The following is an 81,064-nucleotide window of genomic DNA, read 5'->3' on the forward strand; positions in this document are numbered from 1 at the left end:
GCGGGCGCCCGCGGCGGCCGACCGCTCGGCGTCGTCCGGGCGGACGACCGTCCCGGCGCCGACGACCGCGTCCGGCACCTCGGCCGCGATCCGCGTGATCGCCTCGATCGCGACCGGCGTCCGCAGCGTCACCTCGATCGCCGGGAGGCCGCCCTCGACGAGCGCGCGCGCCAGCGGCACGGCGGCGTCGGCGTCGTCCAGGACGACGACGGGGATGACGGGCGCGAGGTCGAACAGGTCTTCGGCGTTCAAGCGGACTCCAAGGGTCGTGCGGGTTCGGGGGCGGTCCGCGCGAGCCGCATGGCGGCGCCGACCAGCCCCGGGCCGGGGTGGACGATCAGTGCCGTCGGGATCGCGCGCAGGTAGCCCTCGACGGGAGGCTTCCCCTCGAACCGGGCGCGGAACGCGCTCTCCTTCAGGACGTCGGTGATGCGCGGCAGGATCCCGCCGCCGAGGTAGACGCCGCCCGTCGCGCCGATCGTCAGCGCGACGTTGCCGGCGAGGGAGCCGAGCAGCTCGCAGAACATCGCGAGGGTCTGCGCGCAGCGGGCGTCCGCCTTGCGCTCGACGATCTGCGCGGGCGTGACCGGCTCGGGCCGGACGCCGTCGATGATCGCGAGGTAGCGGTGGATGCGGGCCAGGCCGTCCCCCGACAGCAGGTACTCGGCGGTCGCGGCGCCGCGCTCGGCGCGCAGCAGCCGGACGACCTCGATCTCCCGGTCCGTCCCGGCGGGCGCGTCGACCTGGCCGCCCTCCCCCGGCAGCGGCACCCAGCCGCCGCCCGGCGCCGGGACGAGCCCGCCGACGCCGAGGCCGGTGCCGGGGCCGACGACCGCGAGGGGGCCGTCCGCCGCCGGGTACCGGTCGCCGACCGGGACCAGGTCGTCGGCGGCCAGCCGCGGCAGCGACATCGCCAGGCCCGCGAAGTCGTTGACGATCTCCAGGTGCGGCAGGCCGAGGCGTTCGCGCACGTCCTCGGGGGTGCCGACGGGCCAGCCCGCGTTCGTCAGGTGGAACGTCCCGCCGGTGACGGGTCCCGCGACCGCCAGGCACGCGGCGGACGGCCGGACGCCCGGGGCGTACCGGGCCAGGTACGCCGCCGCGGCGTCGGCGAGGTCGGCGTGCTCGCGGGTGGGAAGCGCCCGGACGTCGCGGGGCGCGCCGTCCGGGCCGTCCACGAGCGCGAACCGCGCGTTCGTCCCGCCGATGTCGCCGACGAGCCAGGGGGCGCTCATCCGAACACCCCGGCGCCGCGCTCCGCCGGGCCGACCGCCGCGCGGAAGGCCGCGAACAGCTCGCGTCCGGTGCCCGACCAGCGGTCCGGGTCGGGCACGCCCCCCTCCGGCTCCCGCGCGGCGAACTCCTCGTCGGGGACGAGCACCTCGAGCAGGCCCTTGTCGGCGTCGAGCCGGACGACGTCGCCGTCGCGGACGCGCGCGAGCGGGCCGCCCGCGGCCGCCTCGGGCGTCGCGTGGATCGCCGCGGGCACGGCCCCCGACGCGCCCGACAGCCGCCCGTCCGTCACGAGCGCGACCTTGTGGCCGCGGTCCTGCAGGACGCCGAGCGGCGTGATCAGCCGGTGCAGTTCGGGCATCCCGTCGGCGCGCGGGCCCTGCAGCCGGACGACCGCGACGACGTCCCGGTCGAGCTCCCCGGCGGCGAACGCGTCCTGCAGCTGCTCCTGCGACTCGAAGACCCGCGCGGGGGCCTCGACGGCCCGGTGCTCGGGCCGGACCGCGGACACCTTGACCACCGCGCGGCCCAGGTTGCCGCGGACGGTCCGCAGGCCGCCGTGCGTGTCGAACGGCTCCGCGACGGGACGCAGGACGGCCGGGTCGCCCGTGGCGGTCGGGCCGTCCTCCCAGACGACGCGGCCGCCGTCGAGCCGCGGCGCCTTCCGGTACTCGGCGAGGGTCGCGCCGCCGACCGTGCGGGCGTCCTCGTGCAGCAGCCCGGCGTCGATCAGCTCGCCGATGAGGAACGCGGTGCCGCCCGCCGCGTGGAAATGGTTGATGTCGGCCGTGCCGGACGGGTACAGCTGCGTGAGCATCGGGGTGACCTGCGACAGCTCGTCGAAGTCGTCCCAGGTCAGCTCGATGCCCGCGGCGGCGGCCATCGCGGGCAGGTGCAGCGTGTGGTTCGTGGAGCCGCCGGTCGCGAGCAGCGCGACGATCGCGTTGGCGAACGCGCGCTCGTCCAGCATCTCGCCGACCGGGGTGTACTCGTCGGCGAGGTCGGTGATCTGCAGGACGCGGCGTCCGGCGGCGGCGGTGAGCCCCTCGCGCAGGTCGGTGCCCGGCGGGACGAAGCTCGCGCCCGGCAGGTGCAGGCCCATGACCTCCATGAGGAGCTGGTTGGAGTTCGCGGTGCCGTAGAAGGTGCAGGTGCCCGGCGAGTGGTAGGACGCGGCCTCCGCGGCGAGCAGCTCGTCCCGGCCGATCTCCCCGGCGGCGTACCGCTTGCGGACCTTCGCCTTCTCCGCGTTCGGCAGCCCCGACGCCATCGGCCCGGCGGGGATCAGGATCGCCGGCAGGTGCCCGAACGACAGCGCCCCGATCACCAGCCCGGGGACGATCTTGTCGCAGACCCCGAGCAGCAGCATGCCGTCGAACATGTCGTGCGAGAGGGCCACCGCCGTCGCCATCGCCACCACGTCCCGGCTGAACAGCGACAGCTCCATGCCCGCGCGGCCCTGGGTGATGCCGTCGCACATCGCCGGGACGCCGCCCGCGAACTGCGCGGTGCCGCCCGCGCGGCGGATCGCGGCCTTCAGGACGTCCGGGTAGTCCTTGAGCGGCTGGTGCGCCGACAGCATGTCGTTGTAGGACGACACGATCGCGATGTTCGGCGTGACGTTGCCGCGCAGCCACAGCTTGTCCTGGACGCCGCAGGCCGCGAAGCCGTGCGCCAGGTTCGCGCACCCCATGCCGCCGCGCACCGGCCCCTCCGTCCGGGCGTCGCGGATCCGGCCCAGGTACTCCTCGCGGCGGTCGGCGCTCCGCTCCGCGATGCGCCGCGTCACCTCTGCCAGCACGGGATGCACAGCCATTCGATGCTCCAGACAAGGGGGATGGACGAGAGGGGATGTCCGTTCCGCAAACTACCGAGACATAAGCTGCCAGCACAACCCACTTAGAAAATCCGACTTACAAAAGTCTCTGAGGTTTCACCAACTGGACGTACCGAAGACCCGCGTGCTTGACTGGCCGGATGCCCGTCACCCCGGCTACGACCGGCGACGTGCTCCGCCTCATCCGCGAGCACGGCGTCGACACCCGCGCGGACCTCGCGCGCCTCACCGGACTGTCGCGTCCCACCGTGGCGTCCCGCGTCGCCGACCTCATCGGCCGCGGCCTCGTGGTCGAGCGGGCCGACGGGCCGTCCACCGGCGGCCGTCCCCCCGCCCGCCTGCGGTTCCACGCGTCCGGCGGGGCCGTGCTGGTCGCCAACCTCGGCCAGTCCCGCGGGCAGCTCGCCGTCTGCGACCTCGCCGGGACGATCCTCGCCCGCGCCGACGGGCCCCCGGCCGACGTGTCCCCCGACACCACCATCCCGCACCTGCTCGACCTGTGGTGCGCGCTCCTCAAGGACGCGGGCGTCCCCGCCGAGGCGGTTCGGGGCATCGGCCTCGGCGTCCCGGACGCCGTCGAGCACGTCGCGGGCCGCTGGGACGCCGTCGAGATCGGCCCGCGCGTCCGCGCGCGGTTCGACGTCCCCGCCTACCTCGACAACGAGGTCAACGCGGCCGCGCTCGGCGAGCACCAGGCGCACCCGGGCGTGGACGACCTGCTGTTCGTGAAGGTCTCCACCGGCATCGGCGCCGCGATCATCGCGGGCGGCGCCATCCAGCGCGGCGCCCTCGGCGCCGCCGGGGAGATCGGGCACGTGCCCGTCCCGGCCGAGACCGAGCGCCCGTGCCGCTGCGGCAACGTCAACTGCGTCGAGGCGATCGCGGGCGGCGCCGCGCTGCTCGCCCGGTCATCCGCGGCCGACCTGCCCGCCCTCGCCGCGCTCGCCCGCTCCGGCGACCCCGCGACCGTCGCGCTGCTGCGCGACGCGGGCCGCCGCATCGGCGAGGTCGTCGCCACCGCCGTCAACCTGCTGAACCCCGCGGTCGTCGTGCTCGGCGGCGACCTCGTCGGCGCGGACGAACCGCTCATCGCGGGCCTGCGCGAGATCGTCTACCGCCGCGCCACCGCCCTGGCCACCCGCAGCCTGCGCATCGAGCCGGCCCGCCTCGGCGAGACCGCCGGCCTGACCGGCTGCGCCGCGATGGTCCTCGGCAAGATCCTCTCCCCCGCCGCCGTCGACGCCGCGACATGAGCGGCGACCGCCGCCGACCGCCGTTCAGGAACGGACGCGCGCCCTCACGGCGCCCCCTCGTCCGGCCGGTCGGCGTCCCAGCGGAAGCCGGAACCCGCGTCCTGCGGCGGCCGGGGGTCTCGGACGACGAACCATTCGGGCCGGCCGAGGCGGTCGCGCCGTACTCCGACGGCCGTGGTGTGGTTGCGGCCCTCCGGGTCGACCGAGTCCAGCTCTTCCTGGATGTGCGTCTCGATCAGCTCCAGCGGTGACAGCCCCGCCTCGGCGGCGTCGCGCCGCAGCGCGGCGACGTACTCGGCCAGGACGTCCTCGGGGAGGACCAGGCGCGGCCGCCGGTGGACCGGGCGCCCGGCGTGGGCGGTCACCTCGTAGACGCCTGGCGCCGTCCCGGAGATCGCGTACCCGAGGCGGCGGAGCCGGGCGACGAGACCGGCGGCCGCGTCCATCAGCAGTGCGTCCCGGCCGGGTAGCTCGTGATGATGTTGTTGTTGCTGCCGACGACCATCTTGAAGATCTGCTTGCGCACGACCTGATTGGTCCGGATGTTGCGGAGGTACAGAAGCCGCGAATAGCAAGACTTCCCGCCGCTGTGGCGCGACCTGTCGGGATCGGAGGTGTTGCTGCTCATCGCGAGGTCGGCGATGTCGCGCCAATTCTGGTACGTCCCGGCCGCCATGCGTTCGAAGTCGCCCCTGTGCCGCCAGAGGATGTGCCGGTACCCCCAGGTCGGGGAGGAACTGTACTTGGGGCCGCCGCAGCGCAGCGCGAAGTCGACGACGCGGTTCTTGGTGAACAACCGCACCAGCTTCTGCGGGTCGGTGTTGCGCCCGCAGGCACCCCACGGCGGCGCGGCCGGCACCTGCACCCGGCTCACCGCCGAGGCCGGGCTCGCCGACCACGCCGGCCGATCACCCGAAGATGGCGCGGCCTGCGCCGGCGCCGCGCCGGCCGTGCCGACAATTGCGGCAACGAAGGACGCGCAGAGAAGTTCAGCTCGCATGCGCGACATCGTATAGTGCGCGCCCCGCCATTCGGCAAGCACTTTCCACCACGCTCACGAAACGCGTAGATATGCGAGCATTCAAGCAAGTCGAATGGGAATATGATTATTCTTATAGTCAATGTCATTACAAATATCTCGATCACCCGCGACCGCCCGCTGGTCGAGTAAGAACGCGACTCGCTCCCGCACCGGAGACAAAAGCCACCGAACCCCGCCGACGTCGGCCGCCCGACTCGTCGCCGGCCTCGTCTCCGCGAGGAGGCCCCGTGGACCGGCTTCGCCCCCGCGGCGATCGGCACGGCCCGCGCGCCCCCGGCCGATCCCGGCCGGGGCCGCTCCGGGACGTTCCATCGACGCTCCGGCACCGTTCGCACTAACCTGATCAAGCAGTGTCAAAACGGGGTCAGGGGCTGGTGCATGAACTCGTTCTTCCCGGCGGTGCCGTCCGGTTCCGGCACTCCCGCCGCGCGACGCGGCGGCGGTCTCACCAGGCACGATGCGCCCGGCGTCCACCAGCCGGGCGAGATGTCGCTCGACGGCGACGGCACCCGCGCGCAGCACTGGGAAACGATCGGCGTCCGCACCCGGCAGCGCCTCGCCGAACTGTCCGGCACCGCCATCGACTGGTACGCCAACATCGACGGTTCGAGCGGTGACGGCCGCGCCTACGCCGTCACCTTCGGAGAGTCGGGCCTGTCGATCGCCGAGCCGCGCGTGAACACCGACCACCGCCCGGTCTACGCGATCTCGTCCTTCCAGTTCGCGCCGGGCTCCCTGCGGCACGTTCCGGTGGACCACCGACCCGGGCCCCGGGCGACCGGGCCGTCCGCCCCCGGGGCGGCGCCCCCGGACCTCGGCCTGACCCGCCAGGCGCGCGGCGTGCTCGGCAACCTGCCGGCGCAGGCGCAGGACCTCCTCCAGGCACCCTTCCTCGCAGGTCAGCGGGTCCAACGCAGCGACTGGTACTACGAGGGGTTCGAGCACCGCTTGGACACCTTCGTCTTCTACCTGGCCGGCGCGAAGGACGTGACGGTCGCCACCGGATCCATGATCGTCCCGGCGGGGCACACCACCGCCACCGCGCACTGGACGCTCACCTGCTACCGGGCCTCGGTGGCGCGAAGGATCGGCCGCTGACCTTGTCCACCCTGTTCGGCGAACTGGCGGGCAACGACGCCTACGAACTGCTGGGCGTCCCCCCGGACGCCTCGGCGGACGAGATCCAGCGGGCGTGGCGGAAGCAGGCGAGCGCGCACCACCCCGACCGGGTCACCGACCCGGCGGCCAAATCCGCGGCCGAGGACCGCATCCGCCTGATCAACGCGGCCCGCGACGTCCTCACCGCGCGGCGCGCGGCCTACGACGCCGCACGCCGCGGCCCCGCGGAGGACGAACCCGATGTCCAGGACCTCTGGGAGGACGCCGAGGAGGTCATCGCCGACCCCTGGGACGCCGCCGAACCCGGGACGACGGCCTCCGCGGTCCCGGACGACCCGTGAGAGGGCGCGTACGCCGGACGCGTACCCCCGCCGCCTCCGCCCCCGCCGCGGCATCCGCCGCCTCCCAGGTATCCGCCGCCTCCGCCGAACGTCCCGTATCGCCCGACCCCGCCCCACGTTCGGCGCGTCGAGCACAGTGCGGGCGCCCAGCTCACGATCGGCTGCGCGGTCATCGCCGCCACGTTATGGGTCGCGATACTGGTGGCAGCCGTCTCTTACGGTGTCCTGACGGACGACGACCCGGAGCCTTCGCCATCGATTCCCGCCGCTTTCGCCGGGACCTGGACGGGGAAGATCACCGAGAAGGGCGAGCAGGAAGGCACCTGGAAGGCGAAGTTCGTCCTTCCGGAAGGCGAGCACGACGGCGAGGTGATCTACCTGGACGGCGAGTGCACCGGCTCGGTCGTCCCGGTCTCCTACCAGGACGGGGTCCTGACATTGGACACCCGTTTCCCCGCTCTCCGGTCCGGCTGCGATGTCGGCGACGTCCGCCTGAAACTCCGTGACGACGGCAGGCTCGACGCCGTCTACCCTCCGGCCGGAGAGCGGAAGGTCAAGGCGGTCGGCAAGCTCCGCCGGAAATGACCCCTCTCCCCGCGGTCGCAGGCGGAGGGCTCCCCGCCCGGCGGCGGACGTGGCGGCGCCGTGGCCGTCGGCCAGGTCTGCGTCCCGCCCCGGCTCGCCGGGCGGTCACCTCGTGAGGGCGAGGACGGCCGTCAGCCGGCGGCGTCGAGGACCTCGTGGAGCTTGCGGGCGAACTCCTCCGGCTTGCCCGTCTGGCCGAACTCGCCGCCCAGGAAGCCGCCGTGGTGGCTCGGGAACACCGTGGCCCGCTGACCGAGCAGTTCGGCCATCGCCACCGCGGCGCGCCCGGTGAAGGTGCCCTCGGACTCCTCGCCGACCGCGATCACGATCCGCGTCGGCGCCGCCGTCAGCGCCGCGACGTCGGGACGGTAGCCGCTGACCGCCCAGGACCGGCCGGACAGGAGCGGGTCGTCGCGGGAGCCGTCGTCCTCGCCCGGCATCCCGAAGACCGCGGGGTCCGGCACGGGCTGTGCGAAGTAGTCCTCGGTGAACTCGCCCCGCCACGACGTCATGGCGATGAACGCCGCCATCCCGGTGCCCCAGCCCTTGGCCTGGTAGGCGTCCCGGATGCCCGTCTGGGCGCGCTCGGCGGCCTCGGCGTCGGGCACCACCGACAGGAGCGGCGGTTCGTGCGCCACCAGGGTCGTCACGTCGCCGGGGTGGGCCGTCACGAGGGCGAGCGCGGTCACCGCGCCGCCGCTGCTCGCGAACATCTCGACCGGGCCCGCGCCGAGCGCCTCGATGATGGCGTGCACGTCCGCGGCCTGAAGCTCCGGCACGTGGTCGTCCCGGCCGTCCTTGCGGGTGCTGCGGCCCATGCCGCGCGGGTCGTAGGTGACCACGGTGCGCTCGGGGAAGTGCGACGCCAGCGTGGCGAAGCCGGCGGCATCCATGGGCTGCCCGATCAGCACGAGCGGCGGGCGTCCCCCCGCGGGCGGGAGCGGTCCGCGGACGTCGTAGACGATGTCGGCCTCGGGCGTCTGGAGTGTCTGCGTGTCCATGCCCGTACCGACTCCCCCCGCACCGGAAACTCATCGCTCCGGCGACCGCACCTCATCCGGGCGAGAGCCGGTTCGCCGCCCGTCCGTCACCCGCCGTGGCCGGGCACCACCAGCCGGCGTCCTCCCGCAGGCGGACGTGCGGTGCGTGCCGGCCGAGAGCCCGCGCGAGGTCGTCGCGCGCCGAGAGCGGCAGAGCGGACGGCCACGTCACGGCGCGCCAGCCCGCCCCCGGCTCACGCAAATTACCTGCCACCGGCGCACCGAGCCAGCACGAGTTCCGCCCGGGGCCACCCGAAATGCGATGCGCACCACGTCCGAAACGCCGGTCGAGCATTCTTCGCCGAGCATTTCGGCGTGATGGGAAAAAAGATCTACCGTGCGCACCTTGGGGCGATGTCTGCATTGTTGCCCGGCATGGGTATTCCCTTTATCAAGTGCGGCAAAGGCGGTGCGATGGCGGAAAAGCGGGACGCGATCTTGTGGGGTGCGGCGGGCGACGACCTTTCGGGGTCGGACTATCCGCGCATGGACGAACGGTACGGGCCGCTGACGATCCGCCGCGTCTACCAGCGGCCGCGCGACGGCGTTCCGCGGACGTGGGCGGCGTCGAACGCCGCCGCCGACGTGGGGAGGCGCGCGAGTTGCTGGTCGGGGAAACCGGACATGAGGGCCGTGGCGTCCGGCACGCTGGACGGGCGCATCCTCGGATTCCTGCGCAGCATTCCCACGAACCACGTCGCATTCGTGACCATCTGGCATGAACCAGACGTGAAGCTGAAGAACGGCACATTCTCGCTGTCCACCTACCGGGCGGGATTCCGGCGGTTCTGCCGGCTGGTCAAGCAGGTGCAGGACGACGGATGGGCGCGGCTGTACACGGTGCAGATCGTCACGACGTGGGCCGGGACGAACCCGGCGAAAAGGCGCACCTACGCGGACATGTGGCCGGGGGACGGCCTGGTCGACTGCTACGGCGCGGACGGCTATTCCCACGTGGGGTCGAAGGAGTCGCTGTGGGGTCCGGCGGTCGCGTTCGCCCGGGCGCGCGGCGTCCCGTGGTGCGTCCCCGAGATCGGCTACGGCGACCGGGGGTCGCGGGACGTGGCGTGGATGAACGACCAGATCGCGTACCTGACCTCGACCCCGGCAGGCGGACGGCACACCCGGTGCGCCTTCGCGTGCTGGTTCGACACCGCCGGGCCGATCTCGCGCCCCACCCCGGGCGACGACCGGGCGTGGATCGCCGCGGCCCGGCGGGCGTCACGGAACTTCCACTACGACCCCGCCGGCTTCGTGCTGTAGGGGCCGCTAGGGATGCAGGGCCTCGTCCGGGGCGGTGAAGGCGGCGCCCGTGAAGCGGACGGTCAGGCCGGCGCGTTCGGGGGCGCAGCAGTAGAGGCCCGCGCGGGCCGGGACGCCCGCGGGGAAGGGCGCGAGGCGGATCATTCGCCAGGGCTCGTCGCTCGCGCGGGCCCGCACGGTGACGGCGTCCCCGCTGCGGCTCGCGCGGATCGTCACCTCGCGGCCCGTCCAGTCGACGGGCGCCGACGACCAGTCCGAGCGCCCGCCGGTGACGACCGCGCCGAGCTGCATGGCGCCGTCGCAGTACTCGAGCCCGGCCTTGATCCACGTCGTCTCGTCGATCCGGACGAGCAGCCCCGCCTGGTCGAACTGCCGGTCGTAGTCCGCGACGAACGACACCTCGAACGCGGCCTCGGGCCCGAAGGGCGCGAGGAGGGCGTGCCCGCCGTCCCGGTCGTAGCCATAGGAGGTCGTCCGCCAGAAGTCGCTGCCCCGCGCGGCCGTCACGTGGAGCCCGCGCCCGTCCTCGACGACCTCGACCGGGGGGTTCAGCCATTCACCATCGATCATGACCGGAACGCTAGCCCACGCGTCAGGCCATCGCCTCGACCTCTTCGCGGCTGAGGACGGGGTCGGGCGCGGTGGGGGCGGTGGACGCGACGGGCGCGGAGGCGCCCTTCGCGACCCTGGCCTCGGCCTCGCGGTACTCGCGGATGGGGCCGGTGGCCTCGTGGAGGCCGTTGATCGCGGTCCAGAGGGCGGCGCGGCGGGCGCGCAGGACGAGCGGGTTCGGCGCGCGGTACAGGACGAGCTTCTGCGCCCATTCGGGGAGCATGTCGCGGGCGGCCCAGTCCATGAACGGGCTGCCCGGCTCCCAGGGCTTCGCCTCGCCGCCGCGGAGGTTCGGGCCGGTGCCGAACGCCTTGATCGGGGTGACGGCGAGGCGCGGGAGGTAGGACTCGAGGCATTCGGCGGTCTCGGCCTTGGTGGCGGGCAGGTCGGTGCCGCCGAGGGCCTCGCCGACCCGGACGAACTCGCGGTAGTAGCGGTCGATGTCCCGCAGGGGGCGCCGGTGGTAGCGCTCGTGGGCGGTCGCGAGGCCCCAGACGACGGTGGCGTAGTTCCACCGGAGCCATTCGGGGTCGTCGGCGTCGTAGGGCAGCCCGTCGGGGCGGGTGCCCTTGACGGTGTGGTGCATGGCGCGGACGGTGCGGGCGAGGCGTTCGGCGGTCTCGGTGGACCCGTACGCGGTCCCGATGAAGAACGACACGGAGTGCCCGAGCCGGACGGTCGCGCCGTGGACGTCGATGTTCCCCGTCGGAATGCCGTTCTTGTCCCGTTCGGGGATGCGCGAGTGGTCGTAGGCCATCCACGAGATGCTCGGGTCGAGCCCCTCGATGTAGGCGGCCCCGACCAGCCCCAGGATGAGGGTGGGCAGGTGGGAGTGCACGTACCAGACGGCACTGCCGGGGCCGAACCAGCCGGGGTCCCCTTCGGGGCCGGCGAAGTCGAGGCCCTTGAAGAACTTCGAGCGGATGTCCGCGTCGAACGCCTGCTCGAACTTGGCGGCGATGAGGTTGCTCGGCATGCCGGGCTCCATTCTGGATACGACTGTAGCCAGAATAAGTGTCCGGTTACGCCCGTGTCCAGACTTGATAGCGTGCTCCCATGACGACCCGGTGGGCGGGCGTTCCCGCGTCACGGCGCCGGGACGAGCGGCGCGACATGCTCGTGCGGGCCGCGTTCGTCCTGTTCGGGGCGGAGGGCGAGGCGGGGCTGAGCGTCCGCGCCGTGTGCCGGGAGGCCGCGCTCCACACGCGGTACTTCTACGAGAACTTCGCCGACACCGGCGAGCTGCTCGCGGCGGTCTACGACCGGCAGGCCGAAGCGCTCGGCGACGTGCTGGCGCGCGCGCTGGAGGAGGCCGGTGCGGACGCGGAGGCCCGCACCCGCGCGGGCGTCCGGGACGTGCTCCGGTTCATCAGCGACGACCCGCGGCGGGGGCGCGTCCTGTTCGCCGAGGTGCCGGGCAACGACGCGCTGGCCGCGCGGCGGCGTGCGGCGGAGACCGCGCTGCTGGACGGGCTCGTGGCGATGGGCCCGCGCGACGACCCGACGGTGGTGATCGCCGCGACCATGTTCACCGGCGCCATGATCGAGCTGGCCCGGCAGTGGGCGGACGGGCGGCTCGGCGACGACCTCGACGCGGTCGTCGACGCGGCGGCCGAGCTGGCGACGGCCCTGCACGCGAAGGCCGTCGAACGCCTCGCCCGGTGACGTCAGGCCGCGCGCGCCGCTTCGGGGGACGTGACGCGGCGGGCGAACCGGCCGACCTCGGCGATGGCGACGAGGCCCTCGCGGGAGAGGTCGGCGAAGACCTGGAAGACGTGCATCTGCCCCTCCCAGATCTGCAGCGTGCACGGGACGCCGGCGGCGCCGAGGCGCTCGGCCATCAGCTCGGCGTCGCAGCACAGCACCTCGATGGAGCCGACCTGGATCAGGACGGGCGGCAGGTCGCGGAGGTCGGCGTGCAGCGGGCACAGCAGCGGGTCGGTCGGCGCGACGTCCGGGAAGACGGTCCGCACCATGTCGCCGAGGCGGCGCGCGGGGATGAACGGGTCGAGGGGCTCGTTGGCGTGCGCGATCCGCGCTTCGAGGTCGAGGTCGAGGAACGGCGACAGCCCGGCGATCCCGGCCGGGCGGGGCAGCCCGTCGCGGCGGGCGTGCAGGGCGGCGGCGAACGCGAGGTAGCCGCCGGCCGAGTCGCCGGCGATCACGATGTTCCCGGGCTGGACGCCGCGGCCGAGCAGCCACCGGTAGGCGTCGAGGCAGTCGCGGATGGACGTCGCGACGGGGACCTTCGGCGGCATCCGGTAGGCGACCGAGAGCACCGGCATGCCGGCGGCCTGGGAGATCCGGGCGATCATCCGCCGGTGGGTGCGCAGGCCGCAGGCGACGAACCCGCCGCCGTGGAAGTACAGGATCACGCGCCGGGGGTCGGCGGGCACGCCGCGGCCCCGGACCTGCTCGGCCGCGCAGCCGAGGCCCCGCACCGGAACGACCTCCGTGCCGCGCGGCGCGGGCAGGAGGGCGCCCGCGAGCTCGATCAGCCCGGCGAGCCGGAGGGTGAGCGGCGTCCAGGGCAGCCGCGCGACGAGCGGCCGCAGGAAGCGGCGCATCAGCACGCCGAGAGTCCGCGCGCCCCGCCCGCAGCCGGGACGCTCCTCCACCACCGGTGCGACCGCCATCCGTACCTCCCGCCGGTTTCCGGCGGAAGGCTATCCAAGTAAGCGCTCGGTTACAAGCGGGTCACCGGGCGGGGAGGGCCAGGAGGTCGAGGTGGCGGATCTCGACGGTGAGGTCGCCGGCGGCGCAGTCGGCGAGGCGGCGGCGCAGGTAGGCGGTGGCGTCGGCGGCGAGGGCCGGGCGGTGCTCGACGGCGTCGGCGACCCAGTCGCGGAGCCATCGGGCGATCAGCACGGAGCGGGCGGGCCCGAGGCGCCACGGGCTGGGCCGGGTGTGGACGGTCGCGCCGCGGCGGGCGAACGCGTCGGCGGCGGCGAACGCGGCGTCCGTCCCGAGCAGGCCGCCGCGGCGGCGGTGGGCGTCGGCCGCGGCGGCGAACTCGGTGTCGAGGGGGTCGGCCGGGTCGAGCCGGACGCGGCCGATCGGGGTGAGGGTGAGCAGCGCGGGACGGCAGGCGGCGGCGGCGAGCGCGTCGACCTCGGCGGCGGTGAGCCGGTGCAGCAGGTGGCAGGCGGCGAGGACGGACGTGCCCACGACATCGGCCGCCCGCAGGTCGGCGAGGTCGCCCGCGCGGGTCTCGACGGTGGCGGGGGTCCCGTCGGCGGACGCGTAGGTCCGTCCGGCGGCCCGGGCGAGGGCCGCGGGGTCGGAGTCCTGCAGGATCCAGTGCTGCGGCCCGCGCAGCCGGGGCGCGAGCCACCGGGCGAGGGCGCCGTCCCCGCAGGACGCGTTCCACACGGTGACGGGGCGGTCCGGCGGCAGCTCCGCGCGCAGGACGTCGAGCAGCGAGCCGGCGCGGGCGGCGGCGTCGGCGGGCTCGCGCAGGTCGGCCCAGGACGGGCTGGCCACGGTCATGACGGCTCCCTTCGCGGACGGCTCCCCGTGCCGTCCGCGAAGGAAGATCCCCTGGTCGGCGGTGTCGCAACCCCACCGGAAGGTTCAACTGTGGTATAGCCCACGCACCCGGCTCCGCACAGCACTCCCCCCATGAGGAGGATCATTGAGCGAATGGAACCCCTGGGCGGTCAAGCCCGACGCCGAGCGTGACCGATGGCGGTTCACACCGCTGCAGAGCGTCGGGCCCCTCCGCTTCGGCATGAGCAAGGAGGAGGCGGCGGCCGCACTCGGCGTCCGCCTGGACGACCTCCACGGATGGGACGCCATCGGCTACCGCGTCGAGGAAGTCGGTGTGACGCTCCACTTCGACGCGGACGCGCGGCTCGCGAGCGTCGCCGCCGACATGCGGGTCGGACCCCAGGTAACGCTGGACGGTGTCGAGCTGGTGGCACGGGTACCGTCGGCCATGGAGCGGTGGGTCGAGGACTACGTCACCGCCAAGGGGCTGCCTTTCTACTACGGCGCCAACTACGCCCCCGGATCGGTGGACCTCGGGTTCTATCTGCTGGTCCAGCGGGCCGGGGACCACCTTCTCACCCGGCCGCTCATGTTCAACGAGGCATGTGCCGACAACAGCGAGCTGATCCCTCGCGCGGAGTGGTCGCTCATATGAGACGGGCACGTCGCGGTGTGGGCGGGAGTGGGCAGGTTCCGAATGTCCAAGATCTTGGGGCTCGCCGGGGCTCACGCTGGGGGTATGTCATCAGATGTTGGATTTTTCCCGCGGCTCATCGTGGATGATCCTGTTCGTGCTTCGGGGTTCTATCGTGAGGTTCTCGGTGCCGTGGAGGTGTTTCGGGCGCCGTTGGGGGAGGATGGGCGGCCTTCCGTGATCGACCATCGGCTCGGTGGGGCGTCGTTCCGGCTCTCGCCGGCCGTCTCCGCTTGGGGGTGGTTCTCGCCTGGTGATCTCGGCGGGTCCGCCGTTCTTCTCGAGGTCGAGGTCGGCGATCCGGACGGCGTCGCCGGGCGCATGGTCGCGCGCGGCGGCGAGGTGGTCGTCCCGATCGAAAACCGTCCCTATGGGAAGCGCTCGGGGCGCGTCCGTGACCCGTTCGGGCACCTTTGGGTCATCACCGGCGAACTTCGCTGACCAAGGCCGGCCACGGACGGACGGTGGTGCCTTCGGCCCACGAGCGAGGCGGAAGACACCACCGCGAGGTTCAGCCGTCCAGGCGGGTCCGGACGACCAGGTCGTGCAGCGCCCGGCCCGCGCTCGGCCGCTCGGGGAGGGCGCTGCGGTCGCGCTCGTGCTCGAGCAGCGCGGTGAGGGCGTCGACGTCGGCCCGCAGGACGGACCGGTCGGGCGCGCCGGACGGGACGCCCGCGTGCTCGGCGTCGCGCTTGGCGGCGATGAGATCGGGGACGTACGGCGGCGCGTCGTCGAGCAGCTTCGTCAGGTCGGTCTCGAGTTCGCCCGCGCGCATGAGGTGCACGCCCGTGAGGAGCGTCCGGAACACGTAGAGCAGCGGCTTGAGCTCGTCGCGGTTCTCGAACATGCGCCACTGGCCGCGCGCGAACCCCAGGTAGTGGCCGGCGTGCCGGGAGGTGAGCAGGCCGGGGAGGTGCGCGCGCAGCTCGGCGTGCAGGGGCGTCGTCTCGACGACGATGGGCGAGGCGAGCTGCTCGAGGGCGTGGCCGTTCGGTCTCAGCAGCATGCCGCAGAACTTCGCGAGGTCGTAGGTGACGATGTCGGCCTCGACGCCGCCGTGCTCCCACTGCTCCGTGCACTGCTGCCGTCCGGTGTACAGGCCGATGACCTCGTCGAGGGGCAGCAGGTGGACGCCGCGCAGGTCGACGTCGGAGTCGCGGGACTCGAAGCCGTAGATGTGCGACCCGCTGACGGTGAGGAACGCGCGGGGGTAGGGGTGCTCGGCGGTGAAGCGGTCGAGCAGGCCGTCGGGGAGGTTCACCATTCGAGGCTCCTTCGGCGGACGGACACGAGGAGGTCTTCGACGCGGTCGCGGTCGGGGAGGTCGGGCAGCGGGCTCGCGTCGAGGGCGGTCGCCATGTGGGAGGCGAGGTCGGCGCGCCACGCGTCGATCTCGTCCCACGGCAGTTCGCCGCGTTTGACGGCGAGGAACCGGTCGCGCAGGTCGCCGACGTCGACGAGCGGCGCGCCGGTGCGGACGAGGTGCAGGCCGCTGTGCAGGAGGCGCAGCATGTGCATCACGTGCTTCCAGTTCGGTTCGCCGTCCTTGCGCAAGTCGCCTTGCAACTTGCGGAACTGGCTGTCGGCGTAGCGGAGGAACGTGCGGTGGGCGCGGCGCGACAGGAAGGCCGTGCGGACGGCCAGGAGTTCCTCGCCGATCGGGGTGACGCGTTCGACGAGCGGCGACCAGAGGCACTCGAGGACGGTCGGGTTCGCGGCCAGGGCCAGCTCGCAGAACCGTTCGAGCTCCCAGGAGAACTGCTCGGGCAGGGGGCCGTCCAGGTGGGTGGGCGGCTTGTCGAAACGCCAGTACAGCGGCGCGGGCGCGACGAACACGCCGCGCCGGTCGACGTCGCTGGCGCCGGTGGCGAGGCCGTAGGCGCGCGAGCCGGTCACGACGGACAGGATCGTGTGGTCGCGGACGAGCCGCAGGTCGGTGCTCACCCGACGAAGCCTGACGTAACGGGTGCGCCGCGTCGACCGGTTTCCGGCGGCCCCCTGCAAGCCGGTTACAGATCGGCTACGAGCTTGCTGAAACTTTCTGCAAGCTATTTACGCCCCTGAAACCCGTTGCTAATGTCCCCGATCAACCACCCCCCATCCACGGAACGGCGGGACGGCGGCCGGCACGGCCCGTCTCGCGAATGGAGGACCCCATGCGGCGCATCCCCCGGATCGGCGGCGCGGTCGTCGGCGCCGTCCTCGCGCTCTCGCTGGCCGGCTGCGGCGGCGACGACGGCGACGGAGCGTCCGGCACGTCGGCGGCCGACCTGCAGGGCCGCGGCCCGATCACGTTCGTGACCGGCAAGGACCGCTCCGGCAACCTGCAGAAGCAGGTGGACGGCTGGAACGCCGAGCACCCGGACGAGAAGGTGCGGATCATCGAGCTGCCGGACGAGCCGAACGAGCAGCGGCAGCAGATGATCCAGAACGCGACGACGAAGTCGGACGCGTACACGGTGCTCAACCTCGACGTCGTCTGGACGGCGGAGTTCGCGGCCAACCGGTGGCTGACCGAACTGCCCAAGGACAAGATCGACCTGTCGAAGATGCTGCCCGCGACGATCAAGACGGGGCAGTACCGCGACCGGCTGTACGCCGTGCCGTCGACGTCCGATGCGGGGATGCTGTACTACCGCGAGGACCTGCTGGAGAAGGCCGGTATCTCCGAGCCGCCGAAGACTTACCAGCAGATGTGGGACGCCTGCGAGAAGGTCAAGGACCTCGACGAGGCGAAGGACATCGACTGCTTCTTCACCGAGGTCAACAAGAGCGAGAGCATGACGATCTCGATGGTGGAGGCCATCGGGAGCGCGGGCGGCGCGATCATCGGCCCGGACGGCAAGCCCGCGGTGAACACCCCGCAGGCGAAGCAGGGCCTCGAGTTCCTCGTGAAGGCGTACGCGGACGGCCGGATGCCGAAGTCGGCGATCACGCTCGACACCGAGGGCGGGCGCCGCTACTTCCAGGACGGCAAGCTGGTGTTCCAGCGGCAGTGGCCGTACCAGTACTCGCTGGCGAACGAGGACGACGGCTCGTCGAAGGTCGCCGGGAAGTTCGCCGTCGCGCCGCTGCCCGGGCCGGACGGCCCGGGCGTCTCCAACCTCGGCGGGCACAACCTCGCGATCTCCGCGTTCGCGAAGAACAAGGCGACCGGCCTGGACTTCATCCGCTACCTCACCGGGGCGCAGGCGCAGCGCGACAACCTGCTGGCCACCTCGCAGGCCCCGACGATCGCCGCGCTCTACGACGACCCGGAGCTGGTGAAGAAGTTCCCGTACCTGCCGGTGCTGAAGTCCGCGATCGAGAGCGCCACGCCGCGTCCCGTCGCGGTCAAGTACGGCGACGTGACCGCCGCGATCCAGGAGGCCGGCTACTCGGCCGTCACCGGTGACGCGCCGGTCGACAAGGCCCTCGCGGACCTGCAGGGCAAGCTCGGAACCCTCACCGCCCAGCAGTGACCCGCATGACGACGACGCACGACGAGCGGTCCGCCGCGGCGCACGCCGCGGCGGGCGCGCCGCGCACGCGCAAGGCCCGCGGCGGCGGCGGGGCCGCACGCGGCGAGCGGCGGCTCGCCGCCCTGCTGCTGTCCCCCACCCTGCTCGTGCTGGCCCTGGTCATCGGCTACCCGGTGCTGGCCGGGTTCCGCGAGTCGCTGTACGCGCGCGGCGAGGGCCTGGACGAGAACGGCTTCGTGGTCGAGGGGACGCGGTTCGTCGGCCTCGACAACTACACCGCGATCTTCAGCGGCGACGCGGCCGACGCGTTCTGGAACGCGTTCGGCAACACGACGTTCTTCACGTTCACGACCGTGATCCTGGAGACCGTGATCGGCGTCGGGATGGCGCTGATCATGCACCAGGCGTTCCGCGGGCGCGCGTTCGTCCGGGCCAGCATCCTGGTGCCGTGGGCGATCCCGACCGCGATCTCCGGCCTGCTGTGGCGGTGGATCTTCCAGGCGGACGGCGCCGCGAACGCGGTCCTGCGGCAGCAGATCCTGTGGACCGCCGACGGTTTCCCCGCCAAGCTCGCGGTGATCATCGCCGAGGTGTGGAAGACGTCGCCGTTCATCGGGCTGCTGGTGCTCGCGGGCCTGCAGATGATCCCCAAGGACGTCTACGAGGCGGCCCGCGTGGACGGCGCGAGCGCGTGGCAGCAGTTCCGGAGCATCACGCTCCCGCTGGTGAAGCCGGCGCTGCTCGTCGCGGTGCTGTTCCGGATGCTGGACGTGCTGCGCATGTTCGACCTCCCGGCCGTCCTCATCGGCGTCAATCAGGACTCGGTGGAGACGCTGACGATGATCGCCTGGTTCGAGGCGTCCAACCTGAGGTACGGGTCGGCGGCCGCGTACGCGACGATCCTGTTCGGCTACATCGCCCTGATCGCGTACCTGTTCGTGAAGCTGCTCGGCGCCGACATCATCGGCGAGGCCCGCGAGCAGACGAAACGGGCCAAGCGCCGGAAGCCGGGCCCGAAGCGGAAGGCGGTGGCCTCATGACCGGCTCCCGGACCCGGCGGATCCTGTCGTACGTCGGCATCGCGGCCGTGGCCGTCTACTGCCTCGCGCCGTTCTACTGGATGACGATCTCCGCGTTCCGCCGCCCGCAGGACCAGTTCGACAACTCGATCGTCCCGGTACGGTGGTCGCTGGAAAATTTCACCGCGGTGTTCCGCGGCGACAACGGGTTCGGCCGGGCGCTGCTCAACAGCGTCATCGTGGCCGGCTGCACCACCGTGCTCACCCTGATCATCGGCGTGTTCACCGCCTACGCGCTGGCCCGGCTGCGGTTCCGGTTCAAGAACGCGCTGCTCGGGCTCATCATCGCGACGACGATGTTCCCTGGAATCTCCCAGCTCGTTCCGTTGCTGAAACTCTTCACCGACATCGGTTGGATCAACACCTACCAGGCGATGATCGTGCCGAGCCTCGGCTTCGCGCTGCCGCTGTCGATCTGGCTGCTGAACGCCTTCTTCCGGCAGCTCCCGTTCGAACTGGAGCAGGCGGCCATGGTGGACGGCTGCACGCGCGGCCAGGCCTTCCGCAAGATCATCGTCCCGCTGGCGGCGCCCGGGGTGTTCACCACGGCGATCCTGACGTTCATCGCCGCGTGGAACGAATTCCTCATCGCGCTGTCGATGGTGAACGAGAAGGACATGCAGACCGCCACGGTGGCGATCTCGAAGTTCACCGGCGTGTCCGGCTTCGACCAGCCGTTCGGCACCCAGATGGCGGCGGGCGTCATCGTGACCGTCCCGCTGATCGTCGTCGTGCTGATCTTCCAGCGCCGGATCGTCGCCGGGCTCACCGCCGGCGGCGTCAAGTGAAGACCGGTCACGGCGGAACCGTGACGCCCCCGACCTCGCTCCCGACACGAAGGACGTTCATGACGCAGGACACCCTCGCCGTCCCCGCACCCCGGGACGGCGCCGAGAACGCCGCACGCTGGTGGCGGGACGCCGTCATCTACCAGGTGTACGTGCGCAGCTTCGCCGACGCGGACGGCGACGGCGTCGGCGACCTCCCGGGCGTCCGGAACCGGCTGCCCTACCTGGCCGCGCTCGGCGTCGACGCGCTGTGGCTGACCCCGTTCTACGTCTCCCCCATGGCCGACTTCGGCTACGACGTCGCCGACTACCGCGACGTCGACCCGCTGTTCGGCACCCTCGACGACGCCCGCGCGCTGATCGCCGACGCGCACGCGCACGGCCTGCGGATCATCGTCGACGTCGTGCCGAACCACACCTCCGACCGGCACGCCTGGTTCCGGGCGGCCCTCGACGCCGGGCCCGGCTCGCCCGAGCGCGCCCGGTACGTCTTCCGGGACGGCCGCGGCCCGGACGGCGCCGAACCGCCCAACGACTGGGAGTCGGTGTTCGGCGGCCCCGCGTGGACGCGGGTGCCCGACGGGCAGTGGTACCTGCACCTGTTCGCGTCCGAGCAGCCCGACCTGAACTGGGAGAACCCCGAGGTCCACGCGGAGTTCGCGGAGATCCTGAAGTTCTGGCTCGACCTCGGCGTGGACGGCTTCCGCATCGACGTCGCGCACGGCATGGCGAAGGCCCCCGGGCTGCCCGACGTCGGCCACCCGAACCAGGTCGAGATGCTCGGCACGGCCGTCCTGCCGTACTTCGACCAGGACCCGGTGCACGACATCCACCGCGCGTGGCGGCGGCTGCTCGACTCCTACGACGGCGAGCGCATCGCGGTCGCCGAGGCGTGGGCGCCGACCCCCGAGCGCCTCGCCGCCTACACACGTCCGGACGAACTCCACCAGGCGTTCAACTTCCACTACCTGACGGCGCCGTGGGACGCGGCCGCGATGCGGGACGTCGTGGACGAGTCGCTGCGCACCGCCGCGGCGGTCGGCGCGCCCGCGACCTGGGTGCTGTCGAACCACGACGTGAAGCGGCACGTCACCCGGTACGGCGGCGGCGAGACGGGCCTGCGCCGGGCCCGCGCCGCGGCGCTGCTCACGCTCGCGCTGCCCGGTTCGGCGTACGTCTACCAGGGCGAGGAGCTGGGCCTTCCCGAGGTCCTCGACCTGCCGGAGGAGTTCCTCCAGGACCCGCAGCGGCTGCGCGGCGAGGGCCAGGGCCGGGACGGCTGCCGGGTGCCGATGCCGTGGGACGGGGACGAGCCGCCGTTCGGCTTCGGCGCCGGCGGGTCCTCATGGCTGCCGATCCCGCCGGCCTGGCGCTCCCTCACCGTCGCCGCGCAGGAAGCCGACGCGGACTCGATGCTCGCGCTCTACCGGGACGCGCTGCGCGTCCGCCGCGAGCACCCGGCGCTCGGCGACGGCGGCCTGCGCTGGCTCGACGGCCCCGCCGGCACGCTGTCGTTCGTCCGGGACGCCCCCGCGGGCGGGCCCGCGTTCGGCTGCACGGTCAACACGTCCGGCCGGACGGTCCGCGTCCCCGTCCTGGGCGCGCCGCTGCTGGCCAGCGGGCCCGTCCGGTTCGAGGACACCGAGGCCGAGCTCCCGCCGGACACCGCGCTGTGGTGGGACCTGGAGGAGCGCTAATTTGAGACCCATGACGACACGCCTGGCTGACATCGCGGCCCACGCCGGAGTGAGCGAGGCGACGGTGAGCCGGGTGCTGAACGGCAAGCCGGGCGTGTCCCCGACCACGCGCCAGGCGGTGCTGACCGCCCTGGACGTGCTCGGCTACGAGCGCCCGGCCCGGCTGCGCCAGCACCGGGCCGGGCTGATCGGGCTGATCATCCCGGAGCTGACCAACCCGATCTTCCCAGCGTTCGCCGAGGTCATCGAGAGCGCGCTGGCCCGGCACGGGTACATGGCGGTGCTGTGCTCGCAGGCGCCGGGCGGCGTCGCCGAGGACGACTACATCGAGATGCTGCTGGAGCGCGGCGTCGCCGGGATCATCTTCGTCAACGGCCTGCACGCCAACGCCAACTCCGACCGGGCGCGGTACGCGCGGCTGCTGGAGAAGGCGCTGCCGATCGTGCTGGTGAACGGGTACCGCGACGACATCGACGCGCCGTTCATCTCCAACGACGACGTCGCCTCGATGGAGGCGGCGGTCGGGCACCTGGCCGCCATGGGCCACCGCCGGATCGGGCTGGCGATCGGGCAGGACGTGTACGTCCCGACCCGGCGCAAGACCGAGGGGTTCCGGCGCGGGATGGCCGCGCACACCGGCCTGCCCGCGGGCGAGGTCGACGCGCTGGTCGTCAACACCATGTACACGGTGGAGGGCGGGCAGGCCGCGGCGGCCCGGCTGCTGGACGAGGGCTGCACGGCGATCTGCGGCGGCAACGACATCATGGCGCTGGGCGCGATCCGCGCCGCGCGGGCGCGCGGCCTGCGGGTGCCCGAGGACGTGTCGGTCACCGGCATGGACGACTCGCTGCTGACGGCCTACCTGGACCCGCCGCTGACCACGGTCCGGCAGTCGGTGCGGGAGATGTCGATGGCGGCGGTGAGCACGGTGCTGGGCGAGATCGGCGGCGAGCGCGCGCCGCGCACCGAACTGCTGTACCGGCCGGAACTGGTCGTCCGCCGCTCGACCGCGCCCGCTCCCGCGGCCCGGCGCGCGGCCCTCCCCGAACCGGCGGCCGAGCCCGCGGCGGAGTCCGTCCGGGAGATCGTTCACCGGCCCGTCCCCGAATGTTGACGCAGGTGTCGGGCCGTTGCGCGGGTGCGCACGGTCCGATGACCGCGGACACACGCCCGTAACGGTTCGGTCTCGGAGATTGACAGTGACCCGGGTCACGGTCTTTGCTTCGTGGGAGCGCTCCCACACCCGAGGTACATCACAACTGGAAGGGGTCCGCGATGAGGGCCAGCATGCGGCGCGGACTGAACACGGCGGTGGCCGCGTTGCTCGTCGGCGGCCTCGCCGTCGCCTGCGGCGGGGACGACTCCGGCGGCGACGGCAAGATCGAGCTGACCGTCGACGTCTTCGGCGAGCCGGGCTACGAAGAGCTGTACAAGCAGTACGAGGCGTCCCACCCGAACGTCACGATCAAGCAGCGCAAGGTGTCCAGCCTGGACGACTTCAAGCCGCGCATCCAGCAGTGGATGGCGACCGGAAGCGGCGCGGGCGACGTCGTCATGCTGGAGGAGGGCATCCTGCCCCTCTACATGCAGCAGGCGAACAAGTTCGTCAACCTCTTCGACCACGGCGGCAAGGAGCTCGAGCAGAACTTCGTGTCGTGGAAGTGGCAGGCGGGCGTCTCCCCGGACGGGAAGCAGCTCGTCGGCCTCGGCACCGACGTCGGCGCGCTCGCCATGTGCTACCGCACGGACCTCTTCGAGAAGGCCGGGCTGCCGACGGAGCGCGACGAGGTGTCCGAGCTGTGGCCCACCTGGGACGAGTACCTGAAGGTCGGCCAGGACTTCCAGTCGAAGGTGGACGGCACCAAGTGGCTGGACGGCCCGACGGCGATCTGGCGCGTCACCGTCCTGCAGGAGGCCGGCGCGGGCCCCGGCCACAGCTACTTCGACAAGCAGAACAACCTGGTGTTCGGCACCAACCCGGCCGTGAAGTCCTCGTTCGACACGGCGCTGAAGTTCGAGCAGAACAAGCTCACCTCCGACATGTCGATCTTCACGCCGCCGTGGCAGACCGCGCTGAAGCGCGACACGTTCGCCACCGTTCCGTGCCCGTCCTGGATGCTCGGGGGCATCAAGGAGTTCTCCGGTGACTACGGCGAGGGCAAGTGGGACGTCGCCAAGGTGCCGGGCGGCAGCGGCTACTGGGGCGGCTCGTGGCTGGCCGTGCCGAAGCAGACCGACCACGCCAAGGAGGCCGCCGAACTGGCCAAGTTCCTGACCTCGCCCGAGGGCCAGATCGGCGCGTTCAAGGCCGCGAACGTCTTCCCGTCCTCGCCGCAGGCCGCGAAGGACCCGGCGGTGGCGGACGCCAAGGACCCGTACTTCAACGACGCCCCGGTCGGCCAGATCTTCGGCGAGATGGTGGCGCAGGCCAAGCCCGTCTACCTCGGCCCGAAGAACGAGGACGTGCGGCAGGCCGTGGAGAACGTCCTGATCAGCGTCGGGCAGGGCAAGGTCCCGGCCGGCGAGGCGTGGAACAGGGCCGTCGAGGAGGCGGAGAAGTCCGCCCGGTGACCCCGGTCCGGCACTGACCTCCACGTCCCACCCCGGACGACCGAACCTCCGATCACCCGACCGACCACCCGACCCACTGGCCAGGCGGTGGCGCCGTGCCTCACCTCCCCGTGCGGCGCCACCGCCTCACTCATGTCCCGGATCTCCGTCCCGGCCCTCCCCCGGACGGAGCCGCCCCCGAAAGGAGGCGCATGACCACCGATCTGCGCGCCGGCCGGAAACCGTCCCGGCCCGCGCCAGGCGACGCCGACCGCCGTCCACGCTCCACCTGGCGGGGCCGGCTGGCCAGGCTCGACGTGAAGGCCGCGCCCTACGCCTTCATCTCGCCCTTCTACATCGTCTTCCTGATCTTCGGCCTGTTCCCGCTCGGCTTCACGCTGTGGGTGTCGCTGCACGACTGGGGCCTCGCCTCGGGCACCCGCGAATGGGTCGGCCTCGACAACTACGACTACCTGCTGACCGACTCCGACTTCTGGCACGCGACGGTCAACACCCTCGGGATCTTCGTGCTCGCGACGGTCCCGCAGCTCCTCATCGCCCTGTTCATCGCGAACGCGCTGAACCGGCGGATCCGGATGCCCACGCTGTTCCGGATCGGGATGGTGGCGCCGCTGGTCACCTCGACCGCCGCCGTGTCGATCGTGTTCACCCAGATGTTCGACACCGACTGGGGCATGATCAACTGGGCGCTCGGCCTGGTCGGCGTCGACCCGATCGACTGGAGCTCCAGCCGCGGCTGGTCCTGGGTCGCGATCGCCGCCATGGTCAACTGGCGCTGGATCGGCTACAACGCGCTGATCTACCTGGCCGCGATGCAGTCCATCCCGCGCGACCTCTACGAGGCGGCCGCGATCGACGGCGCCTCCCGGATGCGGCAGTTCTGGCAGATCACGGTGCCGATGCTGCGCCCGACGATCATCTTCACGGTGATCATCTCGACGATCGGCGGCCTGCAGCTCTTCACCGAGCCCGTGCTGTTCAGCGTCCGGACCCCGAACAACATGGACGGCGGCGCGCTGCACCAGTTCCAGACGATCACGATGTACATGTACGACAACGCCTTCGGCTCGGACCGGTACGGCTACGGCGCGGCGGTCGCCTGGGCGCTGTTCATGATGATCATCGTGTTCTCCCTGATCAACTTCCTGATCGTGCGACGCACGGGAGGCACCAAGTGACGACGCTCCTCGCGGGCCCCGGGCAGCCCGCCAAGCACGCCCGTCCCAGCGGGCGGTTGCGCGGCCTGTGGGAGGCCAGCCCGCTCACGTACGTGGCGCTGATCGTCGCGGTCGCCCTGTCGCTGTTCCCGATCTACTGGATGATCGTCGTCGCGACGCGCACCAACGACGTCGTCTCCGCCGTGCCGCCGCCGCTGCTGCCCGGCGGCGAGGCCGGCGACAACGTCGGGCGGCTGTTCGACAACCCCGACGCCTACTTCGCGCAGGGCCTGCTGAACTCCGCGATCGCCTCCACCGTGGTGACGGTCTCGACGGTGTTTTTCGCGTCGCTCGCCGGGTTCGCGTTCGCCAAGCTGCGCTTCAAGGGCAAGAACGCGCTGCTGCTGATCATCATCGCGACGATGATGATCCCGGTGCAGATGGGCATCATCCCGCTCTACATGATCATGGTGGAGCTGGGCTGGCAGAACCAACTGCAGGCGGTGATCGTCCCGTTCCTGGTCACCGGGTTCGGCGTGTTCATGATGCGGCAGTACGCGTCCCAGGCCATCCCGGACGAGCTGATCGAGGCGGCGCGCGTCGACGGCTGCAGCACGTTCGGCATCTACTGGCGGGTCGTGCTGCCCGCGCTGCGCCCGGCGGCCGGGGTGCTCGGCCTGCTCACGTTCATGCAGACGTGGAACGAGTTCATGTGGCCGCTCGCGGTGCTCGCCCCCGACAACCCCACCGTGCAGCTGTCGATCAACAACCTGGCGAACGCCTACTTCGACGACTACACGCTCATGTTCGCCGGGACCACCGTGGCGGTGCTGCCGCTGCTCGTCGTGTTCATCGTGTTCGGCCGCCAGATCATCGGCGGAATCATGGAAGGTGCAGTGAAGGCTTGACTTCTCCCCCATCCGCAGCAGGGGGACACCCGTGCGGCCTATGGCCGTACGCCGCTCGTGCGGCCCGGATCGCTCCGGGGGGCTTCCTGCTTCACGGCCGACCGCGCCCGGGGCTGCCCGGTTCGTCTTACATCAGCTCCACAGGCCGTCGCCGAAAGTCCTTCGGCCAAAATGTTCTTGGCGGCGTTGACGTCCCGGTCGTGCCGGGTGCCGCAATCGGGACAAACCCAGTGCCGGACGGCAAGGCTCAACCCGGACAGCAGATGCCCGCAATACGAGCACTTCTTGGAAGAAGGGAACCATCGGTCGATAACGACCAGACGTCGTCCCCACTTGGCCGTCTTGTACTCCAGCATCGCGCGGAAGGCACCCCAGCCGCAATCGGCGATCTTCCTGGCGAGGCGACGGTTACGGGCCATGCCGGCGACATGAAGGTCTTCGATGACGATCGCGTCGTAGCGGCGGCACAGCTCGGTCGTGCTCTTGTGAAGAAAGTCCTCCCGCGCGCGGCGGACCTTGCCGTGCCTCGCCGCGACCTTGCGAGAGGCTTTCTCCCGGTTCGAACTCCCTTGGCGTTTGCGCGCTTTGCGGCGTTCGTACCTGGCCAGGTTGCGCAGCCTGCGTTCCAGGTGGCGAGGATTGGCGATCTTCACACCATCGCTGGTGACGGCGAAGTCGGTAATGCCCAAATCCACGCCGACAGCCGCCCCGGTCTCGGCAAGCCTGCGGGGAACATCGGCGTCGACGGCGAACGACACATGCCACATGCCGTCCCGGTCGTACGACACGGTCACCGTGGACGGGTCGAGCGTGGCCGGATCGACATCAGGCCAAGACCACACGAATTTCAACGGATCAGGCATCTTCGCCAGGAACAGCTTCCCCTCCCGAAAGCGGAACGCCGAACGCGTGTAAGTCGCGGATCGGCGTCCGTTGCGGGACTTGTAGCGGGGGTGGCGGGCACGTCCGGCGAAGAAGTTCGCGAACGCGGCGGACTGGTACCGCAGAGCCTGTTGCAGCGGAACCGAGGACACCTCGTTCAAGAAGGCCAAGTCGGCGGTCTTCTTGAGTTGGGTGAGATATCGGTCGGTTTCGGCATAAGAGGTCTTGATCTCATCGGCCCGGTACCGGTGGGTTCGCCACGCCAAGACCTCGTTCCACACCTTGCGCACACACCCGAACGTGCGGTTCAGCATCGCCGCTTGACTCGGGTCCGGATAGGCCCGGCACTTATATGCCGTACGCATGTTCGAAGGGTGTCACACCAACCATGATCGACAGGCACTTTCAAAGGGAAAGGGTCATGTTCGCTCCGTGCCCAAGGGCCCTGACCCGTCCCCGTTCCGAACGATGCATTCTCCGGAGGCTCCGATGACCTCGCTACAGGACGACACCGGTGCGGCCGAGGCCGCTCTGTTCCCGACCGGGTTCCGGTGGGGCGCGGCGACCGCCGCCTTCCAGATCGAGGGCGCCGCGGCCGAGGGCGGGCGCGGCCCGTCCATCTGGGACACGTTCTGCCGGACGCCCGGCAAGGTCCTGAACGGCGACACCGGCGACGTCGCCGTGGACCACTACCACCGCTTCCGTGAGGACGTCGCGCTGATGGCCGATCTCGGCCTGACCGCGTACCGGTTCTCGATCTCCTGGCCCCGCGTCCAGCCGGCCGGCGCGGGCCCCGCCAACCAGGAGGGGCTCGACTTCTACCGGCGGCTCGTGGACGCGCTGCTGGAGGCGGGCGTCGAGCCGTGGCCGACGCTGTACCACTGGGACCTCCCGCAGCCGCTCGAGGACGCGGGCGGCTGGCCGGAGCGGGACACCGCGCACCGGTTCGCCGAGTACGCGGCGCACGTCCACGGCGCGCTCGGCGACCGGGTGCGGAACTGGATGACGGTGAACGAGCCGTGGTGCGGGGCGTTCCTCGGGTACGCGTCCGGGGAGCACGCGCCCGGCCGCCGCGAGCCGTCCGCGTCGCTGCTCGCCGCGCACCACATGCTGCTCGGGCACGGGCTCGCGGTGGAGGCGATGCGGGCGAAGCAGCCGGACAACCGGTTCGGCGCGGCCGTCAACCTGTACGCGGTCTCCCCCGCGTCCGACCACGAGGCGGACGTGGACGCGGCCCGCCGGATCGACGGCCTGCAGAACCGGCTGTTCCTGGACCCGCTGCTGCTCGGCCGCTACCCCGAGGACGTCCTCGCGGACACGGCCGAGCACGGGTTCGACCCGTCCGACGAGGACCTGCGCACGATCCACCAGCCGCTCGACCAGCTCGGCATCAACTACTACACGCGGCACACCGTCGCGGGGACGCCGGGCGAGGCGGCGCAGACCGCGTCGTCGCCGTTCTCCACGCACTCCCCGTGGGTCGGCAGCGAGCACGTCCGGTTCGTCCCGGGGGGACGTCCGGTGACCGGGATGGGCTGGGAGATCGACGAGCGCGGCCTGTTCGAGGTGCTCACGCGGCTGCACCGGGAGTACCCGGCCGTCCCGCTGTACATCACCGAGAACGGGGCGGGCTACGACGAGGCGCCGGACGGCGATGGCACGGTCCAGGACGCGGAGCGGATCGCCTACATCGACGCGCACCTGCGCGCCTGCCACGACGCGATCGCCGAGGGCGTCCCGCTGCGGGGCTACTTCACGTGGTCGCTGCTGGATAATTTCGAGTGGGCCTGGGGCTACTCGAAGCGCTTCGGGCTGGTGCACGTGGACTACGCCACGCAGCGGCGCGTCCCGAAGGCGAGCGCCCGCTGGTACGCGGACGTGATCCGGCGGGGCGGGCCGGCCGGACGGGCGTCCGGCTGACCTCCCCGGACTCGGGGCGCGAACGACGGGTCCGGCGCGCCGGACCCGCACGGACGGCCGGTTCCGGCCGTCCGATCGGAATCGACGGAGGGGGAGCCGGGATGACGGGCAGGAGCACGCGGCCCACGCTGGAGGAGGTCGCGGCGCGGGCCGGGGTGGGCCGCGGCACGGTCTCCCGGGTGATCAACGGATCGCCGCGGGTCAGCGCGCAGGCCCGCGCGGCCGTGCTGGCGGCCATCGACGAGCTGGGCTACGTGCCGAACCGCGCGGCGCGCACGCTCGTCACCCGCCGCACCGACACGGTGGCGCTGGTGGTCGCCGAGTCCGACCAGCGGCTGTTCGGCGAGCCGTACTTCGCGGGCATCATCCGCGGCATCGGCAACGGCCTCGCCGACACCGGCCTGCAGCTCCTGCTCGCCATGGCCCGCTCCCCCGCCGAGTACGCGCGGCTGGAGAACTACCTCACCCCGCAGCACGTGGACGGGGTGCTGCTCACGTCGCTGCACGCGGAGGACCCGCTGCCCGCGAAGCTCGAGGCGGCGGGCGTCCCGACGGTGCTCGGCGGCTGCCCGCCGGGGGTGTCGCCGGTCAGCTACGTGGACGTCGACAACCGCAGCGGCGCGCGGGAGGCCGTCGGGCACCTGATCAGCGGCGGCCGGCGGCGGATCGCGACGATCGCGGGCCCGCAGGACATGGGCGCCGGCATCGACCGGCTCACCGGCTACCGGGACGCGCTCGCCGCCGCCGGGCTCCCCGAGTGCGTCGCCTTCGGCGACTTCGGGGAGGCGAGCGGCATCACCGCCGCGGAGGAGCTGCTCGCCCGCGACCCGGAACTGGACGCAGTGTTCGCCGCGGACGACCCGATGGCGCTCGGCGCGCTGCGCGTGCTGCACCGGATGGGCCGCCGGGTCCCCGACGACGTCGCGGTGATCGGGTTCGACGACTCGGCGGCCGCGCCGCTGGCCGATCCCCCGCTGTCGAGCGTCCACCAGTCGCTGGAGGAGATGGGCGTCGAGATGGCGCGGCTGCTGGTGTCGCGGATCCGCGGCGAGACCGTCGCGGAGCCGGTGGTCATCCTGAAGCCGCATCTGGTGCTGCGCGAGAGCGCCTGACCTGGGCGGACCCCTGCGGGCGTAAGATCATCGGCATGCCTTACGAACCGACCCCGGAAGAGATGTCCCACCTGCGCCGCTGCGTGGAGCTGGCCGCCGAGGCCCTCGCGGACGGCGACGAGCCGTTCGGCTCGGTGCTGGTCTCGGGGTCGGGCGAGGTCCTGGCCGAGGACCGCAACCGCGTCGCCGGCGGGGACCGCACCCGCCACCCCGAGTTCGAGCTGGCCCGCTGGTCGGCCGCGCACATGACGCCGGACGAGCGCGCCGCCGCGACCGTGTTCACGTCCGGCGAGCACTGCCCGATGTGCGCGGCGGCGCACGGCTGGGTCGGCCTCGGCCGGATCGTGTACGCGGCGTCGTCCGCGCAGCTCACCGGGTGGCTCGCCGAGCGCGGGCTGCCCCCGGCGCCGGTGCGTCCGATCCCCGCCGGGGACGTGGCGCCGGACGTCCGCGTCGAGGGCCCGGTCGCCGCGCTGGAGGCCGAGATCCGCGCCCTCCACGCCCGCGCCCACGGCTGACGGCCGCCGGGCCGGAACCGTGCCCGGGCGCATCTCGGACTAGGTCCAGCACTTCACCGTTTCGGGGACGGGCTTCACCGTGTTCTCGAAATCGGTCATGGCTCCGGTCATGGCGTGCAGGTGGGACCTCACCAGGTCGCGCCACTGCTCGCTCCTGACGAAATCGGCCAGCACGTTCGCCACCCGGGCGCAGTCGGCCTTATGCCCCAACGGGAGTCCGATCATGTACCGGCTGAGCTCTCCGAGATTCGCGCCGCGGACCACTTTCACATCATTCGGGTACCGTTGCACGAAGCCGTAGAGGATGCTTTCGTCGGTGCTGACCGCCTCTACTTTGCCTTTGCGAAGCAATTGTACGCAGGAGCTGTATTCTGGCTGCTCTATGTCCGCGATGCCATAGGCTTCCTTCTGGATCTCTTTCAGCGATGTCGACCCTGCGGCCGCGCAGACCGTCTTACCCCTCAGATCTTTGACGGTATGGATTTCATGGTCGTCGGACCGCACCAGGACGCCCTGACTGACGATCATGTACGGTCCGGCCATCTCGATCTTCGTGGCGAGCGTGTCGGTGTACGAGAACGTGGCGATGACCAGATCGGCCTTGCCTTCTTCTAGAACGCCGAGACGGCGATCCGAGGAAACACCGAGGGGCACGGTCTTCACCTTGAGTCGCGCCGCCAGGTACTGTCCCAGGTCGTATTCGAAGCCGGCCCACTTGCCTCCGGGCGCGCTGTACGACAACCCCGGCTGATCGTCTTTGAACGCGATCGCGATGCGCGGCTTCGAGAAGATCGATCCGGGATCGGGCGACGAGGTGGAAGCGGGTGGCCCGCTCGACACCGATGTGTCTTGGTCGAGGAACCAGACCAACGCGATTCCCATGAGCACCGCGACCAGCCCGGCGCCCGCGGTCAGCGCCGTCCGGTGCCGACGGTAGAACGACCCTCTGAGCCTAGCAATCATGTGTGCGCCTTGGCGTGTTTGACATAGAGCGTCCCGAGACATCGTGAGTCTGCCGAATCCAACCGCACCTGCACCTCGGCGCTCCTTCGGGCGGAACCGAGGTCGATCTTGACGGGGTCCTTGATGCCATGGATCTGGACGGGAGACCGCGGGTAGCCGAAGTTCCCGTAGATCGTCAGCACCGCGTCCACCGCACATCCACCGATTTCCGGATTCGCGTCCTTCCAGCCGAACGTGAGCGTCAGATGGCGACGCGGAGAGGGGATCCTCGCGTGCAGGGCGATCGAATCACCGGGCCCAATCTGCTGCTCGGGCAACCTGACCTCGGAGGTGACCGTGATCGTACGATACTTGTACGCCACCGCCTTGTAACCGAGAAATATCAACCCGAACACCGTAAGGGCGATCAACAGATTATTGGCGACTTGCAGCAACGTCTTCCTGGCCGCCGGCGTCAGCACCGCCGCGCCCCCGAAGGCCGTAACGATGACTCCGACGGTCGTCAGGATGGTGCCTTGAATCTGCGCGCCGACGACGAACAGGACGCCGGCGAGGACGGCGAGGACCACCAGCAGGCCACAGGTGATCGCGCCACTTCCCATTCGAGACACGGCCGTGCCGTCGTCCCCCGCCGGAGATGCGCCCTGCGGGCCATCGCGATCGGCCGCTGACATCACATGCCCCTCTCGACGAGCCCCCTCGGTCGCGATTCCAGGAAGTGCGCAGACGATGCCGGTGATGGGCCGCACCCGGTCGGCCCTCTTGTCGACTCCTTACACGCCGCTTCGCTTCACCCGATCAAGATCCCAAAGACATGCATTCGTGCCTCGCCCGCCCGTTCCGGCCTTGGCCCCATGATGCACCATCTCCTGCATCAAGACGCTGCTTTCGACCAAATATCGCGGACTCGGCGCCGATCACGAAGGCTTGTATCGCTCCAACTGGTATTTTTACTCATACAGTCATGTCGAGTTCGCGCCCGCCGAGACGCTTCTCCGGCAGCGAATCGACGATCGTAGACAACGAGTCGAGTCGTCGGCGGCGAACATCCCGGGACGCCGTTTGCCGAAACGGCAAACGAAGTGGCTCTCTCGCGTGCCCGTCGCCGAGGATGCGGGGACCGCGACCGACAGGAGGCACCAAGATGAGCGACGAGACCGAGGAGTTCTGGGAGGAGCACTACCGCGCCCGCGACCGGGTGTGGAGCGGCAACCCGAACCCCGTGATGGTGGGCGTCGTCGAGCCGCTGGAGCCGGGCACCGCGCTCGACCTCGGCTGCGGCGAGGGCGCCGACGCGGTCTGGCTCGCCCGCCGCGGGTGGACGGTCACCGCCGTCGACGTGTCCGCCGTCGCGCTCGACCGCGCGGCGGCCCACGCGGCCGACGCGGACGTCGGGTCCCGTGTCGAATTCCAGCGGCACGACCTCGGGCACAGCTTCCCCGAGGGGTCCTACGACCTGGTGTCGGCGCAGTTCCTGCAGTCGCCGCTGGACTGGCCGCGCGCCGAGATCCTGCGGTCGGCGGCCGCCGCCGTCGCGCCCGGCGGGCTGCTGCTGATCGTCGAGCACGCCGCCGCGCCGCCGTGGGCGAAGCACCACCACGACCACCGGTTCCCCAAGGCCGACGAGACGTTCGCCGACCTCGCGCTCGACGCGTCCGCGTGGACGACCGAGCGGTGCGGCGTCCACGAGCGCGAGGCCACCGGACCCGACGGGCAGACCGGCGTCCTGCTCGACAACGTCATCGCCGTCCGCCGCACGGGATGACGCGCGAGCCCGCCCCGGCACGGCCGGGGCGGGCTCGGACGGTTCCGTGGACGGCTACTCGACGGTGAACTCGCTCAGGCGGGTCTCGCCGCCGAACACCAGGTAGACGTCCTGCCGGCCGCGGGCGTGCCGCAGGTCGGCGGTGACCTCCTCGTAGGCGTAGACGTCGCCGGTGGCCGGGACGTCGAGGGTGCCGACGCGGCGGCCGTCCGGGGAACCGAGCCGCACCTCGATGGTGGTCGCGGCGGTCCCGGCGACGCGGGCGGTGATCCGTTCGGCGCCGCGGCGCAGGTCGGCGTCCTCGAACGCGATCCAGGCGTCCGCGGCGCCGGCGACGACGTCGCCGTCCGCCTTGGTCTCGTCGGCCAGGACGACGCCGTCGTGGTCGTCGAAGTCGGCGGCGCGGGTCGGCGCGGACAGGTCGCGGGCCGGGATCCGCTCGCCCCGCACGTCGATCCTCGCGCGCTGCCGGACGTCACCGGACGACGCGCCGATCAGCACGTCGTGCCGGGCGCGCTCGACCGCCCACCGGTTCCGCGTGACGTCCCAGAACGCCAGGTCGGACGCCTTGATCTCCAGCGTCACCCGCTTCGTCTCCCCCGGGGCGAGCTCGACCTTCGCGAAGTCGCGCAGCTCCTTCACCGGCTGCTTCACCCGCGACTTCTGCTGGCGCGTGTAGAGCTGCACGACCTCTTCGCCCGCGCGCTTCCCGGTGTTGGTGACCGGGACGGTGACCTCGATCGTGCCGTCGGCGCCCATCGAGCGGCGGTTCAGCGTCGGCTCGCCGTAGCGGAACGTGGTGTAGGAGAGCCCGTACCCGAACTCGTACAGGGGGTCGCCCTTGAAGTACTGGTACGTGCGGTCGTGCTCGATGATGTCGTAGTCAAGGATGCTCGGGAGCTGCTCCTCCGAGCGGTACCAGGTCTGCGGCAGCTTGCCGGACGGGTTCTCGTCGCCGAACAGGACGTCGGCGAGCGCGGCGCCCGTCTCGGCGCCGGCGTGGCTCGTCCACAGGATCGCCGGGACGTTCTCCTCCGCCCAGGTCAGCGTGGTCGGGTAGCTGTTCTCCACGACGACGACCGTGCTCGGGTTCGCCTTCCGGACGGCCTTGACCAGTTCGAGCTGCCCCTCGGCGAGGCCCATCGCGGTGCGGTCGTGGTCCTCGCGGCCGTTGATGAACGGCATGCTGCCGACCACGACGACGGCGGTGTCCGCCCGCTTCGCGGCGGCCACGGCGGACTCGGTGCCGCTGCTGAGGACGTCCTTGGCGAACGGGGTGGCGTCGGCCTTGGCCGCGAGGGCGAGCGTGCCGTCGTCCAGCACCTGCACGTACGGGTCGGCCGGGTTCTCGTAGCCGGCGTAGCGCAGCAGCACGGTGCCGCCGGACTGCTCCTCCAGCTCGAACATCTGCTGGACGAACCAGCCGTTCGGCTGCGCCTGGCTGTTGGAGAAGTTCGACCCCCAGTTGTGGCGGCCGACGGTCTTGCCGTTCGCGACGCTGCGCAGCGTGACGATGCCCTGGCCCCAGTCGAAGACGTCGAACTGGGCGGTGGCGTCCGGGGTGGTCGGGCCCGTCCTGAGGACGGCCCCGTCGGCGCCGGTGCCGCCCGCGACGTACTCGCCGGTCCGGACGTCCTTGAGCGCGATGCGGTCGACGCCCTCGCTGGTGGTGACGTTCTCCGCGCCGGCCCGGGCGCGGACGCCGTCCAGCGGGGTGACCTCGTACGGGAGGGCGCCGGAGTACCAGTCGGTGTAGAGGGTGTCGGAGAGCGGCCCGACGACGGCGACCTTCGCGCCGGCGGCGACGGGCAGCGCCTTCTTCTCGTTCTTGAGCAGGACCATCTGCTCCACGGCGGCCTTGCGGGCCAGCGCGCGGTGCTCGGGGCTGTTCACGACCTCCATGCCGATGCCGGCGTGCGGGCCGCCGTCGGGGTCGAACTCGCCGAGCCGCACCCGGATGTTCAGGATGTGGCCGACCGCCTCGTCGACGTCGGCCTCGGTGAGCAGGCCCCGGTCGAGGGCCGTCCTGACCGAGTCGATCGTCTTGGCCGAGTTCGTGTCGTCGACCGTGAAGCTGTCCACGCCCGCCTTGAGGGTGGCGGCGTTCGCGGTGGGCAGGTCGGGGAAGTAGTTCTGCGAGCCGATGAGGTTGTTCGGGCCGCCCGCGTCGGTGACGTTGAACAGCGTCTCGTCCGTCCACGACCGGACGAGCCCGGCGGCGTCCGGCGTGACCGTCGCGGGACGGCCGTTCACCTTGTTGTAGGCCGTCATGATGCCGGTGACCGCCTCGTTGGAGATCGGCACCCGGAACGGCACCTCGTAGTACTCCTTCTTCGTGCGCGGCCGCAGGGAGGAGGACGTCTCGGTGCGCTTGTACTCGTTGTTGTTCGCCATGTAGTGCTTGAGGACGGGCGCCGTCTTGAGGCGGTCCGGGTCGTCGCCGCGCATGCCCCGGCCGTACTCGGTGGCGAGCTGGGCGGTGAGCAGCGGGTCCTCGGAGTAGCCCTCCTCGTTGCGGCCCCAGCGCGGGTCGCGCAGCAGGTTGACGACCGGCGCCCACAGCTGCAGGCCCCAGACGTCCGGGTTCTCGCTGTGGTAGCCGCGCGCCTCGTCGCCGACGACGGAGCCGATGCGCTTCATCAGCGCCGGGTCCCAGGTGGCGCCGAGGCCGACGGACTGCGGGAACACGGTCGCCTTCGCGGTGCGGACGGCGCCGCCCGCGTGGACGTCGGTGGTCCAGGCGAGCCCGTGCAGGGCCTCGGTCCCGGTCTTGAACCGGCCGATGCCGAGGCGCGGGACCGGCGCCTGGTACTGGTGCAGCAGCCCGAGCTTCTCGTCGAGCGTGAGCCGGCCGAGCAGGTCGTCGACGCGGGCGGCCACGGGAAGGCCGGGGTCGCGGAACGGGAGGTCGTCGCGGGCGGCGGCGGGGGCCGCGTGGACGAGCGGCGCCGCGAGCGCGGCGGCCAGGACGAGGGTCAGCGACCGGCTGCGCCGGCCGGGGGAACGGGGTCTGCTACGGCTGAGCTTCAACCTTGCTCCTTGGGTGGACTCGCCCCCGATGATCGAATTGTCGAAGCGCTTCGACGATGAGCGCCCGGAAAGGCCCCCTTTCTCATGGACGGTGCTGAACGGTGCCGGACGGGCGGGTCAGCGGGCCGCGGTGCCGCTGCTGGCGCGCGGGGTCAGCGTCGGCGGCAGCAGCGTCGCCGCCGGGACCGGCTCGCCCTCCAGCTTCGCCATCAGCAGCTCGACGGCCCGGCCGCCGACCTCCTCGGCCGGGATCGCGACCGACGACAGCGGCGTCTCGGCGTGCTCGGCGACCTCGTCCGGGCAGATCGCGACGATCGAGACGTCCTCGGGCACCCGGCGGCCCTCGGCGCGCAGCGCCCGGACGACCGTGTCGACGATCGGCTCGTTGTGGACGAGGATGCCGGTGAGGTCCGGGCGCTCCCGCAGCAGCCGTCCGACCAGGTCCTTCGCCGCGTCCGCGCTCGCCTCGCACGGGTGGACGTCCCCGGTCATGCCGTGCTCGCGGACCGCCTCGGCGAACCCGTCGGTGACCCGCCGCGCGAAGCCGGTCTCCCGCTCGTACACCTCGGGCGGGGAGCCGATCATCGCGACCTCGCGGTGCCCGAGCGCCGCCAGGTGCCGGGCGCAGGCCGCGCCCGCCGCGTGGAAGTCGAGGTCGATGCAGGTCAGGTCGTCGGCGTCGGCGGGGAACCCGATGAGCACGCTCGGCCGGTCGAGGGACCGCAGCAGCGGCACCCGCGGGTCGCGCATCTGGACGTCCATGACGATGAGCGCGTCGACGAGCGCGCTGTCGGCGACGCGGCGCAGCCCGTCCTCGCCCTCCTCCTGGGTGAGCAGCAGGACGTCGTGGTCGTGCCGGCGCGCGGCGGTGACGACCGACGTCGCGAACCGCATCACGACGGGCACCGCGACGCCGCTGCGCAGCGGCAGCATCAGCGCGACGACGTTGGAGCGGCTGCTGGCGAGGGCGCGGGCGCCGGCGTGCGGGCGGTAGCCGAGCTCCCGGATGCTGGCGCGGACGCGCCGCCGGGTCTCCTCCGAGATCGAGCGCTTGCCGCTCAGCACGTAGGAGACGGTGCTCGGCGACACGCCCGCGTGCCGCGCCACATCGGTGATCTTGACCACGGACCGTCCCGTCACTCCGCCGACCGGGAAGCGTCGATCGTAGCCCCGTGCGCGGCGATCGCGTCGCGGTACCAGAACGCGCTGTCCTTCCACGTGCGCTCGCCCGTCGGGTAGTCGACGCGGATCAGGCCGAAGCGCTTCGCGTAGCCGTAGGCCCATTCGAAGTTGTCGAGCAGCGACCAGGCGAAGTAGCCGCGGACGTCCGCGCCCTCGTCGATCGCGCGCCCGACGGCGGCGATGTGGTCCCGCAGGTACGCGACGCGGCGCTCGTCCCGGACGCCGCCGTCCGCGGCGGGCTCGTCGTCGAACGCGGCGCCGTTCTCGGTCACCATCAGCGGCGTGCCCGGGTACTCGCGGTGCAGCCGCAGGAGCAGCTCGGTCATGCCGGTCGCGTCGATCGGCCAGCCCATCGCCGTGTACGGGCCGGGCTGCGCGGCGAACTCGACGTCCTCGCAGCCGACGAACGGCGTCGCGGCCCCCCGCCGGTGCCCGTCGGCGTGCTCGCGCGGCGACGTCCCGTCCCAGGTCCGGACGAGCGTCGGCGAGTAGTAGTTCACGCCGAGGACGTCCAGCGGCGCGGCGATCGCCGCCTCGTCGCCGTCCCGCACGAACGACCAGTCGGTCAGGCCGGCGGTGTCGTCCCGGAGGTCGCCGGGGTAGCCGCGGCCGAGCATCGGGTCGAGGAACACCCGGTTCGACACCGCGTCGACCCGCCGGACGGCCTCGTCCTCGCCGCGCAGGTGGTGCAGGTTCAGCGTGACGGAGTGCCGCGCGGACGACGCCACCACCCCGCGCAGCGCCCGGTTCGCCAGGCCGTGCCCCAGGTTGAGGTGGTGCGCGGCCTTCAGCGCGTCCACGGGATCGGTGCGGCCGGGCGCGTGCACGCCCGACGCGTAGCCGAGGAACGCCGAGCACCACGGCTCGTTCAGCGTCGTCCACGTGTGGACGCGGTCGCCGAGGGCCCGCCCGATCCGTTCGGCGTAGTCGGCGAACCGGAGCGCGGTGTCGCGGGCGGGCCAGCCGCCGGCGTCCTCCAGGTCCTGCGGGAGGTCCCAGTGGTAGAGGGTCGCGACGGGCGCGATGCCGTGGTCGAGCAGCTCGTCCACCAGCCGCGAGTAGAAGTCGATCCCCTTCGGGTTCGGCGCGCCGCCGGGCAGCACGCGCGACCAGGAGATCGAGAACCGGTACGCGCCGACGCCGAGCCGGGCCATCGCCGCGACGTCCTCGCGCCACCGGTGGTAGTGGTCGGTGGCGACGTCGCCCGTGTCCCCGTTCAGCACCTTGCCCGGGGTGCGGCTGAAGACGTCCCAGATGGACGGCGCGCGGCCGTCCTCGGCCGCCGCCCCCTCGATCTGGTAGGACGCCGTGGCCGTGCCCCAGAGGAAGCCTTCGGGAAACCTCATCGGTCCTGCCCTTCTTCCAGCGTGATGACGACTTCGTCCGCGGACGCCTCGACGCGCGCCCCCAGCGGATGCGGGACGGCCGCGCCGCCCTCGACGGCGGCGGCGCGGGCGTTGACGAGCAGAACGTTCCACGCGCCCGCGCCCGAGGCGGTCACCCGGACGGCCGCGCCGTCGCGTTCGGTGGTGAACGTCGCGTCCCCGACCCGCGTGACGACCCGGGCGCCGTCCGCGATGCCGGTGCGGGGTTCGTACACGCGGAGCGTGACGCCGTCCGCGTGGTCGTAGTCCGGACGGTCGTCGACCGCGCCCTCGGGCACCACCGCGCCCGGACGCACCAGCAGCGGGACGCTGTCGAACCCGTGCGTCTCCCGCACCCAGCGGCCGCCCGCGACCCGCTCGCCCGTCGCGAAGTGCGTCCACACGCCGTCCGGCACGTAGTACGCGACCGTCCCGTCCGGCGCGAACACGGGGGCGACGAGCAGGTCGTCGCCGAGCATGTACTGGCGTTCGAGGTGCGTGCAGGCGGGGTCGTCCGGGAACTCGAGGACCATCGCGCGCATCATCGGCGCGCCCTCCTCGTACGCCTGCCGCGCGGCGCCCGCCAGGTACGGCATGAGCCGCATCTTCAGCTTCGTGAAGGCGCGCAGGACGTCGACGGACTCGTCGTCGAACAGCCACGGCACCCGGTAGGAGTGGCTGCCGTGCAGGCGGCTGTGCGACGACAGCATCCCGAACGCGATCCACCGCTTGAACAGCGCGGGGTCGGGCGTGCCCTCGAACCCGCCGATGTCGTGGCTCCAGTACCCGAACCCGGTCATGCCCAGCGACAGGCCGCCGCGCAGGCTCTCCCCCATCGCCTCGAACGTCGACTCGCAGTCGCCGCCCCAGTGCACCGGGAACCGCTGACCGCCCACGGTGGCCGACCGGGCGAACACCACCGCCTCGTCCTCACCGCGCCTCTTCTGCAGCAGTTCGAACACGGTCTTGTTGTAGAGGAACGTGTAGTAGTTGTGCGCGCGCTCCGGGTCGGACCCGTCGTGGTACACGACGTCCGTGGGGATCCGCTCGCCGAAGTCGGTCTTGAAGCAGTCGACGCCCATCTCCAGCAGCGCGTCGAGCTTCGCCGCGTACCACTCGCGGGCCTCGGGGTTGGTGAAGTCGACGACCGCGAGGCCCGGCTGCCACTTGTCCCACTGCCACACGTCCCCGTCCGGGCGCGTCAGCAGGTAGCCGTTCGCGCGGCCCTCCTCGAACAGCGGCGACCGCTGCCCGATGTACGGGTTGATCCACACGCAGATCTTGAGGCCGCGCTCCTTCAGCCGCCGCAGCATCCCCGGCGGGTCGGGGAACACGCGCGGGTCCCACTCGAAGTCGCACCACTGGAACTCGCGCATCCAGAAGCAGTCGAAGTGGAACACGCTGAGCGGCAGGTCGCGCTCGGCCATCCCGTCGATGAACGACGTCACGGTCGCCTCGTCGTAGGAGGTCGTGAACGACGTCGACAGCCACAGCCCGAACGACCAGTCGGGCAGCTTCGCCGGGCGCCCGGTCAGCGCCGTGTACTTGCGCAGGATCTCGCGGGGCGTCGGGCCGTAGATGACGAAGTACCGCATCGACTGGCCCTCGACGCTGAACGACGTCCGCGTCACGACCTCCGACGCCACCTCGAACGACACGCGTCCCGGATGGTCGACGAACACCCCGTAGCCCGCGTTCGTCAGGTAGAACGGCGCGTTCTTGTACGCCTGCTCGCTGGCCGTGCCGCCGTCGGCGTTCCACGCGTCCACCGACTGCCCGTTCTTCGCCAGCGGCCCGAACCGCTCGCCGAGCCCGTACACGACGTGGTCGACGCCGAGGTCGAGCTGCTCGCGGACGTAGTGCCGGGGCCCGTCCGGCCAGCGCTCGTCGGTGTCGATGATCGCGGCGGCCTTCGGGGCGCTGCCGGTGAGCCGCCGCCCGTCCGCGAGGAAGTCGACGCCCCACGTCCCGTCCCGCCGGACCCGCACGGTGAGCGCGCCGGACGTCAGCGTCGCCGCGTCCCCGCCCTCCGGGGCGTCGACGACCACGTCGGGCGACGCGTCCGCCAGCTCGAACGCCGGCCCGCGGGCCCGCTCCCCCGCGAAGTGCGTGAGCGTCACGCCGATGACGTCCGGCATCGGCGACGTCGCCGTCACCGTCACCACCGGGCCCTTGAGCAGGTCGCCGCGGTGCCGGATCCGCTGGACGGGCGCGTGCACGGTGAGCGAGTCCGGCCCGGCGTCGACGTCGAGGACCTCCACCGGATGACTCGCGTGCACACCCTCGCGCATCATCCAGTAGCCGTCGCTGAACTTCATTGCTACTTCACTGCTCCTGCCGTGAGTCCGCGCGACAGCGTGCGCTGGAAGACGAGGAAGAAGAGGACGGTCGGGAGCAGGCCGAGGAGCGAGGCGGCGCTGGACATCGTGGCGTCCATCATCCGCTGGCCCTGCAGGACGCCGAGCGCGACCGAGACCGTCTGGTTGTCGTTGGAGATGAGGAAGACCATGGGGATCAGGAACTCGTTCCAGGTCCACACGAAGAAGAAGACCATCAGCACCATCAGCGTCGGCCGGATCACCGGGACCACGACCCGCCACAGGATCTGGAACCGGCCGGCGCCGTCGATGCGGGCCGCCTCCAGCAGCGGGCGCGGGAACGCCGACAGCACCGACGACAGCAGGTAGGTGCCGAACGCGCTCTGGATCACCGTGAACACGATGATCACCGCGATGCGGGTGTCATAGAGGCCGAACTCCTTGGACAGGTAGTACAGCGGGTAGACCAGCGCCTCCTGCGGCAGCGTGTTCGCCAGCAGCAGCAGGACGAGCACCCACATGCGGCCCTTGATGCGGCCGATCCCGAGCGCGTACGCGTTCAGGACGGACAGCAGCACCGCCAGGACCGCGACCGAACCGCTGATCACGGCGCTGTTGACCAGCACCTGCCCGAAGTCGGTCCGCTCCCAGAACGCGCGGACGCCGTCCAGGTAGACGCCGTCCGGCAGCGACAGCGGGCCGTTCGTCGAGTACTCCTGCGGGGTCTTCAGCGCGTTGAACAGCACGACCGCGAACGGGATCAGCATGATCCCCGCCATCGCGATCAGCGCGACCAGCACCGCGTAGGCGGCCGGGCCGCGGCGGCGGCGCCGGCGCCCGGGCGCGTCCGGACGGTCCCGGGCCGGCGTGCGGGCCCGCTTGGTGAGCGTCGCGGTCACCGGTCCTCCCCTTCCAGCTCGCGTCCCTGCGCGCGCAGGAAGACGACGGTCAGCGCGATGATCACAAGGGTCAGCACGGTCGCGATCGCCGAGCCGTAGCCCACGTCCTGCTTCTCGAAGAAGCTGACGTAGGAGTAGTAGGACGGCACGTTCGTCGAACCGCCCGGGCCGCCCTTGGTGAGGACGAAGATTTGCGGGAACGCCTTCAGCGCGGCGATCGTCGTCCACAGCAGCACCACGAAGATCTCCGGGCGGATCTGCGGGACCGTGACGTGCCAGAACCGGCGGGCCCACGACGCCCCGTCGATCTCCGCCGCCTCGTACAGCGACGGGTCGACCCGCTGCAGGCCCGACATGAAGATCACCAGCGGGAACCCGATCTGCGTCCAGACCATGACGGCCAGGACGGACCAGAGCGCGGTGTCCGGGTCGCCGAGCCAGTTCTGGGCGAGGGAGCCGAGGCCCACGGCCTCCAGCAGCGCGTTGACCGCGCCGTCGTCGGGGGCGAGCAGCCAGCTCCACACCACGCCCGCGATGACGACCGGCAGCACCTGCGGCAGGTAGATGCAGGCGCGCAGGACGGCCGCGGTGCGGGACCCGAAGTGCCGGTCGATGAGGTCGGTCAGCGCGCCCGCGAGGACGAGCCCGATCACCGTCGGGACGATCGCCATCCCGACGATCACGAGGACGTTGTTGCGGAAGGAGGACCAGAACCGCTCGTCCCCCATCAGCTCCTTGTAGTTCTCCAGGCCCACCCACTCGGGGCTGCCGACGCCCGACCACTCGGTGAAGCTCGTCCCGATGTTCATCAGGAACGGGACGCCGATGACGCCGGTGAACAGCAGCAGCCCGGGCAGCAGGTAGGGGAGGTAGGCGAGCCGGCCGCCGAGGCCGCCGGCCCGCCCGGACGTCCGTCCGCTCATTCCGGCAGGCCGTCCTCATAGGTGGTCTGCAGGGTGGTGAGGGCCTCCTTCGGGTCCTCGCCGTTCATGATCTGCTGCGTCTGCGCGACCAGGGCGTCGTAGAAGCCCGCCACCGGCCAGTCCGGGTAGTAGGCGAGCTTGTCGCCCTTCGCCAGCTCGTCGAAGTCCGCGATCAGCTGCTTGGACTTCTCGTCCGTGATCGCGCTCGGGTCGGCCGCGATCGGGATGCCGCCCGCGTTGCCGAGCTGGTTCTGGATGTGCTTCTGCAGCGTGATGTTGATGAAGTCGTACGCGAGCTCCTTGTTCTCGGAGCTCTCCGGGACGACCCACAGGTTGCCGCTGGAACCGAGCGTGAACTTGGCCTCGGGCCAGACGAACGTGCCCCAGTCGAACTTCGACTCGGCGTTGACGCGGCCGAACCACCAGCTGCCGGAGAACATCATCGGGTACTCGCCCTTCATGAAGGCGACCCCGGCCTCCTCGGCCTTCTGCCCGACGGTGTTCTTGTCGACGTAGCCCTTCTCGACCCACTCCTGGAACGTCGTCGCGCCGTGCGTCCACGCCGGGTCGGTGAAGTTCACCGGGCCGGTGTAGCGCTGCAGGCTGTTGATCCAGTTGCGGTCGGCCCGCGAGAGCGCGTGCTGGTAGACGAACTGGTGCGCCATGTACTCGGCGCCCGCGTTCGTCAGCGGCGTGACGCCCTTGTCGACGAACGCGTCGAGCGCCTCGGTGAACTCGGCCATCGTGGTCGGGACCTCGACGCCGTGCTCCTCGAACAGGTCCTTGTTGTAGTACACCATCACGTACTCGGCGTAGTTCGGGACGCCGAACCACTTCTCGCCGCCCATGACGCCCTTGTCGTCGTACTTGGCGGTGACCGCGACGTTCGGGCTGATCAGCTTGTCCCAGCCGCGTTCCTTCACCTCGGCCGACATGTCGGCGAGCAGGCCCTGGCTGGACAGCGCCCCGGCGGTCGCGTTGCCCTTGTTGTACTCCATGATGTCGGGGGCGTCGTCGGAGTTCAGGACCATCGAGGCGGTCTTCTGGATCTGCTCGAAGCCCTTCTCCTCGAACTCGACCTTGACGCCCGGGTGGGTCTTCTCGAACTCCTTGATCGCCGCGTTCCACGCGACGCCCATGGCGCTGTCGGGGGACTCGTAGTGCCAGAGCCTGAGGACGTTCGGGTCGGACTCGGCGTCGCCGCCGCCGCAGCCCGCGAGCGCGAGGGCGCTCGCGGCCACCGCCGCGAGCAGGGCCGCGCCCCTGCCTGCCTTCATCATGGGTGTTCCTCCGGGGGTGGAACGGAGCCGGCGTCCGGGGTGAGCGGACGTCCGGGAGTGGGGTGTGGGGGGGTGGGGGTGTCGTGCCGTCGGGTCGTGCAGTCGGGTCGTGCCGTCGGGGTGTCGCGTTCCAATCGAAGCGCTTCGATTCGTGCGTCGAAGCGCTTCGATTGCCGGGATGCTAGCCCCGGGGGCGAGCGCCGCACAATAGTTCGTCCCGTCCCAATTTCCGGATCACGCCCGTGACCTGCGCGAACAATTTGGGAGCGCTCCCAAACGGACCGTTGTCAGCGGCAGCGCGAGCCGTTCAGCACGAACCCCTCGGGCGTCCCGTCTCCCCCGGCGCCGCTCCCGAGGAAGCCGAACTCGACCGTGCCGCCCGCCGGGATCGACCGGTTCCAGTCCGCGGGCGTGACCGTCACCGCGGGGCCGTCCTGCACCGGCGTCCCGTTCCACAGCTGCGTGACGGACTGCCCGTCGGGCAGCTCGAAGCCGAGCCGCCAGCCGTCGATCGGCCCGTCGCCGAGGTTGGTGATCCGCACCGTCGCCTGGAACCCCTCGGGCCACGTCCCGTCGACCCGGTACGCGACCTCGCACGCCGCGCCCCGCGCGACGGCCGGCGGCCCGTCGTCCGTCCCGGCCGGGGGCGCGCCCGCCGGCGGGTCGTCCGGCGACAGCGCCGCCAGCAGCACCGCGACCAGCGCCACCGCGCCCGCCACCGCGCCCGCGATGGCGAGCGGCCGGCGGGGCGACGCGGGCGCGTCCGCGGGGGTGGCCGGGTCGGGGTCCGGGAGCGGGTCGTCGAGGACGCGCGTCCGGTCGTGCCGCGCCGGACCGGGCGGCGGGGCCGGGGCGTCGGGCGTCACCCGGACGGGCCGGACGCCCGCGACCGCGGCGAGCACCCGGGCCGCCTCCGCCGCGCCCGGACGGGCGTCGGGGCGCGGGTCGGCGCACCGGCGGCACAGCGCGGCGAGGTCCGCGGGCACGTCGGCGGGCAGCTCCGCCGCCTCGGGCGGGCCGCCGGTGAGCGCCTGCCGGAGCACGACGCCGAGCGAGAACACGTCCGCGGCCGGGGACGGCGGCGCGCCCGCCGGCAGCTCGGGGGCGGTGTAGGCGGGGGTGCCGAGGACCGGCCCGCCCGCCCCGTCCGGCCCGGTGAAGGCGATGCCGAAGTCGAGCACCTTCACCGCGACCGGCGTGAGGAAGACGTTCGCTGGCTTGATGTCGCGGTGCACCACCCCGGCCGCGTGGGCGGCGGCGAGGGCGTCCGCGATGACCGCGCACACCGCCGCCGCCTCCCGCCACGGCAGCGGCCCGCGCGCCAGCCGGTCGGCGAGGGTCTCCCCGTCGAGCAGCTCCATCACGACGTACGGGACGCCGCGGTGCTCGCCGTAGTCGTGGACGCCGGTGATGTTCGGGTGCGCGAGCCCGGCGGCGGCCCGCGCCTCCCGCCGCAGCCGCCGGGTGAACTCCTCCGGCCATCCGTCGCGGGGCACCTTGACGGCGACCGGACGGTCGAGGACGAGGTCGTGGGCGCGCCACACGGTGGCCATGCCGCCGCTGCCGAGGAGCGCCTCGATGCGGTAGCGCTCCCCCGGCAGGTCGCCCGGCCTCACGGTCTCCGGCATGCTCGCAGCCTATGCCAGCCCCGATCACCCAGCTCGGAGAGGCCGCCTCGGGGGCGGGGTCAGGGGACGAGGTAGCGGGTGTCGCGGGCGTCGGTGATCGCCATGTGGCCGGGGGCGTGGCCGATGGCGAACTTGGGGCGGGACGCCGTCACGGCGGCCTGCGGGGTGACGCCGCACGCCCAGAACACCGGGATCTCGTCCACGCGGACCTCGACCGGGTCGCCGTAGTCGGGGCGGTCGAGGTCGGTGATGCCGAGTTCGAGGGGGTCGCCGACGTGCACGGGGGCGCCGTGGACGGACGGGTAGCGGGCGGTGACGCGGACGGCGTCGGCGACCTGCGCGGCGGGCACCGGGCGCATCGACACGACGAGGGGGCCGCCGAACTCGCCGGCGCGCCTGCATGTCCGGTTCGTCCGGTACATCGGGACGTTCACGCCCTGCTCGACGTGCCGGATCGGGACCCCGGCGTCGCCGAGCGCGGCCTCGAACGTGAAGCTGCAGCCGATCAGGAAGGACACCAGGTCGTCGCGCCAGTACTCGGTGACGTCGGTGACCTCGGCGACCGGCTCGCCGTGCTCGTAGACGATGTAGCCGGGCAGGTCGGTGCGCAGGTCGCCGGGGAAGATCGGCGCGGAGACCGCGCCGGGGTCGGTTACCTCGAGCAGCGGGCACGGCTTCGGGTTGCGCTGGGCGAACAGCAGCAGGTCGTACGCCTGGTCGCGGGGGACGGCGATGAGGTTCGCCTGCGTGCGTCCCGCGCACCAGCCGGCGGTGGGGACGCGGAGCCCGGCGCGGAACAGGGCGCGGGCCTGGTCGGGGGTCAGGGCCCCCGGGTCGAGGGGGACGGTCTGGGTCATGTGGGTGCCTTCCTGAGGTCCGGTGCGGGGACGGGACGGAACCGGAGCCGCTGCCCCGGACGTGCCTGGGCGGCGAGCCCCACGTCGGCGGCGGCGACGACGGCGATGACCGGGTAGCCGCCGGTCAGCGGATGGTCGGCGAGGAACAGCACGGGGCGCCCGGACGGCGGGACCTGCAGCGCGCCCGTCACCGTCCCCTCGCTGGGTAGTTCGCCCCGATCCGCGTGGTTCAAACGGGGTCCGTCCAGCCGCATCCCGACGCGGTCGGTCTCGCTGGTTACCTCGAACGTCCCGGTGAACAGCGCGTCGAGGGCGCCGGGGGCGAACCAGTCGTCGCGCGGCCCCGGGACGGCGCGCAGCTCGACGGTCCCCGCGGGCGGCGGCGGGACGGGCAGGACGTCCAGCAGCGGCGGGGCGTCCGGGGGCGGGCCGACGGGCAGGACGACGCCGGGTTCGAGCGGCGCCGGGCCGAGGCCCGACAGCGTGTCGGTGGCGCGGGAGCCGAGGACCGGCGGGACGTCGACTCCGCCGCGGACCGCGAGGTAGCTGCGCAGGCCGGTCGGCGGCGCGCCGAGCAGCAGTTCGGCGCCGTCCGGGACGTGCAGGACGGCGTTCGGCGGGGCGGCGCGGCCGTCCAGGACGAGCGGGGCCGGGGCGCCGGTGACGGCCGCGAACACGCCGCCGCGGGCGCGGACCCGCAGGCCGCCGAGGGTGACCTCGATCGCGGCGGCGCCCTCGGGGTTGCCGAGCGCCCGGTTCGCGAGCCGCAGGGACGCGGGGTCGGCGGCCCCGGACGTCCCGACGCCGAGCGCCGCGTGCCCGCGGCGGCCGAGGTCCTGCACGGTGGCGAGGGGGCCGGTGGCGAGGACGTCCAGGAGCCGCTTCACGCGTCCTCCTCGATGAACCGCACGTGCACGCCGGGCCGCAGCAGGGCGGGCGGGTCGCGGTCGAGGTCCCACAGCGTGACCCGGGTGGACCCGATGATCTGCCAGCCGCCGGGCGACTCGGCCGGGTAGACGCCGCTGAACCGCCCGGCGAGGCCGACGGCGCCCGCCGGGACGCGCAGCCGCGGGACCTCCCGGCGCGGGACGTCCAGCCGGGGGTCGCCGCCGTCGAGGTAGCCGAAGCCGGGCGCGAACCCGGTGAACGCGACCCGCCAGGACGCGGCGGTGTGCGCGGCGACGACCTCGCGGGGCGTCAGGCCGGTCAGCCGGGCGACCTCGGGCAGGTCGGGGCCGTCGTAGGTCACGGGGATCTCCACGGTGCCGGCGGTCCCGGCCGCCGCGCCGGGACGCGCGGTGCGCACGGCCGCGGCGACGGCGGCCGGGTTCGCGGCGGGGTCGAGCAGGAGGGTGAGGGTGCGGGCCGCCGGAACGATGTCGGCGACGCCGGGCGGCGGGGCCGCGGCCAGGGTCGCGTACAGGCCCAGCATCTCCGGCGGGCCGGGGAGTTCGACCAGGAGGGCGGCGTCGCCGCTCGGCAGGATCCGCACCCGTGCCTCACGCCCAGAGATCGTCGAGGCCGGACAGCGAGTTCCAGCCGAGGTACAGCGACAGCAGCCAGGCGGCGACGCCCAGCGCGAGCAGCCACTTCGGGAACCGGTACCCGCCGAGCAGGTCCCGGCGCCGTGCCGCCACCCACAGCAGGACCGCCAGCCCGAACGGCAGGATCAGCCCGTTGAGGGCGCCCGCGAGCACCAGCAGCTTGGCCGGGGCGGTGCCGATCGCCAGGTAGATCACCGTGGAGATCGCGATGAACCCGACCACGAACCAGTTGCGGTACTTCTCGACGACGGACCAGAACGACACGATGAACGACACCGACGTGTACGACGCGCCGATCACCGAGGTGATCGCGGCCGACCACATGATCAGGCCGAACACCCGCAGCCCCGTCTCCCCGGCGGCGTGCTCGAACGCCGACGGCGCCGGGTTCGCCTCCGCGAGCTTCGCGCCGCCCGCGACGACGCCGAGCACCGCGAGGAACAGCAGGACCCGCATCAGGCCGGTGACGAGGATGCCGGTGATCGCGCTCCGGTTGATGCGGGAGACGTGCTCCGGCCCGGTGATCCCGGACTCGATCATCCGGTGCGCGCCCGCGTAGGTGATGTAGCCGCCGACGGTCCCGCCGATCAGCGTGGTGATGATGAGGAAGTCGATCTCCTCGGGGGCGGCGGTCTGCACCAGGGCGTCCCCGAGGGGCGGATCGGACACGATCGCGACGTACAGCGTCATCAGGATCATCACGCCGCCGAGCACGACGACGATCCGGTCCATCGCGATCCCCGCGCGCTTGCTCAGGAAGATCGCGATGGCGACGAGCGCCGAGAGCGCCCCGCCGATCTTGACGTCCAGGCCGAACAGCGCGTTCAGCCCGAGCGCCGTCCCGGCGACGTTGCCGATGTTGAACACGAGGCCGCCGAAGACGTCCAGTGCCGCCAGGGCGTAGCCGCCGCCGGGCACGACGCGGTTGCCGAGGTCCTGGGCGCGCTTGCCGGAGACCCCGACCACGCGCCACACGTTGAGCTGGATCGCGATGTCCACCAGCACCGACACGAGGATCGCGAAGGCCATCGCGGCGCCGAGCTGGGCGGTGAACACGGTGGTCTGGGTGATGAATCCGGGGCCGATGGCGCTGGTGGCCATCAGGAACATGGCGCCGACGAGCGCGCCGCGCCGGGATCGGTCCGGCGGGGCGGGGGTGGCGTCCACGGTGGTGGAGTCGGTCATGATCGGGCCCTTCGGGGGTACGGCTTTCCGCAAGCGTAAGGATTGTTCAACAATCCAGCAATCCCCTTGTGGACCCATTCCGCTAAGCTGATCTCGTGACGTGGCTCGATGACATCGCGGCGGCCCGCCACGAGCTGGACCGCTCCAGCACCGCCGCACGGGTCGCCGACCTGCTCCGCGACCAGATCACCGACGGCGCGCTCGTCCCCGGCGCCCGCCTCCCCGAAGAGGACCTGTGCCGCGCCGTGAAGGTCTCGCGCAACACGATGCGCGAGGCGTTCCGGCTGCTCGTCCAGGAGCGCCTGCTGGTCCACGAGTTCAACCGCGGCGTGTTCGTCCGCCGCGTCGGCGCCGACGGGCTGTCCGACCTGTACCGGGTGCGGCGGATCCTGGAGTGCGAGGGCGTCCGGTGCGCCCCGACGGCCGGGCGGGAGGCGCTCGACCGGGTGCGGGCGGCGGTCGAGGACGGCGAGGCCGCCGCCGCCGCGGGCCGCTGGCCGGACGTCGGCACCGCCGACATCCGCTTCCACCGGGCCGTCGCGGCGCTCGTCGGGAGCCCGCGGGTCGACGAGATGATCCGCCACCTGATGGCGGAGATGCGCCTGGTGTTCCACGAGATGGGGTCGCCGCGCGAGTTCCACGAGCCGTACCTTGCCCGCAACCGGCGGATGTACGACCTGCTGGCGGCCGGCGAGCACGAGGCGGCCGAGCGGGAGCTGCGGTCCTACCTGGACGACGCGGAGACCCAGCTCATGCGGGCCTACCGCGAGAAGGAGTGACCGGCGGACGTCACGGCGCGTAGTTCATGACGTGGTCGTGCAGCATGCGCGGAGCCTCGGGGTCGCGCCGCCGGAACGCCTCGATCAGCTCGGCGTGCTCGGCCGACTTGGAGTAGATCTCCGTCTGGTGCAGCCGCAGCGACAGCGTCGTCCACAGCTCGATGCCGAGGCCCTCCCACACCGACACCAGCAGCCGGTTTCCCGCCGTCTCGACGATCTCCCGGTGGAACGCGATGCTCAGCCGCATCTGCGCGTGCAGATCGCCTTCCCGCGCGGCCTCCGCGAGCCGCCGGTTGTGCTCCTCCAGGGCGTCCAGCCGCTCGCCGATGTGCGGGAGCGCCAGCTCGACGGCCGTCCGCTCGAGGCCGGCCCGCACCGGGAAGATCTCGGCGAGGTCGCGTTCGGTGAAGTCGCGGACGCGCGCGCCCCGGTTCGGCAGCGACTCGATCAGCCGCTGCGCCTCGAGCTGCCGGAGCGCCTCGCGCACCGGGCCCTGGCTCACGCCCAGCTCGGACGCGATGCGGCGCTCGACGATGCGCTCCCCCGGCTCCCAGCGCCCGGCGCTGATGCCCTCCACGATGAACTCGCGGATCTGATCGGCGAGACCGGTGCGGAGCAGCTGGGCGGGAGTGGGCGCGTTCACGGTACTGCATCGTAGTCCTACGCCCGGTAAGTAAAGCTTGACCGGTGACCGTCCGGCGGCGAGGTAAGCGGGTCTTGACGAGGTAGAATATGATCGATCATAGATCAATGATGATCGGTGAGCGTCGTGGCGATCCTACGGCGTTACCCCCGAGTTAGGAAGGTCGCCGATGGCTGAGACGACCAGGTCGGCCGGCACTGCCGCCCCGGCCCGCACCCGCAGGACGCGCGGCGCCAAGGCGTCCGGGCGACAGACCGCCCCCGAGGCGCCGCCCGCGCCGGACGCGGGCGCGCCGTCCGGCACCGTCGGCCCGGACGCCGACGCGGAGACGCTCATCGGCTACTACCGGCAGATGCTGCTGATCCGCCGGTTCGAGGAGCGCGCCGCGCGCGCGTACACCGAGGCGAAGATCGGGGGCTACTGCCACCTGAACCTCGGCGAGGAGGCCACGGTCGTCGGGCTGATGGCCGCGCTGCGGCCCACCGACTACCTGTTCACGAACTACCGGGAGCACGGCTACGCGATCGCCAAGGGCATCAGCCCCGACCGCGTGATGGCCGAGCTGTACGGCCGCTCCACCGGCGTGTCCAAGGGCTGGGGCGGGTCCATGCACATGTTCGACACCGAGGCGCGGCTGCTCGGCGGCTACGGCATCGTCGGCGGGCAGGTCCCGCTCGCGGCGGGCGCCGCGCTCGCCGTCAACTACAAGGGCGGCGACGACGTCGTCATGTGCCAGATGGGCGACGGGACGACCGCGATCGGCGCGTTCCACGAGGCGCTCAACATCGCGGGGCTGTGGGACCTCCCCGCCGTGTTCGTCGTGATCAACAACGGGCTGGGCATGGGGACCACCGTGGAGAACTCCTCGGCCGAGCCGGAGCTGTACAAGCGCGGCGCCGCCTACCGGATCGACTCCGCCCGCGTCGACGGGACGGACGTCGTCGCCGTGCGGGACGCCGCGGTGCTCGCGGTCGAGAAGGCCCGCGCGGAGAGCCGCCCCTACCTGCTGGAGACGATCAGCCCCCGGCTCAAGGGCCACTCGGTCGTCGACCCGGCCCGGTACCGGTCGAAGGAGGAGAAGGAGGCCCTCAAGGCCGCCGACCCGCTGGCCCGCATGGCGCTGGACCTCGCCGACCGGGGCATCCTGTCCCACGACGCGCGGGACGCGCTGGACGCCGAGGTCACCGCCGAGGTCGACGCCGCCGCGGCGTTCGCCGACGAGAGCCCCGCGCCGGACGTCTCCACGCTGTTCGACTACACCTACGCCACCCCGGTCCCGGGCGAGCTGCGCCGCCTGCCCGCGGACCCCGTATTCAGTTCCTGAGGAGCCGTCCATGGCAACCGTCACCTACCGCCAGGCCCTCCGGGACACGCTCCGCGCCGAGATGATCAGGGACGAGAACGTCTTCCTGATGGGCGAGGAGATCGGGCTGTTCGAGGGCTCGTACAAGATCACCGAAGGGCTGCTGAAGGAGTTCGGGCCGCGCCGGGTGCGCGACACCCCGATCGCCGAGGAAGGCTTCGTCGGCGCCGCGATCGGCGCCGCCATGCTGGGCCTGCGCCCGGTCGTGGAGGTCATGACGATCAACTTCTCGCTGCTGGCGCTCGACCAGATCGTCAACCACGCGGCGAAGATCTACGGGATGTTCGGCGGGCAGGCCAGCGTCCCGATGGTCATCCGCACCCCGGGCGGCGGCGGGCAGCAGCTCGGCGCCACCCACTCGCAGAACGTCGAGCTGTTCTACTCGTTCATCCCGGGCCTGAAGGTCGTCGCGCCGAGCACGCCCGCCGAGGCGTCCGCCATGCTCAAGGCCGCGATCCGCGACGACGACCCGGTGCTGTTCCTGGAGAACCTCGCCCTCTACAACACCAAGGGCGAACTGCCCGCCGCGGTCGAGGACGTCGAGCCCGGGCAGATCGGCCGCGCGGCCGTCACCCGCCCCGGCACCGACATCACGCTGATCGGCTACTCCCGGATGGCGCGCGTCGCCGCCGAGGTCGCCGAGACCCTCGCCGGCGAGGGGATCTCCGCCGAGGTCGTCGACCTGCGCAGCCTGCGTCCGCTTGACCGCGCGACGATCGTGGAGTCCGTCCGCAAGACGGGCTGCGCCGTCGTCGCCGAGGACGACTGGCTGACCTACGGCATCGGCGCCGAGATCGCCGCCACCATCCAGGAGGGCGCCTTCGACTGGCTGGACGCGCCGGTGCGGCGCGTCGCGATGGCCGAGGTGCCGCTCCCCTACGCCAAGTCCCTGGAGTCGGCGGCGCTGCCGTCCGCCGAGTCCCTGCTCACCGCCGCCCGCGACACCCTCCGCGCGACCGGCCGGCTCGCCGCCCTGGAGACCGCTTCATGACCGAGATCCTCATGCCCCGCCTCTCCGACACGATGGAGGAGGGCGTCATCAGTTCCTGGCAGAAGCAGCCGGGCGACGAGATCGCGGTCGGCGACGTCCTGGTGGACATCGAGACCGACAAGGCGGTCATGGAGTACGAGGCCTACGAGGCCGGCGTGCTCGAGAAGATTCTCGTCGGGGACGGCGAGACGGCGGCGATCGGCGCGCCGATCGCGGTCGTGGTGCCGAAGGGCGCGTCGTCCGGCGCGGCTCCGGCGGCCGAGCCGGAACCCGAGCCGAAGGCCGAGCCGGAGCCGGAGGCGAAGCCCGAGCCCGCGGCGAAGGCCGAGGCCGCGCCCGCTCCGGCGGCGAAGCCGGAGGCGCCCGCCCCGGCGCCGCAGCGGACGGGCGCGTCCCGCCCGCCCGCGTCGCCGCTCGCGCGGCGGCTGGCCCGCGACCACGGCATCGACCTGGCCACGCTGTCCGGTTCGGGCCCCGGCGGACGGATCGTCCGCGCCGACATCGAGGCCGCGGTGCGGTCCGGCGGCGCCGCGCCGCAGCAGGCGCCCGCCGCCGCGGCCCCGGCCGCCGCGCCGTCCGCGCCCGCCGCGCCCGCGGCCGCGTCCCGGGCCGACGACCCGGACGTCGAGGCCGTGCCGCTGAACCGGTTCCGCAAGGTCGCGGCCCGGCGGCTCACCGAGAGCAAGCAGAACGCGCCGCACTTCTACCTCAACCGCGAGGTGGACGCCGACGCCCTCGTCGCGTTCCGCAAGACCGTCAACGAGGCGCTCGCCCCGGCCAAGGTCAGCGTGAACGACCTGGTCGTCAAGGCGTGCGCGACGGCGCTGCGCGAGCACCCGGCGGTCAACGTCTCCTACACCGAGGAGAGCCTCCTCTTCCACAAGCGCGTGCACGTCGGCGTCGCGGTCGCGGTCGAGGACGGCCTGGTCGTCCCGGTCGTGCGGGACGCCGACCGCAAGAGCGTGTCGGAGATCGGCCGCGAGACCCGGGAGCTGGCCGGACGGGCGCGCGACGGCAAGCTGTCGGCGAACGACATGAGCGGCGGGACGTTCAGCGTCAGCAACCTCGGCATGTTCGGCGTCGACTCGTTCTCCGCGGTGATCAACCCGCCGGAGGCGGCGATCCTCGCCGTGGGCGCCGTCCGGGACGAGCCGGTGGTGCGGGACGGCCAGGTCGTCCCGGGCAAGCGGATGGCGGTGACGCTGTCGGTGGACCACCGGGCGTGCGACGGCGCGACGGCCGCCGCGTTCCTGGCGCGGCTGGCGGAGCTGCTGGAGAACCCGCTGCTCATCGTGGCCTGACGGGCGTCCTCTCGCCCGACCGGTGTTCCGGTCCCGCCCGGGCTCCCCGGGCGGGACCGGAACACCGGTGATATGCGAAGATCGCGGTCATGGCGGTGAACGTTCCCCTGGGTCCGCTGCTCGACCCGGCCTTCCACCTCGGCTCGGTCCCCACCACGTGGGCCGAGCTGCTCGGTTTCGCGACGGGCGCGGTGAACGTGTGGCTGGTCGTCCGGCAGAACATCCTGAACTGGCCGATCGGCATCGCCAACGTCATCCTGCTCGGGCTGGTCTTCCTCGACGGCGGGCTGTACGCCGACGCGGGACTGCAGGTCGTCTACATCGGGCTGCAGGCGTACGGCTGGTGGGTGTGGCTGTACGGCGGCGAGGGCCGCGACGACCTGCCCGTCCGGCGCACGACCCGCGCCGAGTGGGCGACCCTGCTCGCGGCCGGCGCGGCCGGGACCGCCGCGATCACCTGGCTGCTGACGACGTACACCGACTCGACCGTCCCGTTCTGGGACGCGCTGACGACGGCCCTGTCGCTGATGGCGATCTACGGGCAGTCGCGCAAGCTGCTCGAGTCGTGGTGGATCTGGATCATCGCCGACCTCGTGTACATCCCGCTGTACTTCTACAAGGACCTCAAGCTGACGAGCGCCCTGTACGTCATCTTCCTGTCGCTGTGCGTGCTCGGCCTCACCGCCTGGTACCGGGACTGGCGGGGCACCGGACGCGCGGAGCCCGCCCCGGCGGCCGCATGACGTACGAGCACGGCCTCGTCATCGGCAAGTTCTACCCGCCGCACGCGGGGCACCACCATCTGATCGACACCGCCGCCGCGGCGTGCGCCCGGGTGAGCGTGGTCGTCGCGGCGTCCAGCGTCGAGAGCGTCCCCCTCGCGCTGCGGACGGCGTGGCTGCGGGAGGCGCACCGGCAGCCGAACGTCGAGGTCGTCCCGGTGGTGGACGACGCCGAGATCGACTACGAGTCCGACGAGGTGTGGTCGGCGCACGTCGCCGCGTTCCGCGCCGGGCTCGCGCTCCGCTCGGGGCTCGGCGTGAACGTCCCGCCGGTCGACGCGGTGTTCAGCTCCGAGCCCTACGGGCCCGAACTCGCCGCGCGGTTCTCCGCCGCGCACGTCCCGGTGGACCCGCCGCGGGAGCGGTTCCCCGTCAGCGGCACGGCCGTCCGCGCCGACCCGGCCGGGAACTGGGAGTGGCTGTCCCCGCCCGTCCGCGCGTACCTGGCCCGCCGGGTGGTGGTGGTCGGCGCGGAATCGACCGGCACCACCACGCTGGCGCGCGCGCTGGCCGCGCACTATGCCGAACGCGGCGGCGTGTGGGCGTCGACCCGGTGGGTGCCCGAGTACGGCCGCACCTACACCGAGGAGAAGCTCGCCGCCGCGCGCCGGGACGCCGGCGACGCGTCGCTGTGGCTGGACGACCTGGTGTGGGAGTCCGCCGAGTTCACGCGGATCGCCGAGCGGCACGCGGCCCTGGAGGACGCCGCCGCCCGGTCGGGCTCGCCGCTGCTCGTCTGCGACACCGACGCGTTCGCGACGGCCGTGTGGCACGAGCGCTACCTCGGCGCCCCGGCGCCCGACGTCGAGGCCGTCCACGCGCGCGTCCCGCACCACCTGTGGATCCTCACCGATCCGGCGGGCGTCCCGTTCGAGCAGGACGGCTGGCGCGACGGCGAGTCCGTCCGGACGTGGATGGCGGACCGGTTCCGGGAGGAGCTGAAGCGGCGCGGCCTCCCCCACATCGCCGTGACCGGCCCCCACGAGGAGCGCCTGGCCGCCGCGGTCGCCGCGACCGACGGCCTCCTCGCCGAGCCCTGGCCGTTCGCGCCACCCCTGACCGCCTAGCCGGCGCAGAGGCCGCGCCACCGGCAGCGTCGCGGTCAACCGGCCCAGACGAGGTCGGCGACGTAGAACTCCTTGATGTCGGCGAGGACGAGGTACTCGATGCAGGCCGCGGTGCCGGGCGCGGTGTGGGTGTAGTGGACGCCGACGCCGTCGAGGGGGCGGCCGGGCGGCGGGAGGCCCGCGTCGACGGCGGTGCCGCCGCTCCGGGCGAGGTCGCAGAGGAAGTCGATCAGGTCGTCGCGGATGGGCGGCGGCACGGATTCGAGCACGTCGGCCGCCACCTCCGAGCAGTAGACGGTCCAGCCGCTCTTCTCCCGGCGCGGCGCTTCGGCGGTCACCCGCGGGGGCGGGGACCGCGGCGCGCGACGATGTCGTCGAGGGCGACGGCGCCGCGCCGGTCGAGGGCGCGGGCGCGGCGGCGCTCCCGGTCGGGCAGCTGGTCGAGCATCGCCTCGGCGTACCAGCCGGACAGGACGTCGTCGAGTTCGCGGCCCTGCTCGGCGCTACGGACCTCGGCGATGAACGCGGCGCGCTTCTCGCGGGACAGGTGCGCGCCGATGCCGTCGATGGTGCGCGGGATGCGGTGCACCCGCCCGTGGTGGCGCGGGGGTTCGGCCGGCATGGCGCTCATCGGGCTCCCCTCCGTCGGTCGCGTGCCCGTCGGTCGCGTGCCGGGGACGCTACCCGCCGCCACCGACATCGCGTTCCCATCATGGCCGGGGCGGGGCGCGGGCGTCCGGTCAACGCGCCGCGTCGAGGGAGATGTCGGGGGAGAACAGGTCCTCGTCGACGCGGTCGAGGGCGAGCCGGACGGCGCCGAGGCTCACCGACTCGTCGCCGAGCGGGGACGCCTCGACGCGGACGGGCCGCAGGCAGAGCGGGCCGACGTGCGCGGCGAGTTCGGCGACGAGGGGCCCGCCGGGACGGACGAGGGGCCCGCCGACGACGATCGTCTCGGGGTCGAGGGCGAGGGCCATCGCGGCGACGCCGCGGGCCATCCGGGCGGCCACGCGGCCGACGGGTTCGGCGGCGAGGGCGGCGGCGGTGTCGCGGAGGCCGAGTTCGGGGAGCATGCCGATCTCCCCGGCCGCGCCGCGGCCGCGGTGCAGGCGGCCGCCGATGAGGACGCCGATGCCGGTGTGCAGGCCCACGTGGACGCAGACGACGTCGTCGGCGTCGCGGGCGGCGCCGCGCCACCGCTCGGCGAGCGCGGCGAGGTTGGCGTCGTTCTCGACCAGGACGGGGCAGGCGAAGGAGCGGGCCAGCTCGCGGCCGAGGGGCACGCCCGCCCAGCCGGGGACGACGGTGCAGGTCGCGACGGTGCCGGACGGGTCGACGACGCCGGGGGTCCCGGCGGCGACGGCGCGCAGCGAGCGGCGCGCGACCCGGGCGGCGGCCAGGCCGGTCTTGACGGCGGCGCGGACGGCCGCGATCCGTTCGGCGGGCGGCGCGTCCGGCGGCAGGTCGGCGCGGTGGCCGCCGGCGACGGCGCCGGCGAGGTCGGCGACCAGCAGCCGCACGCGGCGCGCGTCGATCTCGAGGCCGAGGACGTGGCCGGCCTCGGCGCGGAAGCGGTAGCGGCGGGCGGGGCGGCCGAGCCCGGCCCCGTGCCGGGGCGCGACCTCGGCGACGAGCCCGCGGGCGGTGAGCTCGCCGAGGACGCCCTCGGCGGTGGGGCGCGACACCCCGACCCGCTCGGCGAGGGCGGACAGCGTGAACTCGCCGCCGGCGCGGAGCGCGCGGAGGGTCGCGGCGGAGTTGAGGCGGCGCAGCACCGAGGGGTCTGCCCCGTGCGAAGACGATCGGGTCACGAAACCCCTTGACAGCGGTCGGCGGACGGACGACTTTGTGAAAGAAGCTTGCGTAATACCGGTCGGGTGGCGGCGGGTCGAATATACCCAGCTCGGAGGGCGTGGCGATGGACGACGGGAGCCCCGCGGTCGCGGTGGCCGGAGCCGGTCTGCGGGGCGCCGGGTACGCGGGGCGGATCCGGCGCGGCGGGCGGGCGCGGATCGTCGCCGTGGCCGAGCCCGATCCCGTCCGGCGGGAGCGGTTCGCGGCCGAGCACGGGATCCCGCCGGAACGCCGGTTTCCGGGCTGGCGGGAGATGGCGGACGCGGGCCGCGTCGCCGACGGCGTGATCGTCGCGACGCAGGACGCCGAGCACGCCGGGCCCGCGATCGCGTTCGCCGGGCTGGGCTGCCACATCCTCCTGGAGAAGCCGATGGCGCCGTCGGAGGCGGAGGCCCGCCGGATCGTCGACGCGGTCGAACGGGCGGGCGTGATGCTCGCCGTGTGCCACGTCCTGCGCTACACCGCCTACACCCGGGCGGTGCGGGAGCTGATCGCCGGGGGGCGCATCGGGACGCCGCTCAGCGTGCAGCATCTCGAACCGGTCGGGTGGTGGCACCACGCGCACTCGTACGTCCGCGGCAACTGGCGGCGGGAGGACGGGTCGGGGCCGATGCTGCTGACGAAGTCGTGCCACGACCTCGACTGGCTCGTCCACGTGATGGGCGAGGTCCCGGCGCGGGTGTCGTCGTTCGGGCGGCTGTCGCACTTCCGCCCGGAGAACCGTCCCGAGGGGGCCGCCGACCGCTGCCTCGACTGCGCGGCCGAGTCCCGCTGCGCGTACTCGGCGCCGCGCCTGTACCTGGGCGGGCTGCGCCGGGGCGAGGGGTGGCCGCTCGGCGCGGTCACCGACGACCGCACCGAGGAGGGCGTCCTGCGGGCGCTGCGGGACGGCCCGTACGGGCGGTGCGTGTACGCGTGCGACAACGACGTCGTCGATCACCAGGTCGTGAACCTGGAGTTCCCGTCCGGGGCGACGGGGGCGTTCACGATGACGGCGTTCACCCCGGCCGCGCACCGGCAGACGCGCGTGTTCGGGACGTCCGGGTCGATCGAGGGCGACGGCGCGCGGATCGCGCTGCACGACTTCGTCACCGGCGAGACGGAGGTGCTGCGGCCGGGCGAGGGCGTCACCGGCGGGCACGGCGGCGGGGACGAGGCGCTCGCGGACGCGTTCGCCGAGGCGCTGGCCACCGGCGACCCGTCCCGGCTGGGCACCGGCGCCGCCGAGAGCCTCGCGTCCCATCGGGTCGTGTGGGCCGCCGAGCGGGCGCGCCGCGACGGCACGGTCGTCGACCTCGGCCCCGGGGAGGGCGCGCCGTGAGGGCCGGGCCGCCGCGGGCGGGCGCCGCGCTGGCGCTCGTCCTGGCGCTGGCCGCCTGTTCCGGGGGTTCGGACGGGTCCGGACCCGGGACGAACGACGGGCGCGGCCCCATCACGTTCGCGACCGGCAAGGACCTCACGCGGACGGTCCAGCGGCTCGCCGACGACTGGAACCGGGCGCGCCCGGACGAGCGGGTGCGGATCGTCGAGCTGCCCGAGGACGGCGACCGGGCGAGGCAGCAGCTCGTCCAGAACATGCGGATCGAGTCGGACGCCTACGACGTGGTGCGGCTCGACGCCGTGTGGACGGCCGAGTTCGCCGCGCACCGCTGGATCGTCCCGCTCCCGGACGGGCTCGTCGACACCGGCACGTTCGTCCCGGCGTCCCTCGAGACCGGGAGGTACCGGGGCACGCTGTACGCGGCGCCGTGGCTGACCGGCACGGGCGTCCTGTACTACCGGACGGACCTGCTGGAGAAGGCCGGGTTCGACGAGCCCCCGGCCACATGGGCGCGGATGCGCGAGCAGTGCGCCGCGGTGCGGAGGCTGCCCGAGGGCGAGGGCGTCGGCTGCTACGCGGGCCAGCACGGCAAGTACGAGGGGCTCACGGTCAACTACGCGGAGGCCGTGCAGTCGGCGGGCGGCGAGCTGTTCGACGCGTCCGGGAGGCCCGCGGTGGACACGCCGCGGGCCAAGGCGGGCCTGCGGTTCCTCGTCGACTCGTTCGCGGACGGGACGATCCCGGAGAAGGCCGTCACGTTCATGGAGGAGGACGGCCGCCGCGCCTTCCAGGAGGGCGGCCTCGTCTTCCACCGCAACTGGGCGTACGTGTACGCGCTCGCGTCCGCCGACGACGGGTCGTCCGAGGTGAACGGCAGGTTCGACGTCGCGCCGATCCCGGGACGGGACGGGCCCGGCTCGGGCACCCTCGGCGGCAACAACCTCGCGGTGTCGGCGTTCTCCCGGCACCAGGCGACCGCCCGCGATTTCGTCGCGCACATCGTGGGGCCCGACGTCCAGCGCGAGTACGGGCGAGCGCAATCGTTCCCGCTCTCCCTCGCGGCGCTCTACGACGACCCGGCGATGATCGGGCTGTACCCGTACCTGCCGGTGCTGGAGGAGAGCCTGCGGAACGCGCGGCCGCGGCCCGTCGTCGTCCGCTACAGCGAGGTGTCGGCGGCGATCCAGGACCACGTCGCCGCCGCCGTCGCCGGGGAGAAGACCGTCGACCGGGCCGCCGCCGACCTGCGGCAGGCCCTCACCGCACTGACGGACTGACCCGGTTCCGGTACTCCGACGGCGTCACGCCCATCCGCCGGACGACGCCGCCCGCGCGCTCGGCGGCGTCGGGGCGTCGCTGCTGGACGACGTCCTCAAGGAGATGCTCGTTCAGTCATAGGTGAGGCCGTAGCCGAACGGGAACAGGGGCTTCTTGCCGTCGCCCCGGTTGATGGGCTGCTGGTCGGAGTCGGACGGCCAGGTGACCGGGAGCCGCCCGGTGGGCGTGGTCTCGCCGAACAGGACGTCCGCGACGCCCGCGCCCTCGGTGCCCGGGAGCCAGGACGCGACGAGCGCGTCCCAGTCGGGCAGCCGCTGCGCGACGTCGAGCGGGCGGCCCGACACCAGGACGACGATGACCGGGACGTCGGCGGCCTGCAGGCGCTCGATGGTCCGCACGTCGGCGTCGTCCAGCGCGAGGTCGCCGGTGCGGTCGCCGTGGTACTCGGCGTACGGATCCTCGCCGACCACGGCGATCGCCGCGTCGTAGGAGTCGTCGATGTCACTGCCGTCGGCGCTGTAGTCGACCTTCGTGTCGGAGTCGGCGACCTCGCGGACGCCCTCCAGGATCGTCGTCCCCGGGGTGATGTCGCCCGCCTCGCCCTGCCAGGTGACCGTCCAGCCGCCGGACTGGCGGCCGATGTCGTCGGCGCTGCGGCCCGCGACGAGGATCTTGTCCTCGGTGGCGCCGAGCGGCAGGACGTCCCCGGAGTTCTTCAGCACGACCTGCGACTTCGCGACCGCCCGGCGGGCCAGGGCGCGGTGGCCGGCGCCGCCCACCGCGCCCATATGGCGCCGGTCGGCCATCGGCTTCTCGAACAGGCCCAGCTCGAACTTCTTGGTGAGGATCCGCCGGTTCGCGTCGTCGATCCGCGCCATGGGCACGTCGCCCTCGCGGACCTCGGCGCGCAGGTACCGGATGAACTTCTTCCACTCCTCGGGGACCATCACCACGTCGATGCCCGCGTTGATCGCCTTGGCGACCTCGTCGCGGGTGAAGCCGGGCTCGCCGTCGATCTGGTCGACGCCGTTGTAGTCGGAGACGACGAGCCCGGTGAACCCCAGCTCGCCCTTCAGCACCTCGGTGATCAGGTACCGGTGCTCGTGCAGCTTCACGCCGTTCCACGAGCTGTACGACACCATGACCGAGCCGACCCCGCGCCGGACGGCCGCGCGGAACGGCGGCAGGTGGATCTCGCGGAGCCGCTCCTCGGAGATCCGCGCGTCGCCGCGGTCGTCGCCGCCCTGCGTGGCGCCGTCGCCGAGGTAGTGCTTCGCGGTGGCCAGGACGGACGCCGACCCGGCGCCGAGCCTCTCGCCCTGCAGGCCGTCGATCATGGTGGTCATCGCCGAGGGCAGGCCCGGGACCTCGCCGAACGACTCGTACGTCCGTCCCCAGCGGTCGTTGCGGACCACGCAGACGCACGGCGCGAAGTTCCAGTCGACGCCGGTGGCCGCCATCTCCCGCGCGGTCGCGGCCCCGATCTCCCGGACGATCCCGGGGTCGCGGGCCGCGCCGAGCCCGATGTTGTGCGGGAAGATCGTCGCGCCGACGACGTTGTTGTGGCCGTGCACGGCGTCCACGCCGTACATCAGCGGGACGCGCAGGGGCGCGGCGAGCGCGGCCTTCTGCAGCCCGTCGTACATGTCCGCCCAGTTCTCGGGGGTGTTCGGGGCGGGCGCCGAGCCGCCGCTCGACAGCACCGAGCCGATCCGGTGCCCGGTGATCTCGGCGGGCCGGATGTACCGCCGCTCGGGCTGGGTCATCTGCCCGAGCTTGTCGTCGAGGCTCATCCGCGCCAGCAGGTCGTCCACGCGCCGCTCGACCGGCAGGCTCGGGTCGAGGTACGGGAGGGGCCGGGCGCCCGCGCGCCCCGCGGTGAGCGCCGCCGCGCCTGCGTCGTCGTCCGCGGCCGTCCCGATGGCGGCGCGCGCGTCCATCCGCGCGGAACCGCCGCCGGTGCCGATCGCGAGCGCGGCGAGCATGCCGAGGGCCAGGACGCGGTGCCGGGCGCGGACGGTCCGCCGCGTCGCCTTCCCCGAGGTGCAGTACATGCGGCGAAGCGTTTCCGCGGACGATCAATCTCAACGCAACCGAATGCCAGCGCCTGGGCAATATCTGACGGCGCCGGCCGGACGAACACCAACAATTCAGACGTTCAGGGCGACCGCCCGGTATCGAACCGAGAACCTCCGGGACCACAACCCGGCGTGCAGACCACCACACCACGGACGCCATGCCCCCCGCAACGGCTTCGCGCGGGACCGGTCCCGGAAGCAGGAATCGAACCTGCCTGATGCGGGATATGAATCCGCCGGATGCACCAGCATCCCTTTCCGGGGCGGAGGGTGCGGGATTCGAACTCGCGCAGGTGACCCTGACCACGGCTTAGCACGCCGGTGCCTTTCCGCTCGGCCAACCCTCCGGGAAAAACAAAAGACCGCCCGTGATCTTCGGGCGGTCGACGGACGAACGTGCTGGTCACGTCCCTCCGAGACTCCCGGGACCGGGGTGGCTGCGGCTGTGCATTCGGTTCCGACGCATCGCTTTCTCCTCCCCGCTCTCGTTGGCTTGCACGACCTATGGTGCCGCCTCCCTTTTCCGGGCGCAAGCCTTTTTCGCGCCGCTTCGCGAGGGCGCCACGGAAAGGCGGTGCGACGGCTCGGGGGCGCTCATCGTGTCACCGGTCACAGCGGCACGGGCGGCGACGCGGAAGCGCGGCGGCGGGCGCGCCTTAGGATGTGCACGGGAGGGCGGTGGACGTTTGGACGAGCGCGGCAGGGGAACGTGCGGCGACCCGATCGACTACCCGCCCGTCGGCTGCCTCTACGAGGTCCGCTACACGCTCGGCCCGCGCGGCGCCGGGACCGTGCTGTTCCCCGACGAGTTCGCGCTGGGCCGCTGGTTCACCGCGATGGCCGCGGAGGGCATGTTCGCCCCGGAGGACTTCACCGTCCCGGACGAGGACGGCCGCAACGGCTACCGGATCTTCTGCGTCACCGACGGCAGCCGCACGGAGATCAGCTACTTCCACCCGCGGCTCGTCCGGGGCCGGATCGAGGGCCGGCACCGCCGCCGCTGACCCCGGCTCCCCCAGGGGTCAGCCGGGGGCGCGGGCGGTGAGCCGGCTCTTCGGGACGATCGGGACCGTCCCGCCGCGCTCGACGCGGCGCAGGCGGGCGTCCATGCCGCGCCGGTGGAGTTCGCCCTCGAAGTCCGACAGCGGCGACGTGAACACCGAGTAGTCGTCGTAGTGGACGGGGACGACGGTGGCGCAGCCGGACGTGCGGAGCCAGCGGGCGCCCTGCCGCCCGTCCATCGTGACGGTGAGCAGCCCGAGCAGCTTCGTCCCGCCCAGGTGGACGACGCCCGCGTCGATCTCCGGGTACCTGCGGGCGACCTCGGCGATGTCGGCGTGCATGAGCGTGTCGCCGCTGATGTACATGCGGAGTTCGGGGTCGCCGGCGCGCGGGCCGAACTCCAGCAGGGCGCCCATGACGGGCGGCAGGGCGTGCCGCAGCGGGCCGGGCGCGTGCCGTCCGGGCATCGCGGTGACGGTGATCCGGTGGTCGCCCTTGACGAGCGGCTGGCCCTCCCAGGTCCGCAGGCCGACGGCCTCCCGGAAGCCGCGCCCGTTGAGCGTCCGGGCGGCGGCGCCGGTGGTGAGAACGGGCAGGCCGCGGTCGAGGTGCCGTTCGGCGACGGGGTCCCAGTGGTCGTCGTGCAGGTGCGACAGGACGACGGCGTCGACGGGGGGCAGCTCGTCCACGGTGATGGCGGGGTCGCGGAGCCGCTCGCTGGAGAGGCCGTAGCCGAGGTACGCGCGGTCGCCGCGGCGCAGGAAGTTCGGATCGGTGAGCAGTGCGAACGGCCCGTACCGGATGATGGTCGTGGCGTTCCCGATGAAGGTCAGTGTCGCGTCGGGCATGGTTCCCCCTGCGATGACGAGCCCCGTTCCGGCAGACGCACCCCCTACCCGGATATGGAACTGCATACCGGGATTGACTTCGACATAGTGGAACCATGACGTGGACCGCTCCCGAGGTGACGCGCCCCCTCCCCTTCCTCGGCCGCATGACCGGCGACGAGCGCTCGCTCGCCGACGCGTGGCTCGGCCACCACCGCGAGACGCTGCTGTGGAAGTGCGGCGGGCTGACGGCGGAGCAGCTCGAGCTGCGGTGCGTCGAGCCGTCCGCGCTGTCGCTGCTGGGGCTCGTCCGGCACATGGCGGAGGTCCGCCACAACGGGCACGCCGACCTGCTGCGCGAGCGCATCGACGGGAGCACGGGGCACTGAAGGGCAACCTGATCGTCCTGGGCGTCGTCCTGCTGTCGTCGTTCACGTTCCCGCTGACGATCACGGGCGCGTCGGTGGCGCTGCCGGACATCCGGGCGGACCTCGGCGCCGGGCTTACCGCGTCGCAGTGGGTGATCACCGGGTACAACGCGTGCTTCGCGAGCTTCCTGGTGGCGATGGGCTCGCTCGCGGACGTGGCGGGACGGCGGCGGATCTTCACCGGCGGCGTGGCCCTGTTCTGCGCGACCGGCCTCGCCGCGGCGGCGTCCCAGGACGTGCTGACGCTGAACGCGGTGCGGGCGCTCGGCGGCGTGGGCGCCGCGGCGGCCGCGACGGGCGGTTCGGCGATCCTGGCCGCGACGTTCCACGGGACGGCGCGGGTGCGGGCGTTCGGGATGCTCGGGACCGTGCTCGGCATGGGCCTGGCGTTCGGGCCGACGGTCGGCGGGCTGCTGGTGGAGACGCTGGGCTGGCGGGCCGCGTTCGGGGTGCCGGCGGCCGTCGCGGGGCTGGTGCTGCTGCTCGTCCCGGTGCTGCCCGCGGCGCGGGGCGACGCCGGACGGCGCATCGACTGGGCGGGCGCGGCGCTGTTCACGGCCGCGCTGCTGGTGCTGATCACGTCGATCGTGGAGGGCGGCGAGCGCGGGTTCGGCGGCCCGCTCGTCCTGGGCGGCTTCGCGGCGGCGGGGGCGCTGGGGGCGGCGTTCGTCGCGGTCGAGCGGCGGGCGGACGATCCGATGTTCGAGCTCGGGCTGCTGGCGAACCCGCGGTTCTCGTCGTACGCGGTGGCGGCCGGGTCGATCGTGTTCGTGCTGGTGCCGCTGCTGGTGTACCTGCCGTCGTACCTGATCTCGGTGGTGGGGCTGGACGCGGGCGAGGCGGGCCTGTGGCTGCTGATGCTGACGGCGCCGACCGTGGTGCTGCCGATGGCCGGGACGGCGCTCGCCAAGCGGATGCCGGCGGGGCCGCTGGTGGCCGGGTCGGTGGCGGTGACGGGCGTCGGCGCGCTGCTGCTGGTGACGATCGGGCCGGGCAGCACGCCGTGGGCGCTGGCCGTCCCGCTGGCGCTCACCGGGGCCGGGTTCGGGCTGTCCACCGGGCTGCTGGACGGCCTGGCGGTGACGGTCGTGCGGCCGGAGCAGGCGGGGACGGCGGCCGGGATGTTCTCGACGGCGCGGCTGGCCACCGAGACCGTCGGGATCGCGATCGTGGGCGCGGCGCTCGCGGCGCTGAGCGGCGACCGGCTGACCGGGTCGCACTACACCGACGCGCTGCGGATCGTCTGCGCGGCGCTGGCGGTGTTCGCGGCGGCCGCGACCGCGTGCGTCCTCGGGCTGTCACGCAAACCTGCCGGGCACGGCACGGCGGCGGGTGGTTGACTGTCCGGGTGCAGACCGAAACCCCCCAGTCCGCGCTGTTCGCCCGGCTCGTCGAGATCGGCGGCGGCACGCCGGACGCGGCCGCCGCGGCGGTGACGCTCTACGACCGGCACGGCGTGCTGGTGGTGCGGGTCGGCGACGTCGCGGTCAAGGCGCACCAGCCCGACCGGGAGCTCGGCCCGGAGTTCGCCGAGCGGATCCGGCTGGCGGCGGCGCTGCCGCACATCCTGCTGGGCCCGGACGGTCCTCCGGTCGACGCGGGCGGCCGGACGGTGACCGTCGCGCCCTACGGGGAGCCGGTGGATCCGGCGCGGGACCTGCCGTGGGAGGAGGGCGCGCGCCTGCTCGCCGCCCTGCACCGGGTGCCCGTCCCGGACGGCGCGCCGTCCTGGGGACGTCCGGAGCGGGTCGCGCGGCTGGTGGGGCGGCTCGGGTCCGGTTCCGCGGAGGACGCGGTGCGCCGCGCGTTCGCCGGGCTGCCCGCGTGGATCCGCGGCGAGGGCGCCGAGCCGCCGCGCGCCCGGGAGCGCGTCGTGCACGGCGACTGGCACCTCGGGCAGATGGTCCGCGTGCGGGACGGCTGGCGCCTCATCGACATCGAGGACCTGGGCCGCGGCGACCCCGCCTGGGACCTCGCGCGCCCCGCGGCGCTGTACTGCGGCGGCGTCCTGCATCCGGCCGATTGGGAGCGGTTCCTGGGCGCCTACCGGGACGCCGGGGGCCCGGCGGTCCCGCCGGACGGCGACCCGTGGACGACCCTGGACGTACCCGCGCGAAGTTTGGCGATCCAGATCGCCGCGACGTGCGTCCAATCCGCAAGGAAGGACGATCGACCGCTGGACGGAGCAGAGGAGGCGATGGTCGACGCCTGCAGGAGAATGGCCTGCACCGAAATCGGCGGAGAACCGGCATGACGTGACGGGGAACCTGCCCTAGATTTAGCCTCTACCTGGGGTTCCATAACGGAAGGATGACAACGCGATGCACTGCCCTAAGTGCCGTGGCGTGATGCGGACCTACACCCGGAGCGGCGTTCACATCGAACAGTGTGACGCGTGCCGGGGCATCTTCCTCGACTACGGCGAGCTGGAGGCCCTCAGCCAGATGGAGGCCCAGTACCGGGCCACGCCGCCGGCCGCTCCGGCCGCGCCGGCGACCCCGGGGTGGAGCGCGCCCGCGGCGGCGCCGCAGGTGCACCACCACCACCATGGCGCGCACCACCGCCCCTATGGCGGCGGCGTGTTCCACATGCTGTTCTCCACCTGACGCCCGCGCGGCACGGCCGTGCGGCCCGCTCTTCGAGGGAGCGGCGACCGCACGGCCGCTTTTCCGTGCCCGCCTTCCGTTAAAGGCGGGGGTCGACCGGTTCCGACTCCAGCGCCAGCACCGCGAAGACGGCCTGGTGCACCCGCCACAGCGGCTCCCGGCCGGTGAGCCGGTCGAGCGCCTCCAGGCCGAGCGCGTGCTCCCGCATCGCGAGGGACCGTTTGCGGCCGAGCGACCGGCCGCGCAGCCGCTCCAGGTTCTCCGGCTCGGTGTAGTCCGGGCCGTAGATGATCCGCAGGTACTCGCGGCCCCGGCACTTGGTCCCCGGCTGGATCTTGACGTCCTCCGGGAGCGGGCCGAGCGGCTTGACGACCATGCCCTCGCCGCCCGCCGCGGTCAGCTTCTCCCACCACTGCGCGACGGCGGCGTCCGCGTCCGGCGCGGTCAGGTCGGCGACCAGCGAGCCGGTCCGCCGGACGAACCCGGTCGGGTCGGCGTCCGCGAGCCGCCCGGCGACGTCCATGTGCCAGTCGTGGTCGCGCGCGGTCGCCCACGCGCGGTCCTCCCCCGCCAGGACCTGGAACGGCGCGATGCCGAGCCCGCCGAGCCCGTCCGCGTCCACGTCCCAGCAGTAGCGGGCGTACGCGTCGCGGAACCGGGCGGCGTTCGCGGCGCGCCGGTCGACGTGCCCGCGCAGCCCGCCGAGGTCGAGGCCACGGCGCTCGGCGCGGGCCAGCAGGTCCGCCGCCATCGGCAGGGACGCGCGGGCGGCGGCGCCCGTGGCCGCGTACTGGGTGCGGATCAGGTCCATCGCCTTCGCCGACCACGGCAGCAGCTCGCAGTCCAGGACGAGCCAGCCGGTGCCGAGCTCGTCCCACAGCCCGGCGGCGCCGATCGCGTCGCGCAGCCGCGCCAGCGCCGCGTCCGTCCGGGCCGGGTCGCGGAAGAACGCGCGGCCGGTGCGGGTGTACAGGGCGCCCGCCGTCCCGTCGTCCACGCCGAACCGCTCGGCGGCGACGGACGCGTCGCGGCACACCACCGCGACCGCCCGCGAACCCATGTGCTTCTCCTCGCACACCACCCTCAGGACGCCCTTGTCCCGGTAGACGGCGAGCGCCTCCGCCGGGTGCTCCAGGTACCCGGGCAGCGTCGACGTCCCGGCGGGCGCCATCGTCGGCGGCAGGTAGACGAGCCAGCGCGGGTCGACCGCGAACCGGCTCATCACCTCCAGCGCCGCGAGGGCGTTCTCCTCCCGGACGGTGACGCGGCCCATCAGCCGCGTCTGGACGCCCGTGTTGTCCATGACGTCCTTGATCTGCAGGAAGTCGCTCTCGCGCTGCCCGCCCCCGCCCGTCCCGGACGGCGGCGCCGCCAGCGGGCGCACCGGCTCGTACCAGGTCTCGCGCGCCGGGACGGAGAACAGCTCGTGCTCGGGGTAGCGGAGGGCGGTGAGCCGCCCGCCGAACACCGCGCCGGTGTCGAGGCAGATCGTGTTGTTGATCCACTCGGCGTCCGGCACCGGGGTGTGCCCGTACACGACCATCGCCTTGCCGCGGTAGTCGCGCGCCCACGGGTACCGGACGGGCAGCCCGTACTCGTCCGTCTCGCCCGTGGTGTCGCCGTAGAGGGCGAACGACCGGACGCGGCCGGACGCGCGGCCGTGGTAGTCCTCCTTCAGGCCCGCGTGGGCGACGACGAGCTTCCCGCCGTCCAGGACGTAGTGGCTGATGAGGCCGTCCATGAACCGCAGGGCGTCGGCGCGGAACTCCTCGGGCTCGCGGGCCAGCTGCTCCAGCGACTCGGCGAGGCCGTGCGCGACCCGCACCTTCCGGCCGTGCAGCGCCTTGGCGAGCTTCGCCTCGTGGTTCCCGGACACGCACAGCGCCTGCCCGGCCGCCACCATGCCCATCGCGAGCCGCAGGACGCCCGGGGTGTCGGGGCCGCGGTCGACGAGGTCGCCGACGAACACGGCCGTCCGGCCGCCCGGGTGGTTCGCGCCGACCGCGCGGCCCTGCGCGTCGTGCTCGATCTCGTAGCCGAGCCCGGCGAGGAGGTCCTCCAGCTCGGCGCGGCAGCCGTGCACGTCGCCGATGACGTCGAACGGCCCGGTCAGCTCCCGCCGGTCGTTCCACGGCTTCTCGTAGGTGATCACGGCGGCGTCGATCTCCTCGACGCCGTTCAGCACGTAGGCGCGGCGGAACTCGCGGCCGAGCGACCGCAGGCCGCGCCGCAGCTCGCGGCGCTGCCGCGGCAGGACGTGCGCGGGCAGGCCGGCGCGGTCGGGCCGGGCGGCGTTGCGCTCGGCGGCGACGCTCTCCGGCACGTCCAGCACGATCGCCGCCGACAGCACGTCGTGCTCCTTCGCCAGCGCGATGAGCTGCTGCCGCGACTTCGCCTGCACGTTGGTGGCGTCCACGACGGTCAGCAGGCCGCGCCGCAGCCGCTTGCCGACGATGTAGTGCAGCAGGTCGAACGCGTCGCCGGTGGCCGACTGGTCGTTCTCGTCGTCGGAGACGACGCCGCGGCAGAAGTCGGACGACACGATCTGCGTCGGCGTGAAGTGCTTGCGGGCGAAGTGCGACTTGCCGGAGCCGGACACGCCGACCAGCACGACGAGGCCCATCTCCGGGAGCCGGATCTCACGGCCGGTCATTTGGTGAACACTCCCATCTGCGTCGGGGCGCCGACCTCGGGGTCGTCGTCGCCGACCGGTACGTGCCGGACGCGGTAGCCGTGCGCGGCGGCGACCCGGTCGGCCCACGCGCGGAACTCGGCGCGCGTCCACTCGAACCGGTGGTCGGGGTGCCGCATCGCGCCGGGCGCCAGCCCCTCGTAGCGGACGTTGTGCTCGGCGTTCGGCGTCGTCACCACGACGACGCGGGGCGCGGCGTGCCCGAACACCACCTTCTCGACGGCGCCGAGGCGCGGCGGGTCGATGTGCTCGACGACCTCCATCAGCACCGCCGCGTCGTACCCGCCGAACCGGTCGTCGGCGTAGGTGAGGGCGCCCTGGAACAGGTCGCCGACCCGCTCCCGGGCGCGCGACGGGCCCGGCCGGTCGAGCCGCAGCCGCCTGCGCGCGTGCTCGACGGCGCGGAACGACACGTCCGCCCCGGCGACCCGCGCGACCGAGCCGTCCTTCAGCAGCCGCGCGAGCAGCTTGCCCGAGCCGCAGCCGAGGTCGATGACGCTGCCCGCGTCCTCCGCGCGCAGCACGTCCGCCACCGCGCGGATCCGCCGCTCGGCCAGCGAGAGCGCCCGCTCCCCCGGCGCCTCCGCGCCGTCGGCGGTCCCGCCGGTCTCGCCGGTCTCGGCGGTCTCGGCGGTCGGCTCCTCGTCGATCTCGACGGGGTCGAGGGCGTCGTCGGGAGCGCCCTCCGCGTCGGCCAGCCGGCCCAGCGCGGCCCGGACGAGCGCGCGGCGGTTCGCCAGGTACCGGCGGGTGATCGCGCCGCGGTCGGGATGCGTCGCGAGCCACCCCTCGCCCGCCCGGATCAGCTTGTCCACCTCGTCGGACGCCACCCAGTAGTGCTTGGCGTCGTCCAGGACGGGCAGCAGCACGTACAGCTGGTTCAGCGCGTCGGCCAGCCGGACGGTTCCGGTCAGCGTGAGCGTCACGTACCGGGAGTCGCCCCAGGAGGGGAACCCGGGGTCGAGCGGGACCGGTTCGGCCGACACCTCCCAGCCGAGCGGCCCGAAGTACCGCTCGGCCTGCCCGGGGCCGCCGCGGCACGGCAGCGCCGGAAGCACGATCTCCAGCGGGACCGGCGTCCGCGCCAGTGCCGGACGGGCGTCGCAGCGCCCGCGCATCGCCGTGCGGAACACGTGCGCCATGGCCGACGCGAGCAGCGACGACGCCGCGTACGGGCGGTCGTTGACGAACTGGCCGAGGGAGAAGTCGGGCGTGCCTCTGCCGCGCGTGCGGACGAGCCGGACCGGGTCGACGTCGAGCAGCAGCGCGGCCGTGCAGCGCCGCTCGTCCGCCTCGGGATAGAAGACGTGCGCCGTCCCGTACGCCTGGTCGAACGCCTGCGCGCGGTCGGGATGCTTGTGCAGGAGGAAGCCCAGGTCGGTCGCCGGGTTCAGGGTCGTGGTGATCGTCAGAAGCACCCGCCAAGTGTGACGTACCGGGGGTGAGCCTCCGCATCTCCTTTTTCCGGTCAGGGCACGGCCGGGCCCTTGATGTACACGCCGTTCTCGTCGTAGGGCCAGGGGTTCGCCGTGCAGCCCTTCAGCCCGTAGATCTGCTGCATCATCACCGGCGCGGGCTTGCCCTTGCCGCCGCACGTCATGTGCCCGAGGCCGAGCCGGTGCCCGACCTCGTGGTTGATGGTCAGCGCGTGGTACTCGTGCGGGCGTCCCTTGTAGTACTTCGTCAGCAGCAGCCAGCGCTTGAGGTTCACGACGACCTGCTTGCCGGCGCGGCAGTTGACCTCGCCCTCGGTGTCCATGCCGTAGGCGCCGCACAGCTTGTCGGTCGTCCCCGGCGAGGACAGCTTCACGACGAACTCGTGCGCTCCGGAGTCGACGCGCTGGAACGCCCACTTGCCCTGGGCCGTCCAGCCGCGCGGGTCGCCGAGGATGTCGTCGACCTCCTTCGCGAAGTCGTTCACGTCCTGCTTGAGGCCGCCCTCCACCGCGACCATGTACCGCATGACCTTGGTGCCCTCGCCGGTCACGCCGGAGCCCGCGGCGACGGTGAACTTCCCGTTGCCGTTCTCCGGGATGTACGGCGGCGCGCTGGTCGTCGGGGCGGCGCTGGGCGGCGCGCTCGCGGACGCCTTCGGCGCCCCCTCGCCGCTCGGGTGCGGCGCGGCCGACGCGGAGTCCGTCCCGCCGGGGTTCCAGGCGACGAGCGCGGCGACGCCGAGGACGGCCGCCAGGACGAGCGCGACGCCGCCGACGGCCAGGCCGACGACCCGGTTGCGGCGGGCGCCCGCGAACGCCCGGTCGAGTTCGTCCTCGAAGCCCTCGGTCGTCGTCGGCGGGGGCGCGTCGTCGGACGGCGGCCCGGCGGGGTGCCCGAAGCGGCGGGAGGGCCGCCCAGGCCGCGGGCCCCGCGGGGTCTCCGGCGGCTGCTCGAACGCTCGCGCGTCCGCGGGCGGGACGGGGGACCGCGGCGCCGGCTCGTGCTGCGGCGGGTACCCGTGGGGCTGCTCGAACGGCCGCCCCGGGTCCTGGCCCGGCGGGTACGGGGGAAACGGGGGATGCTGTCCGGCCTGATGCGGGGGTTGGGCCCCGGCGTCCCCGGAGGGGCGCTGGGGACGGCGGCGGGAGCGAGATCGTGGACGTTGCATAGCGTGCACAGCATGACAGATCCCTCCCCGCAAAGGTGATCATTTCGTGATAAGTCGCAGGTCAAGGACATATGCCACATTCCTCACGGCTTTCCGGCGGTCACGGAGGGTAGGCCGTCCGGCGCGAAAAGCGTTTGCGCACCGCCCGTCCGGACCATGACAATCCGGGACATCATGAGCAGACACCCACGGCGTTCCGTCGCGCAGGAGACCGTCGCGATCATCGAGCGGGGCGAATACCGGGCCCCGTCGGGGCGCGCCGTCCCCGTCGCCGAGAGCATCGAGCGGGCCAGGCGGGGCACCGTCCTGTACCGGCCCGAGGACCTGGACGTCCTCCTGCGGAAGATCGCGGACGAGCCCGCCGGCGCGGGCACCCGCATCGAGGTCACCGAGGAGACGACGCTCGCGGCCGCGCGGCGGCTCGTCGCCCCGGACGCCGTCCCGCTCGCGCTGAACTTCGCGTCCGCGAAGAACCCCGGCGGCGGCTTCCTCAACGGCGCGCACGCCCAGGAGGAGGGCCTCGCCCGCTCGTCCGCGCTGTACGCGTCGCTGACGTCGGCGTGGGAGTACTACAACTTCCACCGGGAGCAGCGCGACCTGCTGTACAGCGACCACATGATCTACTCGCCGGGCGTCCCGGTGTTCCGCGACGACCGGGGCGTCCTGCTGGAGGAGCCCTACGAGGTCGCGTTCCTGACCTCCCCGGCCCCGAACCGGGGCGCGATCCGCGACCCGGACAAGATCGCCGAGGTGCCGCGGGTCCTGGACGTCCGCGCCCGCAAGGTGCTCGCGGCGGCGCTCGCCCACGGGCACCGGCGGATCGTGCTGGGGGCCTGGGGCTGCGGCGTGTTCCGCAACGACCCGGCCGAGGTCGCCGAGACCTTCGCCCGCGCGCTGCGGCCGGGCGGCGCGTTCGCCGACCGGTTCGAGCACGTCGTGTTCGCGGTGTGGGACACCGCGAAGGGCGCCCCGAGGCACGCCGCCTTCCGGAGCGTGTTCGGCTGACCCGGCTGGGCGGACGCCCGCCCAGCCGGGCCGACCGGAGCCCCGGTCAGAGCTTGCCCATCACCTCGGCGGCGATCAGCTCCAGGTGCTCGAGGTCGGACAGGTCGAGGACCTGCAGGTAGAGCCGCTCGGCGCCCAGCTCGCCGAACCGGCCGATCTTGTCGACGAGCTCCTGCGGGGTGCCCGCCAGACCGTTCTCCCGCAGCTCCTCGGGCTTGCGCCCGATCGCGTCCGCGCGGCGCCGCACCTCGGCCTCGTCCCGCCCGCAGCACACCACCTGCGCGGCCGAGTACACCATCGGCCGGGTCCGGCCCGCGTCCCGGCAGGCCGCCCGGACGCGCTCGAACGCCGCGCCCGTGTCGTCCAGCTGGTGGAACGGCACGTTGTACTCGTCGGCGTAGGCCGCGGCGAGGCGCGGGGTGCGCTTCGCGCCGAACCCGCCGATCAGCACCGGCGGGCCGCCCGCCTGCGCGGGCTTCGGCAGCGCGGGCGAGTCGGTGAGCGTGTAGTGGTCGCCGCTGAACGAGAACGTCTCGCCGGACGGCGTCCCCCACAGGCCCTTGCAGATCTGGAGCTGCTCCTCGAGCTTCTCGAACCGCTCGTTCAGGCTGGGGAACGGGATGCCGTAGTGGGCGTGCTCCTCCTCGAACCAGCCGGTGCCGAGACCGAAGTCGACGCGGCCGCCGCTCATCTGGTCGACCTGCGCGACGGAGATCGCCAGCGGGCCGGGGAGGCGGAACGTCGCGGCCGTCACCAGCGTGCCGAGCCGGATCCGGCTCGTCTCGCGGGCGAGGGCGCCGAGCGTGACCCACGAGTCGGTCGGGCCCGGCTCGCCCGTCACGTCGCCCATCTTGGTGTAGTGGTCCGAACGGAAGAAGGCGTCGAAACCGAGGTTCTCGGTCGCCTTCGCGACGGTCAGCAGTGTCTCGTAGCTCGCCCCCTGCTGGGGCTCTGTGAAGATCCGTAGACGCATGTCTCCATCCTGGTACCCGGACGGCGGTGCTCGCGCCGCGGGTCAGCCGCCGGGCGGGCCCGGCGGGGAGCCGAGGGGGGAATCGAGGGGGGAATCGAGGGGGTTCGTCTCGGGCGGCGCCGCGCTCTGCGGGCCGCTCCCCTCGCTCGGGAACCACAGGACGAACGTGCTGCCCTCGCCCTCCGCGGAGAACAGCCGGACGTGGCCGTGGTGCGTCTCCACGATCTGCCGGACGATCGCGAGCCCGAGGCCCGTGCGGCGGTCGCCCGTCCGGCGGTCGTGGTCGCGCGTCCGGCGGTCCTGCGCGCCCCGGTAGAACCGGTCGAAGACGCGGTCCTGCTCGTGCGGCGCCAGCCCGGGGCCCGCGTCGCCGACCGCCGCCCACAGCCAGCCGCCGGCGGCCCCGGCCCCGACCGTGATCGCCGACCCCTCGGGCGCCAGCCGCACCGCGTTCGACAGCAGGTTCCCGACGGCGCGGCGCAGCGCGTCGTGGTCGCCGATCAGCACGAGGCCGTCCCGGATCCGGTGCTCCAGGGTGAGCCGCCGGACGGACGCGAGCGAGCCGAACTCCTCGGCGGCCTCGCGCGCCACGACCGCGAGGTCGACGTCGGCGTCCTCCAGCGCGGGCGCCGAGCGGCGCGCCGTGGCCAGCAGGTCCTCGACGAGCCGCGTCATGCGGGTGGTGGCGCGGTCGACGACGTCCACGGCGCGGCGCCGGTCGCGCTCGTCGGCGTCCGGCGCGCTGAGCACGGTGTCGAGGTTCGCGCGGATGATCGCGAGCGGGCTGCGCAGCTCGTGCGAGGCGTCGTCGATCAGCCGCCGCTGCGACTGGAACGCGCTGTCGAGGCGGTCGAGCATCGAGTCGACGGTGTCGGCGAGCTCGCGCAGCTCGTCGCGCGGCCCGGACAGCCGGATGCGGCGGGACAGGTCGGTCGCCTGGATCTCCTCGGCGGTGCGGGCGATCGCGCGGACCGGTTTCAGCGCCCGGCCCGCCAGCACCCAGCCGATGCCGAGGCTGGCGACCAGCAGCCCGCCGAGCGTCCCGAGCGAGTAGTTGCGCAGGGTGCGGCGCGTCTCGTAGTTGACGGCCTGCTCCACCTGCTGCACCTTGACCACCTCGACGTCGCCGAGCCGCACCCCGCCGACGTACTTCTGCGCCTGGTAGGTCTCGGTGATCGGCTGCGCCTCGGTGCTGCGGACGACCGCGAGGTACGTCCCGCCGAGGACGAGCGCCGTCACGGCGAACAGCAGCGTCGAGTACAGCACGGTCAGCCGGAACCGGATCGACTGGGCGAACCCGGGCAGCGGCGGGCGCCGCATCCGGAACGCGGGCATCACGCCTCCCTTCTCGTGGCCTCGCGGAGGCGGTAGCCGTGCCGGACGACCGTCTCGATCAGCGGGTCCTCGCCGTCCCCGGCGAGCTTGCGGCGCAGCGTGCCGACCGTGACCCGCACGGTGTTGGTGAACGGGTCGGCGTTCTCGTCCCACACGTGCTCGAGGAGGTCCTCGGGCGAGACGACCTGGCCGGGCCGGCTCATCAGGTACCGCAGCACCGCGAACTCCTTCGGGGAGAGGTTCAGCCGCCGCCCGGCGCGGGACGCCTCGCGGCGGCCGGTGTCGAGCCGCAGCTCGCCGACCGTCCACACCGCCGACCCGCCGCCGCTGTCGCGCCGCAGCAGCGCCCGCACCCGCGCCAGCAGCTCGGGGAACGCGAACGGCTTGACCAGGTAGTCGTCCGCGCCCTCGTCCAGGCCGCGGACCCGGTCGGCGAGCCGGTCCCGCGCGGTCAGCATGAGGATCCGCAGGTCGGGGCCGGTCTCGCCGTCCAGCTCCCCGGCCCGGACGGCCCGGCACAGGTCGAACCCGTCGCCGTCCGGCAGGTTCAGGTCCAGGATCATCAGGTCGTAGGACGCCGCGTACAGCTTCTGCGACGCCTCGTTCACGTCGTACGCCACGTCCACCGCGTAGTCCGCACGGACCAGGCCGTACCGGAGCGCCTCGACGAGGTCCTCTTCGTCCTCCACCACGAGCACTCGCATGGCGTGACGTTATCCTCCCCCGCTCCCCCGTTCGCCCCGGTTTCAGCCGACGATGCGGCGGACGCCGTCCACCGCCCGGTCCGCCGGGATCGCGAACCCGATGCCGATCGACCCGCCGCCGCGCACCGTCGCGATGGCCGTGTTCACCCCGATGACCTCGCCGCGCGCGTTCACCAGCGGCCCGCCCGAGTTGCCCGGGTTGATGGACGCGTCGGTCTGCAGCGCGATCTGCCGTTCGCGAGGACCGAGCCGCACCTCGCGGCGCGGCGCGCTGACCACCCCGGCGGTGACCGTCCCGGCCAGCCCGAGCGGCGACCCGATCGCCAGCACCGGGTCCCCGACCCGCGCGTCGGCGGACCGGCCGAACGTCAGCGGGGGCGGCGCCTCGGACGCCGGGACGGCCAGCACGGCGAGGTCGTTCGCGGTGTCGGAGCCCACGACGCGGGCGTCCAGGCGCCGCCGGTCCGGGAGGACCACGGTGACGTCGTCGCTCCCGTCCACGACGTGCGCGTTCGTCAGGACGTGCCCGGCCGCGTCGATCACGAAGCCCGACCCGCCGCTGCTCCCGCTTCCCGACCTGACCTCCACCTGGACGACGCTCGGCAGGACGCGCGCCGCGACACCGCTGAGGTCGCCCGCGCCGTCCACCGGCCCGCCCGCCGACTGCGTCACGACGGACGCCCCGCCGTCGCGGGTGAGCACGGCCCCGGCCGTCCCGGCCAGCGCGCCGGTGATCGCCGCGGCGGCGATCGCCGTCACGATCACCCCGCGCGGGCGCCGCACCATCGGGCCCGGACGTCCCGGACGTCCGGGCGGCGGCGCCGCGGGCGGGACCGGCGGGACGACCGGCGGCCACACCATCACGGGCCGCACGGCCTGCGGGGGCGGCGGCGGCGCGAAGTCGGGCCCGTGCGGTTCGCCCAGCCCGATGCGGGCGTCCCCCGGATGTCTTCCGTGATTCATTGTCGACTCCCTCGTGCGATCAGGGGATGCGGGAGAACCAGAGCAGCGACGTCAGCGCCGCGATGCACGCGGCGACCAGGCCCGCCCCGACGAACCAGGCCCAGATCTCGCGCTGCTCGACGCGGTACCCGACCGTGCTGCCGATGTCCGCGTAGACCTGCCGCAGCTCGTCGCCGCTGGCCGCCTCGTAGAACCCGCCGCCGGTCTGCTGCGCGAGCCGCTCCAGCGCGGGCCCGTCCACCGGCACCGGCAGCGGCGTCCCGTTCTGGTAGATCACGCCCTCGGCGGTGCCGTACGCGATCGTCGAGACCGGCACCCCGGCCTGCACCGCGCGCTGCGCGGCCTCCTCCGGGGTGCGCCCGGCGGTGTTCGTCCCGTCCGACAGCAGCACGACGTGCCCGGGCGGGGCCTCCTCGCCGAACTGCGCCCCGAAGTCGGAGATCGCCTGCAGCGAGGCGAACACGCCCTCGCCGATCGCGGTACGCGGGCCGAGCGCCAGCCCGTCGATGCCGGACCGGACGGCGCGCCGGTCGGTCGTCGGCGGCACCGTCACCGACGCCGACCCGGCGAACGCGACGAGCCCGACGTTGAACCGTTCGGGCAGGCCGTCGAGGAACGTGCGGGCGGCGCTCTGCGCGGCCGCCAGCCGGTCCGGCTCGACGTCCTCCGCCTCCATCGAGCTGGACACGTCCACCGCCAGCATGATCGTCGCCTGCTCGCGCGGCACCTCGACGTCCGCCGCCGGGCGCGCGAACCCGGTGACGAACAGGCCCATCATCAGCAGGAACGCCGCCGCCGGGACGTGCCGGCGCCAGCCGGGCCGCAGCGGCGCGACCTTCTCCAGCAGCGCGAGGTTGGTGAACCGGGCCGCGTACCGGCCGCGCCGCAGCTGCATCACGACGTACGCGGCGGCGAGCCCGGCGAGCGCGACCGCCAGGAACAGCCGCTCGGGCGACAGGAACGTCACGCCGCACCTCCCGGGACCGGGCCGGGCGCCGCGACGGCGAGCCGCCGCTGCGCCATCACGTGCCAGGCGATGTCGCGCACCCAGTCGCCGTCGGTGCGCAGCCGCAGGTGCGCGGCGCCCGCCCGCCGCAGCCCCGCCGCGATCGCGGCGCGCTGCTCCATGGCGGCCGCCGCGTACCGCTCCCGCAGCCGGCGGCTCGCCGTCGGGACGTCCCGCCGCCGCCCCGACTCGGGATCGACGACCGTGAGCAGCCCGACGTCGGGCAGCGTCAGCTCGCGCGGGTCGACCACCTCGACCGCGAGGACCTGGTGCTGCACCGCCAGCAGCCGCAGCGGCCGCACCCAGCTCTCCGGTGGTTCGAGGAAGTCCGACACGACCACCGCGAGGCCGCGGCGCGTCCCGGCCGTGCGGCGCAGCAGGTCCGCGCCCGCGCCGAGGTACCGTCCGTCCGGGGCGTCCTGCGGGGTGCGGGGCGCGTCCAGCAGCGCCCGCAGCAGCGCCAGCAGGTGCGGGCGGCCGGTCCGCGGCGGGACGAGCCGCGCCCCCGAGCCCCCGACGATCTGCGCGCCGATCCGGTTGCCGGTGCGGTCGGTGAGGAACCCGACGGCCGCGACCGCCGCCACCGCCAGGTCGCGCTTCTCGACCCGCCCGGTGCCGAAGTCCATGCTCGCGGTCGCGTCGACCAGCGCCCACGTCTCCAGCTCCCGGTCGGCGACGCGGTCCCGCACGTGCGGCACCGCCGTCCGGGCCGTCAGCGACCAGTCCATCGCGCGGACGTCGTCGCCCGGCGCGTACTCGCGTCCCTCCGCCGGCTCGGAGCCGGGGCCCGGCATCAGGCCGAGGTGGTCGCCCTGCAGCAGCCCGTCGAGCCGCCGCACGATGACGATCTCCAGCCGCCGCAGCGCCTGCTCGGGCGCGAGGTCGCGCAGTCGGGGAGCCGTCACGCCGCCCGACCCCCCTCCGCCCCGCCGGGCCCCGGCGCGCCGGTCCCGCCGAGGCCGTCCACGCCGGGATCGCCGTCGCGCGGCGCCAGCCGCGGCTGCGGCACGACCGCCGCGATCCGCTCGACGATCGCGCGCGGCGACACCTCGTCGGCGAGCGCGTCGAACGACGGCACGAGCCGGTGCGCGAGGACGTCCCCGCACAGGTCCCGGACGTCCGCGGGCAGCACGTAGTCGCGGCCGCGCAGCAGCGCGAGCGCCCGCCCGGCGGCGACGAGCCCGAGGGTCCCGCGCGGGCCCGCACCGTAGGTGAGCAGCCGCGCCAGGTCGGGAGCCCCGTACCGGGCCGGGTCCCGGGTCGCGCCGATCAGCCGCACCGCGTACCGGGCGACCTCGTCGTGCACGAACACCCGGTCGGCGGCGCGCCGCAGCTCCGCGAGCCGCGGCGGGTCCAGCAGCCGGGACGCCGCGGGCGGGTCGACGCTCATCCGGTAGAGGATCGCCAGCTCCTCCTCCTCGGAGGGATAGCCGACGTCGATCTTCAGCAGGAACCGGTCGCGCTGCGCCTCCGGGAGCCGGTACACGCCCTCCGACTCGATCGGGTTCTGCGTCGCCAGCACCAGGAACGGGTCCGGCACCGCAAGCGTCCGGCCGCCGATGCTGACCTGCCGCTCCCCCATCACCTCGAGCAGCGCCGACTGCACCTTCGCGGGCGCCCGGTTGATCTCGTCCGCCAGCACCACGTTCGCCATCACCGGGCCCGGCTCGACGTCGAACGCCTCCTCCGACGGCCGGTAGATGCGCGTCCCGACGATGTCGGACGGCACGAGGTCGGGGGTGAACTGGAGCCGGGCGAACGAGCCGCCGACCACCGTCGCGAGGGTCTGCGCGGCGAGCGTCTTCGCGACGCCCGGCACCCCCTCCATTTCTGGGCATGCCGAGTATGGCGAGCAAGAGCACAGGAACCGGTGGCGGAATCGAGATGACCACGAGTGCATAGCCAGTAGGAGAAGCGACGTG

The 81,064-nt window shown here is 73.0% G+C and carries 77 protein-coding genes and 3 tRNA genes (1 of these 80 running past the window's edge); 34 read left to right on the top strand and 46 right to left on the bottom strand.

The genetic code is table 11. The features are described from left to right. The 3 genes in view from eda to edd are tightly spaced (each overlapping or abutting the next) and all read right to left on the bottom strand, a layout consistent with a single transcriptional unit that may run on beyond the window. Positions 1 to 252 carry the 5' end (the start) of a bifunctional 4-hydroxy-2-oxoglutarate aldolase/2-dehydro-3-deoxy-phosphogluconate aldolase gene (eda, locus tag AB0L25_RS19400; RefSeq protein WP_500173940.1) on the bottom strand. It extends 369 nt beyond the left edge of the window, so only the first 252 of its 621 coding nucleotides appear in the window; its start codon is at positions 250 to 252; its stop codon lies beyond the left edge, outside the window. Next, positions 249 to 1,235 carry a glucokinase gene (gene glk, locus AB0L25_RS19405; RefSeq protein WP_500173942.1) on the bottom strand — a complete coding sequence of 329 codons (987 nt, stop codon included), beginning with the start codon at positions 1,233 to 1,235 and terminating at the stop codon, positions 249 to 251. Before glk ends, eda begins: the two co-directional genes overlap by 4 nt. After that, the gene (gene edd / locus AB0L25_RS19410; protein WP_500173944.1) at positions 1,232 to 3,049 is read right to left on the bottom strand and encodes a phosphogluconate dehydratase; all 1,818 of its coding nucleotides are present in this window, start codon (positions 3,047 to 3,049) and stop codon (positions 1,232 to 1,234) included. The genes glk and edd overlap by 4 nt, the downstream gene beginning before the upstream one ends. Positions 3,050 to 3,210: 161 nt before the next feature. On the opposite strand from edd, the gene AB0L25_RS19415 reads away from it, so the two are divergent. Next, a complete protein-coding gene (locus AB0L25_RS19415) occupies positions 3,211 to 4,323 on the top strand; it encodes an ROK family protein (protein ID WP_500173946.1) in 1,113 nt (370 codons plus the stop codon). 44 nt (positions 4,324 to 4,367) lie between these two features. On the opposite strand, the gene AB0L25_RS19420 is transcribed toward AB0L25_RS19415, so the two are convergent. After that, positions 4,368 to 4,769, bottom strand: coding sequence for a hypothetical protein (locus AB0L25_RS19420; protein ID WP_500173948.1), 402 nt, complete (start codon positions 4,767 to 4,769; stop codon positions 4,368 to 4,370). Further along, positions 4,769 to 5,323, bottom strand: coding sequence for a hypothetical protein (locus AB0L25_RS19425; protein ID WP_500173949.1), 555 nt, complete (start codon positions 5,321 to 5,323; stop codon positions 4,769 to 4,771). Before AB0L25_RS19425 ends, AB0L25_RS19420 begins: the two co-directional genes overlap by 1 nt. A 420-nt stretch (positions 5,324 to 5,743) precedes the next feature. On the opposite strand from AB0L25_RS19425, the gene AB0L25_RS19430 reads away from it, so the two are divergent. The 3 genes from AB0L25_RS19430 to AB0L25_RS19440 all read left to right on the top strand — a co-directional run bounded on the left by AB0L25_RS19430 (position 5,744) and on the right by AB0L25_RS19440 (position 7,410). Further along, positions 5,744 to 6,463, top strand: coding sequence for a hypothetical protein (locus tag AB0L25_RS19430; RefSeq protein WP_500173951.1), 720 nt, complete (start codon positions 5,744 to 5,746; stop codon positions 6,461 to 6,463). Between the two features lie 2 nt (positions 6,464 to 6,465). Beyond that, positions 6,466 to 6,825 (top strand): J domain-containing protein, encoded by a 360-nt coding sequence (locus AB0L25_RS19435; protein WP_500173953.1) that lies wholly within the window; start codon positions 6,466 to 6,468, stop codon positions 6,823 to 6,825. Between the two features lie 201 nt (positions 6,826 to 7,026). Then, positions 7,027 to 7,410 carry a hypothetical protein gene (locus AB0L25_RS19440; protein WP_500173955.1) on the top strand — a complete coding sequence of 128 codons (384 nt, stop codon included), beginning with the start codon at positions 7,027 to 7,029 and terminating at the stop codon, positions 7,408 to 7,410. 131 nt (positions 7,411 to 7,541) lie between these two features. Here the strand turns inward: AB0L25_RS19440 and AB0L25_RS19445 are convergent, their stop codons facing one another. Further along, positions 7,542 to 8,411 (bottom strand): alpha/beta fold hydrolase, encoded by an 870-nt coding sequence (locus AB0L25_RS19445; protein ID WP_500173957.1) that lies wholly within the window; start codon positions 8,409 to 8,411, stop codon positions 7,542 to 7,544. A 453-nt stretch (positions 8,412 to 8,864) separates the two neighbouring features. Between AB0L25_RS19445 and AB0L25_RS19450 the strand changes: the two genes are divergently transcribed. After that, positions 8,865 to 9,713 carry a glycoside hydrolase family 26 protein gene (locus AB0L25_RS19450; protein ID WP_500173959.1) on the top strand — a complete coding sequence of 283 codons (849 nt, stop codon included), beginning with the start codon at positions 8,865 to 8,867 and terminating at the stop codon, positions 9,711 to 9,713. A gap of 6 nt (positions 9,714 to 9,719) precedes the next feature. On the opposite strand, the gene AB0L25_RS19455 is transcribed toward AB0L25_RS19450, so the two are convergent. Both AB0L25_RS19455 and AB0L25_RS19460 read right to left on the bottom strand, forming a co-directional pair. Then, a complete protein-coding gene (locus AB0L25_RS19455; RefSeq protein WP_500173961.1) occupies positions 9,720 to 10,283 on the bottom strand; it encodes a DUF1349 domain-containing protein in 564 nt (187 codons plus the stop codon). Positions 10,284 to 10,305: 22 nt separating this feature from the next. After that, on the bottom strand, positions 10,306 to 11,301 hold the full coding sequence (locus tag AB0L25_RS19460) for an oxygenase MpaB family protein (RefSeq protein WP_500173963.1): 996 nt from the start codon (positions 11,299 to 11,301) through the stop codon (positions 10,306 to 10,308). 80 nt (positions 11,302 to 11,381) lie between these two features. Between AB0L25_RS19460 and AB0L25_RS19465 the strand changes: the two genes are divergently transcribed. Beyond that, positions 11,382 to 11,990: a TetR/AcrR family transcriptional regulator gene (locus AB0L25_RS19465; protein ID WP_500173964.1), complete on the top strand. Its 609-nt coding sequence runs from the start codon at positions 11,382 to 11,384 to the stop codon at positions 11,988 to 11,990. Between the two features lie 2 nt (positions 11,991 to 11,992). Here the strand turns inward: AB0L25_RS19465 and AB0L25_RS19470 are convergent, their stop codons facing one another. After that, positions 11,993 to 12,961, bottom strand: coding sequence for an alpha/beta hydrolase (locus tag AB0L25_RS19470; RefSeq protein WP_500173966.1), 969 nt, complete (start codon positions 12,959 to 12,961; stop codon positions 11,993 to 11,995). Between the two features lie 61 nt (positions 12,962 to 13,022). Continuing rightward, positions 13,023 to 13,814, bottom strand: a complete 792-nt coding sequence (locus AB0L25_RS19475) for an SAM-dependent methyltransferase (protein ID WP_500173968.1) — start codon at positions 13,812 to 13,814, stop codon at positions 13,023 to 13,025. A 145-nt stretch (positions 13,815 to 13,959) separates the two neighbouring features. Between AB0L25_RS19475 and AB0L25_RS19480 the strand changes: the two genes are divergently transcribed. Together AB0L25_RS19480 and AB0L25_RS19485 are read left to right on the top strand one after the other, a co-directional pair. Further along, positions 13,960 to 14,469, top strand: a complete 510-nt coding sequence (locus AB0L25_RS19480) for a hypothetical protein (RefSeq protein ID WP_500173969.1) — start codon at positions 13,960 to 13,962, stop codon at positions 14,467 to 14,469. Positions 14,470 to 14,553: 84 nt separating this feature from the next. Continuing rightward, positions 14,554 to 14,949 (top strand): VOC family protein, encoded by a 396-nt coding sequence (locus AB0L25_RS19485; protein ID WP_500173971.1) that lies wholly within the window; start codon positions 14,554 to 14,556, stop codon positions 14,947 to 14,949. Between the two features lie 70 nt (positions 14,950 to 15,019). Here AB0L25_RS19485 and AB0L25_RS19490 read toward each other — a convergent pair whose 3' ends face one another. Beyond that, the gene (locus AB0L25_RS19490) at positions 15,020 to 15,772 is read right to left on the bottom strand and encodes a nucleotidyltransferase domain-containing protein (RefSeq protein ID WP_500173973.1); all 753 of its coding nucleotides are present in this window, start codon (positions 15,770 to 15,772) and stop codon (positions 15,020 to 15,022) included. Next, positions 15,766 to 16,452, bottom strand: coding sequence for a nucleotidyltransferase domain-containing protein (locus tag AB0L25_RS19495; protein WP_500173975.1), 687 nt, complete (start codon positions 16,450 to 16,452; stop codon positions 15,766 to 15,768). The genes AB0L25_RS19490 and AB0L25_RS19495 overlap by 7 nt, the downstream gene beginning before the upstream one ends. Positions 16,453 to 16,664: 212 nt before the next feature. Here AB0L25_RS19495 and AB0L25_RS19500 point away from each other — a divergent pair, with 212 nt between their 5' ends. The 8 genes from AB0L25_RS19500 (at position 16,665) to AB0L25_RS19535 (ending at position 26,169) form a co-directional block, all read left to right on the top strand. Then, positions 16,665 to 17,969 carry an ABC transporter substrate-binding protein gene (locus AB0L25_RS19500; protein ID WP_500173977.1) on the top strand — a complete coding sequence of 435 codons (1,305 nt, stop codon included), beginning with the start codon at positions 16,665 to 16,667 and terminating at the stop codon, positions 17,967 to 17,969. 5 nt (positions 17,970 to 17,974) lie between these two features. Next, positions 17,975 to 19,009 carry a carbohydrate ABC transporter permease gene (locus AB0L25_RS19505; RefSeq protein ID WP_500173979.1) on the top strand — a complete coding sequence of 345 codons (1,035 nt, stop codon included), beginning with the start codon at positions 17,975 to 17,977 and terminating at the stop codon, positions 19,007 to 19,009. Next, the gene (locus AB0L25_RS19510; RefSeq protein ID WP_500173980.1) at positions 19,006 to 19,836 is read left to right on the top strand and encodes a carbohydrate ABC transporter permease; all 831 of its coding nucleotides are present in this window, start codon (positions 19,006 to 19,008) and stop codon (positions 19,834 to 19,836) included. The genes AB0L25_RS19505 and AB0L25_RS19510 overlap by 4 nt, the downstream gene beginning before the upstream one ends. Before the next feature lie 59 nt (positions 19,837 to 19,895). Next, complete coding sequence (locus AB0L25_RS19515) at positions 19,896 to 21,533, top strand: glycoside hydrolase family 13 protein (protein WP_500173982.1); 1,638 nt, start codon at positions 19,896 to 19,898, stop codon at positions 21,531 to 21,533. A gap of 10 nt (positions 21,534 to 21,543) precedes the next feature. Then, positions 21,544 to 22,647 (top strand): LacI family DNA-binding transcriptional regulator, encoded by a 1,104-nt coding sequence (locus AB0L25_RS19520; protein ID WP_500173984.1) that lies wholly within the window; start codon positions 21,544 to 21,546, stop codon positions 22,645 to 22,647. Positions 22,648 to 22,820: 173 nt separating this feature from the next. Continuing rightward, positions 22,821 to 24,104 carry an ABC transporter substrate-binding protein gene (locus AB0L25_RS19525; protein WP_500173986.1) on the top strand — a complete coding sequence of 428 codons (1,284 nt, stop codon included), beginning with the start codon at positions 22,821 to 22,823 and terminating at the stop codon, positions 24,102 to 24,104. Positions 24,105 to 24,295: 191 nt separating this feature from the next. Beyond that, positions 24,296 to 25,282, top strand: a complete 987-nt coding sequence (locus tag AB0L25_RS19530; RefSeq protein WP_500173988.1) for a carbohydrate ABC transporter permease — start codon at positions 24,296 to 24,298, stop codon at positions 25,280 to 25,282. Further along, a complete protein-coding gene (locus tag AB0L25_RS19535; RefSeq protein WP_500173990.1) occupies positions 25,279 to 26,169 on the top strand; it encodes a carbohydrate ABC transporter permease in 891 nt (296 codons plus the stop codon). Before AB0L25_RS19530 ends, AB0L25_RS19535 begins: the two co-directional genes overlap by 4 nt. Before the next feature lie 38 nt (positions 26,170 to 26,207). Here AB0L25_RS19535 and AB0L25_RS19540 read toward each other — a convergent pair whose 3' ends face one another. Continuing rightward, a complete protein-coding gene (locus AB0L25_RS19540) occupies positions 26,208 to 27,416 on the bottom strand; it encodes an RNA-guided endonuclease InsQ/TnpB family protein (protein ID WP_500173992.1) in 1,209 nt (402 codons plus the stop codon). 124 nt (positions 27,417 to 27,540) lie between these two features. Here AB0L25_RS19540 and AB0L25_RS19545 point away from each other — a divergent pair, with 124 nt between their 5' ends. The 3 genes from AB0L25_RS19545 (at position 27,541) to AB0L25_RS19555 (ending at position 30,601) form a co-directional block, all read left to right on the top strand. Continuing rightward, positions 27,541 to 28,971 carry a GH1 family beta-glucosidase gene (locus AB0L25_RS19545; RefSeq protein ID WP_500173994.1) on the top strand — a complete coding sequence of 477 codons (1,431 nt, stop codon included), beginning with the start codon at positions 27,541 to 27,543 and terminating at the stop codon, positions 28,969 to 28,971. Positions 28,972 to 29,072: 101 nt separating this feature from the next. Further along, positions 29,073 to 30,083, top strand: a complete 1,011-nt coding sequence (locus tag AB0L25_RS19550; protein ID WP_500173996.1) for a LacI family DNA-binding transcriptional regulator — start codon at positions 29,073 to 29,075, stop codon at positions 30,081 to 30,083. A gap of 35 nt (positions 30,084 to 30,118) precedes the next feature. Beyond that, a complete protein-coding gene (locus tag AB0L25_RS19555; RefSeq protein WP_500173998.1) occupies positions 30,119 to 30,601 on the top strand; it encodes a nucleoside deaminase in 483 nt (160 codons plus the stop codon). Between the two features lie 39 nt (positions 30,602 to 30,640). Here the strand turns inward: AB0L25_RS19555 and AB0L25_RS19560 are convergent, their stop codons facing one another. Together AB0L25_RS19560 and AB0L25_RS19565 are read right to left on the bottom strand one after the other, a co-directional pair. Beyond that, positions 30,641 to 31,564: a transporter substrate-binding domain-containing protein gene (locus tag AB0L25_RS19560; RefSeq protein ID WP_500174001.1), complete on the bottom strand. Its 924-nt coding sequence runs from the start codon at positions 31,562 to 31,564 to the stop codon at positions 30,641 to 30,643. Beyond that, the gene (locus AB0L25_RS19565) at positions 31,561 to 32,313 is read right to left on the bottom strand and encodes a hypothetical protein (protein ID WP_500174002.1); all 753 of its coding nucleotides are present in this window, start codon (positions 32,311 to 32,313) and stop codon (positions 31,561 to 31,563) included. The genes AB0L25_RS19560 and AB0L25_RS19565 overlap by 4 nt, the downstream gene beginning before the upstream one ends. Positions 32,314 to 32,708: 395 nt before the next feature. Between AB0L25_RS19565 and AB0L25_RS19570 the strand changes: the two genes are divergently transcribed. Next, the gene (locus AB0L25_RS19570) at positions 32,709 to 33,329 is read left to right on the top strand and encodes a class I SAM-dependent methyltransferase (RefSeq protein ID WP_500174004.1); all 621 of its coding nucleotides are present in this window, start codon (positions 32,709 to 32,711) and stop codon (positions 33,327 to 33,329) included. A gap of 54 nt (positions 33,330 to 33,383) precedes the next feature. Here the strand turns inward: AB0L25_RS19570 and AB0L25_RS19575 are convergent, their stop codons facing one another. The 12 genes from AB0L25_RS19575 to AB0L25_RS19630 all read right to left on the bottom strand — a co-directional run bounded on the left by AB0L25_RS19575 (position 33,384) and on the right by AB0L25_RS19630 (position 49,539). Then, positions 33,384 to 36,359 carry a glycoside hydrolase family 3 protein gene (locus AB0L25_RS19575; protein ID WP_500174005.1) on the bottom strand — a complete coding sequence of 992 codons (2,976 nt, stop codon included), beginning with the start codon at positions 36,357 to 36,359 and terminating at the stop codon, positions 33,384 to 33,386. Between the two features lie 117 nt (positions 36,360 to 36,476). After that, positions 36,477 to 37,484, bottom strand: a complete 1,008-nt coding sequence (locus AB0L25_RS19580) for a LacI family DNA-binding transcriptional regulator (RefSeq protein WP_500174007.1) — start codon at positions 37,482 to 37,484, stop codon at positions 36,477 to 36,479. Between the two features lie 11 nt (positions 37,485 to 37,495). Continuing rightward, positions 37,496 to 38,887 carry a GH1 family beta-glucosidase gene (locus tag AB0L25_RS19585; protein WP_500174009.1) on the bottom strand — a complete coding sequence of 464 codons (1,392 nt, stop codon included), beginning with the start codon at positions 38,885 to 38,887 and terminating at the stop codon, positions 37,496 to 37,498. Further along, positions 38,884 to 41,223, bottom strand: a complete 2,340-nt coding sequence (yicI, locus tag AB0L25_RS19590; protein ID WP_500174011.1) for an alpha-xylosidase — start codon at positions 41,221 to 41,223, stop codon at positions 38,884 to 38,886. Before yicI ends, AB0L25_RS19585 begins: the two co-directional genes overlap by 4 nt. Before the next feature lie 2 nt (positions 41,224 to 41,225). Beyond that, complete coding sequence (locus AB0L25_RS19595) at positions 41,226 to 42,122, bottom strand: carbohydrate ABC transporter permease (protein WP_500174013.1); 897 nt, start codon at positions 42,120 to 42,122, stop codon at positions 41,226 to 41,228. Continuing rightward, positions 42,119 to 43,045, bottom strand: a complete 927-nt coding sequence (locus AB0L25_RS19600; protein WP_500174015.1) for a carbohydrate ABC transporter permease — start codon at positions 43,043 to 43,045, stop codon at positions 42,119 to 42,121. The genes AB0L25_RS19595 and AB0L25_RS19600 overlap by 4 nt, the downstream gene beginning before the upstream one ends. Then, positions 43,042 to 44,325: an ABC transporter substrate-binding protein gene (locus AB0L25_RS19605; RefSeq protein ID WP_500174017.1), complete on the bottom strand. Its 1,284-nt coding sequence runs from the start codon at positions 44,323 to 44,325 to the stop codon at positions 43,042 to 43,044. Before AB0L25_RS19605 ends, AB0L25_RS19600 begins: the two co-directional genes overlap by 4 nt. A 287-nt stretch (positions 44,326 to 44,612) precedes the next feature. Continuing rightward, on the bottom strand, positions 44,613 to 45,953 hold the full coding sequence (locus tag AB0L25_RS19610) for a protein kinase domain-containing protein (protein ID WP_500174019.1): 1,341 nt from the start codon (positions 45,951 to 45,953) through the stop codon (positions 44,613 to 44,615). A 59-nt stretch (positions 45,954 to 46,012) separates the two neighbouring features. Beyond that, a complete protein-coding gene (locus tag AB0L25_RS19615; RefSeq protein ID WP_500174021.1) occupies positions 46,013 to 46,810 on the bottom strand; it encodes a putative hydro-lyase in 798 nt (265 codons plus the stop codon). Next, positions 46,807 to 47,697 (bottom strand): 5-oxoprolinase subunit C family protein, encoded by an 891-nt coding sequence (locus tag AB0L25_RS19620; RefSeq protein WP_500174022.1) that lies wholly within the window; start codon positions 47,695 to 47,697, stop codon positions 46,807 to 46,809. The genes AB0L25_RS19615 and AB0L25_RS19620 overlap by 4 nt, the downstream gene beginning before the upstream one ends. Continuing rightward, a complete protein-coding gene (locus tag AB0L25_RS19625) occupies positions 47,694 to 48,302 on the bottom strand; it encodes a 5-oxoprolinase subunit B family protein (protein WP_500174024.1) in 609 nt (202 codons plus the stop codon). Before AB0L25_RS19625 ends, AB0L25_RS19620 begins: the two co-directional genes overlap by 4 nt. Positions 48,303 to 48,309: 7 nt before the next feature. Beyond that, complete coding sequence (locus AB0L25_RS19630; protein ID WP_500174026.1) at positions 48,310 to 49,539, bottom strand: NRAMP family divalent metal transporter; 1,230 nt, start codon at positions 49,537 to 49,539, stop codon at positions 48,310 to 48,312. Positions 49,540 to 49,634: 95 nt separating this feature from the next. Between AB0L25_RS19630 and AB0L25_RS19635 the strand changes: the two genes are divergently transcribed. Then, positions 49,635 to 50,318 carry a GntR family transcriptional regulator gene (locus AB0L25_RS19635; protein ID WP_500174029.1) on the top strand — a complete coding sequence of 228 codons (684 nt, stop codon included), beginning with the start codon at positions 49,635 to 49,637 and terminating at the stop codon, positions 50,316 to 50,318. 10 nt (positions 50,319 to 50,328) lie between these two features. Here AB0L25_RS19635 and AB0L25_RS19640 read toward each other — a convergent pair whose 3' ends face one another. Then, positions 50,329 to 50,961 (bottom strand): GntR family transcriptional regulator, encoded by a 633-nt coding sequence (locus tag AB0L25_RS19640; RefSeq protein WP_500174031.1) that lies wholly within the window; start codon positions 50,959 to 50,961, stop codon positions 50,329 to 50,331. Between the two features lie 169 nt (positions 50,962 to 51,130). Here AB0L25_RS19640 and pdhA point away from each other — a divergent pair, with 169 nt between their 5' ends. The 5 genes from pdhA (at position 51,131) to AB0L25_RS19665 (ending at position 56,465) form a co-directional block, all read left to right on the top strand. Then, positions 51,131 to 52,285: a pyruvate dehydrogenase (acetyl-transferring) E1 component subunit alpha gene (pdhA, locus tag AB0L25_RS19645; protein ID WP_500174032.1), complete on the top strand. Its 1,155-nt coding sequence runs from the start codon at positions 51,131 to 51,133 to the stop codon at positions 52,283 to 52,285. 10 nt (positions 52,286 to 52,295) lie between these two features. Further along, positions 52,296 to 53,315: an alpha-ketoacid dehydrogenase subunit beta gene (locus AB0L25_RS19650; protein ID WP_500174033.1), complete on the top strand. Its 1,020-nt coding sequence runs from the start codon at positions 52,296 to 52,298 to the stop codon at positions 53,313 to 53,315. After that, a complete protein-coding gene (locus tag AB0L25_RS19655) occupies positions 53,312 to 54,616 on the top strand; it encodes a dihydrolipoamide acetyltransferase family protein (protein WP_500174035.1) in 1,305 nt (434 codons plus the stop codon). Before AB0L25_RS19650 ends, AB0L25_RS19655 begins: the two co-directional genes overlap by 4 nt. Positions 54,617 to 54,705: 89 nt before the next feature. After that, positions 54,706 to 55,359 carry a nicotinamide riboside transporter PnuC gene (gene pnuC, locus AB0L25_RS19660; protein ID WP_500174037.1) on the top strand — a complete coding sequence of 218 codons (654 nt, stop codon included), beginning with the start codon at positions 54,706 to 54,708 and terminating at the stop codon, positions 55,357 to 55,359. Next, positions 55,356 to 56,465, top strand: coding sequence for an AAA family ATPase (locus AB0L25_RS19665; protein WP_500174039.1), 1,110 nt, complete (start codon positions 55,356 to 55,358; stop codon positions 56,463 to 56,465). The genes pnuC and AB0L25_RS19665 overlap by 4 nt, the downstream gene beginning before the upstream one ends. 35 nt (positions 56,466 to 56,500) lie before the next feature. On the opposite strand, the gene AB0L25_RS19670 is transcribed toward AB0L25_RS19665, so the two are convergent. The 3 genes from AB0L25_RS19670 to AB0L25_RS19680 all read right to left on the bottom strand — a co-directional run bounded on the left by AB0L25_RS19670 (position 56,501) and on the right by AB0L25_RS19680 (position 58,276). Next, positions 56,501 to 56,803 carry a hypothetical protein gene (locus AB0L25_RS19670; RefSeq protein ID WP_500174041.1) on the bottom strand — a complete coding sequence of 101 codons (303 nt, stop codon included), beginning with the start codon at positions 56,801 to 56,803 and terminating at the stop codon, positions 56,501 to 56,503. Continuing rightward, positions 56,800 to 57,096 (bottom strand): hypothetical protein, encoded by a 297-nt coding sequence (locus AB0L25_RS19675; protein ID WP_500174043.1) that lies wholly within the window; start codon positions 57,094 to 57,096, stop codon positions 56,800 to 56,802. The genes AB0L25_RS19670 and AB0L25_RS19675 overlap by 4 nt, the downstream gene beginning before the upstream one ends. Before the next feature lie 109 nt (positions 57,097 to 57,205). Then, positions 57,206 to 58,276, bottom strand: a complete 1,071-nt coding sequence (locus AB0L25_RS19680) for an ROK family transcriptional regulator (RefSeq protein WP_500174045.1) — start codon at positions 58,274 to 58,276, stop codon at positions 57,206 to 57,208. 107 nt (positions 58,277 to 58,383) lie between these two features. Between AB0L25_RS19680 and AB0L25_RS19685 the strand changes: the two genes are divergently transcribed. Both AB0L25_RS19685 and AB0L25_RS19690 read left to right on the top strand, forming a co-directional pair. Continuing rightward, complete coding sequence (locus AB0L25_RS19685; protein WP_500174046.1) at positions 58,384 to 59,640, top strand: Gfo/Idh/MocA family protein; 1,257 nt, start codon at positions 58,384 to 58,386, stop codon at positions 59,638 to 59,640. Next, positions 59,637 to 60,917: an ABC transporter substrate-binding protein gene (locus AB0L25_RS19690; protein ID WP_500174047.1), complete on the top strand. Its 1,281-nt coding sequence runs from the start codon at positions 59,637 to 59,639 to the stop codon at positions 60,915 to 60,917. Before AB0L25_RS19685 ends, AB0L25_RS19690 begins: the two co-directional genes overlap by 4 nt. Before the next feature lie 111 nt (positions 60,918 to 61,028). Here the strand turns inward: AB0L25_RS19690 and AB0L25_RS19695 are convergent, their stop codons facing one another. The 4 genes from AB0L25_RS19695 to AB0L25_RS19710 form a co-directional block, all read right to left on the bottom strand. Beyond that, complete coding sequence (locus AB0L25_RS19695) at positions 61,029 to 62,972, bottom strand: glycoside hydrolase family 3 protein (protein WP_500174049.1); 1,944 nt, start codon at positions 62,970 to 62,972, stop codon at positions 61,029 to 61,031. A 107-nt stretch (positions 62,973 to 63,079) separates the two neighbouring features. Continuing rightward, positions 63,080 to 63,154, bottom strand: a tRNA-His gene (locus tag AB0L25_RS19700). A gap of 32 nt (positions 63,155 to 63,186) precedes the next feature. After that, positions 63,187 to 63,259, bottom strand: a tRNA-Met gene (locus tag AB0L25_RS19705). 1 nt (position 63,260) lies between these two features. After that, positions 63,261 to 63,343, bottom strand: a tRNA-Ser gene (locus AB0L25_RS19710). A 339-nt stretch (positions 63,344 to 63,682) separates the two neighbouring features. Here AB0L25_RS19710 and AB0L25_RS19715 point away from each other — a divergent pair. Then, positions 63,683 to 64,000: a hypothetical protein gene (locus tag AB0L25_RS19715; RefSeq protein ID WP_500174051.1), complete on the top strand. Its 318-nt coding sequence runs from the start codon at positions 63,683 to 63,685 to the stop codon at positions 63,998 to 64,000. 18 nt (positions 64,001 to 64,018) lie between these two features. On the opposite strand, the gene AB0L25_RS19720 is transcribed toward AB0L25_RS19715, so the two are convergent. Then, complete coding sequence (locus AB0L25_RS19720; RefSeq protein WP_500174052.1) at positions 64,019 to 64,846, bottom strand: MBL fold metallo-hydrolase; 828 nt, start codon at positions 64,844 to 64,846, stop codon at positions 64,019 to 64,021. A gap of 95 nt (positions 64,847 to 64,941) precedes the next feature. Between AB0L25_RS19720 and AB0L25_RS19725 the strand changes: the two genes are divergently transcribed. The 4 genes from AB0L25_RS19725 to AB0L25_RS19740 all read left to right on the top strand — a co-directional run bounded on the left by AB0L25_RS19725 (position 64,942) and on the right by AB0L25_RS19740 (position 67,859). Then, positions 64,942 to 65,214: a mycothiol transferase gene (locus AB0L25_RS19725; protein ID WP_500174054.1), complete on the top strand. Its 273-nt coding sequence runs from the start codon at positions 64,942 to 64,944 to the stop codon at positions 65,212 to 65,214. Continuing rightward, on the top strand, positions 65,097 to 66,593 hold the full coding sequence (locus AB0L25_RS19730) for an MFS transporter (RefSeq protein WP_500174056.1): 1,497 nt from the start codon (positions 65,097 to 65,099) through the stop codon (positions 66,591 to 66,593). Before AB0L25_RS19725 ends, AB0L25_RS19730 begins: the two co-directional genes overlap by 118 nt. Positions 66,594 to 66,601: 8 nt before the next feature. Next, the gene (locus AB0L25_RS19735; protein WP_500174058.1) at positions 66,602 to 67,507 is read left to right on the top strand and encodes a phosphotransferase family protein; all 906 of its coding nucleotides are present in this window, start codon (positions 66,602 to 66,604) and stop codon (positions 67,505 to 67,507) included. A gap of 67 nt (positions 67,508 to 67,574) precedes the next feature. Next, a complete protein-coding gene (locus tag AB0L25_RS19740; RefSeq protein WP_500174060.1) occupies positions 67,575 to 67,859 on the top strand; it encodes a TFIIB-type zinc ribbon-containing protein in 285 nt (94 codons plus the stop codon). 79 nt (positions 67,860 to 67,938) lie between these two features. Here the strand turns inward: AB0L25_RS19740 and AB0L25_RS19745 are convergent, their stop codons facing one another. The 3 genes from AB0L25_RS19745 to AB0L25_RS19755 are packed head-to-tail and all read right to left on the bottom strand — an operon-like array spanning position 67,939 to position 73,156. Then, the gene (locus AB0L25_RS19745) at positions 67,939 to 70,512 is read right to left on the bottom strand and encodes a polynucleotide kinase-phosphatase (protein WP_500174062.1); all 2,574 of its coding nucleotides are present in this window, start codon (positions 70,510 to 70,512) and stop codon (positions 67,939 to 67,941) included. Next, entirely contained in the window at positions 70,509 to 71,969 is a 1,461-nt protein-coding gene (locus tag AB0L25_RS19750) for a 3' terminal RNA ribose 2'-O-methyltransferase Hen1 (protein ID WP_500174064.1), read from the bottom strand. The genes AB0L25_RS19745 and AB0L25_RS19750 overlap by 4 nt, the downstream gene beginning before the upstream one ends. A 50-nt stretch (positions 71,970 to 72,019) precedes the next feature. Beyond that, positions 72,020 to 73,156 carry a DUF3152 domain-containing protein gene (locus AB0L25_RS19755; protein ID WP_500174066.1) on the bottom strand — a complete coding sequence of 379 codons (1,137 nt, stop codon included), beginning with the start codon at positions 73,154 to 73,156 and terminating at the stop codon, positions 72,020 to 72,022. A gap of 174 nt (positions 73,157 to 73,330) precedes the next feature. Between AB0L25_RS19755 and AB0L25_RS19760 the strand changes: the two genes are divergently transcribed. Further along, positions 73,331 to 74,161 carry a TIGR02452 family protein gene (locus AB0L25_RS19760; protein ID WP_500174068.1) on the top strand — a complete coding sequence of 277 codons (831 nt, stop codon included), beginning with the start codon at positions 73,331 to 73,333 and terminating at the stop codon, positions 74,159 to 74,161. Positions 74,162 to 74,207: 46 nt separating this feature from the next. On the opposite strand, the gene AB0L25_RS19765 is transcribed toward AB0L25_RS19760, so the two are convergent. From AB0L25_RS19765 to AB0L25_RS19795, 7 genes are all read right to left on the bottom strand, one after another. Next, positions 74,208 to 75,134, bottom strand: a complete 927-nt coding sequence (locus tag AB0L25_RS19765) for an LLM class F420-dependent oxidoreductase (protein WP_500174070.1) — start codon at positions 75,132 to 75,134, stop codon at positions 74,208 to 74,210. A 42-nt stretch (positions 75,135 to 75,176) separates the two neighbouring features. Further along, on the bottom strand, positions 75,177 to 76,469 hold the full coding sequence (locus tag AB0L25_RS19770; RefSeq protein WP_500174071.1) for a sensor histidine kinase: 1,293 nt from the start codon (positions 76,467 to 76,469) through the stop codon (positions 75,177 to 75,179). Then, the gene (locus tag AB0L25_RS19775) at positions 76,469 to 77,173 is read right to left on the bottom strand and encodes a response regulator transcription factor (RefSeq protein WP_500174073.1); all 705 of its coding nucleotides are present in this window, start codon (positions 77,171 to 77,173) and stop codon (positions 76,469 to 76,471) included. Before AB0L25_RS19775 ends, AB0L25_RS19770 begins: the two co-directional genes overlap by 1 nt. Positions 77,174 to 77,215: 42 nt before the next feature. Further along, positions 77,216 to 78,136 carry a S1C family serine protease gene (locus tag AB0L25_RS19780; RefSeq protein ID WP_500174075.1) on the bottom strand — a complete coding sequence of 307 codons (921 nt, stop codon included), beginning with the start codon at positions 78,134 to 78,136 and terminating at the stop codon, positions 77,216 to 77,218. Between the two features lie 19 nt (positions 78,137 to 78,155). Beyond that, a complete protein-coding gene (locus AB0L25_RS19785) occupies positions 78,156 to 79,103 on the bottom strand; it encodes a VWA domain-containing protein (RefSeq protein ID WP_500174077.1) in 948 nt (315 codons plus the stop codon). Next, positions 79,100 to 80,047 (bottom strand): DUF58 domain-containing protein, encoded by a 948-nt coding sequence (locus AB0L25_RS19790; RefSeq protein WP_500174079.1) that lies wholly within the window; start codon positions 80,045 to 80,047, stop codon positions 79,100 to 79,102. The genes AB0L25_RS19785 and AB0L25_RS19790 overlap by 4 nt, the downstream gene beginning before the upstream one ends. After that, the coding region (locus AB0L25_RS19795; protein WP_500174081.1) for an AAA family ATPase at positions 80,044 to 81,064 on the bottom strand (1,021 nt) is incomplete at its 5' end. The genes AB0L25_RS19795 and AB0L25_RS19790, both read right to left, overlap by 4 nt.

Origin of the sequence: Spirillospora sp. NPDC052242, assembly GCF_040679555.1 — a bacterium.
In the GTDB taxonomy this organism is placed as follows: Bacteria; Actinomycetota; Actinomycetes; order Streptosporangiales; family Streptosporangiaceae; genus Spirillospora.

Excerpts from the sequence above, each read along its gene's own strand:
- AB0L25_RS19775 (WP_500174073.1), bottom strand. The coding sequence starts at position 77,173 with ATGCGAGTGCTCGTGGTGGAGGACGAAGAGGACCTCGTCGAGGCGCTC.
- AB0L25_RS19545 (WP_500173994.1), top strand. The coding sequence starts at position 27,541 with ATGACCTCGCTACAGGACGACACCGGTGCGGCCGAGGCCGCTCTGTTC.
- AB0L25_RS19500 (WP_500173977.1), top strand. The coding sequence starts at position 16,665 with ATGCGGCGCATCCCCCGGATCGGCGGCGCGGTCGTCGGCGCCGTCCTC.
- AB0L25_RS19465 (WP_500173964.1), top strand. The coding sequence starts at position 11,382 with ATGACGACCCGGTGGGCGGGCGTTCCCGCGTCACGGCGCCGGGACGAG.
- AB0L25_RS19665 (WP_500174039.1), top strand. The coding sequence starts at position 55,356 with ATGACGTACGAGCACGGCCTCGTCATCGGCAAGTTCTACCCGCCGCAC.
- AB0L25_RS19745 (WP_500174062.1), bottom strand. The coding sequence starts at position 70,512 with ATGACCGGCCGTGAGATCCGGCTCCCGGAGATGGGCCTCGTCGTGCTG.
- AB0L25_RS19770 (WP_500174071.1), bottom strand. The coding sequence starts at position 76,469 with ATGCCCGCGTTCCGGATGCGGCGCCCGCCGCTGCCCGGGTTCGCCCAG.
- AB0L25_RS19550 (WP_500173996.1), top strand. The coding sequence starts at position 29,073 with ATGACGGGCAGGAGCACGCGGCCCACGCTGGAGGAGGTCGCGGCGCGG.
- AB0L25_RS19475 (WP_500173968.1), bottom strand. The coding sequence starts at position 13,814 with ATGACCGTGGCCAGCCCGTCCTGGGCCGACCTGCGCGAGCCCGCCGAC.
- AB0L25_RS19515 (WP_500173982.1), top strand. The coding sequence starts at position 19,896 with ATGACGCAGGACACCCTCGCCGTCCCCGCACCCCGGGACGGCGCCGAG.
- pnuC (WP_500174037.1), top strand. The coding sequence starts at position 54,706 with ATGGCGGTGAACGTTCCCCTGGGTCCGCTGCTCGACCCGGCCTTCCAC.
- AB0L25_RS19510 (WP_500173980.1), top strand. The coding sequence starts at position 19,006 with ATGACCGGCTCCCGGACCCGGCGGATCCTGTCGTACGTCGGCATCGCG.
- AB0L25_RS19610 (WP_500174019.1), bottom strand. The coding sequence starts at position 45,953 with ATGCCGGAGACCGTGAGGCCGGGCGACCTGCCGGGGGAGCGCTACCGC.
- AB0L25_RS19520 (WP_500173984.1), top strand. The coding sequence starts at position 21,544 with ATGACGACACGCCTGGCTGACATCGCGGCCCACGCCGGAGTGAGCGAG.
- AB0L25_RS19695 (WP_500174049.1), bottom strand. The coding sequence starts at position 62,972 with ATGTACTGCACCTCGGGGAAGGCGACGCGGCGGACCGTCCGCGCCCGG.
- AB0L25_RS19725 (WP_500174054.1), top strand. The coding sequence starts at position 64,942 with ATGACGTGGACCGCTCCCGAGGTGACGCGCCCCCTCCCCTTCCTCGGC.
- AB0L25_RS19650 (WP_500174033.1), top strand. The coding sequence starts at position 52,296 with ATGGCAACCGTCACCTACCGCCAGGCCCTCCGGGACACGCTCCGCGCC.
- AB0L25_RS19530 (WP_500173988.1), top strand. The coding sequence starts at position 24,296 with ATGACCACCGATCTGCGCGCCGGCCGGAAACCGTCCCGGCCCGCGCCA.
- AB0L25_RS19560 (WP_500174001.1), bottom strand. The coding sequence starts at position 31,564 with ATGATTGCTAGGCTCAGAGGGTCGTTCTACCGTCGGCACCGGACGGCG.
- AB0L25_RS19655 (WP_500174035.1), top strand. The coding sequence starts at position 53,312 with ATGACCGAGATCCTCATGCCCCGCCTCTCCGACACGATGGAGGAGGGC.
- AB0L25_RS19685 (WP_500174046.1), top strand. The coding sequence starts at position 58,384 with ATGGACGACGGGAGCCCCGCGGTCGCGGTGGCCGGAGCCGGTCTGCGG.
- edd (WP_500173944.1), bottom strand. The coding sequence starts at position 3,049 with ATGGCTGTGCATCCCGTGCTGGCAGAGGTGACGCGGCGCATCGCGGAG.
- AB0L25_RS19755 (WP_500174066.1), bottom strand. The coding sequence starts at position 73,156 with ATGCAACGTCCACGATCTCGCTCCCGCCGCCGTCCCCAGCGCCCCTCC.
- AB0L25_RS19425 (WP_500173949.1), bottom strand. The coding sequence starts at position 5,323 with ATGCGAGCTGAACTTCTCTGCGCGTCCTTCGTTGCCGCAATTGTCGGC.
- AB0L25_RS19570 (WP_500174004.1), top strand. The coding sequence starts at position 32,709 with ATGAGCGACGAGACCGAGGAGTTCTGGGAGGAGCACTACCGCGCCCGC.
- glk (WP_500173942.1), bottom strand. The coding sequence starts at position 1,235 with ATGAGCGCCCCCTGGCTCGTCGGCGACATCGGCGGGACGAACGCGCGG.
- AB0L25_RS19765 (WP_500174070.1), bottom strand. The coding sequence starts at position 75,134 with ATGCGTCTACGGATCTTCACAGAGCCCCAGCAGGGGGCGAGCTACGAG.
- AB0L25_RS19720 (WP_500174052.1), bottom strand. The coding sequence starts at position 64,846 with ATGCCCGACGCGACACTGACCTTCATCGGGAACGCCACGACCATCATC.
- AB0L25_RS19585 (WP_500174009.1), bottom strand. The coding sequence starts at position 38,887 with ATGAGGTTTCCCGAAGGCTTCCTCTGGGGCACGGCCACGGCGTCCTAC.
- AB0L25_RS19415 (WP_500173946.1), top strand. The coding sequence starts at position 3,211 with ATGCCCGTCACCCCGGCTACGACCGGCGACGTGCTCCGCCTCATCCGC.
- AB0L25_RS19540 (WP_500173992.1), bottom strand. The coding sequence starts at position 27,416 with ATGCGTACGGCATATAAGTGCCGGGCCTATCCGGACCCGAGTCAAGCG.
- AB0L25_RS19555 (WP_500173998.1), top strand. The coding sequence starts at position 30,119 with ATGCCTTACGAACCGACCCCGGAAGAGATGTCCCACCTGCGCCGCTGC.
- AB0L25_RS19760 (WP_500174068.1), top strand. The coding sequence starts at position 73,331 with ATGAGCAGACACCCACGGCGTTCCGTCGCGCAGGAGACCGTCGCGATC.
- AB0L25_RS19490 (WP_500173973.1), bottom strand. The coding sequence starts at position 15,772 with ATGGTGAACCTCCCCGACGGCCTGCTCGACCGCTTCACCGCCGAGCAC.
- AB0L25_RS19460 (WP_500173963.1), bottom strand. The coding sequence starts at position 11,301 with ATGCCGAGCAACCTCATCGCCGCCAAGTTCGAGCAGGCGTTCGACGCG.
- AB0L25_RS19470 (WP_500173966.1), bottom strand. The coding sequence starts at position 12,961 with ATGGCGGTCGCACCGGTGGTGGAGGAGCGTCCCGGCTGCGGGCGGGGC.
- AB0L25_RS19450 (WP_500173959.1), top strand. The coding sequence starts at position 8,865 with ATGGCGGAAAAGCGGGACGCGATCTTGTGGGGTGCGGCGGGCGACGAC.
- AB0L25_RS19445 (WP_500173957.1), bottom strand. The coding sequence starts at position 8,411 with ATGGACACGCAGACACTCCAGACGCCCGAGGCCGACATCGTCTACGAC.
- AB0L25_RS19605 (WP_500174017.1), bottom strand. The coding sequence starts at position 44,325 with ATGATGAAGGCAGGCAGGGGCGCGGCCCTGCTCGCGGCGGTGGCCGCG.
- AB0L25_RS19525 (WP_500173986.1), top strand. The coding sequence starts at position 22,821 with ATGCGGCGCGGACTGAACACGGCGGTGGCCGCGTTGCTCGTCGGCGGC.
- AB0L25_RS19485 (WP_500173971.1), top strand. The coding sequence starts at position 14,554 with ATGTCATCAGATGTTGGATTTTTCCCGCGGCTCATCGTGGATGATCCT.
- AB0L25_RS19455 (WP_500173961.1), bottom strand. The coding sequence starts at position 10,283 with ATGATCGATGGTGAATGGCTGAACCCCCCGGTCGAGGTCGTCGAGGAC.
- AB0L25_RS19420 (WP_500173948.1), bottom strand. The coding sequence starts at position 4,769 with ATGGACGCGGCCGCCGGTCTCGTCGCCCGGCTCCGCCGCCTCGGGTAC.
- AB0L25_RS19600 (WP_500174015.1), bottom strand. The coding sequence starts at position 43,045 with ATGAGCGGACGGACGTCCGGGCGGGCCGGCGGCCTCGGCGGCCGGCTC.
- AB0L25_RS19615 (WP_500174021.1), bottom strand. The coding sequence starts at position 46,810 with ATGACCCAGACCGTCCCCCTCGACCCGGGGGCCCTGACCCCCGACCAG.
- AB0L25_RS19675 (WP_500174043.1), bottom strand. The coding sequence starts at position 57,096 with ATGAGCGCCATGCCGGCCGAACCCCCGCGCCACCACGGGCGGGTGCAC.
- AB0L25_RS19780 (WP_500174075.1), bottom strand. The coding sequence starts at position 78,136 with ATGAATCACGGAAGACATCCGGGGGACGCCCGCATCGGGCTGGGCGAA.
- pdhA (WP_500174032.1), top strand. The coding sequence starts at position 51,131 with ATGGCTGAGACGACCAGGTCGGCCGGCACTGCCGCCCCGGCCCGCACC.
- AB0L25_RS19505 (WP_500173979.1), top strand. The coding sequence starts at position 17,975 with ATGACGACGACGCACGACGAGCGGTCCGCCGCGGCGCACGCCGCGGCG.
- AB0L25_RS19430 (WP_500173951.1), top strand. The coding sequence starts at position 5,744 with ATGAACTCGTTCTTCCCGGCGGTGCCGTCCGGTTCCGGCACTCCCGCC.
- AB0L25_RS19740 (WP_500174060.1), top strand. The coding sequence starts at position 67,575 with ATGCACTGCCCTAAGTGCCGTGGCGTGATGCGGACCTACACCCGGAGC.
- AB0L25_RS19630 (WP_500174026.1), bottom strand. The coding sequence starts at position 49,539 with ATGACCGACTCCACCACCGTGGACGCCACCCCCGCCCCGCCGGACCGA.
- yicI (WP_500174011.1), bottom strand. The coding sequence starts at position 41,223 with ATGAAGTTCAGCGACGGCTACTGGATGATGCGCGAGGGTGTGCACGCG.